We start from the raw sequence: 115343 nt of genomic DNA on the forward strand, positions 1-115343 counted from the left end.
TCGATTCTTCCAGCCCGTACCTGTACAAAGCAGTGACCACCGGTCAGACCCTGAAATCAGCTGAGTTCAAATGGTATCGCATCAATGACGCGGGCCAGGAAGTTGAGTATTTCAACACCAAACTGGAAAACGTCAAGCTGGTGAAAGTCGCGCCTAAAATGCACGACATCAAAAACCCGGCGATGGAAAAACATAACCACCTCGAAATGATCGAGCTGCGTTACGAAAAAATCACCTGGACCTACAAAGACGGCAACATCATTCATTCCGATTCCTGGAACGAACGTACTACCGCGTAAGACCTTATCAGCAGACGGTTCGCCGTCTGCTGTTTTTGTTTCCTGAGCCGCTTCTGGCGGTTGAGCAAACAAAAACACCACCGGACATCGACCTTATGGGCCTGGGTTTCCTGCAAAGGAAAAGGCTAAGGGCGGTAGCGTACCTAAAAAAGGGAATTCAGCATGGAACAACAGTCAGCCGTCTTACTTCGCCGCTTAAATCCGTATTGCGCGAAAGCGCTGGAAGCCGCCGCGACGCTCTGCCAGACCCGCGCCCACAATGAAATTACCGTCGAGCACTGGCTGCTCAAACTGCTGGAACTGGGCGAAGGCGACATCACCGTGCTGGCCCGACGCTACGAATGGGATATGGATGCCTTGTGGCAAAGCCTGCTGGCACATCTCGATGCCCTGCCGCGTTCCGTGCATTCGCGTCCGCAGCTTTCCCAAGATTTACAATCGCTGATGAAAGCGGGCTGGCTGGCCGCATCGCTGCAGGATGACAACCAGAGCATCCGCAGTGTCAATCTGCTGGAAGCGCTGATGGCGCAACCGCGCCTGTTGCGCTGCGAAGGTTTATGGCCGCTGTTCAGCCTGAGCGAAGAACATATCCGCCGCCTGAAACCGGTGCTGGATGCGCTGTCGGAAGAGCGCCCGGAGCTGCAACAACAAGAAAGCCTGAACCGCACCCCTTCGTCGCTTTCCGATGAGGCTGCCAGTCCAAAATCTGATGCAGGCATGAACGGCCAGTCATTAAGTGAAGCCCTGCAGGCCGCGCTGGATAAATTTACGCTGGATGTCACCGCTAAAGCCAAAGCCGGGCAGATTGATCCGGTATTTGGCCGCGACAATGAAATCCGTCAGATGGTCGATATTCTCTCCCGCCGTCGTAAAAACAACCCGATCCTGGTCGGCGAACCGGGTGTGGGCAAAACCGCACTGGTGGAAGGTCTGGCGTTACGCATTGCCGAAGGCAACGTGCCGGACAGCCTGAAAACCGTCAGCCTGCGCACCTTAGACCTCGGTCTGTTGCAGGCCGGTGCCGGTGTGAAAGGTGAGTTTGAGCAGCGTCTGAAAAATGTTATCGATGCCGTACAACAATCGCCGACGCCGGTGCTGCTGTTCATCGACGAGGCGCACACTATTATTGGCGCGGGTAATCAGGCCGGTGGCGCGGACGCCGCTAACCTGCTGAAACCGGCCCTGGCCCGTGGCGAACTGCGCACCATTGCTGCGACAACCTGGAGCGAGTACAAACAGTATTTTGAGCGCGACGCCGCCCTTGAACGCCGCTTCCAGATCGTTAAGGTCGATGAGCCGGACGACGAGATGGCGTGCCTGATGTTACGCGGTCTGAAATCCCGTTACGCACAACACCACGGCGTACACATCACCGACGAAGCGGTAAAAGCCGCCGTCAGCCTTTCGCGACGTTATATCACCGGTCGTCAGTTGCCGGACAAAGCCGTCGACCTGTTAGATACCGCTTCTGCCCGTGTACGCATGAGTCTGGATACGCTGCCGGAAGATCTGACCAGTCTGAAGGCGCAGATCACCGCGCTGGAAATGGAAGAGCAAGCTCTGCTGGAAGACATCGCGCTGGGCAACAAAACTCATGGCGACCGGCTGGAACAGATTGAACGTCAGACCGACAGCTTAGGCGAACAACTCACCACGCTGGATACGCAGTACCATGCAGAGAAAGCCCTGACGCAGCAACTGCTGGAAACCCGTCAGGACATCAGCCGTCAGGCAGAAATCGCCAGCCTGCAAGACCATCTGAGTGATTTGCAGGGCAACGCCCCGCTGCTGTCGCTGGACGTGGACGTCCGTACCGTCGCTACGGTGATTGCTGACTGGACCGGCGTGCCGCTCACCAGCCTTCTGAAAGATGAGCAGACCGATTTACTGCAACTGGAAAACCACCTGAACAAACGGGTCGTCGGACAGGATCATGCCCTTACCGACATGGCACAACGTCTGCGCGCCGCCAAAACCGGCCTGACGTCTGAGAATGGCCCGCTGGGCGTCTTCCTGCTGGTCGGCCCGAGCGGCGTCGGTAAAACCGAGACCGCCCTTTCCCTTGCCGACTGCCTGTTCGGCGGCGAGAAATCCCTCATTACCATCAACCTCAGCGAGTATCAGGAAGCGCATACCGTCTCCCAACTGAAGGGTTCACCTCCGGGCTACGTCGGTTACGGTCAGGGCGGTATTCTCACCGAAGCCGTGCGTAAACGTCCGTACAGCGTCGTCCTGCTCGATGAAGTGGAGAAAGCCCACCGCGACGTCATTAACCTGTTCTATCAGGTATTCGACCGCGGCTTTATGCGCGACGGCGAAGGACGTGAAATCGACTTCCGCAATACCGTGATCCTGATGACCGCCAATCTCGGCAGCGACCACCTAATGCAACTGCTGGATGAACAGCCGGAAGCCACTGTCAGCGATTTACAGGAACTGCTGCGCCCGTTCCTGCGCGATCATTTCCAGCCCGCCCTGCTCGCCCGCTTCCAGACACTGATTTATCGTCCGCTGAACGCCGTCGCACTGCGCACTATCGTTGAGATGAAACTGGCACAAGTCGCGAAACGTCTGAACAAGCACTATGGCCTGACCTGCTCCATCGAAGAAAGTCTGTACGATACGCTGGTCGCCGCCTGCCTGCTGCCGGATACCGGTGCGCGCAACATCGACAGCCTGCTCAATCAGCAAATCCTGCCGGTACTGAGCCAGCAACTGTTGCAACGCATGGCAGCGCAACAACGCACCACGGCGCTGGCACTGGGCTGGGATGAAGAAGAAGGGATCACACTGGAATTTGACGGAGAAGACAAATGAGCAAGTCTGCATCACCATTTTTCGATCACAGTCACCACAAGCTAGCGATCCGTGGCAGCAGCGCGCAGCCTGATGTCCTGAGTTTTACCAGCCTGGAAACGCTCAGCAAGCCTTTCCATTATGACATCGAGTTCACCAGCGCCGACCGCGCCATTGACCCGAAAACCCTGCTGATGCAGGACGCCTCCCTCACGTTACAGGCGCCGGTCATGGAGGCGTTCGGTGTCTCAGTACAGCAGCCACAACGGGTTATTCAGGGCGTCATTACCGCCTTTAAACGCCTTTCCACCTCGAAAGACGAAAGTCATTACGAAGTGCGCCTGCAACCGCGTCTGGCCCTGCTCGACCGCAGCCATCAGAACAGCATTTATCAGGATATGTCGGTTCCTCAGATTGTCGAAAAAATACTGCGTGAACGTCATGACATGCGCGGTCAGGATTTCGTTTTCACACTCAGTAAAGAGTACCTGCGTCGCGAACAGGTGATGCAGTACGGCGAAGATGACCTGACATTTATTTCCCGCCTGCTGGCCGAAGTCGGGATCTGGTTCCGCTTTACCGCCGACCCTAAACTCAACATCGACGTGGTGGAGTTTTACGACGACCAGCAACACTACCAGCCGGGGCTGACGCTGGCCGCTGTGCCACCTTCCGGCATGCACGACGTCGGCGTGGAATCAGCATGGGATCTGGCCAGCCATTATCAGGTGGTGGAAAAAAACGTTTCTACCCGCGATTACAACTACCGCACCGCCACCACCGATTTAACCGGCAATGCCGACGTCACACGTGGCGATACCACCACCTACGGCGAAGCCTATCATTATGCTGATAACTACCTGACCGCCGGTGGCGCAGGCCGTGATCCGGAACCGGAAAGCGGCGCGTTTTACGCCCGCCTGCGTCACGAACGTTACCTGAACAATCAGGCGCGTTTCTCCGGCAAGTTCAATGCCGCCACGCTGGTACCCGGCCAGGAACTCAAAACCACCGGTGATGCACCGGCGCAGTTTGCGCAGGGCGTAGTGATCGTCAGCATTGAAAGCTCGGCGAAGCGCGACAAAAGTTTTGAAGTGACCTTTGAGGCTATCGCGTACTCCGAAGATTACTGTTTCCGCGCCGAACCGGCGGATAAGCCAGTGATGGCCGGTACCCTGCCCGCCCGCGTCACCAGCACCACCGCCAGCGATACCTACGGCCATATTGATAAAGACGGGCGTTACCGCGTCAATATGCTGTTCGACCGCGACGCCTGGGAACAAGGCTACGAAAGCCTGTGGGTACGTCAGGCTCGCCCTTATGCCGGGGATACCTACGGCATGCACATGCCGCTGCTGGCGGGCACCGAAGTCGCGATCGCCTTCGAGGACGGCAACCCGGATCGCCCTTATATCGCCCACGTACTGCATGACTCTGCGCACGGCGATCACGTCACCATCCAGAACTACAAACGCAACGTCCTGCGCACGCCGTCGAACAACAAACTGCGCCTCGACGACGAGCGCGGCAAAGAGCACATCAAGCTCAGCACAGAATACGGCGGCAAAAGCCAGCTCAACCTCGGGCATCTGGTGGACAGCGGTAAACAGCAGCGCGGTGAAGGGTTCGAACTGCGCACTGACAGCTTCGGTGCAATACGAGCGCAAAAAGGCATTTTTATCAGTGCCGACGGCCAGTTAAAGGCGCAAGGGAAAGTGCTGGAGATGGTGCAACCCATCAGTCTAATGAAAGGCGCACTTAACCGGGTGACCGAATGGGGGAACATTGCCCAAACGCATCACAACTTCCCTCCGGAAAATAACAGCCTTAATCAGTTACTGGTCAATGCAACTGAGCTGAAGGGGCCTGTGTTGCTGATGAGTGCACCGCAGGGGATCAGCGCTGTTACGCCAGAAAGTATGTTGTTACAGACCGGCAAAGCAATGTACCTGCAAGGTCAGGGGGAAATAAACCTGACCAGTTCCGGGCGGTTTTCAGCAAATGCAGCACAAGCGGTATCCCTGCTTTCACAGCAGGAGGGGATGCGTTTAGTGTCAGGCAAAGGTCCGCTGGAAGTAGAGTCTCATGGCGATATTCTTTCCATGACAGCATTAAAAGATGTCACCGTGCAGTCAACTCAGGGACATTTGCAGTTAACGGCAAAAAATGGCATCACAATAGGTTGCGGGGGGGCTTATATACGCTTAACCCCGCAAGGTGAAATAGAAATTCATGGACCGGGATTATTGAGCCTTAAAGGCATGCATAAAATGGAATCCCCGGCCAGCCAGGACTTTCCTCTGCCGGAATTACCAAATTCAGTATGTAAAGAGTGCCTGAAAATGGCGCAGTCACTGGCTCAGGGATTTGTGCCAAGGGGCGCATGAAAATGAAGACAGAATCTATAACTAAATGGATCGCATTAGCTGAACTGTCATGTGCTGATTTAAAAATTAATCATATCGATATTATCATTGATCAGGCAGGGAATGATTTTTCGCTAATCCCGACATTGGCCAGTTTTGAGTTTTCAGTGCAGTGGTGTTCATTGTTTACCACTCTTCCGGAGGAAATATTGCTGGAAGATGCACCTTTGCTGATCCGTATCGACCTCAGCAATACGCTGCAACGACAATGGCTGAACGAATTAACCGCACAATTTGCCGGCAGCGGACAACTCTTAATGTTGTGTTCAGCATGGTCATTCAACAATCTTTCTGATTATTTAATTCGCTGCACTGATGTTATTTGCGGTTCTCAGGAAGGGATTTTACGTTTTTATGACACCCGAATTTTCCCTGTATTGTTTTCTCATATACTTGATACTGAACAGAAAAAAACGCTGCTGCGCCCTGCCATTTTCTGGAGCTGGCTGGACAGAGAAGGTCAGCCATGCCAGATCCCGGGTAATGGCTCATCCCTCAAAGCGGATGATAAAAAACCGCGTATTGAACTCAGTGATCAGCAACTGGAAAAGCTGATGTGTATATGTGATGTAAATCTGTTACTTCGACACCTTATTGTCCCTGCTCAATATGTGATGTCACAGGAGGAACTGTTCTCGTTATGTTATGAAGGTATGCTCGCGGCAACCCTCGCCGGATTATTACTGGATGACGAAAGAGAGGATTTTGTCAAAAAATTTATTTTAACGTCTGAAATTAAACAAACAGAGATATCATGAAAATAGTAAAAAAATTATTAATAACTTGCTTAGTTACAGGACTCATTACGGTATTATCTGGTTGCGGAACAATAAGCCGTGGAGACAGCATCAGCAGGTCATACAGGGGTTTTGACAGAGATAAAGAAGTCGCCAGCAACCCCTACTTCTGGATGTTTTCTTTCGGATTAGCGCCCATTTTTCATATTATTTCAATGCCGGTAGATATTGTTGTTGATACCCTTCTCTATCCTTATGACGTCCATCAATATAATTTATTAAAGGAGAGGGTCAGAAAGCAACAGGAACCTGTCAGAGAAACCGATAATACACTGCCAGAATCTGCTCATCATTAATTCCGTTTGTCTCTTAATTCCATTTGTCTCAGGGAAGGGAAAAATGACACCTTATAAAATCAGCCTGCTGGCCGGGCTTTTGCTTGTTTCAGCCTGCTCTCAGCCCGGCGCAGTGGCTCAGGGCGGCGGGGCGGGCACCATCGAAGCCATCAACCATACCCACTGGGCTATCAATAACTTCAGTGTCAATGGTCAGTCCGGCATTGATATCATCGGTCCCTATCAGGGCGGAGGCGGCGGTTGCTGTTATGGTGTATCCGGCCAGTGGCGGCCGGGGATGACGGTCAGAATTGATTGGGAGACTGGTGTTGGTGGCACGAAAGGAGCTCCAGATTTTGATCAATGGGAAAAGTATCAGGCATGGAAAAAAAAGATAAATGCTCAAAATAGACAACATAGCAAAATCGTTTCCATCCCTGATTATACCGGCCAAAAAACCTGCGGCATCACCGTTCACTTTATGCCCTGTGATGACGTCAAAGTCACCACCTCATGTTGGGCGCCCGGAAATTCAAATTACCCGATCAAAGAACCCCTGAAAATGCCGGAGCCAAAAGACTGTCCGAAATAACCCCCTGCTGACCTTGTCCGGAAAACACTGTTGAGGATTTTATGGCTTATCCCTGAGCCGGAAATCCTCAGCAACGTGTTTCTCAGATGTACCACCTCAACGGAAGGAACTGTGACATGACACCTTATAAAATCAGCCTGCTGGCCGGGCTGTTGCTTGTTTCAGCCTGCTCTCAGCCCGGTGCAGTGGCTCAGGGCGGCGGGGCGGGCACCATCGAAGCCATCAACCATACCCACTGGGCGATCAATAACTTCAGTGTCAATGGTCAGTCCGGCATTGACGCCATCGGTCCCTATCAGGGCGGCGGCGGTGGCTGCTGTTATGGTGTATCCGGCCAGTGGCGGCCGGGGATGGCAGTCAGAATTGACTGGGAAACTGGACTTAATGATATGGATGGATTCCCTGGATTCGGGAACGATGAGAAGTATTTGGCGTGGGAAAAAAAAATGAAGTCCCAAAATCGCCAACATAGCAAATTAGTGCCGATCCCAGATTATACCGGCCAAAAAACCTGCGGTATTACCGTTCATTTTATGCCCTGTGATGACATCAAAGTCACCACCTCATGTTGGGCGCCCGGAAATTCAAATTACCCGATCAAAGAACCCCTGAAAATGCCGGAGCCAAAAGACTGTCCGAAATAAAGCCCCTGCTGACCTTGTCCGGAAAACACTGTTGAGGATTTTATGGCTTATCCCTGAGCCGGAAATCCTCAGCAACGTGTTTCTCAGATGTACCACCTCAACGGAAGGAACTGTGACATGACACCTTATAAAATCAGACTGCTGGCTGGGCTTTTGCTTGTTTCAGCCTGCTCTCAGCCCGGCGCCGTGGCTCAGGGCGGCGGGGCGGGCACCATCAAAGCCATCAACCATACCCACTGGGCTATCAATAACTTCAGTGTCAATGGTCAGTCCGGCATTGATATCATCGGTCCCTATCAGGGCGGAGGCGGCGGTTGCTGTTATGGTGTATCAGGCCAGTGGCGGCCGGGGATGACGATCAGAATTGACTGGGAGACAGGAGTTGGATATTCAATGGACTTCCCCGGCTATGGGAATGAAGAAAAATATCTGGCTTGGGAAAAAAAGATAAATGCCCAAAAACAACAGCACAGCAAAATTGTTTCCGTCCCTGATTATACCGGCCAAGAAACCTGCGGTATTACCGTTCATTTTATGCCCTGTGATGACGTCAAAGTCACCACCTCATGTTGGGCGCCCGGAAATTCAAATTACCCGATCAAAGAACCGCTGAAGATGCCGGAGCCAAAAGACTGTCCGAAATAACCCCCTGCTGACCTTGTCCGGAAAACACTGTTGAGGATTTTATGGCTTATCCCTGAGCCGGAAATCCTCAGCAACGTGTTTCTCAGATGTACCACCTCAACGGAAGGAACTGTGACATGACACCTTATAAAATCAGCCTGCTGGCCGGGCTGTTGCTTGTTTCAGCCTGCTCTCAGCCCGGCGCAGTGGCTCAGGGCGGCGGGGCGGGCACCATCGAAGCCATCAACCATACCCACTGGGCGATCAATAACTTCAGTGTCAATGGTCAGTCCGGCATTGATATCATCGGTCCCTATCAGGGGGGCGGAGGCGGCTGCTGCTATGGCGTGTCGGGGCAATGGCACCCAGGAATCACGGTCAGGGTGGACTGGGAGACGGGTGAAGGCGGGTCTAAAGGTTTTCCAGGCTTTGCTGACACAGCTAAATACTTAGCGTGGGAGAAGAAAATGAAATCCCAGAACCGTCAGCATAGCAAGGTTGTTCCACTGCCTGACTACACCGGTCAGAAAACCTGCGGCATCACCGTACATTTTATGCCCTGTGATCAGGTCAAAGTCACCACCACCTGTATGACCTACGACAACCCCAACTACCCGATCAAAGAACCGCTGAAAATGCCGGAGCCAAAAGACTGTCCGAAATAAAGCCCCTGCTGACCTTGTCCGGAGAACACTGTTGAGGATTTTATGGCTTATCCCTGAGCCGGAAATCCTCAGCAACGTGTTTCTCAGATGTACCACCTCAACGGAAGGAACTGTGACATGACACTTTATAAAATCAGCCTGCTGGCCGGGCTTTTGCTTGTTTCAGCCTGCTCTCAGCCCGGCGCAGTGGCTCAGGGCGGCGGGGCGGGCACCATCAAAGCCATCAACCATACCCACTGGGCGATCAATAACTTCAGCGTCAATGGCCAGTCCGGCATTGACGCCATCGGTCCCTATCAGGGCGGCGGCGGTGGCTGCTGTTATGGTGTACCCGGCCAGTGGCGGCCGGGGATGACAGTTAGAGTTGATTGGGAAAGTGGTGAAGCATCAACAAAGGGATTCCCAGGGTTTGCTGATAGAGAAAAATTTTTGGCTTGGAAAGCTAAAATGACGGCCAATAATCGTCAACATAGCAAATTAGTGCCGGTACCTGATTATACCGGGCAAGAAACCTGCGGTATTACCGTTCATTTTATGCCCTGTGATGACGTCAAAGTCACCACCTCATGTTGGGCGCCCGGAAATTCAAATTACCCGATCAAAGAACCCCTGAAAATGCCGGAGCCAAAAGTATGTCCGAAATAAAATCTGACACTGCCGATCTGGCCTGGTATCCGGCACAATTTCCAGACGATGGGCGTCTGCCAACACTGGCCGCGCTGACCGGCAAAAACTGCCATTTACAGAGCAGTCAAGAAAGGGCTTACCGTCAGGAACTCTGTCTGGCCGCTGACCGGCGGGTAGAGCCACCCTGCTGCAAAACCCTGCATATCAGCCTGTTTTTCGACGGCACCGGCAATAACCTGAATAACGATCAGTATTTATCAGACCCTAAGCACCCGACCAATATTGCCCGTCTGTTCCGAGCTACCATCGGTACCGGATATGCTGGTGGAGCACAACAAAGAAAGTCAGATCTGCTGGATGCCGATACCTCTGCTGATGAGAAATTTTTTAAATTCTATATCCCTGGCGTCGGTACCCCTTTCACCGAAATTAACGATCTTGAATACAGCATGGCCGGGCTGGCCGGAGCACGTTATGGCGAAGACCGTATCAACTGGGCGCTGTTACGCCTAATTGATACCCTGCAATATGTCCTCACCTCAAAATGGATGAGCAATAGTGATTCCCTCGCATCCATCAAAGAGATGAACACCACATGGGCAAGGTTTGGCTTCGGCGGCTCACATAACCGGTATGAAGAGTTCAACAAACGGATTAAAAAACTCGAACCGAAGCTACGTACGGCGCTGGCACCTGCCGAGCCGGGCAAACCGAAACTGCTGGGTATCAAACTGTATGTTTATGGTTTTTCACGCGGTGCGGCGGAAGCCCGCGCGTTTGTCCGCTGGCTGAGCGAACTGCTGCCTAAACCGGCAGCCGAAGGTCTGAAACCTGAGCAATGTCTGGCTGTTAACGATTTAAAAATACCCCTCAGCGTGGAGTTTCTCGGTTTGCTGGATACCGTGGCCTCGGTTGGTGTGGCTCATATCGCACCCGTGGCCGAAGGGCATATGGCCTGGGCTGACGGCACGCAGGAACTGCCTGATGAAGAAACCTACGGCGGGCTGATCAAACGCTGTGTCCATCTGATTGCGGCCAATGAGCAACGTTTGTGCTTTCCGATGGATTCTATCCGTCGCAGCAACGGAAAGTATCCGGCCAACAGTGTCGAAGTGATTTATCCGGGGATGCATTCTGATTTAGGCGGAGGTTATCCACCGGGTGACCAGGGAAAAGCTAATGGCAAAGATGATAGTTTGTTACTTTCGCAGATTGCATTGCATGAACTATACGCTAGTGCGTTTTCGGTAGGAGCGCCCTTAAAAGTTGCAGAGGAGCCCTTACCACTAGATTTGCGAAATGATAACTGGCGAATTATGCCATTAGATTTATTTTTGCAATTCGATATTTCTTCAGACCTCATTAGCCGCTTCAACGCCTGGCGTGAAGTCACGCTCCATTTATCCTCTGCTCCGCAGCCTTTACCGGCAGAACAGGCTGCGCAGTTTGACCCGGTTCGCGCCAGCGTAACCCTTGAAAAAGCCGTGGAAAACCAGATGGCGTGGATCACCGCGTGGCGAATTAATCGCTACGCCGGTGCAACCTTACTCAAAACCCCGTTTTATAACCGGGCTACCAATACAGACAGCACGCAGTTACAGCTTGAGGCCTCTAAAGATATCCGCGAGGCCAAACAGAAAAAAATAGAGGAAAAACGCAAGGAACAGCTCGCCGCTTACAAGCCCGGCGATCCACCGGTGGTGCTGGAACCTGGCGTTAAAGATTTTGACCCGGACATTGCTAAAACGCAGCTTTATCAGGCTGCGCTGGAATTCGGTCAGGATTACCGCGAGCAGTCACGCAGCATGACCAGCACCTGGCAACTGGTACTGGATAAAATCCCCGAGACCGCCATGTTCCTGATTAATACCGATGATGAACGAGAGGAATTTAACCGGATGAAGACCGGTGCAAATCCCCTCGTTGCCATCATGTTTCCTGCCGCGGGCGAAGAAAGTAATGCAACACAGCCATCGGGGCTGCTTCGCGCTTTTTATGATGATCAGGTGCATGATTCCCGTGCGTGGTTTTTACATTCCACATTCGGCAGCCGCGAGCCCTGGGGCAGTTATTTCCGCTACCGAATGGTCTATTTCGGCGACAAGTGCAATAAGTCGCTTTCTCCTCTGACCGTCGCGGGCAATGTCATCGGCGCAGCCACGCTGGCAGGTGGCGTGATCTTCACATTCAAACAAAAATCACTGACCGGAAAACTAGCCGGACTGGCGGGTACTGCTGGCGTAATGAGAATGGAAGCCAAAGCGATGGATCTGCTGACTGGCCTGCCGTTACCGATGTTGCCTGAGGCTGCGCAGATGACCGCATTCACACAGGCACCGGGTAGCGTGATCAGTCAGCAGAAAGAACTGATCGGCGAACAGCAGCTTGAACTGGCAAAAACACAGATTGCTTCGCGCTGGGCACAGGCCGCGTCCGCGCTGATGTCGTAATCAGGAGTCAGGAATGAAAAACATCATAAGACAGGGTGACAGTCTGCGTGAATACGGCGGCAAAGTACTGGGCGGTCATTACCTGTGTTTCGGAAAAGGGATCGCCTGCAAAGGGGATCCGGTCATCTGTAATCATCATGGAATGACCAAAATTGCCGAAGGCAGTGCTATTTCAGAGGTTGACGGCCAGCCTGTCGCATTGCACGGACATCGGTGTGCATGCGGTTGCACGCTGGTCAGCTCTTTTCCCGATTTTGGTATTGAGAAATGAAACCTCAGCCCTCTTTCCCGGCATACCGTCAGGCTCGTCCTCCTGCAGGTAAACGCTGGCTGGCAACCGGCGCGACCTTGTTACTGCTGACGGGCGGCTTATCCGCATTGTTACGCCCACGCGAAGCAGGATACAGCGAGATGCTCATCATTTCAGGTGTGATCCTGATGATATGTGCCCTCGCGTGGGGGATACGTATCTTGCTGTATCGTGTGACATTGCATAATGCACAACTTTATCGCCGCGAAGTGCAGCGGGTTCAGGAGAGTTGGTGGGCGCGTCATCGTCAGCATGTCGCGCTGGCAGAGGCGGTATTAATTGGCCCTCCCGGAACCACATTGGCCCAGTGGCTACGTCTGGTTAATCGTGATCACCGGAAGCCGGAGATCAATGCTGAAACCGGGGGTAAAACATTGCGTTTATTGCACTCTTTTACCACTGATACCACTGAGCGTGAAAACCAGCTGGCGCAAACACTGGCCTTACAATGGCGTGAGCAGCATCAGGGTGAACTGACGACCACGCCGCTGCACTGTTACTGGTCTGGGACTCAGGCGTCATGGCTGGCATTTTATACCCAAATGGGCGTGTCATTTCCCCATCTCGTTTTACCGCCATCGCCGTTGCCCTGGCTGGGTGAGACAAGCATGGAAAACATCATTGATGAAATGACGTCTTCTGCACCTGAATCTTTCATCCTTTGTGCGGGGTGTCGTTCAGTTCCCGCGTCGCATGAAAGCCGGTTACCTGCAGGTGAAGCTGCCGTTCTGTGGCTGCTGGGTAAGAAAGGAAAAGTCCAGTTCTCGCGGGGAGAAGTGTGTGACACGCTTGCCGGAGAAAACGTACTGACGGTTGCGCGACGCGCCCTTCAGCAAAGTGAACTGACTCATCCGCCGGATGACAGTTTCTTATTTTCTCAACCCGACATGCCGGAGCTGAGCGAAACCGGATGGAATGTGACGCAGAATATTCAGGATCTCAACTGGGGCCAACTCGCTGAGATTGAATCAATGGTGACCCGAACTCTCGCCGCTTTTTTCGCAGAACATCAGGCGATACCTTGTGGCTGGATAGCCCGTAACCCTAATAACACCCTCGCGCTTGGAATTGTTAAACCCTATGGATCAGGAAAATAAGCCCGCTGATATCTCAGTGGCTCCCACCGTTATAACTTTTATCGCAACGCTGACGCTGCTCATCTTTTTGGGAGGACTGGCGTGGTGGTTCTGGGCCGAGAAGAAATCGACCGACTGGAACATTGTTCGTAATCTGGTGATGGTCTGTATTTTTATCTGGATTATTGCACTGAGCATTCTGACATTAGTTTTTATTGCCAGCCGTCAGTTCATCAAAGATAAAGTTAATACGCCAGAGTCCCCCCTCAAATCTCGCCGTAAGAAGCTGCAAGCCTCTTCAGAAAGCGCGATCATCAAAGCCCGCCTGCGCCGCCGCTACGGCCTTTTCTGGCGCTATAAAGTGCGCCTGCTGATGGTGGTCGGCGAACCGGAGCAAATCTCCGCATTGGCACCAAAACTGACCGAACAGGGTTGGCTGGAAGGCCAGCGGACAGTGCTGATTCATGGTGGCAGTCTGCATACGGCCGTTGATGAATCACGTCCGGGTGAATGGCGAAAACTGCGTCGCAGTCGTCCATTAGATGGCATTGTCTGGGCGATGACGGAGTCTCAGAGCAAAACGCCACAGTGGATGGACGACGGTCTGCGTTCGCTCGAGAAAACCGGTGAAGCCCTGCGTTATCAACCGCCGGTCTATCTGTGGCAGGTGTGTGAAAGCCGCTGGCCGCAGGATGCACGTATTGAGCAGCCAGTCGGCGCCGTTTTCGCGGCAAACGCCACGCCAGAAACGCTGGAAGCTCAGCTGACATCGCTGCTGCCTCGCTTACGCGAGCAGGGTATGCAGCAGGTGTTTGCTCACCCGCAACACGATTTCCTGCTGCGTCTGGCGCAAACGTTGGGTGATACCGGCGCTACCCGTTGGCGTCAGATCGTTACGCCGTGGTTTAACGAAGAGGCCAGACGTATTCCCCTGCGCGGGCTGATGTTCAGTCTGCCGCAAAACACCCGTTCTTCCGCCGGTGTGCATGAAAAAACCTGGGCAGCGCCCGCCAGCTGGCAGGCAGTGCTGGACGACTGCCGCCACGCCAACGGCCGCCGCGTGGGATTACCCTGGGAACAGACCCTGTGTTACAGCCTGCTCGCAGTGATCGTACTGTGGGGTGTGGGCAGTGTGGTGTCATTTACCGTTAACCGTCATCAGTTGGTATCGGCTGCCGGACAGGCTCAGCAACTGGCGAAACCCCAGCCCGTCTCCGATGAGCAACTTATCGCCCTGCAGGCGCTGCGCAATGATATCGGCCGTCTGCAGATCCGTATCCAGAAAGGCGCACCCTGGTATCAACGTTTCGGGTTAGACCATAATGACCGGTTACTGACGACACTGATGCCATGGTATGGCAATGCCAGCAATCGCCTGATCCGTGATGCTGCGGCAGAAACTCTGCGGCAAAAACTCAGCGTACTGGCTAACCTTCCCGCCAACAGTCCGAAACGGTCGGCACTGGCCAAACCGGGTTACGACCAGTTGAAAGCCTACCTGATGATGGCGCGTCCCGATAAAGCCGATGCGGCATTTTATACCGGCGTGATGAAAACGACCGCGCCTCAACGTAAGGGTGTCTCGCCCGGCTTGTGGCAGAGTCTGGCACCAGACTTATGGCAGTTTTATGCCGCCAACCTCCCTGCTCAGCCCGGCTGGAAAATTACACCGGATAAAGGGCTGGTGTCGCAGGCAAGACAGGTTCTGTTGAGTGAAATTGGTCAGCGTAACGCCGAAAGTACACTTTACGAAAACATGTTGCTCTCGGTACGTCGTAATTATGCGGACATGACCCTGACGGACATGGCCGGTGATACCGATGCCAGCCGCCTGTTCCACAGCGATGAGGTGGTGCCGGGCATGTTCACCCGCAAGGCATGGGATGAACAAATTCAGCAGGCGATCGATAAGGCAGTCTCATCCCGTCGTGAAGAGATCGACTGGGTTCTGAGCGATAACCGTCGTGCCGTCGCAGAAGAGATCTCACCGGAAGCACTGAAAAAACGCCTGACCGAACGCTACTTCACAGATTTTGCCGGTAGCTGGCTGAGTTTTCTTAACAGCCTGCGCTGGAACGATGCCCGTAACTTATCGGATGTTATCGATCAGCTCACGCTGATGAGCGATGTCCGCCAGTCCCCGCTGATTGCGTTGATGAATACGCTGGCATGGCAGGGGCAAACCGGGCAGCAGAATGAGGCTTTATCAGACTCTCTGGTGAAATCCGCCAAGGCGTTGATCAATAAAGATACCCAGCCTGCCATTGACCAGTCAGCAAACGGTCCCGTCGGACCGCTGGATGAAACCTTCGGGCCGTTGCTGGCTCTGATGGGCAAAGGCGGCGCGCAAAATATGATGTCTGCTGACAGTTCGCTGAGCCTGCAAACGTTGCTGACCCGTGTGACCCGTGTGCGACTGAAACTTCAGCAGGTGGCGAATGCTTCTGATCCGCAGGAAATGACTCAGGTACTGGCGCAGACCGTCTTTCAGGGAAAAAGCGTTGACCTGACTGACACGCAGGAATACGGCAGTCTGATCGCCGCGAGCCTCGGTGAAGAATGGAGCGGCTTCGGACAGACTATGTTTGTTCAGCCATTGACGCAGGCGTGGGAAACCGTGCTTCAGCCCTCCTCTGCCAGTCTGAATGATCAGTGGAAAAATGCTATCGTCGCCAACTGGAAATCAGCGTTTGACGGCCGTTACCCGTTTGCCGTCAGCAAAAGCGATGCCTCGCTGCCGATGCTGGCAGAGTTTATCCGTAAAGACAGCGGCCGCATCGACAGCTTCCTGACCCGCGAACTGGGCGGTGTTCTGCATAAAGAAGGCACGCGCTGGGTGCCGGACAAAGTAAACAGCCAGGGGCTGGTATTTAATCCGGCATTCCTCGCGGCCATTAACCAGCTCAGTCAGATCTCCGACATTCTGTTCACTGACGGCAGTCAGGGGATGCGTTTTGAACTGCTGGCCCGCCCGGTGCCGGATGTTGTTGAAACCAATCTGTCGATCGACGGACAAAAGCTGCATTACTTTAACCAGATGGAAAGCTGGCAGAGTTTCCGCTGGCCGGGCGACACCTATAAACCGGGCACGATGCTGACCTGGACCAGCACAAATGCCGGTGCCCGTCTGTACGGTGACTATCAGGGAACCTGGGGGCTGATCCGCTGGCTTGAACAGGCGAAACAGCAAAAACTCGATGAAGGACGCTACCAGCTCACCTTCACCACCGCAGATAAACAACCGTTGCAGTGGATACTGAGAACCGAGCTGGGCAAAGGCCCGCTGGGCTTATTACAGCTGAGAAACTTCACCCTGCCACCACAAATTTTCCTGATTCAAAACACCCCGACACCGGATGAACAACCTTTCGATCCGGATGCAATCGCCGGGGAGTGACGTACTAACCGTCAGGCGCAGGCACGGAATACACTCCGCAGACCAAGGGTCTGGATAAAAAGTCGAAATCACACCGAAATAATATGCATGGATTTCAATGAAAAATAATCAGGGTTTAGCCAGTAAGGAATGGGCTGTGAATAAAATCAATAAAATTGTTTGGATAGGTTTAATCATTAATGCTCTGACGCTGGGTATTTTAGCCTATGCAATGGGAGATGCCTTTTATTACCTGTGGATTATGATTGTTATTTATTTAATTGCACTGGCCTTACAGTTGGCCAGTGTCTTCATTTTATTTAAAATACCCAGAATTGGGTTTATTTTGGCGATTGCAACCTCGGTTATTATGTTACCACTTAGCATGGTCTTTTTTATTGGCTATTTGTTTAGCTATGAAAATTGTCGTCATGGCGGCCTGACACTCTTCAAAGATGACGAACGCTGCCGGTCGGAAAGTGAGTTGCATTTCAAGACATCTACACTTGCTATGCGGGGTTTATTATTCATGATTTCTGGCCTGGTTTTAGGCTCATTGGGTCTATTTATTGCCTGGTTACTCGTTTGCGCTGGCCTGCTAACATTTGTGAATTCGTTCCGCTTGAAAAAACACATTATGCTGGGTTTAGTGGATAACAATCTTGTTGTTACACCTGGCCTGTATGCACAAACTTATCTTGTTCCACTGAGTGATGTCATTCTCATTGAAGAAAATAAAAAGCTTTTTCAATTAAAAATAACGACAGCGAATCTAAACCGGATATGTACGTTTAGAAAAAATCTCATTAAAGATAAAAATCATCAAATTGCACTGGAAGATATTTTTTCAAAACTGGCGCTACAAAATAAGGAATCGATGACTGCCCTGTAACAGTTCAGCCATCAGAAAAGGAACATAAGATCCAATATGGCCACATTAACCACCCTCCAAACTGCCTGCGGTGCAGAAAGTGAATCGCTGTTACAACAGGCGCAGCTTCAGGCTGAACTATGGGATAACTGGCTGCAACCTGTCACACAGGATCAGCCTGCGGGCGTTGACCCCGGCTATGACGATGACTTCCAGCAAATGCGCGAAGAAGTGAACAAACTCTCCGGCGCGGATACCACGCTGACCTGCGAACTGGCTGAAAAACTGCTCGCCACACAATGCAAGGATGTCCGCGTCGCCACCTACTACATCTGGGCGCGTCTGCATCGTGATGGCGAGGTCGGGCTGGCTGACGGACTTTCCCTGCTGGCCGGGCTGATCAATCGCTTTGGTGAAGCACTGCATCCGCAACGGGCAAACAGCCGTAAGACTGCTCTTGAATGGCTCGCAGGTTCGCGGGTGCTGGACAGCCTGTCGCTGTATCCGGAAGTCGATAAAGCCGATTTTGCCCGTTCTGTCGGCGCCCTGACGCTGATCGAACAAGGGCTTGGCGCATGGGATGAAGCTTCCCGGCCACAACTGGGTGCGCTGTATGCTGCACTGGAAAACCGGCTGGCGCAGTCCGGCGGAATGAATGCGGTGGTGCCGCAAAACAGCAGTCCGTCATCAGCGTCTCAGAATGAGAGCACTGCGTCATCCCTGCGCGCTGTGCAGTCAGGGCGTGACCTGATGGAACAGGCGAAAACGCTGGCAAAATATCTGCGTGACCAGCCGCAGGGCTGGCTCTCCGGACATCATCTGATCAAGAGTGTGCGCTGGGACACCGTGCATGAACTGCCGCCGCTGGATGCCAGTGGCCGCACCCGTCTTCTGCCTCCGCGGCCTGAATATCGCGCGCAGCTTAAACGATTATATCTGCAGCAAAGCTGGCTGGAACTGCTGGAGCAAGCCGAATCCATGTTCGGCGAAGGGGTGAATCATTTCTGGCTCGACGTGCAATGGTATCTGCATCAGGCGCTGAACAAGGCGGGTGCGCCATACGATGGCTGGGCAAGTTGTATCACACAGGATCTCAATCTGTTGTTAAGCCGGTTGCCGGGTCTGGAAAGTTTATCCTGGAGTGATGGTACGCCGTTTGCCGACGAAGTGACGCAGGGTTGGATCAATCAACATGTGCTCGAGACATCTGGCGGTTGGATCAGCGAAACCTCTTCTGCCGTCGCTTCCGGTGAAGACGATATCCTTCAGTTTGAATCTGAAGCGTTGGCACAGGCAGACCGTGACGGCGTCGACACCGCCCTGCACTGGTTGCAGTCCCGTCCCGGCATCAGCACACCGCGACAGCAGTGGCTGATAAGGCTGGTGATGGCACGCGTTGCCGAACAGTACGGCAAAAATGACATGGCACTTCACCTGTTGGGCGATCTCGATAATGGTGGTGCGGCGCTCACCTTGCCACTGTGGGAGCCAGAACTGATATTTGAAGTCAAAGCACGTCGGTTAAAATTATTGCGGATGAAATCGCAACGAGGCGACGGAGATAAAAACCGGGTGTTACTGGAAATGGACAGCCTGCTCAGCGCGCTTATTTCGTTGGATCCTGCACGAGCTGCTGTGCTGTGTAGTCAGTAAATTTTTTCACTTTTGCACAAGGAACGGTGACATGTCCGCATTCAAAATCAGCCTGCTGGCCGGGCTTTGTCTGCTCTCTGCCTGCAAGCCCCCTGCCGCTGAAGCACAAGGCGGCGCAGGTACCATCGAAGCTATTAACCACACCCGCTGGGCAATTAATCAATTCAGCGTTGATGGACAATCCGGTATTGATGCGATCGGCCCCTACGATGGCGGCGGTGGCGGATGCTGCTATGGCGTGCCGGGGCAATGGAAACCGGGCATGACAGTAAGAGTTGACTGGGAAACGGGAGTTGCCTTTGCGAGCGATGTACCGGAAATACCCGAACCTAAACGCCCTGTAGCTGATGGGGCAGATTACGAAAGTTGGCAAAAATACTTCGATTTGAAACAGCAGTGGTATAAAAAAATTAAAGCATTAAATCGTCAGCACAGCCTAGACGTTATTGTCCCTGATTACACCGGACAAAAAACCTGCGGTATCACCGTGCACTTTATGCCTTGTGACGAAGTTAAAGTCACTACTTCCTGTATGACTTACAACAATCCGAACTACCCGATTAAAGAACCGCTGAGAATGCCGGAGCCAAAAGTATGTCCCAAATAGACTCTGCTAAAAAAGATCTGGTCTGGTATCCCGCACAGTTTCCGGCTCAGGGTCGCTTGCCTGAACTGGCCGCACTGACGGGTAAAAACTGCCAGCAGCAGGAAAGTTATGAACGAGCCTACCGTCAGGAACTCTGTCTGGCCGCTGACCGTCGGGTGGAACCCCCATGCTGCAAAACCCTGCATATCAGCCTGTTCTTTGACGGTACCGGCAATAACCTGAATAACGATCTGTATTTGTCAGATCCTAAGCACCCGACCAATATTGCCCGCCTGTTCCGCGCCACCATCGGTACCGGCTATGCGGGTGGCGTTGAAGAAAAAAAGTCTGAACTGCTGGATGCTGATATTTCTGCGGAGGAACGGTATTTTAAATATTATATTCCCGGCGTAGGCACCCCTTTCACTGAAATTAATGACCTCGAGTACAGCATGACCGGTCTGGCCGGAGCACACTATGGCGAAGAGCGGATTAACTGGGGATTGTTGCGGATTATCGATACCCTGATGCGTACCCTTAAAATGGATAAGCTCAGCGACAGCGACTACCTGACATCCATAGATAAAATGGGCACCACCTGGATGAAACTCGGTATGGGTGGCTCTCACAACCGTTATGAAGAATTTAATAAACGGCTCACAAAACTCGAACCAAAGCTTCGCGTTGCACTGGCTCCGGCAGAACCAGGTAAATCTAAGTTGCTGGGCATAAAACTCTATGTCTATGGTTTCTCCCGTGGTGCTGCTGAAGCCCGCGCATTTGTCCGCTGGCTGAGCGAACTGCTTCCCAAACCAGCAGCCGAAGGCCTTAAACCGGAACAGTGTCTGGCAGTCAACGATTTAAAAATCCCCCTCAGTGTGGAATTTCTCGGATTGTTCGATACCGTGGCTTCGGTGGGAATCGCCCACGTTGCGCCGGTAGCCGAAGGGCACATGGCCTGGGCAGACGACACTCAGGAATTGCCCGATGAAGCCACCTACGGCGGTCTGATCAAACGCTGCGTGCATCTGGTGTCATCCCATGAACAGCGGTTGTGCTTCCCGATGGATTCCCTGCGCCGCACCGATGGCACATACCCGGCTAACAGTGTGGAAGTGATTTATCCCGGCATGCATTCCGATTTAGGCGGCGGCTACCCCCCAAAGGATCAGGGCAAAGCCATCAATGAGGAAGATGACCTCTATGATGACAGCCTGTTGTTATCGCAGATTGCGTTACATGAAATGTATGCTGCTGCTTTTATGGCTGGTGCACCGCTTAAAGTACAAAAAGATGCAGTACCTAATGACTTGAAGAAAGATATTTGGCGATCAATGGCAAACGATTTGGAAAATAATTTTGCTATCTCACCTCTTCTCATTGGGCGCTTTAACGCGTGGAGAGAAACGACACTGAATCTGCCACCGACTCAGGGAAAACTCACTTCCGAACAGGCTGCACAGTTTGAACCGGTTCGTGCCAGCGTCGCCCTCGAAGAAGCGATTGAAAACCAGATAGCCTGGATCACCGCGTGGCGTATTGATCGTTACGCCAATAAAAGTTTCCTCGTTACACGCTTTTATGACCGTGCCACGAATGAAGACGCTGAGCCTGAGCATATGGAAACATCGAAAAAAGACTATGCAGAAAGAGTCGACAACGTGGAAAAAGAGAGAGATAAACAACGGGCTGATTATCGCCCCGGCAATCCTCCCGTCGTGTTATATCCGGGCACCAAGGACTTCGACCCCGACCTTGCCAAAACGCAGCTTTATCAGGCAGCGATTGAGTTTGGTGAGGATTATCGCGAGGATCACCGCAGTTACACCAGCGTGCCCCATTTTATTCTGGAAACCATCCCACTGACGCCCATTTATCTTCTCCGGTCTGATGATGTCGGGCGGGATTTTCTGCTGATCAAAGGGTCGGGGAAATTGCATGTGGATACCCTGTTCCCTGCACGGGGCGAAGCCAGCAATGCGACCGAGCCTGGTGGTTTAGTGCGTGCGCTGTTTGACGATCAGGTTCACGACTCCCGAGCCTGGTTCCTGCATTACGCACTGGGCAGCCGTGAACCCTGGGGAAGTTATTTCCTATACCGGATGATCTATTTTGGTAAAAAGTGCAACAAAGAGCTCTCACTCATGACCGTAGCCGGGAATGTAGCCGGGGCGCTGAATCCCACCAAAAGTGTCATTTTCCGATTCTTACCCAAATCGGCCAAAGAAACAGTATCGGAAGGGATCGATGCAGCCAAAACAAAATTACTGCAAGCGGAGCCGCTGGATATCACTACCCAGCAACCACTGGCCATGCTGCCCGATGCCGGGGAAGTCACAGCATTCACTTATGTGCCCGGCTCTGTAGTCAGTCAGCAAACGCAGCTGATTGAGCAGCAAGACTATGACCAACACCAGACGATGATTGCATTGCACCAGTCAAAAATCGAATCATTGCAGGTGTCATAACTCAGGCAATTATTGCCGTTCCCTTCAGTATTAGCGCAGATGAGGTTGTATCAGCGCCCTTTTATTTCCTGACCTGATAAGACAAACATGGACGACTTAACCCTGCGTTACTTCGACGCTGAAATGCGTTATCTGCGCGAGGCGGGCGAAGAATTTGCCCGCGCGCATCCCGATCGTGCTGCCGGATTGAATCTGGATAAGGCCGGCGCCCGTGACCCTTATGTGGAACGCCTGTTCGAAGGCTTCGCCTTCCTGATGGGCCGTCTGCGTGAAAAACTTGATGATGATTTGCCGGAGCTGACCGAAGGGTTGGTCAGCCTGCTGTGGCCACACTACCTGCGTACTATCCCTTCCCTCTCCATTGTGGAATTCACGCCGGAATGGCGGGGAATGAAAGAATGCATGGCAGTGAGAAAGGGGTTTGAAGTGCTCTCCCGCCCGATGGGAGAACGGGCGACGCGTTGCCGTTATACCACCACGCAGGACATCGCGTTGCTGCCGCTCTCGCTGAACCGCGCCGGGCTGGATACCGAACCGGATGGCCGCTCGGTGATCCGTCTGCGCTTTGACTGCGGCGGACTGGCCGACTGGAGCAAAATCAATCTGAGCCATTTGCCGATCTATTTTGATGCCGACGCACCGCTGGCCTGCGCCCTGCATGAAGCCCTGACGCTGAATACCGCCAGACTTTGGGTGCGTTTACCCGGTCAGGCCGATCGTCAGCCGCTGGACGCGTATATCGCCCCGCAAGGTTTTAGTGAACAGGATCAACTGTGGCCAAAAGGTGAAAGTGCCTTCAGCGGCTATCAGCTGTTGCTGGAATACTTCACCTTCCGCGAAAAGTTTATGTTCGTTGCCCTGAAGGGGCTGGAAACGCTGGAACTTCCGGCGGAGCTGGCCTGGTTCGAGATTGATGTGGTGCTGGAAAAACGCTGGGAACATGATTTTTCATTCTCAGAAAAACATCTGCGCCTGCACTGTGTGCCGGTCATCAACCTGTTTTCGCTGGAATCCGACCCGCTGACTCTGTCGTCGCTACAGACCGAATACCTGCTACGGCCTATGCGAGTTCAGGATGGTTATACCGAGATCTACTCCGTAGACTCCGTGATCTCCTCCAAACACTCCGGGCATCAGGTGTACGTACCCTTCACCAGTTTCCGTCACAAAGGCGGGATGCTGCGCCACGATGCGCCGGAATATTACTACCACACGCGCGTCAAACGCGGCCCTTCCGGTCTGCACGATACGTGGCTGGTGCTTGGTGGCGAAGCGTTTGATAACCACACGGTGCCGGAGAACGAAAACCTGTCTCTCAGCCTGACCGGTACCAACGGACAACTGCCGCGTAAAGCCCTGCAAAGCACGGTGCTGGACACTGTCGTGAAATCCACTGGGGCCAATGTGCGGGTGCGCAATCTGTCCGTGCCGTCAATGCCGTGTTATCCGCCGAACCGCGACCGCTTTCACTGGCGGGTACTCAGCCATCTGGGCAGCAGTTTTCTGTGGATGATGGATAACGCCGAAGTGCTGCGCGGAACGCTGGCGCTGTACGACTGGACCGAAAGCGAGATGAACCGCCGCCGTCTTGAAGCCATCGCCGATGTCAGACACAGTGAGATTGAACGTTTTGAACGCGGCTACCTGCTGCGTGGGGTGCATATTGAAATCACCCTCGACAGCAACGGCTTTGCCGGTACCGGTGACATCTGTCTGTTCGGCGAAATGCTCAGCCGCTTCTTTGCACTGTATACCGACATTCATTTGTTTAACCGTCTGACCCTGATATTGCAACCGACCGGAGAACGCCTGGAATGGGAAGAGAACCACAAGCCCCGCATATCCGGCTGAAGGCCAGGCTTGCAAAGGACATCGGAAAGATAAACTTCTTCCGGTTTTGCCAGTTACTCGATAAATCGGGCACCGTCGCGCTGGGCAGCACAGCCAGCCCGGCAGACGACGCGGTACGTTTCCGGCCACATCCGGGAATGGGATTCCCGGTCAGTGAGCTGAAAGCGCTGGAAACCGATGCACAACAGCCAGATGCGCCGCCTACGGTGCGTACCACCTTTATGGGGTTGTATGGCGTGGATTCCCCGCTGCCGACGTCGTATATCGACGACATCACCCAGCAGCGCGAAGGACATGAGGCGCTGGAAGGTTTCCTCGACATCTTCAACCATCGCGTCATGACCCAGTTTTACCGCATCTGGCGTAAATACTCCTATCCCGCCACCTTTGAGGCAGGCGGCAAGGACAACACCTCGCAAAGCTTACTGGGTCTGATCGGGATGGGTATCCCGGGCGCGCAGCAACATTTTGCGACACCGACCTCGCGCTTTCTGGCATTGCTTGGCGTCATGCGCCAGCCGGGGAGAACGGCGGAAGGCGTACAGGCACTGGTACGTTTACTGGCGCCGCAGACTCAGGCAGAGGTGACCCCACACTGCCTGCGTACCGTGCGTATTGCTTCACCCATGGCGTTTGCCGATGAAGGCGCTGACTGGCTGGACGGCGACACCGTAATGGGCGACGAGGGAACGGATGCTAACAGTCAGTTGCTGATTTCCCTTTACACATCGGACAGCCCGGAGGCGGCGGAATGGCTGCCGGACGGGATGATACTCGCTGACTTTTTCGTGCTGTTGCGTGTCTATCTTGGCTGGCGATACAAAGCCTGCATTCAGCTGACCGTACCCACCCGGTTGCTCCCTGCGCCGGTGTTAGGGGAATCACCGATAAGGCTGGGGCTGACTGGCGTACTCGGGCTGGGTGATGAAGTCCCGTCTGACGATATCCCCGAATATTTTACCGTAGAACTGGGCCACTACCATGGAATGGCTCCTTACAGGCATCAGGAAGGAAAGCATCGTGTTATTAAATACTGCATGGAAAAATAAACTCTGGCTGTCGGCATTTGTCCTGTTATTAAACGGCTGCGGGCTGACACAGACGGTGACTGACGGCACCGTTTCAGCGACAAAATCCTTGTTCTTTAAGCAGATAAAGGTTCTGCATCTGGATTTCACCGCCCGTGAAGCCCTTAATACCGATGCTCACGAAGAGAACTCGGCTTCAGAGCCGGTATTAGTACGGGTTTATCAGCTGCGCGATGATAAGAACTTCCAGAAAACGGTGTATCAGCAACTCGCCGCTGAGGGTGACGATGCACTGAAAGATGATCTGCTGGCCAGCCGTAACGTGGTGGTCAAACCGGGCACGGCGGCATCGCTTGATATGCCGATGGAGAAAGACGCCAAATTTGTCGCCGTTGTGGGTCTGTTCCGCCACCCGGATATGGAAAAAGACCACTGGCGCTTGCTCCTCACCCGCGACGATTTGGATCCGGACAAAGCGCGGATCATTGAGCTGGGAAACAATAACCTGACCTTGCAGGCGGTGGAAAAGTAATGCCCTCGCATCGCTCGCCCTCACTCTACGAAATGCTGCTCGGCAATTTTGCCGGTGGCCTCGATCTGCACAACGTCAGCGAAGAGAATCAGGTGATCCTCTCCGTGCTCGACAACATGCAGCGCATTCTCAACTGTCGTGCTGGCACGCTCAGCCATCTGCCGGATTACGGCCTGCCGGACATGAGCAAAATCCTGCAAGGGATGCCCGGCACGGCGCATTCCCTGCTGGATGTCTTGTCTGAGGCCTTGCTGAAATACGAGCCACGCATCCAAAAACTGCACGTTATTTTATTGCCCCAGTCCAGCCCCGGACATCTTGAATACGCCATTGACGCCGAACTGAAAGAGCTTGGCTTAGTGCGATTCGGTACCGAATTTATGCCGGAAGGCCGCGTACTGATGCGCCATATGAAACAGCAGAATTACGTCAGTTAAGGAAAACAACCATGTCAATTGAACGCCAGTTGCGCACCGGGGGTGACCCGCGTGCGCTGGCTGATTACGCCGTTTTACGCGAAGAACTGAGCAAATTAACCCATCCGGCGCGCCCGGATGTTAACTGGCAAAAAGTGGAACAGCTGTGTCTGAATCTGTTCCAGCAAAACGGTATCGAGCTGCAAACGGCATCGTGGTATACGCAGGCCCGGGCGCGCGTAGCGGGGATATCGGGTTTAAATGAAGGGCTGGCGATCCTCGAGGCATTGATTTCACGGCAGTGGCCGGGACTGTGGCCGCAGCCGGTGCATGCGCGGATGGAAATACTCTCCGGCCTGAGCCAGCGTCTGCAACAGACATTGCGCAGCATGACCCTGGATTATCACGATCTGTCGCAGATCTATCAGGCCGAAAAACTGATCAATGCGCTGTGCGAGGTCCTGCAGCGTCTGGAGCTGAAGCATGTCAGCCAACTGGAAGCACTGAGCAGTTTTATGCACGGTGCCGCCGTGAGGCTGGAAAATATGCACGCCACCAGCGATGCGCCGATCGTCCTGCCTGCGGCAGCGACTGAAAACGCGGAAAAAGAGTGGGCCGCGCAACCCCGCGAGCAATGGGTTTATGTCGCGCAGGCTGAACCTGCCGAACCACAGGTGACGATTGCGGCACCCGCGCCGGTGAAGCATCCGGTGCAATGGAAAGGGTTCATCGCCGGGATGGTGGTGACGGTGCTGTTGGGTAGCGGGATTTCGGCGGGCATCAGGGCGTTTTATCATCCGCCTTCCGGTGAGCAGCTGATGGCGACGCTGCCGGTGTTGCCCAAACCGCTCAACACACAGGCGCTGGAAACGCTGAAGAACCGGCAGGCTGAGATGCTGCACCGTGAGGCACCGGCGTATCTGGCCGCCATGCAGCAGCAAACGCGCCAGCTCGCCACCTTGTCGCCGCGCTGGGCGCAGGATACCGGGTCACATCTGGTCAGTCAGGCGCTGATGTTATGGCCTGATAATCCGGCAACCGCCGCGCTGGCGAAAAGCTGGACGCAGCAACTGAACGCCAATGCCGTGCCTTTGGAAAACCTCAGCGGCTGGCAACAGGCCAATACCCAGCTGCAGCAACTGGCGGATAAACTCAACGGGCTGGATGAGCAGCGCGGTAAATACATGACTGTCTCACAGCTGAAGTCTTCTGTGTTTGCCATCCAGCAGGCGCTGAACAGCGCGCCGCCGGTGGAAGAATCCTTGCGAAAACTTGCCGAACTACAGCAACAGAAAACCGCGATTCCGCCACAACTGACGCTGCAACTTGATAATCAGTTTACGCAGTTGCTGAACCGCTACGCGTTGCTTACTCAAACCTTACCGGCGACCGCCGGTAAAAACGGTCAGGCAGATAACTGACCAATGAATATGGCGACGTGATCAGAAAAGGTGATGACGTAAGCCATCTTAAATACAGAGGAAGTATGTCAGCAAAAGAACGGTTCCTGAAAAAACTACAGGACAGCCAGCCCCGCACTGGCTCATATGAAAATAAAGGTCAGGCGGATATCGCCGGGTTCCGGCAGCGGATCGCGCTGTTGCAGGAAAACATGGAAGAATGGCTGGAAGGCACCGGTATCGGGGTCGAAAGCACTACCGTCTCGCTGATTGAATGCCTGATCGGCGGGAAATCGTTCAGTGTTCCCGGTATCCGGCTGACCTATGAAGACAGCCAGGTGACCTTCACTCCGGTGTTTTTATACGGGCAAGGCGTCACGGGCTGTGTGGAAACCAGCCTTTGCACGCAGGGCCGGGTCACTGTTCTGTGCCGGTTATTTATGCGCGCGGGGGAGAACAGAGACTGGACATGGCGTCCCGCGAATCCTTTCACGGCGCAAGAGCGGGCGTTTGGCGAAGAGCTCTTTTTTGAACTGATTGAAGGATTATTACCCTGACGCCTTCGGGCGTCTTTTTTTTGTCATTCATCCGGATAACGTGCAGCACAAATGTAAAATAATGTTACGGGAATTACCTTCTGGCTGCATTTTCGGCCAAAATCGATGACATAAATTTACATTGCATTAAAAATCAGAATGCGCTGATGCCCGGCACGATTTAACTTTCTTGTTACCAATTTTGCACACAACAAGTCATTACCGGATGCAGGGAAATTACATTTGAAAAACATCAAAACTTTTTGATCCAGATCAATGCAACAACATGACCTCTCATTTTTTGTGGTTAACGCCCTGCGTCTCCTTTTTCCCCGAATTTAGTTTTCCCGCCCCTGCGTGTTACCCGCACAGAAAGTGTTTCAACGACTAATTTCCCCACGGAACCGTCCCTGTTAATGCCTTCATACGATGTGGTTAAATCGGATCCTCGCGAAACCCCAGCTGTACCACCCTTTCATTCAAGACTTCACCTGCGAATGTCAGACATCGCCGGTTCCCGTACCGGTATTGCTGTTTGGAAGGGTCACCTGACACACAAAAAGAGGTTGTTATGTTTGGTCTTGATGCGCTAGAACTGGCCCGGATCCAGTTTGCCTTCACCGTCTCTTTTCATATCATTTTTCCCGCTATCACTATCGGGCTTGCCAGTTTTCTGGCTGTTCTGGAAGGCATGTGGCTGAAAACGAAGAAAGAGGCTTACCGCGACCTGTATCATTTCTGGTCGAAAATCTTTGCCGTGAACTTCGGTATGGGCGTGGTCTCCGGTCTGGTGATGGCATACCAGTTCGGCACCAACTGGAGCATGTTCTCCTCCTTTGCCGGCAGCATTACCGGCCCGCTGCTGACGTATGAAGTGTTAACCGCGTTCTTCCTGGAAGCCGGTTTCCTCGGCGTGATGCTGTTCGGCTGGAACCGCGTCGGACCGGGCCTGCACTTCTTCTCTACCTGCATGGTGGCCCTCGGCACGCTGATGTCGACGTTCTGGATCCTCGCCTCAAACAGCTGGATGCAGACCCCGCAGGGCTACGAGATTGTTAACAATCTGGTGGTGCCGGTCAGCTGGATGAAGATTATCTTCAACCCGTCCTTCCCGTTCCGCTTAATGCACATGACCACCGCCGCGTTCCTGGCCTCTGCTTTCTTCGTCGGTTCTGCTGCGGCATGGCATTTACTGCGCGGTCGCGATACGCCTGCCATCCGTACGATGTTGTCGATGGCCATGTGGATGGCACTGATCGTGTCTCCGATTCAGGCATTCCTTGGCGATGCCCATGGTCTGAATACCCTTAAATATCAGCCGGCTAAAATCGCGGCCATCGAAGGCCACTGGGAAAATAAAGACAACAAACCGTCCCCGCTGGTACTGATCGGCTATCCCGATATGAACCGTGAAGAAACCCGTTACGCGATTGAAATCCCGTATCTGGGCAGCCTGATCCTGACGCACAGCCTGACGCATCAGATCCCGGCGCTGAAATCCTTCCCGAAAGAAGACCGTCCGAACTCCTCCGTGATCTTCTACACCTTCCGCATCATGGCCGGTCTGGGCATGCTGATGATTTTGCTGGGTGTGCTGAGCCTGATCCTGCGTCGTGGCGGCAAAATGTATACCTCGAAAGCGTTCCTGCGCTTTGCTTTCCTGATGGGCCCTTCCGGTCTGCTGGCCCTGCTGGCGGGTTGGATCACCACTGAAATGGGGCGTCAGCCGTGGGTGGTGTATGGCCTGCTGCGCACCAAAGACGCGGTATCCAACCATAACGTGTTGCAGATGAGCGTCAGCCTGATCCTGTTCATCGTCATTTACTGTTCGGTGTTTGGTGTCGGTTACGGCTACATGATGCGCCTGATCCGCAAGGGTCCGCAGGCGCATGAAGGTGAAAGCGTTGACCACGGTGGTCCCGGCCAGCACCGCACGCCTGCGCGTCCGCTGTCTGCGATTTCAGAATCACTGACCGACGAAAATAAGGGAGCTTGATAATGGGTATCGACTTACCGCTGATCTGGTTTTTGATCATCATCTTCGGCGTGATGATGTATGTGGTGATGGACGGCTTCGACCTGGGTATCGGTCTGCTGTTCCCGCTGGTCAAAAAAGAGCACGACCGTGACGTGATGATGAACACCGTTGCACCGGTCTGGGACGGCAACGAAACCTGGCTGGTACTCGGCGGTGCGGCGCTGTATGGCGCATTCCCGCTGGCGTACTCGGTGATCCTGGATGCACTGACTATTCCGCTGACCCTGATGTTATTCGGTCTGATCTTCCGCGGTGTGGCGTTTGAGTTCCGCTTCAAAGCCAGCCCGGCCAAACGCCACGTGTGGGATAAATCCTTCATCTGGGGTTCGGTTATCGCCACCTTCTGTCAGGGCGTGGTGCTGGGCGCAGTGATCAACGGCATTCCTGTTGTGAACCGCACGTACGCCGGTGGCGCACTGGACTGGCTGACGCCGTTCACCCTGTTCTGTGGCTTTGCGCTGGTAGTGGCTTACGCCCTGCTCGGCTGCACCTGGCTTATCATGAAAACCGAAGGCGAATTGCAGGAAGCGATGCACAAAATCGCCAAACCGCTGCTGGTGGTATTCCTGCTGGTGACGCTGGCCGTCAGCCTGTGGACGCCGCTGACCCACAGCGACATCGCCACCCGCTGGTTCTCGCGCCCTAACCTTTACTGGTTCCTGCCGGTGCCGGTGCTGGTGGTGCTGGTCTCGGCGTGGATGTACCGCGCCATCAGTAAAAACGCGCATCACGCGCCGTTCCTGCTGACACTGGCGCTGGTGTTCCTGGGCTATACCGGTCTGGGGATCAGCATCTGGCCGAACATCATTCCGCCGTCCATCTCCATCTGGGAAGCGGCTTCACCGCCGCAAAGCCAGGGCTTCATTCTGGTCGGCGCCCTGTTCATTATCCCGATCATTCTGGTGTATACCTTCTGGAGCTACTACGTGTTCCGCGGGAAAGTCACACCGGATCAGGGTTATCACTGAGGAATCTCGCTATGAATCTCATCAGAAAAATGGATGACAGCAACATCACTAAAGCCCCGTTCTTAAAGCGTGTCGGCTGGATGGCCGTCATCTGGGGCGGCAGCGTGCTGGCGTTATTTGTTGTGGCATCGGTGTTTCATCTGCTGATGTTTGCGGCGGGAATGAGAAGTCATTAAGTGAAAACGATTGGGGAGGAGTTTTGCTGGTGCAAGCAATGTATAAGCAAGCTTCAACCCCCTGAAATTGCTGTAATACCCCACCCCAACCCTCCCCTTCGCAGGGGAGGGAGCCGGGCGCTGTCTTCCTCAGCATCGGGAGATTAAGGGTCGGTTTGCCTTGCTCCTCCCCCTGCGAAGGGGGAGGCAGGGAGGGGGGTTTAGCAGACAACTCTGCTATATCCTCTCTCTTTTTTATTTCTCCAGCACCCGCCCGATAAAATCGAGAATATCGTCCATGGCTTCCTGACGGGTTTCGGCAGAGGGCATGACGATCAGCTGATCGGAATAGCCATTCATGATGGCAGATAACTGCCGCGTCACCCGTGCCGCATCCGCCGGTCTGAACACGCCCGCTTCAATCCCCGCACTGATAATCTCCGCCAGCAGTGCCAGCCACTTGTGCACCATCAGTTGCGCCAGTCCGGCGTAAGCCTCGTTATGCGCCGCCAGTTGCCACAGTGAGCCGTAAAGCTGCCAGATATCGCCCTGCGTGTCCGGCAAATAATTGCGTACCAGCGTGTGCAGTTTTTCCTGCGGCTGAAGCGGCGCAATTTCAGCGGTGAATTCGGTCAGCTCAGCCAGCATCACCTCCTTCAGCGCCTCGATACATAAGGTCTGCCAGTCGCGAAAGTAATGATAAATATGGCTGCGGGAAATGCCGACGCGCTCCGTCAGCTCGCGTGTCGTCACTTTTTCAATCCCTTTTTCGATAAAGAGACTGATGGCACCGTCAAGAATTTTAGCCCTTAACGCCTCCTGATTTTCTTTCATAATCAATCCTGTGCTGGCATCGAGCAACCGCTCCTGGCCGCATTTTATCAGGAAGGCAGACGTGCGCCCAACGACTTACGCAAGACGATTTTCACCACAATCACCGTCGCTATGACCAGCGCGGCCGCCGACACCAGCACCGCCATAAACGCCTGATCGAACGCCGCGCGGGCGAGATCCGTGACAATTGTCGCGTGTTCCGGCCTGAGATGGCTGGCGATCGTCAGCGCTTCGTCGAGACTGTCATAGGCCGCGTCGCCGGTCACCAGCGCGGCGGGCAGTTCCAGGGTGCGGCTGTACACCGCCGTCATCAGACCGCCCAGCAAGGTGACGCCAAGCACGCCACCCATTTCCCACGACACATCTTCTATCGCCGCCACCATGCCGGCTTTGTCTTCCGGCGCGTTAAGCATGATCGAGGTTGAAGCCGCGGTCACGGCCCCTCCCAGCCCGAAACCTAAGATAAACAGGCTGATCAGTTGCAGCGTCACGCCAGCGTCAAACACCAGCGCATGCATCACAATCCCCAGTGCCGATAGCGCAAAGCCGCCCAGCATCATTTTGCGCACGCCGACACGCGGGATCAGCATACCCGCCAGCGGCGAGGCCAGTGCAGACGCCACCGGGATCGGCAGGATAAACATCGCCGCCATAAACGGCGACAGGCCAAGCACCAGTTGTAACCGCTGGCTGAGCACCAGTTCGATGCCAATCAGCGCAATCATTGAGGTGATAGCGACACCGACACCGCAGGCAAACGCCCGGTTACGGAACAGCGAGAAATCGATCATCGGCTGCAATGCGCGCTGTTGTCTTCTGGCGAATAAGCTGAGGAAAATCACGCCCGCCGTCGCCGCAGACACGATGACCAGCCATGAGGAATTGATATGGCTCAGTTCTTTCAGCGCGTAAATCACGCCGACCAGCCCCGCCATCACCAGCGCAGAACCGATAAAGTCACACGGGCGCTGTTTGTTGCCTTTACCACGCGGGATCAGCGCCAGCGCGAACGGGAAAACCGCCAGCACGATCGGCACATTGATCAGGAATACCGATCCCCACCAGAAATATTCCAGCAATACGCCGCCGATCACCGGCCCGAGTGCCGCCGCACCGGAAGCCACCGCCGACCAGATGCCGATCGCCAGCGCGCGTTCACGCTCATCGGTAAATACATGGCGCACAATCGCCAGCGTCGCAGGCATCATCATCGCTGCGCCAATCGCCAGAAACACGCGGGAGGCGATCAGCATCCCGGCGCTGGCAGAAAATGCCGCGCACAGAGACGCAAGGGCAAAAACCGGCAGCCCGCTCATAAACAGATTCTTATGCCCGAGCCGGTCGCTCAGCATTCCCGCGCCCGGTAACAGCCCGGCAACCACCAGCGGATAAGCGTTCACAATCCATAGTTTTTCCGATGCCGTGGCACCCAGCGCCTGTGTCAGGCGCGGTAACGCGGTGTATAGCACGGTCATATCGATGATGATCAGAAACAGCGTACTGGTGACGATGGCAAGTATCAGCCAGCGATTATTGACGAACATAAAAAAGTGCCTCAGATAGATTTTGAGCAGTTGCTCAAGCCCAGCAAGATACTTGAGCAACCGCTCAAACTCAAGCAGCATGTGCCTGACAGTTGATGAAGCGTTGAAGATACGGCGCGGGAAAAGGTCAGATTTACAGGCAAGAAAAAGCCCACTAGGAAGTGGGCAAAAAGGGGTAAAACAGACTTTTGTCTCAGCTTTCTTATTATCTCCCTGGTGCAGGATTTTTTATTCTTTCACAGTCTCTTCGAGCGTGAAGCGCCCCAGCGGATTCTGATGGAAATTTTTGATATTGGTGCGGGTGACGTTGCGGTACGGGCTGTAATAGAGATCAATCCAGTTCACATCCGCTTTTGCCATTTTCTGCAACTCGATGTACATCTGTTCACGTTTTTTCGGATCCATCTCCACCCGCGCCGCAGCGACCAGCGCCTTCACTTTCTCGTTGTGATAGCGCGTCATGTAGTTGTTGTTGGAATCATGCCCGAGCACAAAGGTGGTTTTCTGATCCGGATCGAGAATGTCATTTGTCCAGTACATCACCGAGATGTCGTAATCGCCCGCGACCAGCATGTCCCAGCTCTGGCTCGGATCCACTTTCTGTAAGTTGGAAGTGATCCCTGCTTTTGCCAGCTCTTGCTGTAAAAGTACGGCAATCTGTTCATCCACTTCATCGCCGGCGTTCACCAGATATTTCAGGGTCAGGTTTTTCACACCCGCCGCCGCCAGCAACTGTTTCGCTTTTTCCGGATCATACGGACGTTGCAGGTTATCTGCGTAATGATAGAGCGCGCCGTCAGGAATATACGAGTTGGCGATTTTGCCGTAACCGAAGGTCACGGTATCAATAATGGCTTTTTTATCGATGGCAAAATCCAGCGCCTGACGTACTTCTACTTTGGCCAGATCGCCGTGTGAATGGTTGATCAGCAGGTGATCTTCACGGGTTGATGTATCCAGCTCTACCGCCAGTTTCGGGTCTTTTTGCAGCGACGAAATGCGCGAGAACGGAATAGACAGCGCTGCGTCAATTTCGCCCGCCTGCACTTTGAGCATACGGGTATTGTCATCCGGCAGCGTCAGCCACTCGACGCCATCCAGTTTCACCTTTGCGGCATCCCAGTAATACGGGTTTTTCACCAGTTCAACTTTCTCACCGCGCGTCCACTCTTTTACACTGAACGCGCCGGAACCGACCGGGTGCTCGGCAAAATCGTCTGCGCCCTGTTTGGTCAATGCATGTTGTGAAATCACCGACGCATTGGGCAGCGCCAGCTGTGATAAAAAGGCCGCCGACGGCGTTTTCAGGGTGATGACCAGCGTATGCGCGTCGGTGGCTTTCAGCGTATCGATAATATTGTAGGAATCTTTCCACAGTGATCCGGCGTCATCACGGATTCGCGTCAGGCTGAACACCGCATCAGAGGCGGTCACCGGCGTGCCGTCGGAGAATTTCGCGTCACGCATGTTCAGCGTATACGTTTTACCGTCCGGCGAAATCGTCCAGCTTTCTGCCAGCCCCGGCAGCAGTTTGGTGCCGGTGTTATCGACACGCACCAGCGGATCGAACACGTTGGAAAATACCCAGTTATCCGCGTTTTGCGCGGACTTGATCGGGTCGAATGTCGTGCTGTCTTCCCGGCGACCAATGGTCAAAACACCGGCCGCCTGCGCCATTTCGCTGACCAGACTCAACGCCAGCAGCACCCCGGCGGCCACAACGTTAAAATGCTTTTGCTTCATGTAACATTCCTTCAGTCTTCGGATAGACACCTTCACTGCTGTGGCCGTCAAGCACACAGGCAAAGGCATGGTCGGCAATATGCCGGGTTTCAGGCGCCGCGCCGTGCCGGCACGCATCAATCGCAAAAGCACAGCGTGGATGGAAAGCGCAGCCCGCAGGCAGCGACACCGGACTCGGTGGCTCGCCCTGTAACGGATGTTCAGGCAAAGGGCGGTCAGGATCGATTTCAGGAATCGCCGCCACCAGTGCGGCGGTATACGGGTGGCGCGGCGCGTTAAATACCGTCTGCGTCGGCCCGCTTTCGACAATTTTACCGAGATACATCACCGCCACCCGGTCGCACAGGCGGCGGACAATCGCCAGATCGTGCGCGATAAACAGAATTGCCAGCCCCATGCTTTCGCGCAGATCCATCAGCAGATTGATGATTTGCGCCTGAATCGACACATCCAGCGCAGCGACGCATTCATCGGCGACAATCAGACGCGGTTCGATAGCCAGCGCGCGGGCAATTCCGGCGCGCTGACATTGTCCGCCGCTCAGCGCCTGCGGACGACGCGTGGCATGTTCGGGGCTGAGTCCGACCAGCGTCAGCAGCGTATTAATGCGCGCCGGAATATTCCCTTTCGCCACTTTGTGATGCACGCGCAGCACTTCGCCGATACTTTCGCCAATCGTCTGACGCGGATTCAGTGACGAAAATGGATCCTGAAAAATCATCGCCGTCTGTTGCCGTAAACGGGCGATATCCGGCTTCATTCCGCCGGTGATCAGCTGGCCGTTAAACCGCACGCGTCCGGCACTGGTGTTTTCCAGATGCAGCATCGCCCTGCCGAGCGTGCTTTTCCCGCTGCCCGATTCCCCTACCAGTCCCAGCGTTTCACCAGCATTGATATGGAGCGACACATTGTTGACCGCCTGTACGCTGCGTTTTTTCAGACCCAAACCGCCCGATACCGGAAAGGTGACACTCAGTTCTTCCACTTCCAGCAGCGGATACGGGCGTTTGCTCACATCAGAAAGTGGGTTCATTTTCCCTCCCGGACGTTACCGCGTTCAGACCCGGCAACGGATGATGGCAGGCGACCACATGGCTGCCGGATGGCATCGCGGGCTGTACCTCGCTGCACATTGATGTCGCCCTTTCGCAGCGCGGATGAAACCGGCAACCGGTCGGGAATCGCGCCGCGACCGGCGGCTGGCCAGGTAAGGTGATCAGCCGACCTGCGCCACCTTCACTGACCGGCTGGCAGTCGATCAGTCCGCGGGTATACGGGTGCAGCGACTGTGCCAGTACCGGCCGTTTTTCGCCGGTTTCACACATTCGCCCGCCGTACATCACCGCAATGCGGTCACAGGTTTGCGCTACCACACCGAGATCATGAGTAATGAGAATAATGGCGATACCGAGCCGGTCACGCAGGTCACGGAGCAGGCGCAAAATCTGCATTTGCACGGTGACGTCCAGCGCGGTGGTCGGTTCGTCCGCTATCAGCATTTTGGGTTCACAGGCCAGCGCCACGGCGATCATCGCCCGCTGGCGCATACCACCGGAAAACTCGTGCGGATAGTTATCCGCGCGGCGCAGCGGATCAGGAATGCCGACCTGACGCAGCAACTCCACCGCCTGGGCGCGGGCTTCGCGGCGGCTGGCACCGAAATGCAGCCGGCGGCTTTCGGCAATCTGCTGGCCGATGGTCATTACCGGATTAAGATGACTGGCGGGATTCTGGAAAATCATGCCAATTTCCCGCCCGCGAATGGCCGTCATGCGTTTATCACTCAGGGTCAGCAAATCGGTGCCGTTTAGCCGGATTTCTCCCGCGCTGATCTTGAGCCTTTCATCCGGCAGCAGGCGCATCATGGCGCGGCAGCTGAGTGTTTTGCCGGAACCGCTTTCTCCGACCAGCCCGAGAATATCGCCCGCATTCAGCGTCAGCGACAGGTTATCGACCAGCGCCATGCCCTGCCGGTCTTCGATGGTTAAACCGGAAACTTGCATCAGTGTCATGGTCGCTCTCCCAGTTTGTCGCCCAGTCCGTCCGCCAGCAGGCTGAAACTCATCGCCAGTACAACGATCGCTAAACCGGGGAAGGTGGTGATCCACCACGCCGTGGTAATAAAGCCTTGCCCTTCGGCGACCATCACTCCCCATTCCGCCACCGGCGGCTGGACCCCCAGACCGAGATAACTCACCGACGCGCCGCTGAGCAACACCAGCACGCAGTCAGACATGGAAAACACCAGCGAACTGGTCAGCGCGTTGGGCAACAGGTGCAAAAGTAAAATGCGCGGATGGCTGTAACCGAGGCTGCGCGCAGCCAGAATGAAATCCCGGTGCTTAAGCGTCAGCACCTGCGAGCGCACCAGACGGGCATAGGACACCCAGCCGACCATCGCCATGGCGATATAAAAGCTGCCGAGTCCCGGCCCGAGAATCGCAATAATCGACAGCATCAGCACCAGAAAAGGAAACGCCAGAACCACGTCGATCACCCGCATGAGAAAGGTGTCCACCGCGCCGCCAAGATAGCCGGAAAACGCGCCAATCAGCGTGCCGAAGGTAAACGGGAAAATGACGCCAATCAGACAGATTTGCAGATCAATCCGTGCGCCCCACATCACGCGGGAAAGAATGTCACGACCAAAATTATCGGTACCAAACGGATGGGCAAAAGTCGGAGGTGACAATGTCACCGAAGCATCCTGCGCGACCGGGTCAAACGGCGCGATCCACGGGCTGAGCAACGCAATCAACACCCACACGCTCAGCATTATTATTCCCAGTCGCAGCGCCTGCTGACGCGGCAACCAGCGCAGGTGAAATTGACCCATCCGCTTCGTGGCGATCTTTTCAGTCATGCTCATAGTTTCACCCTCGGGTCCAGTGCCACGGTCAGTAAATCGGCAAGCAGATTCACCACAACGGTAGCCAGCGCAAACACCAGCACCACGCCCTGCACCACCATGTAATCGCGGCTGATGATGGCTTTCACCAGCAATTGCCCCATACCGGGGATAGCAAACACGCTTTCAATCACCACCGTGCTACCAATCAGCCAGCCAATATTCACCGCCAGCAGATTGACAGTCGGCACCAGCGAATTGGGCATCACGTGACGCCAAAAAATACGGTTTTCGTTCTGCCCCCTCGCACGGGCAGCGGTGACGTAATCATTCTGCAATTCCATAAGCAGGCTGGCGCGCAGGTTGCGGGTCAGCACCGCCGACAGCGCCAGTGCAACGGTCAGGCAGGGCAAAAACAGATGATGTATCCGCTCGCCAACATCGCTGCCATATCCAGATACCGGGAACCAGCCGAGGGACAGGCTGAACAGCAAAATCATCATGATCGCCAGCCAGAACGCGGGTAATCCGAGGCCGATAGTGGAAAGCAAACGGATCACCTGATCCGCCAGCCGTCCGCGATGACGCGCCGCACTGGCCGCCAGCGGCACGGTAAACAGCATCGCCAGCAGCACGCTGCCCAGCACCAGAAACAACGTCGGTTCGATGCGCGTCATAATCAGCTTCAGCGTATCGACGCGATAAATCAGCGACTTACCCATTTCACCGTGAAAGAGATTGCTTAAAAAATAGAGATATTGCTGCCAGACGGGCAGATCCAGACCGTACTGCACACGGATACGGGCGATGGCCTCCGGTGAACTGTGGACGCCGAGCAGGATCCGCGCCGGATCGCCGGGAATGGCGCGCACCATCACGAAAGTCAGAATGCTGATCCCCAGCAAAACCGGCAGCAGTTGCAGCGGTCGCCAGAGCAAAAATCGGTAACGGTGCATGACAATCCTCTTAATGGCCGTTTCTGGTGCAGAGTGAGAGTCTTTTCCCCTGTGGCTTTACGTTAGCCGCAGGCAGACCCCGCCGGTAGTTAGCAAAATTACTAGGTTTGTCCGCGGGCGATGTGGCACCACGATTGCATAACTTTTCTTTAACAAATGAGGTTGAGCACAATCGATGCCCGATCAGCCCTTCAGGACAGAAAAGACGTCATGCGGAGATAAATTCATGAAGCTCACGGTGCAGGAAAGTGCAGTGTCTTTGCGGGAAACCACCGTCAATGGTGCGTTTGATCAGCTTTTCGCCCAGACCTCGCGTCTGGGATTTGATGCCCTGATTTACGACTACACGCCGGTTCCGCGAACGCTGGAGGGAGAACTGATCACGCCGTCCCTGCTGCGCATGGGCAACGTGCCCGGCGACATGCAACGGTTATGGCTGGAGAATGGCTATTATCAGGTGGATCCGGTGCAGCATTACGCGGTGGAAAGCTGCGCGCCGTTTGTCTGGTCTTATCAGCGCCCTGACAACACCCCGCTGCAAAACCGGCTCAGTGAGCTGAATAAACCGGTCACCCATTACATGTGCGATAACAATATGCCGTGCGGCGCGACGGTTCCTTTGCATTTGCCGAACGGGGGATTTGTGACGGTCACCGGCATCCACACCGGTGCCGGGCATGAGCTGGATATTCATGACGTGCTGGCCGAACTGAGCCTGTTGGCGCTGACCTTTCAGGAGTGCGTTTACCCGCTGTTCGACAGCAGCGTTCTGACCTGCCAGCACGTGCGACTGAGCAAGCGCGAGCGCGAATGTCTGAGCTGGGCGGCGGAGGGATTAACCGCCAAAGAAATCGCCCGCAAGCTGAACCGCTCAATAGCCACGGTCACGCTGCATCTCAATACAGCGGTGCGTAAACTGGGCGCCAGCAACCGCGTGCAGGCAGTGGTTCGGGCAATGCATTACCGTTTACTCGACAGTTGATCCGCGCGATTTTCTATCTTTTTTACTAGCTGTTCAGCGCCGCCCTGATGTTTACCCTGTGATGATTATTCACCGGCAGGGGAAACAAAATGTACAACATTACTGAAGGCTATGCTCCGTTTCAGGAATACCAGACCTGGTACCGCATCTGCGGCGATTTACACAACGGCGAAACGCCGCTGGTGATTGCGCACGGTGGTCCGGGCTGCACACATGATTACGTCGATGCCTTCCGCGATATCGCCGAAACAGGACGCGCGGTGATTCATTACGATCAGATTGGTAATGGCCGTTCGACGCATCTGCCGGACAAACCGGCGGACTTCTGGCAGCCGTCTTTCTTTCTGGCGGAGCTTGATAATCTGCTGCGTCGCCTGGGTATCCAGAATAATTACGCCCTGCTCGGCCAGTCCTGGGGCGGTATGCTCGGTGCCGAACACGCGGTCACGCAGCCTGCCGGTTTGAAAGCACTGATCATCGCCAACTCGCCTGCGTCTATGGAACTCTGGCTGCAAGCCGCCGCCAGACTGCGCAGCGAACTGCCACCGGACATTCAGGAAACCTTACTCACGCATGAAGCCGCAGGAACCCTCGACAGTGCGGAATACAAAGCTGCATCGCAGGTATTTTATGCCCGCCACGTCTGCCGTCTCAACCCGTGGCCAGACGATGTGAAACGCACGTTTGCCGCAATGGACGACGATCCGACCGTATATCTCGCCATGAACGGGCCGACTGAATTCCACGTTATCGGCAGCATGAAAAACTGGACGGTGATCGACCGTTTGCCCGCAATTAACGTGCCGGTGTTGCTGATATCTGGTCGCTACGACGAAGCCGCCCCGGAAGTGGTGCAGCCGTTCGCAGATCTCATCAACGGTGCCGTATGGTCGATTTTTGAAAATTCCAGCCATATGCCGCATGTGGAAGAACGCGAGGCGTGTATGAAATGCGTGGTGGATTTTTTGGATAAGATTTAACGTTATTTGCTCCCCTGTAAAGGGGACATCATCATATATTAAAATAGCCTGGCCATATTAATACACTAGTTGAATAAAAAAACGCAGTGGATATTAAGTTAAAAAGAAATAAAGCCTTATACATTAACTATGCTTTCCCATTATTAAGCATCAGAATTTCTTAATCTTTCAATGTGTATGGTAAGAAACATTTTCTCATCGAAATTCATTTTATAAGAATGATTCTTTTCCAACCAAACTTCAATTTTCTCTGTGCACCGATATGACTCAGAGAACTTCTCTCGTATACTAAAATAAACAGAGTCGTCATCCAGCTTAAAGGGGGCGTTATTTATCATCCGCATTGAAAAAAACTTAAGATGAGTCACCAGACGTTGGAAGTTAATTGAACCTTCATTTAATTCAAGAAGAAAATTCAACTTTATAATATTGATTATATCTTTTATTAAGGTGGCTGATTGCATGGTGTCGTACATATTCCCATTATGCCTGCAATTTACGATATGTAATGCAATGAATCCAATTTCCTCTTCTGGAAGTTCCACATACATTTTCCTATTTATTAGTGCAATAGCGTCACTTGCCATTTGATATTCTTCCGGATAAAACATTTTTATATCCCATGCCAGTGGGTTTTTTATCATCTGATTATTTCCGGCCCGAGTTATCGCATAATATATGTGATCGCTTAAAGCCAGGATCAATGACAACTGCGAGGCAACAGGAAAACGTTTTTCAATATTGCCCACAATTTCCCTGGAAATCTGGATAATATCATCCGGAATATTGCTGAACAGCTGGCGCCAGGACAACGTGATATCCTCTTTTTTTTCAAGGTATTGGGCTTCAAACGTTCTGGCATCAGCACGATCACCGTTTTTTTTCCCAAAACCGATGCCACGGCCAAGTGCGACGAGAGTGTCACCCTGCTCGTTCTCTACCATAATCGCATTATTACTTAATATCTTGATTATTTTCATAGCACGTTTTCTTAGTTCAAAAATATAAAGTGTGATGCACACTGCATCACACTACGTTGTCCCTCAGACCGCATCGGTTAGTCCGTTTCTCTTTATCATCTCACCATACCAATAAGCGCTTTTTTTCTTAATCCTGCGCAGATCTTTAAGGTCAAACTCATCGCGATTGACATATATCAGCCCATAGCGCTTTGAGCATCCCTGGTGCGTGGATATTAAATCAATCGCCGACCAGGGTGTATAACCTAAGATTTCAACACCGTCAGTAATGGCTAACTGCATCTGATGAATATGCGCTCTCAAATAATCAATTCTATATTGATCATTAATTGTTCCATCCGCCTCCAGTTTATCAAATGCCCCGATTCCATTCTCTGTGATCAGCAAAGGTAAACGATACCGGCCATAGATTGCGCGTAACGTATTTCTAAACCCGACAGGGTCAATTTCCGTGCCGAACTGAGTGCGAGGCAAATGTTCATTCGCTGCACCACGGTGCACGCCATTCTCACCTGACTTAAGGTATTTGTTTCCTCCCCGGATGACTTCATCATGTCCGTCGCCCTGACTGGCTGCTACGGTTTGCGTGGTGTAATAGTTAAAGGCAATAAAATCGGGTTTGCCGGCAGCCAGTATCACGTCATCTCCTGCCTGAACGTCCGGGAGAAATCCTTTCTCTTCCATATATGCCCAGGCCAGATGGTTGTATTTGCCATGCACAGCCATATCCAGATAGAGCCAGTTACGGATAGCATTGTAATTTTCTGACGCCAGCACATCTTCAGGTTTTGGGGTCGCTGCATAAATCAGAGCGATATTCGGCGCGGGACCAATCAGTGAAGCCGGATATTTTTCGTGAAGTAATTGCATTACTCTTGCCTGGGCAACCAACATATGGTGGTTTTGCTGATACAGATTTTTTTTGTCATTCTGTATTTTAGGATCAACGGTACCGAGGGCATTCCCCTGCAAAATCATCAAATTCTGCTCGTTGATCGTCAACCAGTACTTAACCTTTTCACCAAACGCATCAAACAGAATTTCAGCATAGCGGGCAAACGCATCAACAGTCTGCCGGTTATACCAGCCTCCGACATCCATCAGCGCCTGGGGCAAATCGAAGTGATAGAGGGTCACAATAGGCTCCATACCCTGAACCCTTATTTCATCAATTAAATGGTGATAGAAATCCAAACCTGCGGTATTGATCTCTCCGTCCCCATCAGGAACGATGCGTGTCCAGGCTATGGAAAAACGGTAGGCCTTGAGGCCTATTTCTGCCAGCAGAGCAATATCTTGCTTATATTTATGATAATGGTCGCTGGCCACGGTGAAATCCGTCGTTCCTTCAGGATATTCACTCCGGGCATCAATAACAGAAGGCCCTTTGCCGTCTTCATTCCATGCACCTTCAACCTGATAGGCTGAAGTCGATGCTCCCCAGAAGAAATTTTCCGGAAACGGTTTCAGGTGTGTGTATCGCATAGGTGCTCCCTTACTGTTTATGAAAGTGACAATAACAACGCACCCGACTCTGTGCGTTCTTTCTGCTGAGGTTCAATGGACTGGTACTTTTCAGGATTAGTGATGACGACAGGAATAACGGTATCGAACCCGGCGTTACGAATTTCGTTAAAATCGCACTCAACCAAAAGATCACCCTTGTTAACATGTTGTCCTGAGCTCACATGCATAATGAAAAACTTCCCATCAAGCTTAATGGTATCGATTCCAATATGAATTAAGACTTCGGCCCCTTGGTCCGATAGCAAGTGCAAGGCATGACCACTGGCAAAAGTGGACACGACAGTACCGTTGACCGGTGCGACAATTTGCCCCGAGAAGGGCTCGATAGCGATCCCATAGCCCACAACGCCAGAAGAAAACACGTTGTCATTTACACTTTCCAATGGCACTAATTGGCCGCTGACCGGGGACCAGATATTTTCCTGAGTGGCAATGTTCGCTACGTTGCGGATCAATGCAGGTTTAGGGAAGGAATTCTGTGTGCTGACAGATTGTTGCTTTTCTGGAATATCATCTGTCTCTATCGGATCGTCAAATCCGACGATATAGGTTAAAACAGCAGAGAGTACAAAAGAGGTCGCAATGCCGATCAGCAGCCCAACAAATCCCTCACCGTAAAATATTGGAAGCGTAACCAGGCTCGGGATCCCCATCGATATTGCGCCACTGCCAGAATACCCGACGATCCCGCCACCCACTGCCGACGCGAGTACTGCGCAGATGAAGGGTTTTTTGAGTTTAAGTGTAATGCCATATACCGCAGGCTCGGTGATCCCAAATATCGACGAGACAAAGGCACCACTTGCCAGTGTCTTCATTTTTTTGTTCTTGGTTTTCAGCAATACCGCCAGCACAGCACCTGACTGAGCAAACACAGCGGGAACCGTCGCGGCTTTCAGTGTACTTTTACCCAGCACCGTAATTTCGTTGATGATGACGGGAGTAAAAGCCCAGTGCATGCCGAATATCACAAACACCTGCCAGCCTGCTGCGAATAAGGCGCTGGCTATAATGGGATTAAAACTGAATATTTTGACAAATACGCCAGCAATTGCCTCGCTTGTAAACACCCCCACAGGGCCAATAGTAAGCAACGTAAGGGGTACCATCACAAGCAGTAAAATAAACGGCAAAATGACACTTCGGACAGCCTCATGAATCGCGTTTTTTATCAGATTTTCCAGCAATGACATCACGTAGACAGCCAAAATGATTGGCAATACCGTGCCGGTATATTTCATCATCATGACCGGGAGGCCAAAAAAATGAACCTCTGTGTGCTGAGTGAAAAAGGCCACAATGTCAGGATAAATTAAAGCCCCGGCCACAGTCACAGCCACGAAAATGTCCGTTTTGAATTTACGCGCTGCCGTTATCGCCAGCAGTACCGGTAAAAAATAGAAGAGGCTGTCTGAGGCGGCTTGTAAAATCACCGCTGAACTCTCTTTCTTATCAAGCCACTCGTTCGCGAACGCGATAGCCAGCAGGCCTTTAATGATCCCTGATGCCGCCATCGCTCCCAGCAAAGGGGTAAAGATTGAAGAAATAATATCGATAAGACGACTTAGCAACGGGCCTTTATTGTCATCTGTCGGGTCTGCACGCTCTTTACGACCATCTTGCGGCAACATATTTTCTAATTCACGATAAATTTCAGCGACTTTGTTACCCACAACGACCTGAAATTGCCCACCTGATTGCACCGTCGTAATGACGCCGTCTAAGTTTTCAAGCGCATGAACATCAATTTTTTTCTTGTCATTGAGCGTAAATCTCAGACGTGTTGCGCAATGCACCAGTTCGACAACGTTATTATTGCCCCCAACGAAATCAAGTATTTTTCCAGCCAATTCTTTATTATGCATAGCTGCCTCGAAATAAGAATATCGATGATTTTCAGAGCAAAAAAAAACCTGACACTTTTGCATAATATTAATGCAGAAGTGTCAGGTTTCGCTCGGATAAACCGATAACGTCCAGATACTCATGCTAGTAAAAAAGCATTGGCATGCACAACCGCATTTGACTTTTTTTGTGAGTTGAGTCACAAATAACCAATGGCAATTATTCTTCACATATAAATTAACACGTCAAAAATTGAACTTAATTTCTGGCAACCAGAGCAGAAAAAAAAGTCTCTACTTCAACTCGCGGATAAAAATAGCCTGGCACATTTATGGTACAGAAAAATTCAACAGAAATGATAACTCACTAAAACTGCGTCAGGAAAAATAGTCATATGCTTGTTATATTAATTTATTTTTCGGACTGACTCTCTGATCACTAACGTGCCGGAGAGCTCAGAAAATCCCTCATCCTGGTGAACATCCAAAATTGATTCGACAGCACGCCTGAACATCTCCTCCAGGGGAACATCCAGAGTCGTCAGGGTAGGTGAAAAGAAGTTGCCTATTTTTGAGTTATCAAACCCCGCGACAGAAATGTCTTCAGGAACCCGTTTCCCGGCTTCCTTCAAGGCTTTTATCACCCCAAATGCCATGTCATCATTGCCAGCAAGTATTGCCGTAAAAACCGAATTATTATTTATTAACTCTTTAGCCGCTTCGTAGCCGCTCTGCATATTCCACGATCCCTGCGCGATCATATTATTATCGGCAGCCCGCCCATACTCTGCCATTTTTTCAAGATACGCGGTTTGTCGGGCCGAATTACTTCGCGAGTTTTTTTTACCAGAAATATAAGCAATTTCGCTATGGCCCATACCGTACAAAAAGTCCATCATTTTTAAGCAACCGAGATAATGGTTAATAAAAACAGAGCTCTCAGCATTATTTTCCAGCTTCTGATTCAATGCAATAATCGGAATGGAGCTTGAACTGACGATTTTATCAAGCTTACACGCGCTCAAATATTTTGTATAAACCATCACGCCTGCACATTTCATCCCCACCAGAAAATCTATGGCGTTAATCTCTTCTTCAAAAGTCCGCTTCCCGTCAGCGAAGATAAGACGGTGATTATGTTGCTCGCAATATTTTGCTGCATTATAAAAAAGAGTCGAAAAGTAGGGTCCGTTATACACCTCATTGGTGATCACCAGCCCTATCATGCTCGTTTTTTGCGTTGTCATCTGCTGAGCAAGCAGGTTAGGCCGATAACCGGTTTCTTTGATGGCTTTATAGACCCGTTCTTTAATTTCTTTTCTGACCACATCTTTACCATTTAAAACCCGGGAAACGGTTGCTTTGGACACCCCCGCGCATATTGCCACATCAAGCATTGTAATCATTACGTTCTCCAGCGCATCTACTGCAGTAACCATCTTACCGCTTAAAGAGTGCTATGTTTCATCGTTTACCGCATATCATGTCATCACGAGCCTTGTTTAAAATCGGACAAGTTCGGAGGTGAAATTGTAATCTCCAGAGCCAACCTTCACTTTAAGGTATCCGTCTTGCACACCCACAATTTCTGGATTGTCCTGCGTTGTTCTCAATGCAGAACCGCTCTCTTTGACAGCCGTCATCTTATCCGCAGGAATATAGATGAAGGCGTGAGTATTCACCGGAACAGACACTTTCAGATGCAATACGGTACCGACTGTTTCATAAGACACTTTTACGGCTCCCCGGATAGTGGGCACTTTCACCGACGCATTGCTCAGCCCTGCACGCGCGGGTTTCACCTGAAACACGGCCCAGCCAGGCTCCAGCGGCTTAATGCCGAAGAGACTTTCAGGGATGACAATAGAAGGTGACGTTCCCCACGGATGAGAGTGACTCACAGTAAAATCATCCGTCTCATTCCATGCTTCCATTGTTGAACCGGAACCCAGTTCCATCATATGTCGCCAGTTATGGCTGTTTTCACGCGGAACCCCATCTGAGTTCATACCGGTAATCTGATTAACCGCTTCTTCCGCCTGACCATGTTCAGCCATTGCTGTCAATGCAAACAGAGAACTGTAGACACTGCCCTTAAGCATTTTTTGTTCAGCAAGGTAGTTGGCGGCGTTTACTGATTGTGTCGGGGATGCTGCGCCCAGTGCAGTGACAAATGAATTGGCCTGACTTGAGAAGTGCAGCTCACCATTTACATTATCTCTGAATGCCTCATGCTGGCGGTCAAAGAATGTTTTTTGAATACCGGTGCGGGATTTGCTGTAGAGCGCCACATATTTTTTACTGTCTTGCGTCTTATTTAACGCGGCAGCAATATCAGACATCGCCTTTGTCGCTGCAAAAAAGAATACGTTAGTCACAATATGCGTGTCTGAGAATTGATATCCGTCTCTCAGTTTTTTGGGCCAGTCGACGATGTCATGATCGGGCCCCGGGCCGCCATCACCATAGCTGGCGGTGACCAGCCCGGTTTTCGGACTAAATCCTTGCAAGAGTTTGGGCGGGATTTTCGTTTGCAACAGGCTGAAATTTCTCTCAATCAGTTTTCGATCACCCGTATAGAGGTAATCATTCCAGGAATTGAGAATGTTATATACCTTCCATTCCATCGGCCACGTAGAATTATGGGTCAGCCAGTCCACAGAAAACCGGGCAAGGGCGTAATCGTTGCTGAGGGAATAATTACTTAATTGCTGAATGTAGGTGTCAGCCTCATAGGGAGCGCGTTCTCGATTTGGCGAATCCACGTATAAATCGTGATTAAGGTTTTTGATTGAGTCACGTGAAAAAGCCCATATTTTGTTGAGTTGCTCATTTGAGGAACGGAACGATGCAGCCTGATCATCAAACGGATACTGCAAAGTGAATGTCGTCAGATAGTTGTGGAGATTTTTTTCGGTGACAAAGTCCGGGAGTCCTGAAACCTCTGCATACCTGAAGACACGAAACCCAAAGTGTTCAACAGATTGAGGGCCGTTTTTCAGTGTCCACACATCGTTATTATTGACCAGAGCGGCTGTTTTCCATTGCACTTTTTGGGAATCTTTCATGACCTCTCCGGCCTTGATGGTGACAACTCCCCCCCCTTTATCCCCCGTATCGATGGTGAGATTCATACCACCCACAACAGTGACGCCGTAATCGAGCACAAACTTATTGTCAGTCGTTTTTTTGATGCTTACCGGAGAAATATTTCTTTTCGTCAGGTTTTCTGCCGGATAACCGACCAAATTCTTCAGGTCGGGCTTAATGACCACAGGTTGCCATTTAGCATCATCGAAATGAATGTTCTGAAAACCAGAAGGGTATTCTTTTACATTGATATTTTCGTGGGGATAGCGGAATCCCACCCATGAAATGGCTTCAGGGTCATGCACATCCCCAGCGTACGGAAATGCTTTATTCCCGGCCAGCGACTTCCATGAGCTATCTGTTGCAATAATTTGCACATCGCCATCGGCGTAATCAATGCGCAATTCTGCCATAAACGACTTTTTGTCACCATAGCTAAACGCTGATGCGGAAAGGATATTCTCCTGACCTGCCTTGATATGGGGTGTAACGTCAAAAGCGTTATAAAACGTTTTACCATCGAAGCCCCGGACAGGACCCAACCCCACAAAATCACCATTCAAGTTAACTTTATAAACATACTGCCGGGATTCAACAGGGTTCGTGCCGGTTGAATAAATAATCGCGCGTTTAATGGCTTTATTACTGGCCCGGAATTCCTTACGGAAAAATGCCCAATCATCTTCCTGATTATTATTGTCTGGACGTTGGGCGACCCAGACAGGTTTAGCACGCCAGTTATTTTTAAGCGCGGTATCAAAATGACTGATGGATGAAAAAGGACTCGCTTCGTTTTGCCGATTCCATGTCTGGACTGCCCAGTAATAACGGGTCGCTGCGGAAAGTTGAGGCCCATGATAAATCACACCTGACGAATCTGATGTGTTCACTTTTCCGGAGTCCCAGAACGGTTTTTGATAAATAATACGGCCCTTCGCATCTATAAAATCGGCATCCGCGGATATCACGATTCTGTAAGCTGTTTGAATATCATTACGCTGGTTGCTGTTAAGCACCCAGTTCATTGAAAAATGATTGAGATCTTCTACCAGAAGAGGTTGTTTTTGCAGTTCAAGCCGCAAATCAGAAGGCTGAATCTGGGGGACTGCATGGGCGTTTAAAGGGATGAGCATCATCAGCATTACAGGGCTAAAACGCGATATTTTATACAAATACATGTCAGCATGGCCTTTTGTAATAAGTTTAGCTCAGCGCATGAGTAAGACTGCCCCGATTAAATGCTATGAATTTCATAACATGAGTACATTCGCAGGCCAATCATGATGTATGTCACGGTGAGATTTTTGCGCTAAAGCTCTTTGTAACCGGTTGCAGAGTAACATTTGCACCCATTATCTTTGCAACCGGTTTCAGAGGGATTTGTGCAGTACCTCTCAAAGAGAGGTACTGCAAGCTGAGGCTTGAAAAATGGGCGTAGTCGTCAGGAAAGGGCTATGACTCAGGAGAAAGTGCAACGACTACTTTCCCCTTCGCATGCCCGGTTTTGAGATAGGAAAGCGCACTGAGGGTTTCCTCAAAGGAAAATACCCGGTCAATGACGGGAGCCAACTTTCCGGCATCCACCAGTTCAGCAATGTCAGACAGGCGGCTGCCATCTGGATGAACAAAATGGAATCCATACCGGACCTGTCGTTGTGACGCCATTTCGTTTATCTTACGACTCATCAGCCAGAATAAGGCTTTCATGATTGGATTCATGTTTCTGTGGCGTGCGAAAGGCAGGTCAACGGGCCCGGTCAGTGAGACGAGATTGCCGCCGGGCCGGAGGATCTGAATGGCTTTTTGTATACTGTCACCGCGCAAGGTTCCGAGCACTACATCGTAACCGGAGAGTACTTTTTCAAAATCTTGTGTTTTATAATCAATGACATGCTCAGCACCAAGACGACTGACTAATTCTGAATTCCCTGCGCTTGTGGTGGTTGCCACGCTTGCACCAAGATGCCGTGCCAGTTGAATAGCAAAAGTCCCTATGCCGCCAGACCCCGCGGGTATAAAGACCTTCTGGCCAGCCAGCAAGTTTACATGCTCAAAGGCCTGCCATGAGGTCAAAGCCACCATGGGTAACGACGCTGCCTCGATAAAGTCTAGACTCCGAGGCTTCAGCGATGCTGCGCTTTCAGGCACCGCCACATATTCAGAAAGCGCACCATTATCAGTGTCAAAGATGCTGGCGTAAACGGCATCGCCCGAGTGGAACCGGGTTACATTTTTTCCTCTTTCCACCACAATACCTGCAAGATCGCTGCCCATCACTGCCGGCAGCGTAAATTGCAAAATGGGTTTGAATGTTCCTGCCGGAATCATGTTATCAATGGGGTTTAACCCCACCGCATGAATCTTTACCAGTATTTCATTATCTTTAACGCGCGGCATCGGGCGGGTTTCAAAATCCAGCCGGGCATTCTTTCCGTAACTTTTCAGTACCAGTGCTTTCATACTCATCATCCGTAAGCTCACCAAGATTAAATGCCTGTGGGCACATTCAACATGCCTGAAACTCAGTAAACAGTTTTATGGGGGCGTGCAACGTCAGGTGATGGATAACTGATCTCTCAGAGCCCGAGGCTTTTACGAATTCCTTTATCCAGCAGAGAAGCTGTCAGGAAGCGGCGCATAAAAGCCAGTTTGGCTGCTGTTTTTCCGGCGGTGTAGCGAGTCCGTGGACGTCGATCCTGCGCCGCACCCACAACCACGCGGGCCACGACATCGGGTTCATCGGCTGACTTCAATGCATCGCTGACAATTATTTTCAGTGCGCTCCGGCGGGCTTTATAAACGTCCAGCGGGGCATCGGGGGGGACATTGTTGGCTTCGAACTGTGTGCGCGTGTAGGCAGGCTCAATAACGGATACCCGGATACCCTCGGTGCGCATTTCGTGATCCAGCGATTCCGTGTAACCTTCAACCGCGTGCTTGCTTGCTGCATATAGAGCAACATAGGGCATCGGCACCAATCCCAGAACCGAGCCGATATTGATGATGCGCCCCTGCTTCCGCGCACGCATGTGCGGCAGCACCGCCCGTACCATCCGGACAATACCCATAAAGTTAGTATCAAAAAGGCTCTGCGCCTGCGCTATTGAGCTTTCTTCGGCGGCTGCCGGCTCCAAACCAAATCCGGCGTTGTTGACCAGCAGGTCAATACAACCTTCACGGGCGATGAGCTCGTTGACTACCCCACTCACTGACTCATCGCGGGTCACGTCAAGTGTAAGCATGTTGAAGTAGAACTGGCCTTCTCTCACCGGTTTTCGACTGGTGCCATACACAGTGTAACCGGCATGATATAGCCTTTCCGCGACGGCCAGGCCGATGCCGGAGGATGCGCCGGTGATCAAGGCGACAGGTTTTTTTTCTTTCATATCACTTTCCCTTGATGCAAAAAATGCCGGCCAGAGCCGGCTTGGTATGTATTGATTTGTCGGTGGATTAAATCCATCAGAACAATGTCCCCAGGTCTTCTGCCTGAAACCCGTGCAGATCTTCCAAACGACCGGTGCGGATTTTCTGAACCCACTGCGGGTCAGACAGGAGTGCGCGGCCAACAGCAATCAGGTCAAACTCTTCGCGTTCCATGCGTGTGTACAGATTATCCAGCGCAGCTGTGCCAGAGCCCTGGCCGCCAAAGGCACCAAAGAAATCATCTGCAAGCCCCACCGACCCGACGCTGATGGTGGCGGCACCGGTAAGTTTTTTTGCCCAGCCGGCAAAGTTAAGGCCATCATTACCGTCAACATCCGGGAACTCTGGCTCCCAGAACCGACGCTGTGAGCAGTGGAGAATGTCCACGCCTGCTTCAACCAGCGGAACCAGCCACTCTGTCATCTCCTGAGGGGTTTCCGCCAGGCGGGCTGCATAGTCCTGCTGCTTCCACTGGCTGACACGAAGAATAAGCGGGAATTCAGGCCCGACCGACGCGCGCACTGCGCGCACAATATCTGCCGCAAAGCGAGAGCGTTCTGAAATGGTTTTGCCACCGAAGGCGTCAGTACGAAGGTTTGTGCCCTGCCAGAAGAACTGATCGATAAGGTATCCATGCGCACCGTGCAGTTCTACGACATCAAAACCAAGGCGTTTTGCCTCTGCGGCTGCCCGGGCAAAAGCGTCGACCGTATCGGCTATGTCTTCTTCTGACATAGTCATTCCTCTTGCGTCACCGGGGCCGACTAACCCTGAAGGGCTTTCAACCGGCGCGTCAGGCTCCCATTCACCGCTTCGGGTCGAACCGGTATGCCAGATTTGCGGACCGATACGACCGCGGGCTGCATGAACAGCATCTACGACCTGCTTCCAGCCAGCCAGTGCCTGCTCGCCATGGAAGAAGGGAATGCCTGGCATATTGCGGGAGGCCGGGCGATTAACCACGGTTCCTTCTGTCAGAATAAGACCTGCTTCACCCTCGGCGCGGCGACGGTAATAACCGGCATTAGGCTGGCCTGGAATGCCTTCCGGGGCCATGCTACGGGTCATAGGAGCCATGACGATGCGGTTAGGCAGCGTCAGGCCTTTCAGGGTGAACGGAGAAAAGAGTATGTTATCGGACATCGATAAATTCCTTCTAAAGGGGGGTAAAAGATCACTGTAACGGGCAAGTTTTATTCATCATTCCCCAGGGTTCCTGGAGCCGCATATTCCTGTCTGAACTCCGCAAGCATGGCCTTGCAAGGCTGTTGATAAAGGTTCCAAAGATACTCATCGCCGGTGAGTCGCCGGTAATCAGTACTGAAGTGTTCTCAGGCATTTTTTCCCCTGGATCAGAGTGGAATTTACGCGCAAAGACTTTTTAAATGATGCGTGACATGTATAATAAATGTCAACCGTCATTTAACTATGGACGAGGCAGGTAATAATGCACTTCGCAACGATAGCTGGCATTCTTGCCAGAGCGCAGGGGGCTGGCGCAGAACATGTCTGCATCCGGCTTCCCCGTGCATAAGGGGCGAGACGAATATACGGGCGCTCACACCCCGGATTGTTTAACGGGTAATGGAGGATAAATGGGTCGGGTATCCAAAGAACAAATGGAACGCAACCGCGATAATATTATTAAAGCCTCCGCGGAACTGTTCCGGGAACGAGGTCTGGACGGCGTGAGCGTCAACGATGTGATGACGACCGTCGGCCTGACACACGGTGGATTTTACGGTCAGTTTAGTTCCAAAGACGAGCTTGAGGCTCTCGCCTGCCAACGTGCGTTTGATGATGTAAGTGATGCTTTCTCATTAAGCGGTATAACCACTTTCAACGGACTCCTGGATTCCTATCTTTCTGTTGAGCACAGAGATAATGCAGGCCACGGGTGTACCGTGACCGCATTGGCATCGGATGTGCAGCGTAAACCGCTGGAAAAGCCGGTACGCCAAACGTATATAGACGGTTTAAAGAAAATGGCTACGCAGTTGGCTGCAATTCAAAAAAATGACCCAGACTGCGAGCCCTCTGATATTCATCTTGTACAACTGGCAACGATGACGGGTGCATTGATACTTTCACGGGCCACCATGGGGGATGAGCTTTCTGAAAGATTTCTGAATGCCGTACGGGAGCATCTGAAAAAGATGTCATAAATTTCATCGCGCGACATTGGGTACCGCATGGGAGTCGGTTTCTGTGGCTACGTGTTCCCCGGCATGTATGTCATTTTTTTGTCATTTCCTCGTCAGTCTTTTGTTGGCCTCTGATTGATATATTGCCTTCACACACTGCACTGAGGATTTATTATGAAATTACCCAATCTGCCACTCATCACTTCTCTCGTCCTTGCCGGGATGACTATCTCAACGGTTCAGGCTGATACCAGCAAGCCAGTCGCAAATGCACCGGAAGTCACTAACATCGTGCTGGTTCATGGCTTGTTTGCGGATGCGTCGAGCTGGTCTAAGGTTATCCCGCTGCTGCAAGCCAAAGGCCTGCATGTGACTGCGGTGCAGAACCCGACGACGTCACTGGATAACGATGTTGCGGCGGTGAAACGGGCGCTGGCTCTGCAAAACGGCCCGGTCATTCTGGTCGCACACTCTTACGGGGGAATGGTGATTAGCCAGGCAGGGAATGAGCCGGAAGTGAAAGGCCTGGTATATATCGCTGCGCGTGCACCGGCAGCGGGTGAAGACTATCCGGCGCTGACAAAGAAATTCCCGGCATCGCCCGCTTCTGCGGGCATAAAATGGAATGACAATTTTGGTGCGTTAACGGAATCAGCCTTTGTTCATGATTTTGCAGGTGATTTGCCTGAGAAAGAAGCCAAAGCTTACTACGCCGTTCAGCAACCCATGGGCAAAGCCATCACGATGGCCAAAACCAGCGTCGCTGCCTGGGAATTTAAGCCGACGTATTACGCCGTCTCGACGGAAGACCGCACCATCAATCCTGATCTCGAGCGCTTCATGGCTAAACGTATGCATGCGCAGACGATCGAGCTAAAATCTAGTCATGTATCGTTAATTTCCCAGCCGGAAGCCGTGGCAAATCTGATTATGAAAGCCGCGCACGTGCCGGGTTATTAAACATTTCGCATCATCATGATGAGAAGAAATGGGCGCCGCGTGCGCCCTTTTCTCCTGCACGCCGAGGTTCTATCCTGTTTGAAAATCCTCATTATTGAAGACGAAGAGAAAACCGCCGAATACCTGAGAAATGGCCTTAATGAAGCGGGTTACACCGCCGACTGGGCCGCTAACGGTATCGATGGCCTTCATATGGCCCGGGAGAATGCTTACGACCTGATCCTGCTGGATGTGATGCTGCCAGAGATGGACGGCTGGACGGTGATGGAGCGACTGCGTATTCATCTCCAGACACCCGTGCTGTTTCTCAGTGCACTCGGGGCGCTGGAAGATCGCTTGCGTGGCCTGGGGTTGGGGGCTGATGAGTATCTGGTGAAACCCTTTTCCTATGCTGAACTGCTGGCCCGCATTCGCATCATCCTTCGCCGGGGCCAGCCGCAATCAGGTAATGTTCTATCGCTGGCAGATCTGGTCGTGGATATCGAAAAATTTCGGTGTGAACGCGCCGGGAAACGTATCACCCTGACCAACAAAGAATTTAAATTGCTGGTATGTTTTCTCCAGCATCCCGGTCAGGTATTGTCGCGCACCTTTTTGGCTTCCCGCGTATGGGATATGAATTTTGACAGCGACACCAATGTGGTGGATGTGGCCGTCAGAAGATTAAGGCAAAAAATCGATGAGCCGTTTCAGAATCAATTAATACATACAATACATGGCGTGGGTTATCGCTGTGAGGAAGAGCCATGAGACGTATTTCCCTCACGTTTCGCCTCGCCGTTTTGCTCGCCGCTTTTTCGTTTGTGGCGTTTACTGTCATGGGCGGAGCACTTTATTATGCGTTACGGCACCAGTTGACACTGCGTGATGACGCGGCGCTTGTCTCACGGGTGGACCAGATCAGCACCTTATTACGGGATATGGATGCCCGTCAGCTTATTCATGAAAAGCCGCACCTGTTCGCGAATATGCTGGGAAACACGGAATCCCTGCTGGTTATCCGTTATGCACAAGGCCCGACCTTACTGGAGGTCAATCCTCTCAAACGCCCGATCCCTGATGTCGCGCCGATCTCCGCCAACCAGAAACTGTCGCTGAATGTCGTGCATCATTCGCAGACGTCTGACGGGACGCCAATGATTTCTATGGCGGCGACCAGTCCGTCTTCCAATGATTTACCCCCGCTGGAGATTATCTCAAGCCGTGTGTTAACCGACCGGACGCATATTTTGGATGTGTATCGCGATAACATCATTCTGTTTGCATCGATGATGGCGGCCATCTCGGTCGTTTTGGCCTTTATTTTTGCCCGCCGGGGGGTTTCTCCTTTGCGAAGGCTGGCGGAAAGAACCGCGAAGATTGGCACCAGAACCTTGTCCTCGCGTCTGGCCAAAGACGATGCACCCACTGAGCTTGATCCCCTGATTGATCAGATAAATGCCATGCTGGAAAGACTCGAACGCGGGTTTAAACAAATTAAGCAAGTGAGTGGCGACATGGCCCACGATCTGCGTACGCCGATCACCATACTTCTCGGGCAAACCGAGGTAGGTCTGGGTGCGCCACGTGAAAATGAGTACTACCGGCGGTTGCTGGGGTCTAATTTTGAAGAACTTCAACGCATGTCGCGCATGATTGATAACATGCTTTTTTTGGCGCAGGCCGAGCAGCCAGACCAGGAAATTCAGCGCATCGTTCTGGACGCCACGCAGGATATGAAGCGGATTTGTGATTATTTCGAAGACTTAGCTGCCGAACGCGATATCCGGATCCAGGTCAGCGGCCAGGGCACCCTGTTTGCCGACGCTATGCTCTTACGCAGAGCGCTGGCTAATCTGCTTTCCAACGCCGTACGCCATGCCGCAGCAGATAGCGTGATTGAAATCATCGCCTCCCCCTCCGCCGCAGGCATGAATATTCTGGTGGTCAACCAGGGCGAAACGATTCCTAAACACGATCAGGAAAGGATTTTCGACCGTTTTTATCGTGCGGATCCTTCCCGCCAAAACTCTTCCCACTCGAGCGGGTTGGGGTTGTCGATTGTCACCTCCATCATGCAATTGCATCAGGGCCGCTGCTGGGTTGAAAGCGGGCAAGGCACCACGACTTTCGGACTGTTCTTCCCGAATGCTGAGGAGTCAATGGGTTGACAGGATTCGTGAAAGTTTCGGTTTTGTTCGCTTAGCCCGCCGCGCAACTTCATTGATTGGGGTTTTGTCTTTAAAAAAGTCAGGGGCGATTCAGAAATTTTGCCAACGAGCTCACACTTACCGCCTTCTTCCCGATGATTACATTGACTTCAGGACCTAATTAATCAGAAATAGACCACAGGCGTGTTACTACCCAGCGTAGGCAAGACCTGAAGCCCCATCCTCTTCTTTGTAAGGTGATGGGGCTTCAGGTCTTTTTTTTTGTTTCGGCTCCGGGAATGGTGGCTATGAATCATCTGCAAGTTGCTCAGGAAATTGTGGCGCGGGTCGGCGGCGTGGAGAATATTGAACACGTTGAGCATTGTTCAACGCGGCTGCGGCTCAGCCTCTATAACAACGAAAAGGCCGACCAGACCGCGCTGGAAAAAATTTCCGGCGTGCTGGGCGTCAGGCTCAATGTTCAGTGCCAGGTGGTGATTGGCAGCGAAGTAATCCGGGTATATGACGCAGTCAAAGAACTGGTCAGCGGCCAGACGTCACCGGTTCAGACTCAGCCGCAGCCAAAGAACAGCCGCGTGCTCTCCGTCGTGGTGGATTTCATTATCAGCGTCTTCCAGCCGCTGGTTCCGGCCATTGCCGGAGGCGGCGTCCTGAAATCCTTGTTATTGCTGCTGGATGCGCTCGGCTGGCTGAGCCGCAGCAGTTCGACCTGGAAAGTACTGGATAATATTGGTTCAGCGCCGATCTATTTTCTGCCGATACTGGTGGCGATCACCACGGCGACCAAACTTAAGGTGAACATTCTTGTGGCGGTTTCCGCTGTATCGGTCATGGTGTTGCCGGGCATGGCAAAACATCTGGCTGACGGCGCGCAGTTTCTTTCGCTGGATCTGAAGAATGTCCCCTATGCCTCGCAGGTTTTTCCGGCCATTTTGTGCGTCCTTTTTTATGCGCAGACAGAGAAACTTTTCAACCGGTATACGCCGTCATCCGTGCGCGTTTTCCTTTCGCCAATGCTTTCCCTGATGATCACCGTACCCCTGACCTTACTGGTGCTCGGTCCGTTAGGATATGAACTCGGTGCCGGTCTGGCCAAAGTCATCCTGTGGTTATACGGCCACTTAGGCTTCATCGCGACGGCGTTGCTGGCAGCAGGATTGCCCTTCATGGTGGCCGCAGGAATGCATAAACCGATGCTGCCGTATGCCATCTCTTCCATGAGCCAGCTCGGGCGCGAGTTCATCTACTTACCGGCGTCACTGGCGCACAACATTGCCGAATCAGGCACTTGCTTCGCCATCGCCCTGAAAAGTAAAGATAAAGCCATGAAGTCCACTGCGTTTTCTGCCGGTATTTCCGCCTTGTTCGGCATTACCGAGCCCGCGATTTATGGCGTCACGCTGTTGCACAAGCAGGCGCTGTACAGCGTTCTGGCGGGCAGTTTTGTCGGCGGTGCTTTTGTCGGCTGGATGGGCATTCAGGCTTTCGCGCTGGTCGGGCCGGGTTTAGCCACCATCTCAATATTTGTCTCCCCTGAAAACAGCATGAATATCGTCTATGCCCTCGCCGGCGTGGTGATTGCTTTTGGCGTCTCTTTTGTCAGTGCGCTGATGCTGTGGAAAGAGAAAAGTATGCCGCTTCCTGCTGAGGCCATGGTCAGTTCACTGGATCTGATGCAGCCGGTAGAGGGGAAAGTCATCCCGCTTGAGCAGGTGAATGACGATGTATTTTCCAAACGCATCATGGGTGAGGGTATTGCCATCATTCCCCAGGCAGGTGTGCTCAGCGCGCCTGCCAGTGGCGTGATCGTGAATGTTTTCGAAACCGGCCACGCGGTCAGTATGCTCAGCGACAGTGGCATTGAGCTGATTTTCCACATCGGTATCGACACCATCAAACTGAACGGCGAGGGATTTACCCCCCGCGTTGAAACCGGACAAAGGGTGTCCGTCGGCGACATCCTGGTGGAATTTGATGTGGATGCCCTGACCCGCGCCGGTTTTGATCCGGTGGTCATTATGGTGATCACCAACAGCGAGCGGTTCACGTTAGAACCGGAACCCGCCGCCTTACAGATTAATCATCGCCCCGTTGTTATGACTTTAAAGGAGTCCGTGTAATGACCAGTAAACCAACGTTTCCGAAAGACTTTTTATGGGGAGGCGCTATCGCCGCCAATCAGGCGGAGGGCGCATGGAATATCGACGGCAAAGGCCCTTCCGTGGCGGATGCCATCACCTGGAAACCCAATGTCTCGCTCAAAGATTACAGCGCGCACATGGCGCTGACCGATGAAAATATCGCGGATGCACTTCAGGGGAAAAACGACGAGCTGTACCCAAAACGCCGCGGGATAGATTTCTACCATCGTTATAAAGAGGATCTGGCTTTATTCGCCGAAATGGGCTGTAAGGTTTTGCGCGTGTCCATCGCCTGGTCGCGAATTTTCCCGACCGGAGAAGACAGGGAACCGAATGAGGCCGGACTGGCGTTTTATCACGAATTATTCAGCGAGATGAGAAGGCTCAACATCGAACCACTGGTCACACTGTCGCATTACGAAATGCCACTGGCGCTGAGCGAAAAATACAATGGCTGGGTACATCGTAACGTGGTGGATGCCTTTGTGCGTTTCTGTCGCGTGTGTTTCGAACGTTACAAAGACCTGGTGGTTTACTGGCTGACGTTTAACGAAATCGACAGCATCCGCCGTCATCCCTTTACCACCGCCGGGATCAGGGAAGAAAAAAGTGCGGAAGGTCGCGCGGAACAGGATATCTATCAGGGTTTGCATCATCAGTTTGTGGCATCGGCTTTGGTCACCCGCGACTGCCATGCGATCATTCCCTGCAGCCAGGTCGGATGCATGCTGACCAAACTGACCACCTACCCGCGCACCTGTAAACCCGAAGACGTAGAAGCCACGCTGAAGAAGAATCTGGAAAACATGTTCTACGCGGACGTGCAGGTGTTTGGTGCCTACCCGCCACTGATCACGCGTGACCTCGAACGCCGCGGGATCCACATTGAAATGCAACCCGGTGATACTGAAATACTGCGCGCTTACACCGTCGATTTTGTTTCTTTCAGCTATTACATGTCGCTGACCGAATCCACTCAGCCGGATGCAGAACGTATTCCCGGCAATACCATTCTTGGCGTCAAAAACCCTTACCTTCCGGCATCAGAATGGGGCTGGCAGATTGACCCGGTCGGATTGAAAATCTCGTTGCTTGAACTTTATGACCGCTACCAGAAACCGCTGTTTATCGTGGAATGTGGCCTCGGGGCGAAAGACGAGGTCGTCGCTGGAAAAATTCATGACGATTACCGTATCGACTATTTCCGCGCCCACTTCGAACAGGTAAAAAACGCCATCGATGAAGGTGTTGAGGTCATGGGCTTTACAACCTGGGGGTCAATCGACATCATCAGCGCCGGAACCTCGCAAATGTCCAAGCGTTATGGTTTTATCTATGTCGATCAGGATGATGAAGGTGCGGGTTCTCTGGCACGTCTGCGCAAAGACTCGTTTTTCTGGTACCAGAAAGTCATCGCGACAAATGGCGCGGACATGGCGTAATCGTGACAATCAGCCGCAGGAACAGACCGTGATTACAGTGAAGAAATCGCTCAATAACAGCATGCTTCTGGTTGAAAATGAGCAGGAGGAAATGGTGCTGTTTGGCAAAGGGCTGGGTTTCAACGCAAAGCCCGGCATGCAGATTGATATTGCGCACGTCGAGAAGGTTTTTATCCCGATACAGGATTTGAAATCGCGACATTTTCTGTCACTGACGGCCACCATTCCTGCGGCCTTTTTTGATGTCACCCACGACATTATTCAGCTGGCGCAGCAAAGTTATGTCAAAAAACTCCATTCCTCGCTGTTTTTCACCCTCACGGAACACCTGTTTTTTGCCGCAGAACGTTGCAAAAAAGAACAGAGTTTTGTCAACAAACTGGGCTGGGAGATAAAACGCTATTATCAGAAAGAATACGAAATTGCTCGTCAGGCCAGCGCGATGGTCAGTGCGCGTTTCGATATTTCCCTGCCTGCCGATGAAGCGGTGAATATTGCCTTTCATCTGATTAATGCGTCAGGTGACAACGACACCACCACCGCCCATCAGCAGGTAGAACTGGTAAACCGCATCGCTGAAATTGTCCGCTATAAGCTGAACAAAATCCTCGATATTGACTCAGTGAACTACAACCGTTTCATTACCCACGTGCGTTATTTCGCTGAAAGGATCCTCAGCGGAAAAATCGCGGCCAGTGACACGGAGGATTTTTATCAGGAACTGCTGCGCCATCGTCCGGGCGCGATGGCGGTTTCCCTGTCCATACGCGATTATGTGCAGGAAAAATACGCCATCGCCTTACCCAAAGACGAACTGACCTGGCTCAGCCTGCACATCAGCAGGCTGGAGGATGGCGGGGCCTAAATTTTCCCTTCACCCGCATCAGTTGCCTGAGTCATCAGGAGGAACAAACGCCGGCGGCAGGAAGGCGGTAACCTCGGGTAAAGGCGCGTTCCAGCGTTCGATATCAATCCAGCAGCTTTGTGCGCTGCACCCCTGCCCGAGTCGCGAACTGCCACGATCTTCCGTCAGTACGTTCGGGTTGCCGTGTTTATCCAGCGAGTCGGGTTGCGACGGGTCCTGCGGGTCGTACCAGGCACCGGTAGACATCTGCACCACGCCGGGGCGCAGATCTTCGGTCAGATGAACACCCGCCAGGATTGCGCCACGATCGTTAAACACCCGCACGATACTGCCCTCAGTGATACCGCGAGCGGCGGCATCCTGTGGGTGTAACCACAGCGGTTCACGGTCACTGATTTTAGTCTTGCGGCTGACGCTGCCGTGATCGTACTGGCTGTGCAGCCGCGTGCGTGGCTGGCTGGAAAGCAAATGCAGCGGCCAGCGCGCGCGGGTTTCCTGCTGTTCGCGATAATCCTGTTCATACCAGAACGGGAAACCCGGACATTCCTCGTAATCGAAATTTGCCACCGTCTGTGAAAACAGTTCGATCTTGCCTGACGGCGTCGTCAGCGGCGCCCCCTCAGGGTCACGGCGAAAGTCTTCGAACAGGATCTGCGGCGTATCCGGACGCGCATATTCCAGTTTGCCCTGTTGCCAGAAATCATCGAATTCCGGCAGCTCAATGCCATCGGCCTGCGCACGGGGAACTGAAAGCTGGTAGATATGCCGCAGCCAGTCCGTCGCATCGCGCCCTTCGCTGAAGACCTCGCCAAAGCCCATCTGCTGCGCGAGCGCGGCAAATATCGCGTAATCGCTGCGCGCCTCACCGACCGGTGCAATATGCTGACGCATGGCAATCATGTAACCATCGTTGCTGGCGCTGCCGATATCCTCACGCTCAAGTGACGTTGTCACCGGCAGCACGATATCGGCGAACTTAGCCTGCGCCGTCCAATACTGTTCATGCACCACCACGGTATCGGGCTGACGCCAGGCTTTCACCAGCCGGTTGATATCCTGATGATGGTGAAACGCGTTACCGCCCGCCCAGTAAACCAGCCGGATATCGGGATACTGACAGTTTTTGCCATCGAACTGATACGCGCCGCCGGGATTGAGCAACATGTCGCAAAGCCGCGCCACGGGGATGTGATCGTTAACCGCATTTTTACCCATCGGCAAACGCGGGCCGGAGAAGGTGCGGCGATCGGAGCCTGCAAGATTGGTAGACGCGTAGGCAAAGCCCAGCCCGCCGCCCGGCGTGCCGATCTGTCCGAGTAAAGACGCCAGCGCCACCGTCGCCCAGAAAGTTTGTTCGCCCTGTCGTGCGCGTTGCAAAGACCAGGCGATATTAATCATGGTGTGCTTTTCGGACATCTCACGCGCCAGCGTGCGGATTGCCTGCGCGCTGATGCCGGTCAACGGTTCTGCCCATTCCGGTGTTTTGGCCTGCCCGTCACGAGCACCCGTCAGATAATCGCTGAACGTACTGAAGCCCACGGTATGGCTGGCGACAAAACCCGCGTCATAGCGGGATTCCTCGACGAGCACATGACTGAGCGCCAGCAACAGTGCGGTATCGCTGCCCGGTTTGAGGGACAGCCATTCGGCCGTTTTCACCGACGAGAGATCGTTCTTCACCGGGCTGACATTGATGAAACGGGTGCCGGTTCGCTCCATTTCCTGTAACCAGTATTTCAGCGAGTGATCGTTGGCACCGCCACCGTTGACCTGCGCATTGCGCCACGGCAGTCCGCCGAAGGCAACGAACAGTTCGCACTTTCCGGCCAGCACGGACCAGTGAGTATGCTGTTTTTGCAGCACATCCAGATCACCGATAATGTGCGGCAATAAACGCTCCGCCGCCGCCAGACTGTAGGTGTTTGTGCTGCCGGTATAGCCGCCAAACTGATTGAAAAACCGGTGCATCTGGCTTTGCGCATGGTGAAAACGACCGGCGCTCGACCAGCCGTAAGACCCGGCATAGAACGCAGAATTACCGTGGGTGTCCTTTACGCGTGCGAGTTCAGCCGCAACCAGCGACAGCGCCGTCTCCCAGCTGACTTCGACAAAAGGCTCTTTGCCGCGTCCTTCACGCGAGGCCGCGCCGTTTTGCAAATAGCCCAGCCGGACCGCAGGGCGACGCACGCGGCTGGGTCCGTCGACTGAACCCATCAGGGATTGTCCGATTTCAGACGGATTACGATCCCATTCCACGGGTTCAACAGATTTTAAAACACCGTCAGCCGTGGCAACGCGGTACGTTCCCCAGTGCATAACAGCCAGATCATGGTTTTTTTTCATTATAAGCAGGTAAATTCAGGCAAAAAAATACCCTAGCATGCCGTAGCACCCGCGGCTACGCTGTCTGTGTTATTTCTAATTTTATCATACGCTTATCTTATTTACGTATTAGACACCCCCTTCCCTATTTCTTAGGATTACGCCCCTTTGGGGCAATTTCTGACCATCAGGTTCGCCTGTGCAGCAGGGTATTCACACCGTATCAGCCTATAAAATAAGGATAATAAAAATGCCAAATTCCTGGAATCGTCGCGATTTCCTCAAGTATTCTCTGGCCGCCGGCGCCGCTTCCGGGCTCAGTTTTACCCTGCCCGCCGCCGCTGCCGACAACACACCGAAGAAAGGCGGACATCTCAAACTGGGCATTGATGGTGCGGCGACCACCGACGTGTTGGATCCGGCAAGCTGGATCAGTTCATACATGATGGTGGTAGGTTGTGCCTGGGGCGATACGCTGGTGCGCACCGATCCGGTCAGCGGCAAAGCGATACCGGGGCTGGCAGAAAGTTGGGAAAGCGCCGACAAATCATCGCGCTGGATATTTACCCTGCGTAAGGGCGTTCAGTTCCATAACGGCCAGGCGCTGACGGCAGAAGATGTCGTCAAAACCCTTTCCCGTCACCGTGATCCGAAATTCCGTTCCGGCGTAATTGCCTATCTGTCATCCATCAGTACCGTCACCAGTGATAGCGATAAAATCACCATTACTCTCAATGAAAGCAATGTCGATTTTCCGCTGGTACTTTCGCTGTGGAACCTGCAAATCCAGCCCGGTGGCGGCTATGAAAATCCTAACGCCGGGATCGGCACCGGGCCTTACCGCATGGTCAAATTCGAGGCTGGCGTCTATACCCAGCTGGAGAAAAACCCGCATGACTGGGACAGCAGCCGGGGCAATGTGGCGAGTGCAGAAGTGATCGCGATTAACGACGCATCGAGCCGGGTTGCAGCACTGTCTACCGGAAAAGTACATTTCATCAGCGGGCTGAGCCCGAAAATCGTGGCACTGCTGAAAAGCGGTCCGGTCACGATTTACAACACACCGGGACGCGGACATTACACATTGCCGATGATGGTCAACACCCCGCCGTTCGACAATAACGACCTGCGTCTGGCGCTGAAACTGGCCATTGATCGCCAGCAAATTCTGGATCGCGTGCTGGGCGGTTATGGCTCGCTGGGCAATGATTTCCCGGTCAACAGTGCGTATCCGCTGTTCCCGGCCGAAATCCCGCAACGCCAGTACGACGCCGATCAGGCCGCATTCCACTTTAAAAAATCCGGCTACAGCGGGCCCATTGTGCTGGATGTCGCCGAAGGGGTTTTCCCCGGTGCCGTCGATGCCGCCACGCTGTTCCAGCTCAGCGCGCAGAAAGCCGGGATCAAAATTGATATCCGCCGCCAGCCCGATGACGGCTACTGGAATAATGTCTGGCGTAACAAACCGTTCTGCGTGTCGTCATGGGGAACGCGTTTAACCCAGGATCTGATCTATTCGCTCGAACTGGGCCCGTCTTCAGCCAGCAATGAAACCCACTTCGCTAATCCGCAATTTGCCAGCCTGCTCAAACTCGCACGGGCAGAAGAGGATGAGGCCAAACGCCGCACGCTGTATCACGACATTGCGCTGATTGTGCGTGATGAAGGCGGCACCCTGCTTCCGGTGTTTAATAATTACCTCAACGCCAGCAGCAACAAACTTCAGGGCTATATCGAAGATGTCGGCAACGATTTATCTAACGGTCACGTCATCTCACGCGTCTGGCTGAACAACTGATGAAAAGTTTTATTGCCCGTGGGGTGCGCGGCACGGCGCCCCGTCATCCGCTCGCCCGCGCCATAAGTCACCGCCTGCTGCTGGCGGTGATTTTACTCTGGGGTGTATCGCTGCTGATCTTCGCCGCCGTCAACGCCCTGCCCGGTGATTTTGCTGCCGCGTCACTGGGACGCGCAGCGACACCTGAGGCGATTGCCAGTATCAGACAAAGTCTCGGGCTGGATAAGCCGCTGGTCACCCGTTATCTGCTGTGGATGCTACAGATTTTCAAAGGCGATTTCGGGCTTTCATGGGCCAGTCAGCAACCGGTCAGCGCACAGCTCGGGCACCGGTTACTCAATTCACTGTGGCTTGCGGGTGCCGCCGCGTTACTGGCGGTCCCGGTCGCGTTGCTGGGCGGATTGTTCGCCGTGCGCTATCTGCACCGTCTGCCCGACCGGGTGATTACGCTGGTATCCCTGATTATTCTCTCACTGCCGGAATTTTTAATCGGCTATCTGCTGATTCAGGTGCTGGTGTTACACGTGGGCGTCTCGACGTTTCCCTCGACGATTTATGACGGCATGAGCCTGCCGGATCGTCTTTCCGCCCTGTTGCTGCCGGTGCTGACACTGGCGATTGCCGTACTGGCAAACATGTTGCGATCGGCACGCAGTGCGCTGATGTCAGTCACCCGTACGCCGTGGATGGAAACAGCGCGGCTGAAGGGATTACCGCCGCTGCGTATTTTATGGCGACACGCCGCACCGAATGCCATTTCCCCTGTCCTGACTGTGATCGCCATGAATCTGGCCGGGCTGATTGTCGGTGCGATGATCATCGAAGTGATTTTTGTCTATCCGGGTGTCGGGCAATACATGGTGGATGCCGTCACCGTGCGCGATATTCCGGTCGTGCAGGCCTGCGGGCTGGTGTTTGCCGCCGTGTATATTCTGCTTAATTTACTGGTCGATATGCTGGCAATGGCGGCAAACCCACGACTGAGGTTCCCGCGATGAAATCACTTTTCTCCTCAGCGAGCGCCGTGATCGGTGCGTTTCTGCTGATCCTGTTTGTCTTCGCCTCGCTGGCCGCACCGTGGATCGCGCCTTACGATGCCCGTCAGATATGCGGTGAAATCTGGCAACCCATGAGTGCCGCCCACTGGCTGGGCACCGATAATCTCGGCAGGGATTTGTTCTCCCGTCTGCTGTCTGGCGCGCGTCTTACCTTGTCGTTTGCTTTTGTGATTTCGGTAATGGCTACGCTTGCGGGCACGCTGCTGAGCTTTCTGGCGGTCAGCGTGGGAGGCGCGGTGGAGGGGGTATTGTCACGCCTCAACGATTTGTTTATGTCACTGCCATCGCTGATTATCGCGCTGGTGGCGCTGGCGGTGTTACCACAAACTAACAGCACGCTGGTCGTTGTGCTGGCCGCCATCGGTGCGACGCGCGTTTATCGTCTCGGTTACAGTCTTGCCTCGCATATTCTGGCCACGGATTACATGGAAGCCGCAAAGCTCGCCGGCGAATCTCACGCGTACCGGGTCATCCGCGAAATGCTGCCCAACGCCCGCTTTCCGCTGCTGGCGGAATGGGGAATGCAGTTCAGCGCCAGCATTCTGTTTATCTCGACACTCTCTTTCATCGGGCTGGGGATCCAGCCCCCCGCAGCCGACTGGGGCGCCATCGTGCGGGAAAATAAAGACGGCATTCTGTTTGGTGTCAGTGCCGCCTTTTACCCAGCCATCGCCATTTCGTTGCTGGTCATTGCCGTCAATTTGCTGGTCGATGCCCTGAGCAGAACGCTGCAACAACAGGAGGATCAGTGATGTCAGAGGCACTCTTACAAGTCGCACAGCTGTGCGTGGGACATCAGCAAACTGTATTGATTGACAAGGTATCTTTTCAATTACGCAAAGGCGACGTGCTGGGCGTAATCGGCGAATCTGGCGCCGGGAAATCCACTCTGGGACTCGCGGTGATGGGGCATTATCGCGGCGCGCTGCGACCGCTTAGCGGCAGCATTACTTTTCAGGGGCACACTTATCATCCCCGGGATGCTTGTCGTTTGGCGACACATCAGGGCAAACGCGTTTGTTATGTCGCGCAATCGGCCAGTGCCGGTTTTAATCCGGCATTTCCGCTGGGTTCGCAGGTAATTGAAGCCGCGTGTTATCACGGCGTCCTGACGCCTGAAGCGGCACAGGAAAAGATGTTACAGCTGTTCGCCCTGCTCGGTTTGCCAGATCCGGCACAGTTCGCCAGACGCTATCCTCATCAGGTTTCCGGTGGTCAGTTGCAGCGGGCAATGACCGCCATGGCGCTGTGCTCCTCGCCTGATTTGATTGTTTTTGATGAGCCAACCACCGCGCTGGATGTCACTACGCAGCTCGATGTTCTGGCGGCTATCCGCCACGCGGTGAAGCAAACCCGGACGGCGGCGCTGTATATTTCGCACGATATTGCCGTAGTCTCGCAAATTGCCGACAACCTGCTGGTGTTGCGCCACGGTAAACAGATCGAATATGGCCGCACTGCCGATATCCTTAGGTCAGCCGCACATCCTTACACCCGGGCATTACTCAATACCCGACATCCGGCACCGCTGCCGGTCGCTGAACAACATGCGCCGGTGCTTGAACTGCGTGACCTGACCGTCGGATACGGTCACGGGGAGCCGGTTATCTCGCAGCTTTCGCTGACACTGCCCCGCGGGCAAACCTTCGTGCTGGTCGGCGAGTCTGGCTCCGGTAAATCCACCCTGGCCCGTACGCTGGCCGGGCTGCAAAAACCGCAATCCGGTGAACTGACGCTGGAAGGCAAGGCACTGTCGTTTGATTGTCAGCGGCGAACTGCGCAGCAGCGCTGGCAAATCCAGTACATTTATCAGAACGCGGATACCGCGCTGAATCCGCGCCACCGGGTACGTGAGCTGGTCGGGCGGAATATCATGCGCCGCAGCGGTTTGCGCGGTGCTGCGCTTAAAGCACGCCTCAGCCAGTTGCTTGAGCAGGTAGAACTGGCGCCGGAGCTGGCCGACCGTTTTCCCTCGCAGCTTTCAGGCGGACAAAAACAGAGAGTGGCAATTGCGCGGGCGCTGGCAGCGGAACCGGACATTCTCATTTGCGATGAACCTACCTCTGCGCTGGATCCGCTGGTCGCGCAGGGCGTACTGGCCTTGTTCAGACAGCTTCAGCAGTCTGCCGGCCTGACTTTGCTTTTTATCACTCACGACATCGCGACGGTGCGCAGCATTGCCCATTCCGTGGCCGTCATGCATCGCGGCAAACTGGTGCGTAAGGGCTTGCGGGAGACGGTGCTGACGCCGCCTTTCGATGATTACACCGCGCGTCTGTTGCAGGCGGAACCGACGCTCGACCCCGGCTGGCTGGCATCAGCCCTGAAGATTCCGTCTTCCGAACACCCCTTGTCATTGCAGGAAATACTCACATGATCCAGACCGATATAGCCCGACGCGCCCGCGCAATTTTTTCCGACTCGCTGGTCTGGGATGGCCACTCCGGCTTCATGCCCGATCCGGCGGCAGACCTGAATAATCTACAACTCTGGCGGGATGCAGGCGTGCATTACCTGTCAGTGGATGTCGGCTTTGATGTCCTGCCGTGGGAGCAGACAGTACGCAATCTGGCGGCATTCAGGCACTGGATCCTCGATCATGCTGATGATTACCTGCTGGTGAATCAGCCGGAGGATATTCTCACCGCCCGTGCCTCTGGTAAGCTGGCGATCACTTTTGATATCGAAGGGATGAACGCGCTGGATGGCCGCGTTGAAATGGTGGAGTTTTATCATCACCTGGGCGTACGACAGATGCTGTTTGCTTATAACCGCAATAATCTCGCGGGTGGCGGCTGCCATGATGAAAACACAGGTTTAACCTCTTTCGGCAAAGAAGTGATTGATGAAATGAACCGCGTTGGCATGTTCGTTGATGTCTCTCATTGCAGTCTTCAGACCAGCATCGAAGCCATTGAATACTCCAGTAAGCCGGTCATATTTTCCCATTCCAATCCAAAAGCCATACATGCGCACGGCAGAAACATCAGTGATGAACAAATCAGGGCGTGTGTGAACCATGGCGGGCTGATTGGCGTGAACGGGATTGGTGAGTTCCTGGGTGACAGTGCCCCCGACGCCGCGCTGTTCGCCCGGCATGTTGATTATCTGATTCATCTCGCCGGTCCCCGCCACGTGGGAATAGCACTGGATTATGCCTTCCCGGTGGGCAATGTCAGTACCGGCGACATTCTGGCGGCACATCCTGAATACTGGCCCGCAGAGGAATATTCAGGCGAAGGTGGCTACGTGCATCCCTCCGCGCTGGAAGAGGTTGTCGGCCATTTGTTACAGTCAGGACACAGCGAAAAAGTGATCCGCAATGTGCTGGGGGAAAACTTCTTACGGCTGGCGAGAGAAGTCTGGTAAACGCTCATGGCAGGCACTGAAATAGAGTACGGGTTCAGATGCCGCGCCTTTTTCACCCCTGGCCGAAAATCTTAATCACCGCATCCAGATGTTCCTTCATGGCTTTCTTCGCCGCGCGGCTGTCCCGCGCTTCCAGCGCCGTCAGGATTTCCAGATGTTCAATCTCAGAACGGTGCGGCATGTCCTGCGGCGTGTAGTGTAATTGCAGGCTGCGGAACATGGTGCCGTAACGGTGGCCGAGCAGGTGCGCGATGATAAAAGCATAGGCCGGATTTCCGCTGGCCTGGGCGATGCGGATATGGAATAACCGGTCGCCGGGATGGGTGGCTGAGCCGTTGCGGTTATCGCGACAATTCTGCTCATATGCCAACCTGATCGCCGCAAGTTCGTCGTCGGTGGCGTTTCTTGCTGCCAGCGCGGCGGTTTCAGGTTCAATCAGACGCCGGGTTTGCAGCAGCGAAAACGGCGGCAACTCGGCAGTGAAATCCAGCTCGATATTCAGCTCGTCGTCCACATCCGCCCACTGATTACGCCCTGCCTGCGACATCACCGGTTCCTGCGAAGGCGTGACCGGTACCGCCGGAGGATGGCGCACGATCACACCATTTCCCACACGCACATCCACCAGCCCGATCACTTCCAGCGCAATCAGCGCCTCACGCACCGAAGCCCGGCTGACCTGCAACTGACTCGCCAGTTCACGTTCGGCAGGAAGACGGCTGCCGGGCGGAAATTCTTTGTTATCAATTAACGTTTTTAGCTGGTCAGCTATCTGCCTGTATATTCTGGGATTTTCTAATTTCTTTATCGGCATCGGACACCTGAGGTCAATTCTCAATAAGTGATTCAGCTAGCATTTTCCGGACAAAAATCTTGCTGATTTGTTTTATGCATGTAAAAAATTGGTTAACCGAAATAGCGTTTTAAGAAACAGCTTGCCGGACATCTTAGCAAACTGCACCGCTTTTAACGCGTTTTTTTCGCCTCCAATGGCCTGACCATTAGTCCTTTAAAGTGACGTTTTACGGGGAAAGACAATGAACCTGACAGGGAAAAAAGTGCTGATCACCGCCGCCGGACAAGGCATCGGTTTTACTACCGCGACGCTGTTTGCCCGTGAAGGCGCAGAGGTGATTGCCACCGACATCAATATCGACGCGTTGCGTGATATTCCGGGCATTACCCCTCGCCTGCTGGACGTAACGGATCCGCAGGCCATCGCCGCACTGGCGGAAGAAACCGGCGCGATCGATGTGCTGTTCAACTGCGCGGGCGTGGTGCACAGCGGCGACATTCTGACCTGCACCGAACGCGAATGGCAGTTTGCCCTCGACCTTAACGTCACCGCGATGTTCCGCATGATCCGCGCGTTTCTGCCCGCCATGCTCGGACGCAACAGCGGCTCGGTGATCAACATGTCGTCGGTCGCTTCCAGCATCAAGGGTGTGCCGAACCGCTTTGCTTACAGCGCCTCAAAAGCGGCGGTGATCGGCCTGACCCGCTCGGTCGCGGCGGATTACGTCACCCGCGGGATCCGCTGCAACGCCATTTGCCCCGGCACGGTGGAATCGCCGTCCCTGCGCCAGCGCATTGCCGCACAGGCGCAGGCAGAAGGCCGCAGTGAAGCCGAAGTTTATGCGGCATTTGTCGCCCGCCAGCCGATCGGACGCATCGGTAAAACCGAAGAGATCGCCCAGCTGGCGCTGTATCTGGCCTCGGATGCCAGTTCATACACCACCGGCACGGTTCAGATTATTGACGGCGGCTGGAGCAACTGACGCGCCAGCAGCGCCAGACATTTGATATTCACAGACCTGACTTTCACAGAAGGACACTGACCGATGAAATTATTACGTTACGGCAACCCCGGTTCTGAACGCCCCGGCCTGCTCGACAGCAACGGCAAATTGCGCGACCTCAGCGCGCATGTCACTGACATCAGCGGCGAGTTTTTACAGCCTGAAACGCTGGATAAATTGCGCCAGCTCGATCCGCAAAGTTTGCCGCTGGTCAGCGGTGCACCGCGTCTCGGTGCCTGCGTCGGCAAGGTCGGCAAATTTATCTGTATCGGTCTGAACTATGCCGATCACGCCGCCGAAACCGGCGCGGAGATCCCAAAAGAACCGGTGATTTTCAGCAAATGGACCAGTGCGATTGTCGGCCCCAACGACGATGTGGAAATCCCGCGTGATTCGGTCAAAACCGACTGGGAAGTGGAACTCGGCGTGGTGATCGGCACCGGCGGGCGCTATATCAGCGAGGCCGATGCCCTATCGCACGTCGCCGGTTACTGCGTGATCAACGATGTGTCCGAGCGTGAATTTCAGATTGAACGCGGCGGCACCTGGGACAAAGGCAAAGGCTGCGACACCTTTGGCCCGACCGGCCCGTGGCTGGTAACGGCTGATGAAATCCCCGATCCGCATCAGCTGAATCTGTGGCTGGAAGTGGACGGCAAGCGTTATCAGAACGGCAATACGCGCACCATGATTTTCCAGATCCCCGAAATTATCAGTTATCTGAGCCGCTTTATGAGCCTGCAACCGGGCGACATTATTTCAACCGGGACCCCGCCGGGTGTCGGACTGGGGCAAAAACCGCCGGTGTATCTGAAAGCCGGGCAGGTCATGCACCTCGGAATTGAAGGTTTGGGCGAACAGCGTCAGAAGACGGTGCAGGCATAACCCTGTGACAGCGTAAGGAATTTTGCGATGACAACGATTACAGCTTTACGTGTGGAAGATGTGCGCTTCCCGACCTCGCTGGCGCTGGATGGCTCGGATGCCATGAACCCGGATCCGGATTATTCCGCCGCCTATGTGATCCTCGAAACTGACAATCCGGCGCTTAAAGGTCACGGCCTGACGTTCACTATCGGGCGCGGCAATGAAATCTGCTGTGCAGCCATTAAAGCGCTGGAACATTTGATTGTCGGACGCGATCTGGCGGACATCACCGCCGATATGGGGCAGTTCTGGCGCGATTTCACCAGTGACAGTCAGCTGCGCTGGATCGGCCCGGACAAAGGCGCGATCCATCTGGCGACCGGTGCGGTAGTCAATGCCGTGTGGGATTTATGGAGTAAAGCCGCCGGTAAACCGCTGTGGAAACTGGTCGCCGACATGTCGCCGGAAGAACTGGTGCGCTGCATTGATTTTCGCTACATCACCGACTGCATTACGCCGCAGGAAGCGCTGACCTTATTGCAGCAGCGGGCGGATAACAAGGCGCAGCGCACGGAGAAACTGCTGGCGGAAGGTTATCCCTGCTACACCACTTCGGCGGGCTGGCTGGGTTATCCCGACGATAAATTGCGTCGTTTGTGTCAGGAAGCCGTCGACGCCGGTTTTGACTACCTGAAACTGAAAGTCGGGCGTGATCTGCAAGACGATATCCGCCGCGTACGTATCGCCCGCGAAGTTATCGGTCCGGATCGCAAACTGATGATCGACGCCAATCAGGTATGGGAAACCAACGACGCTATCCCCTGGGTGAATGCCCTCGCCTTCGCCAGTCCCTGGTTTATCGAAGAACCGACCAGCCCGGACGATATCGAAGGCCACCGCAAAATCCGTCAGGCTGTTGCGCCGGTCAAAGTCGCCACCGGTGAAATGTGCCAGAACCGCATCATGTTCAAGCAGTTCATTATGCGCGAAGCCATCGACGTGGTGCAGATCGATGCCTGCCGCATGGGCGGCGTCAACGAAGTGCTGGCCGTGATGCTGATGGCCGCCAAATACCATCTGCCGGTGTGTCCGCACGCGGGCGGCGTCGGGTTGTGCGAATACGTACAGCACCTGTCGATGATTGATTATCTGTGCATCGCCGGAACCCACGAAGGCCGCGTCATCGAATACGTTGACCATCTTCACGAGCATTTTGTGCATCCGTGTGACATTCGCGGCGCGGCCTATATGCCGCCGCAGGCACCGGGATTCTCCATCGAAATGCATCCGTCCTCGATTGAGCAATACCGTTATCACGCCGGTGCTTAATGAGAACGCCGCAGGGAGAATGCCGATGATGCGAATCGACAGCCACCAGCATTTCTGGCGTTACACGCCGCAGGATTACCGCTGGATCAGCGATGAGATGGCGGTGCTGAAACAGAATTTATTGCCGGAAACGCTGCGGCCAACGTTACAACGTCACGACACACAAGGAACGGTGTTGGTGCAAGCCTGTTCGTCAGCCAGTGAAACGCGCTGGCTGCTGGAGCTTGCGGAGAAAACGGACTTTGTCCGCGCGGTCACCGGTTGGGTGGATTTGTCTTCCCCCGCCCTGGCCGCTGAGCTGGAGGCGCTTGCGCATCCCCTGCTGCGCGGTTTTCGTCATCAGATACAAGACGAACCTGCGCCCGCGCAATGGCTGGCCGATCCGGCCATCAACGCGGGCATCCGTCAGGTTCAGCGGCAGGAAACTGTCTACGAGATTCTGGTGACGCACCGGCACCTGAGCGAGGCCGTGCAGTTTGCCGCACGCCATGATGCGCATTTTCTGGTGCTGGACCATTTCGGCAAACCGGATCTGAGCCGGGGCGCGGCGCACTGGGCGAAACAAATTGCGCCGCTGGCGGGAATGCAGCACGTCGTTTGCAAACTCTCCGGACTGCTGACCGAACCGCGTCTGGCGGGCATGACGCTGAATGATCTGCTGCCGTATTTCGACGCCGCGCTGGAGATTTTCGGTGCCGGACGGCTGATGTTTGGTTCCGACTGGCCGGTGTGTTTGCTGGCCGGAGAACATGAAGATCCGTGGGATTTATGCCAGCAGGCCACGGCGGCACTGAGTACTGACGAGCAGGCGGCCATTTATGGCGGTAACGCCTGCACGGTTTACCGACTACAGCCTTAACCGGCGACAGGAACGAGCAATGAATCTGCATCTGCAAAATAAAGTGGTGATGGTGACCGGCGGCGGGTCCGGCATTGGCGCGGCCATTTCGCTGACGCTGGCGGAAGAAGGCGCGATCCCGGTGATCATCAGCAATACCGAACCGGCCAATGAACTGATGCATAAACTGCAACAGCTTTCGCCAAAGGCCAGTTTTGTGCTGACCGAACTGCGCGACGAAGCCAGTTGCAAAGCCGCCGTGGACGACGTTCTCAGTCGCTACGGCAGCATCGACGGGCTGGTGAACAATGCCGGTGCCAACGACAGCGTCGGGCTGGACGCCGGACGGGAAGCCTTTGTGCAATCCCTCGAGCAAAACCTGATCCACTATTACCTGATGGCGCACCTGAGCCTCAATGCCCTGCGCGCCAGCCGGGGAGCGATCGTCAATATCAGTTCGAAAACCGCGTTAACCGGACAAGGCAACACCAGCGGTTACGCCTCGGCAAAAGGCGGCATTCTGGCGCTGACCCGCGAATGGGCGGCGGCGCTGCTTGGCGACGGCATCCGCGTGAATGCGGTGATCCCGGCAGAAGTGATGACGCCGCTGTACGAACGCTGGATCAAAAGCTTCGACCATCCCGAGGAGAAACTGCAACAGATCACCTCGCATATTCCGCTGGGACAGCGCATGACCACGCCGCAGGAAATCGCCAATACCGTGGTGTTCCTGCTCTCTTCCCGCGCGTCGCACACCACCGGCCAGTGGCTGACCGTGGACGGCGGCTATATGCATCTCGACCGGGCGCTGACATGACGCGCCGCTATTGTCAGGCGCTGGATCTGGCGGACGATCCGGCGCTTATCGAAGAATATCAGCGTTATCACCGCAACATCTGGCCGGAAATTACCGCACATCTGCGCCGTTACGGCATCACAGAGATGGAAATTTACCGGCTGGGCAACCGGCTGATGATGGTGATGGAAACCACGGAAGATTTTGACAGCGGGCTGTTCGAACGCCGCAGTCTGGAGGATCCGAAAGTCTGCGAATGGGAAGCCCTGATGTGGAAATATCAGCGCCCCACACCCTGGACGCCCGCCGGTGAAAAGTGGGTGGAAATGGAGAAGATTTTTTCGCTGACCGGTCAGGCTCCCCCGCATACGGAAGGCGTTGAGTAAAACTCGATCGGCTCCCTCCCTTGGGGAAGGATCTGAGTAAAGCTCGATCGGCTCCCTCCCCTGCGAAGGGGAGGGTTGGGGTGGGGTATTAAGGGCAGCTCCAGATCTGGCGTTGCCTGCTAAACCCCCTCCCAACCTCCCCCTTCGCAGGGGGAGGAGCAGAACGAAACCCGCTTCAACCCTGACAGTGGGGAGGAGCAAAAAAACTCCCTGCTGTGAGGGAGAAACCGTTTTTCACGTTATCTGACATAAAAAATCAGCCACCTGAGCTGAACCCCTACATGCGTTACCAGATACTGAGGAATACATTATGCTCGCCGACAAAACTGCCGCGCCCACGTATGCGCAGCGCAAAACGACGTCCGGTTTCCGACTGGCGTTCATCCTGGTCACCACGCTGTTTTTCCTGTGGGGTTTATCCTACGGGCTGCTGGATGTCCTGAATAAGCATTTCCAGGAAGTGTTACACGTCAACAAAGCCCAGTCGGGGCTGCTACAGGCCGCCTATTTCGGGGCTTATTTCATCATAGCCCTGCCCGCCGGGTTCTTTATGGACAGGTTCGGCTATAAAGCCGGGATCCTCGTCGGGTTATGCCTGTATGCACTGGGCGCGTTGTTATTCGTTCCCGCTGCGTCCGCGGGCAGTTTCGCCATGTTCCTGTTTGCGCTGTTCGTGATCGCCCTCGGTCTGGGTTGTCTGGAAACCGCCGCCAACCCGTTCGCCACCGTACTGGGCGATCCGGCTGGCGCAGAACGCCGTCTGAATCTTTCTCAGTCTTTCAACGGATTAGGCCAGTTTGTCGGCCCGATCATCGGCGGTTCGCTGTTTTTCAGCGCCACGCAAGGCACCACGGCGGACGGCCTGTCATCGGTCAAAACCACCTATATCGCCATCGCGGTACTGGTGTTGCTGATCGCGTTCCTGTTCGGACGCACCAAACTGCCGGACATTCGTGAGCAAAGCACCGCAGAAGATCGCGGCGTGGAGAAAGGATTGTGGCAGCACGGTCATTTCACCGGCGGCGTGATCGCGCAGTTCTTCTATGTGGCGGCGCAGGTGGGTGTCGGCGCATTCTTCATTAACTACACCACGGAACACTGGCATACGCTGTCGAACCAGAATGCATCGTACCTGCTGTCTGTCGGCATGATCAGCTTTATGGTCGGGCGTTTCTTCAGCACCTGGCTGATGGGCTTTGTCCGCCCCGCCACGCTGCTGGTGGCTTATGCCATCATCAATATCGTGCTATGCGGCGTGGTGGTGGCCGGGATCGACAATGTGTCGGTGATTGCGCTGGTGGCGATTTTCTTCTTTATGTCGATCATGTTCCCGACCATTTTCGCGATGGGCGTCAAGAACATGGGCAAACAAACCAAACGCGCCAGCTCGGTGATGATCATGGCGATCGTCGGCGGCGCGGTGATGCCGTACCTGATGGGTGCCATCGCCGATCACTACAACACCGCCGTGTCCTACGCCCTGCCGATGGTGTGTTTCGCGGTGGTACTGGTTTATGCCGTGAAACAGCGGGCCAAAACCGCGATTTAAGGAAGGTAGAGTTCGTCACAATCCCCCATCCCTGACAGGGTGTTAAGGAGGGGGATCAGGCCAGATCGAGGCCGAACAACCGCCGCATGGCTACTCTGCCGCTGTCGGTGACGCTGACTTCGCGAAAGCCCGGCGTGCGGGATATCCACTCTTTTTGCAGCAACAGCGTCATTAATGCCTGCCCCGCATCCCCTCCCAAATGGAAACGCCTTTCGCTCCAGTCGAGGCAAGGACAACACGCCTTGCGACGCGGACGCGGATCAAGCACGGCACCTAGACGCTGAAAATGTTCTTTCCCGGCCGGTGTCAGCGCATTCCCGTCAGCTTCAAGCCAGTTTTCATGCAGCAGGAAATCGTAGATTTTTACCGCCAGTTCTCCGGCCAGATGGTCATAACAGGTCCGCGCATATCGCAGAATCACCGGCGTCCGGGATGCAAAGGGCGTGTGATGATGCATGGAAACCCCCATCAGGTTTTCCAGCAGTCCGGCGATATGATGGCCAGCCAGGCTGTAATACCGGTGGCGTCCCTGCATCAGGCAAATCACCAGCCCGTTGCTGAGCAGCCGGGTAAGATGACCGCTGGTGGTGGAGGCAGCAATGCCTGCCACCGCGCTGAGTTCAGTCGCCGTCCACGCACGTCCGTCCATCAAAGCACACAAAATACTGACCCTTGACGGGTCAGATATTGCGGAAGCCACCAGTGACATGGATTTTTCAAGGGAATCGTCCGGCTCGCTGTCATATTCGGTATGAAGAAAATTCATTCAGAGTGTATGGCCCATTGTTGAGTGACTTCCGCCGCCCGGAGATCATCATCCGTCAGCAGGATGAGACGGTTACTGTGATCGCTGTACTGTACCAGAATATTAATGCCATGCCGGGCGAGTGTCTGGGCGATTTCACCCAGTTCTCCCGGACGTTTCTGCGGCAATTTTCTTATCAGCGGGCGGGCCACCTTTCTGACCTCAAAGCCAGCCTCCGTCAGAACCTGACGGGCTGTCTCGCCCTCTTCCACCAGAAAATGTGCGTGCGCCGCTTCCGGTGTGGAAAATACGCCACCGCCTTCCAGACCCACGCCGTTGAGGCCGAGAACGCGTCCCAGTGAGCCAAGCGCACCCGGACAATTGCCGAGGATAACGTGAATGTCATACATGCTGATGCGCTCCTTTCGCTGAAGACGTGTCGGAGGAATATTCCCGAAATACCCGGGCAACGCGGATTCTGTAGAAGGAAAAAATCGACTGTTTTCCCTCTTTCTGGGCTGACAGATGCGTCAGATTCTGTTTCCAGCCAGCCACCGACTCCTCATCCTGCCACCAGGATAAAGACAGGATTTTTCCGGGCGTGCTCAGGCTCTGGAAACGCTCTATATCAATAAACCCCGGCGTGTCCGCCAGCAACGGCTTCAGTTCGGCCGCCAGTTCAAGATACCGCTCACGCGCTTCGGGTACCGCATCTGCCTCAAAAAGGACTGCAATCATTTTTCTGCTCCGTCATGAATTTCACTCAGCTTATTACCGGTAAAAAACGGATGCTTCGGTCAGCGCCGAAGTGTGCCGGTAACGCGCAGACAGGATCATGAACTTTGTTCATGTTCTGTGAATTTATATCACTTTTTTTCACTCAATGACTCAGGCATAAAAGAGTCATCGCGATTCACTCTTAAATATGAAGACGACTGAAATAATGTAGGTTTTTCAGCAGCCGGGACACCTGATAAAAATGAAAAAAGAAATTACATTCACTATTAAGAGCATTCGTTTTGACGAAAAATATAACCCTTCGGAAAATACGCGTATTACGACTAACTTTGCCAATCTGGCAAGGGGTGAAAAACGTCAGGACAACCTGCGCAACACCTTAGTGATGATTGACAATCGTTTCAATTCTCTGGCCCATTGGGATAACCCTAAAAAAGACCGGTATTCTGTCGAACTCGACATTATTACTGCTCAGCTCAATATTGATGTTGAAGGTCAGGCCGACAGCTTCCCGGTGATTGAAATACTGAAAACCACCGTCGTGGATAAAAAAACCAACGAACGCTTTGAAGGGATTTTGGGAAATAACTTTTCCTCTTATGTGCGTGATTATGACTTCAGCGTTTTACTGCCAGCGCACAATAAACAACAACCCGAATTCAGCCTGCCGGATAACTTTGGCGAACTGCATGGCAACATCTTCAAATGCTTCGTTAAATCAGACATTTACAAAGAACAGTTTACGAAGGCTCCCGTTATCTGCCTGAGTGTTTCCAGCAAAAGCACCTATTACCGCACAGGCAATAAGCATCCCGTACTGGGCGTTGAATATCAGCAGGATGAACTCTCCCTGACGGATGAATATTTCGCGAAAATGGGATTACGCGCGCGCTATTTCATGCCTGAAAATAGCGTTGCGCCTCTGGCGTTTTATTTTTCCGGCGATTTACTCGGCGATTACACTAATCTCGAGTTAATCAGCACCATCAGCACGATGGAGACGTTTCAGAAGATTTACCGTCCTGAAATTTATAATGCGAATTCCGCCGCCGGAATACAGTATCAGCCGAGCCTGAATTATCAGGATTATTCGTTAACCCGCATAGTTTATGACCGGGAAGAACGCAGTCATCTGGCGATTGAGCAGGGGAAATTTACGGAAGAAAACTTCATCAAACCCTACCAGACTGTGCTTGAACAATGGTCTGCTCATTCCGCTCTCTGATTAACCATAAAAAAGATAAGGTCACCTGTGTATGAAAAAGTTATTACCGACATCAACGGCGGGCAGTCTGCCTAAACCGTCGTGGCTGGCACAACCAGAGGTGCTGTGGTCGCCGTGGAAATTGCAGGATCAGGAATTAATCGACGGTAAAAAGGACGCCCTGCGTTTGTGTCTGGAAGATCAGCAGCAGGCGGGGATCGATATTGTCAGTGACGGCGAGCAAACGCGTCAGCATTTTGTCACCACCTTTATTGAACATCTCGAAGGCGTTGATTTCGAGAAACGTGAGACGGTAAAGATCCGTAATCGCTATGACGCCAGTGTGCCGACCGTTGTCGGCCCGGTCAGTCGTAAAAAGTCCGTGTTTGTGGAAGATGCCAAATTTTTACGCCAGCAAACCACACAACCGATCAAATGGGCTCTGCCGGGGCCGATGACCATGATCGATACGCTTTATGATAACCACTATAAAAGTCGCGAAAAGCTGGCCTGGGAATTCGCTAAAATTCTCAATGAAGAAGCCAGAGAATTAGAGGCGGTGGGCGTCGATATTATCCAGTTTGATGAGCCGGCCTTTAATGTGTTCTTCGATGAAGTGAACGACTGGGGCATTGCCACCTTAGAACGCGCCATCGAAGGGCTGAAATGTGAAACGGCTGTCCATATCTGTTACGGCTATGGCATCAAAGCCAACACAGACTGGAAAAAAACGCTGGGGACGGAGTGGCGGCAATACGAAGAGATTTTCCCGAAACTGCAAAAATCCAATATCGATATCATCTCACTGGAATGCCACCACTCACATGTTCCGATGGAACTGATGGAACTGATCCGCGGTAAAAAAGTGATGGTGGGCGCGATTGACGTGGCCACCAACACCATTGAAACCCCGGAAGAAGTGGCCGCGACCTTGCGTAAAGCGCTGCAATTTGTCGATGCCGACAAACTTTATCCCTGCACCAACTGCGGCATGATCCCGTTACCGCGTGGCGTCGCAAGGGGCAAACTGGACGCGTTAAGTGCTGGCGCAGAAATCGTCCGCAAAGAACTTCTGGCGAAATAACATCGCCGCCTCTGCGTTGACCTGAAAATGCACGCTGACCTGGCGATCGGATCGGTCGCCAGCCTTTCACCCTCCGGCATCATTATTTACCTCCGGACTGCAAAATACCCCTCTCCGTTTTACATCCTCTGCCGGTTTCCTTCATCCCTTTAACACCGCTAAATATCACTTTCTGCCATTTATGTTTTGTTTAATACCCAAAATTATAATCGTCATAACTGAAATGGATCTGCACTGAGTGCCTGCATTTCGGATGACATCAGATGGGTATGCAACGCTCCCACGATGGCTGGATCCAGCCCTCCCTTGTCGGCGGTCTCCTGCATCATGCTCAGGCATTTTTCCGGCGGGAAGGCCGGTTTGTAAGAACGGGATTCCCGCAGCGCCGCGTAACAATCGGCGACCGAGATAATGCGCGGCCCCAGATCCAGCTGCGTTCCGCGCAGACGGAAAGGATAGCCCTTACCGTCCGGCCGTTCATGATGAAAACTGGCCATCCGCGCGATGTCATGCAGACCGGCGATGCGGGACAGAATTTTCCAGGTGAACTGCGGGTGAATATGGATCTGCCGCCGTTCAAAATCGCTCAGCGGTTCGGCTTTGGTGAGCAGCGCGGCGGGCACCACCAGCTTGCCTAAGTCATGCAGCAGCCCTGCGACACGGACATGCGCGATGCCTTTTTTGGAAAATCCGTACAGCTGCGCCAGCCGGGCGCTGATCGCCGACACCATGACGGAATGTTGCTCAGCGGAGCGGCAATGCCGGTCAATCACGCAGGCCAGCAGCGCGGAGAGTTGTGTCAGTTCATCATCGCTGAGTACGCGCGGAGGAAACGGCGCAAAGGCGCAGGGATTGTCGATCAGCGTGGCGGAGGCCAGTTCAGTCCAGAACTCGCGATCCAGCCCGATTTCGCGTAACGCCAGCACATCGTCGAGCAGATAGCGTGTGCCGATGGAATCACACAGGGTTTCGATCGCCTGCGACGGATAATGTCCGCGCGGAAATTCATGCAGGGCGAGCAAATCCAGATTATCCGCCAGATCCAGCAAGCGGCTTTCCGGATGCTGCTGCCCTCTTCCGGCGATCAGCCCGGCGCTGTCAGCCAGCAGCGGGATCCCGGCCAGCCGTTGCGCGCAATCTGCGGGCGCATGCGCCCCCCGGCCCAGGTCGCGCAATAACGCCGCAATAAACAGGCGCTGTTGCGCAGGCTGGCTGAAGCCACGCTGACGGGCAATGCTCATCACGATGTAGGCACGCCGCACGCCACGGTGTCCGTTTTCAGGGCTTAACAAGTCCAGGGCAGAGGAAAATCCGATGAGAAAGTCAGTAAAGGTGATGTCCACGAAGCCGCTCCCGCTCAGTCAGTAAGGCATGCAGGAAACCGCGTTTTGGCGTGGCAGACAATTTAATTACCCGATGGGGGTATATATAGGTTTTTATTTATCAATAGTGCGTTTCGACAACATAATAATTTGCTTTTTGCCCGGTGCGGCTAAGAGTTTTACTTATCCCCGGCGCGGACTCGGTTGGCAGAATTTAGCCTGTATACTATTAATCCGAGGCGTTTTTTTAAATCCGACGGGATTTTGGTTGGCTTTACTCATTTCAATCAGGGCACGATGAAATATCTTATTGATAAAGCGATAGAATTTAATACCGATGATGGCACGCTGCATTATCCCGCCAGTCAGGACGTCATAAAACTGACCCTTCCGGCGGCACGTCTGCTGGAAGAGTTTCTGGCCTCCGGCGGCCGTGACCTGACGCGGGAATACCTGCTGGAAACGGTCTGGGATAAGCATGGGTTGCAGGCGTCCGGCAACAACCTTAACCAGTACGTCAGCATTTTGCGGCGTAATCTGGCACTCCTCGAATGTCACGAACTGATCGTTACCTTGCCCAAAGTCGGCTTTAAGCTGAACACCGCCGTCAGTGTGGAACCGCTGGAGGACACGCCGCCGGAGGAAATAGCGCCGCCGGTCACGCCTGCGGTCACGGATCCCCCCGTGCAGGCTGCCTCTTCCTTGCGGCACATTGCCTTCCTGTTACTGAGCGTGGCAATCCTGGCCGGAATGGTCTGGGGTATCTGGAGATTTTATGACGCAAATAACGGCATCACCGAAATTCAGCAACCGGATACCGGGTGCGAGGTGATATACCTGAAAGATATTCCGGATGAGGACAAACCCGCCGTGCTGGAGCGGGTCGGTCTTATCCTTAAAGTGAATAACCTGCAGTGCAAAAAAAACAACATGATTATTTATAACAATGAAGTGTCTTATTCCTCAAAAAACAATGCCAGAACCTTGTTGTCTCTGTGTGCTGTTGGAAAAAAGAAAGAGATTATTTCCTGTGATAATTTTTACCACTATAAGTGGGTTAAGCCATGAAGATGAATAAACACCTCGCTCTCGCCGTCGTGGTTGCAGGCATCATTATTACTGCCTTTATTTTCCTGCCGTCAGGTAAAGCCATCCCTACGCTAAAATGTAAAGCCTTCGCCAGGGTCAACATGGATGTGGAAAACGGCCAACTGGTGTTTTCCATTGTGGAAAGTCTGCAATTCTACGATAAAGACAAAGGCATTATTCAGTACGAAGGTTATGTGAAGTCCGATAAAGGAAACACCTATCTGGAACGTACGGTTTATCTCAGTCATGGCGTCAAAGTCGATAATAAAACGTTCCATTTCGACATTGACAAGGTGACACCGTCACCTCTGGATACCACGCCGGACGCTGACTTCGATCAGATGTGGCTGGAAACCACCGGGGATAATGCGTCTTTAAACATCGGCGTGAAGCCCATTCGCGATCAGACTTACGTCATCAGCAGTACCTATTCCCCGCAATTCGTCTGCGTGGCGTACTGAAGTGCCATGCCGGAGTCAGAACATTCATGCCATACATCATTAAAATGAAAGAACAAAAACCTATTTATCGCCTCATCTGACATATAAATTGATGCGTAAGGCCGTCCGGGTGTTTTATAACGCCGGACAAAAGGGGTCGCCGGTCTGGTGAAAATTTTGGCAATGGTTGCCCCCGGCTAAACACATAAACAGGTAATCCAATGCGGACAAACACAATCAAACTTGCTGTCGCTGGCAGCGCAATCGCGGTATTCATGGCGTTTTCTGCCCCGTCTCAGGCCATGGAACTCGGTGCAAAAGCGGGTACGGACTTCACCGAACTGAATGTCGGAATGGGCCGTCAGACATCCGGTTTATATATTGAGGGCAACTGGGCGAAGAATACCCAAAATGGTCGTCAGATCGGCGGCATCAGCAGCGGTTTTAATATTCCGCTGGGACCGGCGATGATTAATCTCGGCGCAAAAGCGCTTTATATGCAAGGCTCCACTTCTGATAACGAAGGCGTGGCGTTCCCGATAGGTGGCGGTATTACCGTGCCATTTACGGACAGCCTGGCATTTTACGCAGAAGGTTATACGGCACCGGATGCATTAAGTAATCGCGTGAAATCTTATACCGAAGCCGATGCCGGATTTAGCTGGGTGCCAGTGGAACCTTTAAAACTGAAAGCGGGTTACCGTTATGTCGGTCTTGACGGCACGGCGGGCAATCCTGACGAACGTATTATCGATGGGGCCTATTTAGGCGCTGAGATGGACTTCTGATTTATTCTTTTCCGTTCTGCCAAGAGTGCACATTTCACTTCCCGAAATGCGCACTCCCTTATTCTTTTTTCAGGATTGCACCCATGAAATCTTTATTACGTCTGATGCTTTCTGCGACTTTATTATTTTCCCTGACCGGTTGTGTGATCGCAGGCCCGCACGATCATCATCACGCTTCCCGTCATGAACAGCCGCACCCTCATCACCCGATGCCGCACAACGACAGCCATCATGAACATCATCACGGCATGAAATCCTGAGTGCGTTATTCCTTCACCAGCACAGGCTGTTCGCGGTAATTCGCCGGAAAGTGCTGTTTCAGATCGTGAATTTTCGTCAGATCGTTCACCACAATGTACGGATAGTCCGGGTTATCGTTTAAAAAGTTCTGGTGATAGGCTTCCGCCGGATAAAAGTGTGCATTGTTTTCCACCTTCGTCACCATCGGCTCACTGAAGCTGTGGCTGGCATTGAGCTGGGCAATGTACGCTTTCGCCACTTCCGCCTGCGCGCTGCTGAGCGGGAAAACGGCGGAACGGTATTGCGTGCCGCTGTCCGGCCCCTGCCGGTTCAGCTCCGTCGGGTTGTGTCCCACCGAGAAGAAAATATGCAGCAGCTCGCCGTAAGTCACCTGCGTCGGGTCAAACGTCACTTTCACTGATTCCGCATGACCGGTTTCGCCGGTGCTGACCTGCTCGTAACGGGCTGTTTGCGCGTCCCCGCCAGCATAACCGGACACCGCGCTGGTCACGCCTTTCACATGCTGGAACACGCCCTGAATTCCCCAGAAACAGCCCCCGGCGAACAGCGCCGTTTCGCTGTGTGACGTGCCCGCCGGTTCATCTTTTGCCGGTGCGGCGATCACCACGGCGGGTTCTGCGCCACCGCCCCACGACCAGGCGTTATTTTGAAAGGCAAAGGCCGAAGCCAGTACCAGTCCGGCGATCAGGCTGTAATTACGCAAGCTGCGCACTTTTTTGGATGCATTTTTCATTATGAATGTCCTGACTGATTAAGCTTTCGGAGTGAACGTCATCGCCAGCCCGTTCATGCAATAGCGCAGACCGGTCGGTTTCGGCCCGTCATCAAACACATGCCCGAGATGGCCCCCGCAGCGACGGCAATGCACTTCGTCCCGCACCATCCCAAGCGTGGTGTCCCGGCTGGTCTGCGCCGCATCCGCCAAGGGCTGCCAGAAACTCGGCCAGCCGGTATGGCTGTCGAATTTGGTCGCCGAGGAAAAAAGGGCAAGGTTGCAGCCCGCGCAGGCGAACTCCCCTTGGCGATGTTCCGCATTCAGCGGGCTGGAATAAGGCCGCTCCGTTCCCGCTTCACGCAAAATACGGTACTGATCCTCGCTCAGGCGCTGATGCCACTGGGCATCGGTCAGCGTGATTTCAAATTTTTCGGAAGTCGTCTGCGCACCCGCCCGGCGGGAAAACAGTGACGGAACCAGCCCCATCACGGCTACGGCGGATACCGCTCCGCTGCCCAGCAGGAAATTACGTCTGTTAATCATGATTGCCACCGTTCCGGTTGCTGTCGATGGCATCAGATTACAAGGGGAAGGATTACGGAATCCTCGCGGAGAGTTAACGGTTTTGTGATAACTGGATTTGCGGTTGCACGGAGGGGCTGGAGTAAAGGCTGGAATGAGGAAGTTTCGGTTTCTCACGTGCGGTGACTGCTCAGCAATTGCCGCCGAAACCGACCAAAGAGGGCTATGACGAGCCCTCTTTGGAATCTCCACGTCTTAAACTGCGCGCTTCGCTCGCAGGCTATGTTCCAGCAACCACAGTGACAGGCTGGAAACTGGGAGATTGGGTTAACTCCCTCCCCTGCGAAGGGGAGGGTTGGGGTGGGGTATTAAGGTCAAAAGTGAGTGCTGAAGTGTGCGCGGGCTTGGGTATGGGTGTTGTCTGCTAAACCCCCTCCCCGCCTCCCCCTTCGCAGGGGGAGGAGCAGAACCAACCTACCCGATTAGCCCCCTTCGCAGGGGAGGAGCTAAAAGCGAAACCTCAGAAGGGCGTCAAATACCAAGTTCTCCTTTCACGTCTGCCCCTTCCCGCACAAACGCCGGGATTTCACTCATCGGCGCGGCGACTGTAATCGCCCTTCCGCCTTCATACCGTTCGCCATTCAGTGCCACCCAGGTTTCTCCTGCCGGTAGCCACACTTTCCGCTCGCGCTGACCCGCATGCAGCACCGGCGCGACCAGAATATCTGCGCCGAGCAGGTACTGATCTTCCACCTGCCAGCTTTCCGGCTGTTGCGGGTATTGATAGAACAGGGTGCGCATGGCCGGATCGCCCTTTTCGTGGGCTTCCTGCATGACGCGGCTGATGTACGGACGCAGTTTTTCGCGCAGGAATAATCCGCTTTTCATCAGTTGGTAATTTTCTTCGCCATAACTCCAGACTTCATTCGGTGCGCCGCTGTTGCACTGGGCGATGCCATCGCGCCACGGTTCCGGCGGCTGGATCTGTGGCTCACGGTAGCCGTGTAACCGCATGACCGGACAGAATACGCCCCACTGGAACCAGCGGATCAGCAACTCCTGAAACGCCGGATCGTTAACATTGCCGCCCTGGAACCCGCCGATGTCCGTCGTCCACCACGGAATGCCCGCCAGTCCCATGTTCAGACCCGCAGCAATCTGATTGCGCAGGGCGTGGAAGGAAGAGTGAATGTCGCCCGACCAGGCCAGCACACCATATCGCTGGCTTCCCGCCCAGGCGCAGCGAACCAGATTCACGATCTCGTTTTCGCCTTCCTGCTGTAAACCGTCGTAAAAACCTTGCGCAAATTTCTGCGGATAAATGTTGCCGACTTCCAGCACCGGCCCGAGGTGATAGCGATAATTATCAAAATCATAGGCGCGGTATTCCGGTTCCGCTTCGTCAAGCCAGAAGGTACGGATACCCAGATCGTAATAATTTTGCTTCACTTTCTCCCAGACAAACTGACGCGCGCCGGGATGTGTGGCATCAAAGAAGGTGCAGTTGCCAAGGAAATCCAGATTCACCGACACACCACGGTCGGTATTCACCAGATAACCTTTGGATTTCATCTCTTTATAATTGTCAGTGCGGCTGTCTACCGTCGGCCAGACCGACACCATGGTTTCGATGCCGAGAGATTTCAGCTCCGCCACCATGGCTTTCGGATCCGGCCAGTCCACCGGATCAAAACACCATGTCCCCTGATTCGGCCAGTGGAAGAAGTCGATGACAATGACCGATATCGGCAGATTGCGGCGTTTGTATTCGCGCGCGACCTCGAGCACTTCCTGCTGCGTGCGGTAACGGAGTTTGCATTGCCAGAAACCGGTGGCGTATTCCGGCATTTGCGGCGCGGTGCCGGTCGCACGGCCATACTGATGCATGATGTCTGCTGGGGTGTCTCCGGCGGTGATCCAGTAATCCATCTGCTCCGTGACCTGCGCTTCCCAGCGGGTGATGTTCTTGCCGAAGGTCGCCTCGCCAATGGCCGGATTGTTCCACAACATGCCGTAACCGAGGCTTGAAAGCATAAAGGGCACGCTGGCCTGTGAGTTACGCTGCGCCAGTTCCAGCGTGCAGCCTTTCAGATCCAGACAGCTTTGCTGGTACTGCCCCATGCCATAGATTTTCTCATCCGGCCGCGATTCAAACCGCACCGTCAGCTGATGTTTACCGCCGGGAATGGCTTTAAATTCGCGGGCATCCATTTTCAGCGCACTGATGTATTTATCCTGACTCTTCTCGGTCGCGCCGATACCGACCGTCGAACGCTGACGCCAGAACTCCTCGAGGATCAGCTCACCGCGCCGGTTATAAAACGCCAGCTGCCCTTTGATATTCACCGTCGCCGTGATGTTGCCGTTACGGATGCTCAGTGTTTCGGAACCCTGGCTGATGTCGCTCTGCGGCTGTTCACCCGCAGGCAGCAACGCCCACAGATGATCATTCAGCGCCGGCCGGCAGGTAGCACGCACGCGCAGGCTGTGCTCACCCCAGGGTTCGATCACCAGCGTTTGCTGATCGAAATGCCAGAGGATACGGTTTTTTTCGGCGATTAATTCGCTCATGCGGACTCCTGTGTATGCAAAGTGGCCTGAGGGACAGGCTCATGATCCTGAGAAATTTTGGACTGGTTGATCTGTTTCATGGTCGCATCGTTCAGTTTGTACCAGCGCATCGACAGCGCGCTGCACATCGACAACACACCCGGCACCAGCGAGAACAGCGCGATAATTGACAGCATCGCGGCAGTATTTTGCTGGGCGGCATGCGGTACATAACCGCTCATGCCCAGCGTCCAGCCGACCACCGCCCCGCTCACCGCCATCCCCATTTTGAGGATCGCCAGCAAGGTCGAGAACACCGTGCCGTCCATACGTTTGCCCTGTTTGTATTCGCCGTAATCCACCACGTCGGACATCATCACCCACATCAGCGTGGTGGTGACCTGATAGAAAGTGGAGACCAGCAATGTCATGCCGACCAGCAGGGAAATCCACGCCGGGACAAAGAAGATCGCCGCGCTCAACGCACCGGTTAAGATGGCGCAAAGCGTGAACGCCGCCAGCTTGCTGCGGTTGCGGGTCAGCGGTTTGACCAGCAAACTGCCGAGGCTTTTACCGATAATGTGCGCCGCCAGCAGCCACATAAAGTAGCTGGCGTTACCGAGATAATAGGTGACGTAATACATCATCGCGCCGAGGCGCACGACACCAAACGAGATGTTGAAGAAGATCAGAGCCGCGACGACGCGCCACTGATCGTTGCGCACTAAATCGCGCAGATCGGAGAGGAAATTCTCGTGCGTCGGCGGCGCGCTGATACGTTCTTTGGTGTTGAAGAAACACAGCAGGAACATCACCACCGCAATCGACGCCATGATCGCCATCGCGCCAAAATAGCCGTCGAGCTTATTTCCGCCGCCCATCATTTCCGCCAGCGGCATCATCAGGAAGGTGGACATCGCGCCGCCCAATGTCGCGAGGAAAAAGCGATAGGATTGCAGGGAAATACGCTGTGAATTATCTGGCGTGATGATCGCGCCCATCGAGCAATAAGGAATGTTGATGGCGGTATACATCAGCATCATCACGCAATACGTGACGCTGGCGTACACCATTTTCCCGCCGAGCGTCAGGGATTCCGGCACCGCGTAAACCAGCAGACAGCTAGCGCCGAATGGCAATGCAAGCCAGAGAATATACGGCCGGAATTTACCAAACCGCGTTTGCGTGCGGTCAGCGATCAGCCCCATCGCCGGGTCAACAATCGCGTCCGCGACACGTGCAACAAGAAACATTGTCCCGACAAAAACTGCCGGTAATCCCACAACATCGGTGTAATAAAACGTCAAAAATATAATCACATTGTCCAGGCCAATATGGCTCGCCATATCACCCAGACCGTAACTGATTTTTTCTTTTACGGATAATTTCGCAGTCATTTTTCGTCCTGCCTTTTGTAGGGTTAAACACAAAAAAGTCAGTCCGTCCGTGGCCCGAGGACTTGTTATAGAATGGTTAAAAGGCAGTCACAATTGCGAGATGTTATAAATTTCTTATGATTTTTGATTAATGTGATACCGGTAACATGGGAAGGGGAATTAAACGCGCCCTCCCCTGCGAAGGGGGGGGTTGGGGTGGGGTATTAAGGTGAAAAACAAAAGTCAGCGTGTACGCAGGGTGGGTGTGGTCTGTTAAACCTCCTCCCCGCCTCCTTCGCAGGGGAGGTCCAGGACAAAACCGCCAGATCATCTCCCTTCACGTCACGCGGGGAGGAGAAAATCTTATAAATCATTAAGTAATAGCGGAATCGACGGTACCATCGGCGCATTATCAATATCGGCCTGGGTCATGCGGAATGCTTCCGGGTAATGTTCCCGGCTGGTGCGTCGCAAAGGTTCAGTGGAACGCCAGGTGTATAAACAACGCTGGCACTGATGCACAGTCCAGACGCCTTTTACCGGGGACACGGCCATCAGTTCGATATGCTCATCGGCACAACGTGGACAAATCATAATCACTCCTTAATGCAATCGGTGAATGCTCAGATCTTGCGATCTGCCAGCAGGGTATTCAGTTTCACGATCCAGTCTTTGGTTTCCGGTAGATCGCGTACCGGCTGGCTGTAGTGACCGCGGTTATCCGGCGCGACCGGCGTGGTGGCGTCAATGATCAGTTTATCGGTGATGCCCGCCGGGGATGAACCGGGATCCAGTTCCAGCACGGACATATTCGGCAGCTGGACCAGGTCGCCCGCCGGATTGACCTTGGCGGAAAGCGCCCACATCACCTGCGGCAGATTGAACGGATCCACGTCCTCATCCACCATAATCACCATCTTCACGTAGCCCAGACCGTGCGGCGTGGTCATGGCCCGTAAGCCGACAGCGCGGGCAAAGCCACCGTAACGTTTTTTAGTGGAAATGATCGCCAGCAGGCCGTGGGTATACATCGCGTTCACCGCTTGCACTTCCGGGAATTCCGCCTTCAGTTGCTGATACAGCGGCACGCAGGTGGCCGGTCCCATCAGATAATCGATTTCTGTCCACGGCATCCCGAGATACAGGGATTCAAAGATGGGTTTCGTGCGGTACGAGACTTTATCGATGCGCACCACCGTCATGTTACGGCCACCGGAATAGTGTCCGGTGAATTCGCCGAACGGCCCTTCGATTTCACGTTTACGCCCTTCAATCACCCCTTCGAGGATCACTTCTGAGCCCCACGGCACGTCGAATCCGGTCAGCGGCGCAGTGGCAATCGGGTATGGTGCCTGACGCAGCGCGCCCGCCATTTCATATTCCGACTGGTCATATTTCAGCGGCGTTGCGCCCATCAGCGTAATGATCGGATCGTTGCCGAGCGTAATGACAATCGGCAAATCTTCGCCGCGTTCTTCCGCTTTATGTAAGTGCAGCGCAATGTCGTGCATTGGCACCGGTTGCAGCCCGAGCTTACGTTTGCCCTTCACTTCCATGCGGTAAATGCCGACGTTCTGCTTATCGAAACTGTCAGGATCGGTCGGATCGCGCGACACCACGCAGGCTTTATCGAGATAAAAACCGCCGTCACCGTCGTTCAGCCGGAACAATGGCAGGATGTCGAACAGGTTGATGTCTTCGCCATCGACCGTATTTTCCGCCCAACCCGGATTTTCGCGACGCTCCGGTTTCACCGGAAAGGTATCCCAGCGGCGGATATATTCGGCAATCTGTTCGTTGGTCGATGTGGAAGGCGGCAGCCCCATTGCAATGGCGTGGTTGGGCCACGAACCCAGTGTATTAAGCGCAATGCGGGCATCAGTAAATCCTTCCACATTATCGAAATACAGCGCGGGGGCGCCCTCGCCGATACGGCCGGTGGCGTTCGCCGCCGCGGCCAGATCCGGCTCTGCCTTCACCTGTTCGGTAATTTTCAGCAGTTGTCCGTTTTCATCCAGTGCGCGCATAAAGCTGCGCAGATCATCAAAAGCCATCTCGATTCTCCTTCCCAGTTCATTTAGTTTGTTCGTATACGAATGACTTTTACCTTATACTCCTTTTGAAAACCCCGCAATGGCTTGTCGCCTTCGCGCTTCAGAGATTGCTAAGATAGAGGCAGACCAATAAGAAAATCGGGAAATGATGATGAGCACACAATTGAGACAGGAAGCCTTTCACTTAATGCGTAAGGTATTCCAGCAACACACCGCGCGATGGCAGCAATGCATCCCGGATCTGACGAAGCCGCAATATGCGGTGTTGCGCTCAATTGCTGAAAACCCGGGCATTGAACAGGTACAACTCACGGATGTCGCCGTCAGCAGCAAAGCGACGCTGGCAGAAATGCTGTCGCGTCTGGAAGCGCGCGGGCTGTTGAACCGTGAGGCGGACCCGGCGGATAAACGCCGCCGTTTTATTACGCTGACGCCGGAGGGTAAAGCCGTGGTGGCGAAAACCCAGCCGGTCGGGCAGCAGGTGGATACTGAGTTTTTGGCAAGACTTTCTCCTCACGATCAACAGCATCTGGTGCGTCTGTTGAAATCAATGACGGAGGACTAACGGGAGTTTTTATGATTGAAGAAGTCGTGTTGCTTGACGTTAAAAATCAACCGGCGGGTACCATGGACAAAGCGCTGGTGCACACTGCACAAACGCCGTTGCATCTGGCATTTTCCTGCTATATCCACAACGATCGCGGCGAGATCCTGCTCACACGCCGCGCCCTGAGCAAAGTCGCCTGGCCGGGCGTGTGGACCAACTCCGTGTGCGGCCATCCGCTGCCCGGCGAATCCCTGCAATCTGCCGTCTACCGCCGCTGTCAGTATGAAATCGGCCTGTCGGTAGAAAAGATCACGTCGCTTATTGGCGAATTCCAGTACCGCGCGACCGATGCGTCGGGGATTGTCGAGAATGAGTTTTGCCCGATTTTTGCCGCTTTCAGCCGCCAGACGCCTGCGCCACGCGACACAGAAGTGATGGATTATCAGTGGGTAAAACCGGATGACCTGCTGAGCAGTGTGCGCGCTACGCCGTGGGCCTTCAGCCCGTGGATGGTGTTACAGCTGGGTCAGGTCACGGAGAAAAAGTTGAGTCTGCTGGGGTGATCGCAGACGGATAAAACGCACATGCTGCCAGGCGGGATCGTTAAGCAATGCCTGATACTGGCAGCGGTTTTTCGTATATGTCTTCAGCGTCCAAAGGATGATCGACTCCCGGCTGAAAAAACTTTTCCGAAATGTCTCCCGGTTTCCGGTGCCCGCCCAGATCTCTTGTTTCCCCCACGCCCGCGTCGCGGCACGTTTCACCGCCTGATACAGCGTGCGTCCGAAGGAATAATCCACCCACACGATCATGTCGATGTCGCGCCATTTCACGGCCTGCGTGCGTTTGTAATTGCCGTCAATCACCCAGCCGTCACTGCCCGCCAGCCGCGCTTCCAGACGGGCAAAAAATTGATCATCCGGCGTCCCCTGCCAGTCCGGTTGCCAGAACAACGCATCCAGTTCGATATAAGGAATGTTCAGCTGCTGAGAAATCGCCCGCGCCAGCGTCGATTTCCCGCTCCCGCTGGTTCCTATGACATTGATTTTCACTGCCAGACTCCTTATCCGCACCGGTTTACGCAAAAAAAGGGCGGTTATTCTGCCGTACAGGATCGGTCTTGTACAGAACGTTAACGCCCTTTCCGCAACCATTACCGGCGGAACTAAATCATGACGTGAATGTATCAGAAGCTCGCAGAATGAACATTTTGTGCTATACACCTTATTGCTAGCAACAGAAATGCAGATTTTTCGTTGCCATACCTGTACATACTCGCAATCTTTGTATAACTTTCTGTGACCCCTGCTTCATCATTAGTCCGTCTTTTACGGGCATATTCAGCCTGACCTTTGGAAGGAAAGCAGATTTCCCTTCTTCCAAAGGTTTTTTTCATGGCTGGCGTTTTCAGGTTTTATCGCGAAACGATCTGATGAGTCCGGGGCGGACATTGTGAAGAAAAACTTCACAATACTCTCTTTTCTGACTGGCAATAGGCACTTTTCAGCCGGTAAAAAAACCGCTGAACAGTTTAAGGAGGTCTACATGCAACTCGAAGCAGAACAAACAGTTACAGAAATCAGTGATTATCTCAAAGTCCGTGAGACGCCCACGCTAAGTGAAGTTGAAATCCTCGGGACCCTTGTCTCAGGGCTTTTACACAGCCGTTATCCGGTGAGCAATAAGGCCATTATTGAAGGTCTGGTAAGACAGCTTGAACAGGACACCAATGTCAGTAATCAGCAAGGTTGCCGTAACTTGCTGGAACTGGTGCTGCTTTCCACGCAGGATGATGTGATTTAAAGAGGTTACCGGCCTGTTAATCACATTGTTAACAGGCCGGAGCACAATCACCTTGCGGTTAAAGCGATTTCAGGGTCGCGGCAATCACGTCTTTGAACGGTGTGGTCGGGCGACCAATCAGTTTGCTCAATGTATGAGAATCATCAAACAGACCGCCTTTCTCTGCACCCGCATCAGAATCCGCCAGCATAGTCGCCAGCCCTTCCGGTAAACCGGCACCGAGCAACGCTTTAGCGAACTCCGCTTCCGGCAGATTGATGTAATCCACTTTCTTACCTGACTGACGTGCAATTTCCGCCGTGAACTCCGTCAGCGTATAAGCCTCGTCACCCGCCAGCTCGTAAATTTTCCCGGCCTGATCATGTTGTGTCAGCACCGCCGCGGCTGCCTCAGCGTAATCCTGACGCGCGGCGGAAGAGATTTTTCCATCGCCGACCGCACCGATAAAGGCGTTATGCGCCAGGGCAGGCGCGATGCTCGCCGCATAGTTTTCGGTGTACCAGCCGTTACGCAGCAGCACAAAAGGAATGCCGGATTCACTTAACGCTTTTTCCGTCGCACGGTGTTCAACACCCAGACCCAGCGGACTTTTATCTGCATGCAGCAGGCTGGTGTACGCCAGAAGTGTTACGCCTGCACGTTTCGCCGCCGCAATGACCGCGTTGTGCTGCGCTTCACGCTGCCCCACTTCACTGGAAGAAATCAGCAGCAGTTTCTCCACGCCTTTGAAGGCGGCTTCCAGCGTCGCAGGCTGGCTGTAATCGGCCTGACGCACATCCACCCCCAGATCGGCCAGATCCTGCGCTTTTTGCGGATTACGCACCGCCGCAATAATCTGATGAGCAGGCACTTTTTTCAGAAGTGCGGCAATAACAAGGCGGCCTAACTGGCCGGTAGCACCGGTAATGGCGATCATATGATTTCTCCAAAAGTGTTCAACACAACGTTTATTGTCATACAAAGTTTATGTTCAGAATGGCGCAAAATGCGTCGCCGTGAACACATCCTATGCGATATACTTACTTTTCGTAAGTACGCACCAAAAGGTTAGTATGAAAATAATTCCCGCTGAATCCTCCACCGGACGTTTACCCCTTTCCGAGCAAATCCGTCGCGGCGAAGTGCTGGATCCCAACTGCCCGTCGCGCGAGATCCTGCGCCACATCACCAGCCGCTGGGGTTTGCTGATCCTGATCGCCCTCAGTGACGATACCCTGCGTTTCAGTGAGTTACGCCGTAAGGTCGGCGGCGTCAGTGAAAAGATGCTGGCGCAGACCTTACAGTCACTGGAAGAAGACGGGTTTATTGACCGCCGTTCTTATCCGGTGGTGCCGCCGCATGTGGAATATTGTCTGACGCCGCTGGGCATCGAAGTGAAAGATCAGGTCGCCGGGCTGGCAGACTGGCTGGAGTCGAATCTGCACCGCGTATTGAAGCAGCGCAGCCTGCGCGTCGTGGGCGGCGAGTGATTAACAAAAAATCTTAACAAGAACGCCAAAATTCTCACCTATCATTGATTCAACCCGCCGACTAACATCATTTCATTGATTCGATAAATCTTTCTTTTAAATCAGCTGAGGTGATGTATGTCCGCGTCCCAGACCCACAATCAACATGTCACGCTTGTGATTACGCATAAAATTGCGCCTGCGAGCGAGGCGGAGTACGAAGCCTGGCTGAATAAAATTATGCCGCAGGCCGGTACGTTTCCGGGACATCTTGGCGTCAACGTCATCCGCCCGAGCCGCAGCGGCGATCCCTATACCATTCTGGTGCGTTTCGACACGCTGGAAAATCTTAACGCCTGGCATAACTCGGACCTGCGCAAACAGCTGGTAGCGGAAGTCAGCCCGTTGCTGTTGCAAAACGACAACACCGAGGTGCGCCCCGGTGCCGAATTCTGGTTCACCCCGCCCAATGCCAGTGTCCGTCCGCCAGCCCGCTGGAAACAGTATCTGCTGACATTGGGCGTCATTTATCCCTCTACCCATATTGTGCCCTGGTTTTGGGGGCAGATTTTGCCACAGCTCAGAGGCACCGAAGGCGGTCATTTACTCAATGACGCCTCCGTGGTCGGGCTGGTGGTTTTCCTCTGGATGCCGGTCGTTACACGAGTTTTCCATTCATGGCTTACGCGCGTTTCAGCGCAATAACAGGAGCTTTTCCGATGACAAGTTTTGCTTCCCTGATCCTGCTTAACGGTAAATTTCATACCGTTGACAGAGAAAAACCACTGGCCAATGCCGTCGCCATCAAAGACGGCAAATTTCTGGCAGTCGGTACTGAAAATGAAGTGATGCAGTTTGCCGATGCGCAGACGCAGGTGGTGGATTTACAGGGTCATACGGCCATTCCCGGCCTGAACGACTCGCACCTGCACCTGATCCGTGGCGGTCTGAATTACAATCTGGAACTGCGCTGGGAAGGCGTGCCTTCGCTGGCCGATGCCTTGCGGATGCTGAAAGAACAGGCGCTGCGCACGCCAAGCCCGCAGTGGGTGCGCGTGGTGGGGGGCTGGACAGAGTTTCAGTTTGCCGAACGCCGTATGCCGACGCTGGATGAAATTAATCAGGCCGCGCCGGACACGCCGGTATTTATCCTGCACTTATACGATCGTGCCCTGCTCAACCGCGCGGCGCTGAAAGTGGTCGGTTACACCAAAGACACGCCGAATCCGCCGGGCGGTGAAATTCAGCGCGACAGCAACGGCAATCCTACCGGCATGCTGATCGCCAAACCTAACGCGATGATTCTGTACTCCACGCTGGCGAAAGGCCCGAAATTGCCGCTGGAACAGCAGGTAAACTCCACCCGCCAGTTTATGCGCGAACTGAACCGTCTCGGCCTGACCAGCGCCATCGACGCGGGCGGCGGCTTCCAGAACTATCCTGAGGATTATCAGATCATCGATGAACTTCATCAGAAAAATCAGCTGACCGTGCGCATCGCCTACAACCTGTTTACCCAGCGTCCGCAGCATGAACTGGAAGATTTCGAACTGTGGACCGACATGCTGAAACCCGGTCAGGGCACCGATTTTTATCGTCACAACGGCGCAGGCGAAATGCTGGTGTTTTCTGCCGCTGACTTTGAAGACTTCCTGCAACCGCGTCCGGATTTACCGCCGGGAACGGAAGTCGAACTCGAGCGCGTGGTGCGACATCTGGTGGAACACCGCTGGCCGTTCCGCCTGCATGCCACCTATGACGAGTCGATCAGCCGCATGCTGGATGTCTTTGAGAAAGTGAATCAGGATATTCCGTTCAACGGGTTGCACTGGTTCTTTGACCATGCGGAAACCATCACCGAACGCAATATCGAGCGCGTGAAAGCGCTGGGCGGCGGTATCGCGGTGCAGCATCGCATGGCGTTTCAGGGGGAATATTTCGCTGACCGCTACGGCATCGAAGCCACCAAACATACGCCGCCGGTAGCAAAAATGTTGTCCGCCGGTGTGCCGGTCGGTCTGGGTACGGATGCCACCCGCGTCGCCAGTTACAACCCGTGGACCGCGCTGTACTGGCTGGTTTCCGGCCGTACTGTCGGCGGTATGGCAATGTACGATGATGACGCCCGTATCGACCGCGAAACGGCGCTGATGTTGTGGACGCAGGGCAGTTCCTGGTTCTCCAGCGAGCAGGGCAAAAAGGGGCAAATCAAAGCCGGTCAGCTGGCGGATCTGGCGGTGCTGTCCGAAGATTTCTTCAGCGTGCAGGAAGAACGGATTAAGGGTATCGAATCGGTAATGACCGTGGTGGATGGCAAAGTGGTCTACGCCGCAGGCAGTTTCTCGCCGCTGGCACCGCCTGCTATTCCGGTGCTGCCGGACTGGTCGCCGGTCACCACCGTGCCGGGGCATTACCGCTCCGCGCCGCCACAGGGTGCCGCCCGCGTCGGGTTAGTGCGTCAGGGACATCAGTGCGTCGGCCCGTGTGGCGTGCACAAACACAGCCATGATATTGCCCGCGGCTCCGATGTCCCGGTGTCCGATGACAATGCCTTCTGGGGCGCATTAGGTTGTTCGTGTTTCTCGTTCTGATCCTGTCTTAACGCGGTAAAAAAGGCCTGCAAACGCAGGCCTTTGTTTTGTCGGGCGAGTCGCGCCACAGGCTATAAATCCTGAAACGATCCCAGCCGGAAACCCCGTTCAGCTATCGCCGTTTTAAGCGAAGCCGCGGTCAGGACATCCAGTTCCGCCAGTCGCGGATAGCAGTATTTGCTCGCCAGCAGGGTGTTATCGATAAACGCCGGATGGGTCATGATTTCAAGCGTCCGGTCACCGCGCTGCGTGGCGTGGTCGAGGGTGTGCAGAAACAGTTGCTCTGAAATCGCCTCGCCATAAAACGTGCTGTCAAAACCATCGGTGCTTTTCGCGCCGCACAGCGTGATTTCGCCCCTGCGAATTTCATCGCGATCGATACGCACCGGGATGCCCTTCTGTTTCGCGAACGCTTCGACGATGGGGAAAATCTGCGGGAACATATGTACGTGATGATGGCTGTCGAGATGCGTCGGCGGGCGACCAAACACCGCCACGAAACGGTCAAACTGGCATTGCAGCTCCCGGGCGATTTCATCCAGCGGCAGCGTGCCCTGCTCCGCCATTTCCCAGATCCATTTGCCCAGTTCACCGTCCCGGACCAGTCCCGGCATCGGCGACAGCGGACGACCGAGCGTCAGCACAAAATGCATGCCCACCGCCAGTTCAGGCGCCGCCGCGCTGAGCAGCGCCGCGTGCTCCACGGCGGCCATGTTGACCATCGCGGTGGTGGAAGTCACGACACCGTGGTTAAACGCCTCGATAATCCCGTAGTTCTGCGCCTTGCACAGCCCGAAATCATCGGCGTTCACGATCAGTAATTTATCCATAAGCCTCCCTGTGAAAACCTTCCCGTCACCGGGAAGGCCATCAGGTTATTTCAGTGTGGCGATGGTTTCTGCAAAATTCGGCAGCAACTTTTCATGCGCCAGCAGCATTTCACGCGCCAGAATTTCAGCATCTTTATCGGAATGGATCAGCGGGCTGAGATTCATGGCCAGCAGCACGTCATTCAGCTTGCCGCTCAGTGCCGCCTCGCTGGCGGCGACTTCGAAGCCTTTGATGGTGTAAATCAGGCCCAGCACTTTTTCGTCAAAATGCGTGATGCGCGGATGCGGTTTCGCGCCGTCGCGTCCGATGGTACAGGTCATTTCAACCGCCCAGTCCGCCGGAATGTTATCAATATGGCCGTTGTGCGGGAAGTTGACGTACTGCTCGGTTTGTTTGTCGTTATAAATCGCGCTGATCACTTCGCAGGCCGCGTCGGAATAATACGCCCCGCCGCGCAGTTCCAGCTCTTTCGGTTTGACGTTCAGATCAGGGTTTTTATACAGATCGAACAGCTGTTTTTCGACTTTCTGTACCACGGTGGCACGCGCGCCGCCTTTATAGAACTCGCCCATTTCAATCGCCAGCATCTCTTTCTGCTTAAAGTAGTACAGCAGATAGGAGCACGGCAGCAGATTCAGGGAGCGGATCAGGCCTTCGCTGAACGGCAGATCAAAGATATTTTTCACCGAACCGGCGGTCAGGGTGCCGGACGCAACGCCGTCGAGCAGCTCAGCAAAGCGCGATTCACCGTTGACCAGCACATCTTTGATGAAGACCATGTGGTTCAGACCAAACAGGTCGATGGACAAGTCGTCCTGCGGCGTCAGTTTCAGCACATCCTGAATAAACATTTTCATGCCGACAGGAATATTGCACACGCCGATGAATTTCTTGAATTTGGTGTGGCGGAACACCGCTTCCGTCACCATTCCTGCCGGGTTGGTGAAGTTAATCACCCAGGCGTCCGGGCAGATTTCTTCGACGTCTTTGATGATGTCAAAGATCACCGGGATCGTCCGCAGCCCCTTGAACAGACCGCCTGCGCCGTTGGTTTCCTGCCCGAGATAACCGTGGCTGAGCGGAATACGTTCGTCCAGTTCACGCGCTTTCAGCTGACCGACCCGCAACTGGGTGGTGACAAAATCGGCACCGGCCAGAGCTTCACGGCGATCCAGCGTTTTATGCATCACAATCGGCACGCCTGCACGTTCCACCATGCGCTGGCAAAGATTGAAAATGATGTCCTGTTTCTCTTTCCCGGCTTCAACATCCACCAGCCATAATTCCGTGATGGGTAATTCGTTATAACGCTTAATAAAGCCTTCAAGTAATTCCGGGGTGTAGCTGCTTCCGCCACCAATAGTAACGACTTTCAGTTTCTGAGACATAGGAACTCCCGTGCAATAATAATGCACTGTAAATTAAAAACAGATAATTGAATAAATCGGGTTAATTAATGCTGCACAACTTCTTCCGGTAATGATTCGGGGTAAAAGAAGTCAGCTTCTTAAAGTTTTTAATAAACATACTCGGGCTGCTGTATCCGGAATCAAACGCAATATCCGTGACCGAGTAATTGGTGATCTCCAGCTGTTTGCGGGCAAAATCAATGCGAATTTCATTGATGATTTGCATCGGTGTTTTGCCGTAATGACGTTGTGTGGCGCGGGTCAGATATTCCTGCGATTTACCGGAAAGCGCCACCATATTCGACAAGGCTTTATCACCAAACTGCGCCTTATCGTGCATCTTCTCCACGGTGGTTTTAAGCCAGCCCGGAATATCAGTGGTCACTTCTGTTTCGCGGTGATGACGCAGACGGTTCACAATATAAAACGTCACCACTTCCAGAAATTCGTTAAATTCCCCGTTGCGGAAATTAAGCGAGGCAATCACTGACTCGATATAAGTCAGGAATTCCGTTTTGACCTGATAAACCTGCGACGCCACAAACCGTGAAGGCAATAACGATAAATAATGCTGTTCGAAAAACGCTTTGCTGATCCCGACATTTAATATGCGCGTCGGACCAAACTCATAAAAACTTTGATGGTTTGACCCTAACGGAATAAACACAAAATCGCCGCGTTCAAGCAATACCCGTTTACCGTTCACGCTCTGGTAATACCGGCCCGTCAGTACGACAGTAAATTCGTAGTAATCATGTTCATGCAGTCCCGAAATGCTCTCTACCTTGTTGTAGATAAACATATGGAAATTCTGACCGTCGAAGAGTTGATTTTCGCGCGCTGTCTTAATTTCCATACTCAGTACCGGTGGCTGCATCATGGCTTCCTACGTTATTTTATTTTTTCATGAAGCTCAATGAGTTCCGCTATCAGTTCACGGGCCAGCATCGACGTCATCAGATGATCCTGCGCGTGCACCAGCACCAGACTGACTTTGGTTTTCCCTTCGCCTGCGTCGCCTTCGATCAGCTGAGTCTGGATCAGATGCGCCTCATTCAGCGCCATTTTGGACTGCGCCATCACCGCGCGCGCCTGCTCAAAATCGCCCTCTTTGGCTTTTTTCAGCGCGACATACGCCAGGCTGCGGGCTTCGCCGGAGTTAATGATTAACCCCATCACCACTTCTTCCAGCCCCTGCAGTTCTTCTTCCGTCGCAACAATGTTCTCTAAATCAAACATCTTTATCTCTCCATGATGAGCCGCTCAGCGTGGGAAGGTTCGCCCTTCCCACAGCGGATTTCAGATTAGAATTTCAGTGCAGCCGCAATATCTTCTTCGCTTTCTTCTTCCTCAATAATCGCCTGCGCCTTGTTAGACAAGATGACGAATGGCATATAGACCAGCGTGGCGATGCCGAGGTTGAACAACGCGACCAGCAGTGCCGCAATACTGCCGTTACTGTTAAAGAACGCGCCGAGGCCGGTCGGCATGGTCCAGGGTGCCAGGTTGGTGACCGGCGGGATGATGCCCATGCTGTAAGCCGCCAGGGTGATCGCCGCCAGAATCGGCTGAACCAGCACAAACGGGATAAACATCACCGGGTTCATGATAATCGGCAGACCAAACAGGATCGGTTCGTTAATCTGGAAGATGCCAGACGGCAGTGCCAGCTTCGCCACCTGACGGTGATCGGCACGGCGTGAGGCGATAAAGATGGCGATGATAAGCCCGAGGGTCGCACCGGAACCGCCCAGCAGGATATAGGAATCCAGCATCGGTTTGGCCCAGAAGTGGAAGGTTTTCCCCGCATCAATCGCTGCACTGACTGAACCGTATTCGGTATACAGCGCGATATTTTCCAGCGCCCACGGCGTCATGATGCCGTTATCGAGCGCCGTCAGCGCCAGAGAACCGTGCACACCGAAGAACCACAGCAGGGAGTTGAAAATCACATACGCCCAGCCGACGACGCTGCCCATGGCCGCCAGAGGTTTGGAAATAGAATCCATAATAATCTGGTGGAAGTTGTGGCCATATAATCCGAGTAACCAGGAAATAACCCCGAAGATAAACAGAATAATAAAGCCGGGAATTAATGCCGAGAAGGAACGGGAAACAGAAGAAGGCACGCTGGCGGGCAAGGTAATTACCCAGTTCCGGCGGATAACAAAGGTGAACATCTCCGCGACCACCAGACCGATGACCATACCGGAAATAATATTCGCTCCGCCCAGCCAGTTTGCGCCAACCGCATAAGCTTCACCGACGCTGTAGGGTGTCACGGTCATAAAGGCCGCCACGGCTAATAAACCGGCGGAAAGCGAATCGACTTTACGTTCTTCCGCTAATGCCATGCCGATAAAGAACGGTGCCATCAGCGACATAATCCCCAGCGTACCGTTATAAACATTGATGCCGATGGTTTTTAAACCCGCGAGGGTTTCGATGGTAGACGGATCTAAACGCACGCCTAAGGAATAAAAGAAAGAACCGGCACCAAAGTTCAGGAATACGTTATTAATTAAAACGAACATGGCGCCCGCGAGGGTCAGCGGCATTAATTTAATAAAGCCATTTTTGATGGCATTAATATGAGGCTGTTTGCCTATTCTGACAGCAAAAGGAAGAAGTATCTTTTCAAGTGAATCAATAGCTTTGCTCATGGGCATTTTCCTTTAATGCCGCCTTCCGGCGGCCAGGGATGAAATTCGCTCTTTGACTGGATTTCTCTTTGACATAAAAATACAAAAAATGGGTAATGCAAAAGTTGACGCTAAACGTTAATTCACTGCGCTGCTGCTTTTTTGATCGCCGCGACTGCCGCTTTCAATACACCAAGTCCATCAATTTTGCCGTACAGGCCAGAATCAATCACTTCTACCGGTTTGCCCGGTAACACTTTTTTAATTTCATCCAGCATGTAGGCAATTTGCGGCCCCAGCAGGATCACATCGGCAGCCGCGCCTTTTTCAGCGGCCAGTGTTTCAGGAAATGCTTCAATAATGACCGGCACTTCATATTTCTCAGCCTGCACTTTCATTTTAGAAACCAGCAGGGAGGTGGACATTCCGGCGGAACAAAACAAATAGATGACTTTCTTTTCCATGTTGAAACCCTCATATCCCGATAAATTGCAGCTCAGGCAACGGTTGTTCCTTCACCTGTGAGAATGTGCTCAGAGCAAATACATGAAGATGACCCATTGTCTCTGCCTGAGAGGAGTATACGGCAACACTTTTGGACAGGATAATTTCGAACTTATAGAAATCGTCTCTCCTTGACCATTGGCTATGACTCCCTTCACGTTTTGGGCAAATAATTCGCGCGAATAAATAAGTGGCGAAGGTGAGCCCCGCAACAAGAAGTTAACATTTACACTTACCCAGACAGGGGACAATATGAGAAACTAACAATGTTTGCGCAAACATTCCCCTTATGACGCCAGAATGCCGTGGTTAACGTTTTGAATACTAAAATAAAAAATCATAAAGGCCGTTCCCGTACGGCCACGCTCGAGGATGTCGCACAGGCCGCCGGTCTCTCCCCGATGACCGTCAGCCGTGCGCTGAACAATCCCAAAGTCGTGCGTCCGGCCACCATTGCCCGCGTGATAGAAGCGGTCAGCAGCACCGGTTATATCCCGAATATGCTGGCAGGCGGACTGGCAACCAGCCGCACCAAACTCATCGCCGTGGTGGTCCCGCAGATCAACAACAACATGTTTGTCGATACCGTGCAGGCCATCAGCGACCAGCTCGCCGCCCGCGGCTATCACATGCTGTTGTGCATTGTCGGCTATGAGCCGGAAGATGAAACCGACATCGTCTCCACCCTGCTTTCCCGCCGCCCCGATGGCATTGTGCTGACCGGGATTCATCACACCTCGGAACTGAAACGCATCATCCTCAACGCCAATATTCCGGTGGTGGAGATCTGGGATTTAACGCCCACGCCGATTGATATGCTGATTGGTTTCTCACACGAAAAAGTCGGCAATGCCATCGGTGACTATTTTCGCGATAAAGGCTTTACGCGTTTTGGTTTCATCTGTGCATCGGACCGCCGCGCCATGGTGCGGAAAAACGGCGCCATCAGCGTATTGCGGACGATCTCCGGACACGACATTAAAGAAGTGATCGTCTCCCGTCCGGCGAACATGGAAGTCGGACGCCACGCCCTCAGGCAACTGCTTGCCACCGGCGCACCTTTCGACGCCATCATTTGCAGTTCCGACACGCTGGCACAGGGCGCGATCATGGAGGCAGAGGCACAGGGTTTGCGCGTACCGGAGGATTTCTCGGTGATCGGTTTCGCGGACCTGAACTTTGCCGCCCATAACCGCCCGGCGATAACCACCGTCAGTGTCGAAAAATGGGATTTAGGCATCCGTGCAGCGGATATGCTGGCGGATAAAATTGAAGGCATCGCGGTTGAAGAACCGATTGTCGATATGGGTTACCGGCTGGTGATTCGGGAGTCAGCTTAGGGTTTTCAGCTCCTCCCTCTGCGAAGGGGGAGGCAGGGAGGGGGTTTAGCAGACCACTCCAATACCCCAACCCGCGCACACTTCAGCACTCACTTTTACCTTAATACCCCACCCCAGCCCTCCCCTTCGCAGGGGAGGGAGCAGCCCGGTTTTCAGCTCCTCCCCCTGCGAAGGGGGAGGCGGGGAGGGGGTTTAGCAAACCACACCCATACCCAAACCCGCGCACACTTCAGCACTCACTTTTGACCTTAATACCCCACCCCAGCCCTCCCCTTCGCAGGGGAGTGAGCAGCCCGGTTTTCAGCTCCTCCCCCTGCGAAGCGGGTGGCAGGGAGGGGGTTTAGCAAACCACACCCATACTTAAACCCGCACATACTTCAGCACTCACTTTTGACCTGAACACCCTTCCCTTTCTCAGCAGCAGCCGGGCTGAATTATTATCCGAAATTGAAATTCATTCTTATTTGTTGTGAATGTTAGCTAACATTTCAAACAACAAATAACAGGAACTTTCCTCATGGAATTATATTGTTCTAATTTTAACCCTGAGAATTTAAAAGTCATTTTGATAATCAATGCTAATTCCACGGCTGATAACAGAGGAGAGTGAAAATCACATCACATTGTTTTTAAATGATTTTAAATCAAATCTTATGTCTTCCCTGCCCGCAAATATTGCCCACCCCACACTCCCTATGGAATTTATTCATTTATTTTGGATGTAGCGGTGATATTATAAATTTGTACCCAAAAATAATAATAATTAACCCAAACTTAACATCAGGCATGTGAGAGTCGTAATTCTATGCTCCTTCAAAAAAAAACAACCCGTCGCAAGTTTTTACTTGGGTCGCTGATGGCTTTGCCTGTCGGCACCATCATGATGAAAGGGCTGTCAGCGGCAGAAGCTGCGGAAATGGCTGCCCCGGACTTACTCGATTATAAACCGATATTTTTCAGCGCCGAAGAGTGGCAGTTCATTATGGCCGCCGCTGACCGGCTGATCCCCGCAGGCGGCAAAGGCAAAGCACCGGGCGCACTCGAAACTAACGTGCCGATTTTTATCGATCAGCAGATGCACGGCGATTTCGGCGAAGAAATCTACATGCAGGGTCCGTTCAACGTACATGCTCCGGCCACGATGGGATATCAGATCCCGTTCCGCCCGCAGCAAATCTATAAAACCGGCATTCGTATTGCGAACGGCTGGTGTCAGCAAAATCATCAGAAAGCCTTCCATGAGCTGAACGATCAGGACAAAGACAACGTCCTGACTCAGCTTCAGAAAAACGGCATTAAGTTTGCGGACGCAGGCGAAGAAAATCTCGTCGCTTCGCAATTCTTCAGCGAACTGCTTTCAGATACCAAACACGGCTATCTGGCAGACCCGATTTATGGCGGAAACAAAGGGATGAAGGCGTGGATTGCCATCGGATTCCCCGGCGCTCGCGCCAGTTTCACCGAGTGGGTTAAGCAGCACAACGTCCCGTATCCGCTGGGACCCGTGAGCCTGCAGGGCGCGCGTGCCTGAGTGCCTCGCCCTATTCCCCTTTTCTGATGACTGACAGGATTTAAGATGGCAAAAGTAACGAAACCAGAAGTCGACGTCGTTGTTGTCGGCCTCGGCTGGGCTGGCTCACTGATGAGTATCGAGCTGGCGATGGCGGGCCTGACGGTTCGCGCGCTTGAACGCGGCGGCGATCGCGGCTACGAAGAATTCGCTTACCCGAAACCGGCGGACGAATACGCCTACGCGGTACGCAACAAAGTGATGGCGACACCGGCAGAAGCCGCTGTCACCGTGCGTTACAACATGAGTGAAACGGCCCTGCCGACCCGTAAATGGGGCGCGTTTGCGCCGGGTACCGGCGTTGGCGGCTCCGGTCTGCACTGGACGGCGGTATTGATTCGCCCGACACCGACCGATTTAAAACTCAAAACCTACGCGGATGAGGCTTACAAGCCGGGCATCTTGCAGGAAGACATGCGGATCATGGATTTCCCGTTCACCTGGGATGAAATCGAACCTTATTACACCAAATTTGAGCATATCTGCGGACAGTCCGGTAAAACCGGCAACCTGCGCGGTCAGATTATGGAAGGCGGTGACCCGTTCGAAGGGCCGCGTTCCGAGCCGTATCCGCTGCCTGCGCTGGAAGACACGCTTAACAGCAGCATGTTTGCGGAAGTCACCAAAAAGATGGGTTACCACCCGTTCCCGAACCCGTCGGCCTGCGTATCCCGCGCCTGGACCAACCCGTACGGCAACCAGATCGCGCCGTGTAACTACTGCGGTTATTGCAGTAAATATCCGTGCCTGAACTACTCGAAAGCGTCGCCGCAGACGGCCGTCATGGACGCACTGAAACGCATGGATAACTTCTCCTATGAAGTCCATGCCAACGTGCTGAAAGTTGAACTGCATGATGACAAGAAAACCGCCAAAGGCGTGATCTACATGGACGCAGACGGCAACGAGTGCTTCCAGCCAGCGAAAATCGTGGTGCTGAGCAGCTTCCAGTTCTGCAACGTGCGCCTGATGCTGCTGTCCGGGATCGGCAAACCGTACAACCCGATCACCGAAGAAGGCGTGATTGGCCGTAACTATGCGTTCCTGAGCAACGGCGGCTCGACGCTGTTCTTCAAAGATAAAAACTTCAATCCGTTCGCCACGGCAGGCGCGACCGGACAGATGTTCAACGACATCTCTCCGGGCAACTTTGACGGCCCTTCTTTAGGCTTTATCGGCGGTGCGAAAATCCACAGTTCGCAGGCCACCGGCACGCCAATCAGCACCTCGCTGCCAAAAGGCACGCCAGCGTGGGGCACCGGCTGGAAAGAAGGCATGGAAGAGTGGTACGGCCATTCGATGAAAATCAGCATCACCACCACCTGCCAGTCTTATCGCGACATTTATCTGGATCTCGATCCGAACTACAAAGATGAATATGGCTATCCGCTGCTGCGTATGACCTTCGACTGGAAACAGAACGAGCTCAAATTGCAGCAATACCTGAAAGGCATCGTCGGCAATATCACCAAAGAACTGAACCCGGACAGCTACAGCGAAAGCTTCCTGCCGATGGACGCGCATTTTGACCTGACCAAATACGTGTCGACGCACAACGTGGGCGGCGCGGTGATGGGCGATAACCCGAAAACGTCTGCGCTGAACAAGTTCCTGCAAAGCTGGGATGTGCATAACGTGTTTGTGCCGGGCGGCAACGCCTTCCCGCAAAACTTCCAGGCCAACCCGACCGATACCATCGGTGCGATCACCCTGATGGCGGCGCAGGCAATTAAAGATCAGTATCTGAAAAACCCCGGCCCGTTGGTTCAGGCTTAAGCGGAGATGAACACAATGAAACTCAAAGGTTTATTTATCGCTAACGCCCTGCTTCTGGGCGCAGGTTTTATGGCGAATGCGCAGGCGGATACCAATGCACAACCTGACAACGCGGCACTGATCAAACAGGGCGAGTATGTGGCGCGTCTGGGCGACTGCGGTGCCTGTCATACGGTGGCGGGCAAACCGGCGTTTTCCGGCGGGCTGGCGATCAATTCCAATCTCGGCACCATTTATTCCACCAACATTACCCCCGATAAAGACCACGGGATTGGCGGTTATAGCGAAGCGCAGTTCTCGGATGCGGTGCGTAAAGGCGTTCTGCCGGACGGCACCCGTTTGTATCCGGCCATGCCTTATCCGGATTACGCCAAAATCAACGATCAGGATATGCACGCGCTCTACGTTTACTTTATGCAGGGCGTAAAACCGAGTGCAGAGCAGCCACCGGAAACGGATCTGAGTTTCCCGTTCAGCCAGCGCTGGGGCATGCGGTTCTGGAACTGGGCGTTCGCGTCTGACAAGCCGTTCCAGCCGATCGGCGGCGCATCGGCGCAGGTGAACCGCGGCGCGTATCTGGTGGAAAGTCTCGGGCACTGCGGCAGTTGTCATACCCCGCGCGGATTCGGCATGAACGAAAAGGCGCTGGACAGCAGCGACTCTGATTTCCTGGCGGGCGGCAGCCTGAATAACTGGGATGTGCCTTCCCTGCGCGGCGTGGCGCACTGGAACGAGCAGGAGATCGTTGATTATCTCGGCAAAGGGCGTAATGACAAGGCGGCCGTTGGCGGTGAAATGACGTCTGTGGTGGAAAACAGTACCGCCCACATGACCGACGACGACCTGAAAGCCATCGCCGCTTACATCAAGTTCCTGGGCGGCAATCCGCCGGTTCCGGCAGAGGATACGCAGAAAGCCAGCGCGACTGAAGCCAGACTGACGGCGGCGAAAAACCTCAGTGAAGGCGAGCGTTTGTATCTGGATAACTGCGGTGCCTGCCACTTTGTCACCGGCAAAGGCGCACCGGGCGTGTTCCCGCAACTCGATCAGGCCACGATTGTGAATGCGAAAGACCCGACCGGGCTGATCCACACGATCCTTGCGGGCGCTCAGCAACCCTCCACCGCGCGGGCACCGTCAACGCTGGTGATGCCGGGCTTTGCCAACCGTCTGACCGACGAAGAAGCGGCGCAGTTGTCGACCTTCATCCGTCAGGGCTGGAGCAACAATGCACCGGCGGTCACGGCCAAAGACGTCAGCGAAGTCAGAAAAACCCTGACGAAGTAATCACTTTTGCAGGCTCAAACGGCTTTCCTCACGGAAGGCCGTTTTTTTATACGCGATCAGGCTGCTTGTGTTTCATGCAGATGACGCCACAGAATTTTCCCTTGTGCGTCCACCTCAAACACTGCCGTCGAATAACGTAACGTTTCCGGCTGGCCGGGCAACTGCTGGCGTTCCTGATAGGTAACGACCGCGCCAGACTCACTTTCTGCAATAACGACCAGTGCTTCCACATCAATTTTCAGCCCGCTTTTCGCGCCCCGCTGCGCGCCGAAAAAGGCACAGAGTGCCGGATGATCCAGACGGTGGCCGGTGAGGGTCACCATCGAATAGGCCGGACTAAAACGCGCCAGCAGCTCGTCACAAACCTGCTGAGGTGCCGCGGCGTCTGAGAACCAGCGCTGAATTAACACATGCGCATCAAACACTTCTTTCACAAAACGATTCATTTTCTTTCCTTTTGAAGTTCCTGTTGATGCCGTACCTGCACAATGTCACGGCCCGGCAACCGCAGGCACAACACGACCGGCACCATAACGCTGACGGCGGCAAAAATAAACGCCAGCCGGAAGGCAGATTGCGGCAGGTAAATCTGCAAAATATTCAGCATCACGCTGACCAGCGTCACGCCAAGACAAAAACTCAGCTGGCGGTTGATGTTCCACAACGCGCTGGCATCGGCCAGTTGCTGCGTCGGAATATGCAAAAACGCGCCACTTTGCGCCGTGCTGCTGCACAAACTGCTGCCCGCCCCCATCAGCGTGAACGCCGCGATCGCCAGCCAGGATTGTGCGGGAAACCCGCTGAGCAGTGCCAGCAAGCCAATGCCCGCGCCCTGAATCAGGCAGCCGGGAATGAACAGCGCCCGCGGCCCGATCCGGTTAAACATTTTGCCGGTAAAACTGATGGCAGCAAACGACGCCAGCGACCACGGCAACATCAGCGCGCCCGACTGCGCCGCCGTGAAATGCTGCTCATTTTGCAGATACAGCATGGCGATCAGGCTGACGCCGGTAAACACGCCGGGAATGCACTGATAAATCAGCATACCGGTGCGCAGCAGCGGATCTTTCATCAGCGTCAGATCCAGCAACGGCGCAGGGTGTTTTCGCGATATCCGCACAAACATCGTCATCAGACAGGCACCCGCCAGCAATAAAACGCTGCCGCTCAGCCATTCACTGTTTTCACCCAGCGACGTCAGCCCCCATAACACCAGCGCCAGTCCGCCATTCAGCAGCGCAAATCCTTTGAGATCGAACCGCCCTGCCGGTTCACGCGGCGTTTCTGGCAGCCAGCAAAGCGCCAGGATCCACGCCAGAAATGCCAGCGGCAAACTGGCGATAAATACCCAACGCCAGTTGAAGCTGTCCACGATAATGCCGCCGACGGCCGGGGAAAGCGCCGGAGCCAGCAGCCCGACCAGCATGATCACCGCCGAAAGTCGGGCGCGTTCATGGCTGCGGTACAGCGCATAGGTCAGCGTCTGGCCGACCGGGATCAGCAGCCCACCACCGATCCCCTGCACAATACGCCAGCTGATCAGCGAAACCAGACTCTGCGCACTTCCCGCGCCCGCTGACGCAAGCATAAAAATCATCAGCGAACAGGTGAATATCCGCCTTGCGCCAAAATGCACAGCCAGCCAGCGGCTGAGCGGAATAACCAGCGTCAGGCCCAGAATATAGCCGGTACTGACCCAGGCCAGCGCACTGACCGGCGCAGCAAACTGCCGCGCGATACCGGGATACGCCACGTTAGCGATAAACATGTTGATCAGATCAACGAAAAAACCCAGCAAATACACCGCGGCAACCCGCGCCCTGTGACTCATCTGCACTCATCCACGGTTGGTTAAGGCGGGCAATCTACCGGAGATATTGTCCGGGATAAACGGGCGCGGCACAGTTACACTGTCAAAATAATTTTGACAGTAAGGAAGCGTGACATGCTGAATTTGCAACGGCTGGAGATTTTTGTCGCGGTGGTTAACGCAGGCAGTTTTACCGGCGCGGCGGCCTCACTCGGGCTGACCAAAGCGGTAGTGAGTTTTAATGTGAAGCAGCTGGAAAGTGAAACTGGCGTCGCCCTGCTGACCCGTAGCACACGGCGGCTGGCGCTGACGGGATCGGGCGAACGTTTTTATCAGCGTTGTCAGGATTTATTGCAGGAAGCCGAAGCGGTGCTGGACGACGTGCGGCGCGATCACGGCGGACTGAGCGGCCAGTTGCGGATCACCAGTACGCCGGAATACGGCGCGCGGGTGGTGGTTCCGGCGCTGGCGGCCTTTGCTGCCCTGCATCCGCAACTGCGCATTCAGCATGTCGCGTCTTCACAACACGATGACCTGATCGCCGGACGCTTTGATCTGGCGATCCGTCTCGGCCAGCTCGCCGATTCAAGTCACCATGCCGCCACACTCGGCAGTTTTGAAATACGCCCCGTGGCCTCTGCACCGTATTTACAGCAGGCAGGAAAAATTGAAACGCTTGCGCAACTGGCGCAGGCCAGATGGATCGCCCACAGTCGCCTGCCGCTGCCGATGAACTGGCCGGTAACCGACAGGGCGGGAAAACCAAACCCGTTTCGCGTGACCACTCCGCCCGCCATTGTAGCGGACAGCGCCTCGGCGTTACTGGCGTTTGCGCTGGCAGGCGCAGGCGTCGCCCTGCTGCCAGACTGGCTGGTGCAGCCGGAAATCGACGCGCAACGTTTATGCCCTTTGCTGCCCGATCATCGTTTTCCGCCACAGGGCATTTTTGCGCTCTATCCCAACACCCGCCACGTGCCGGAAAAGGTGCGGCGGTTTATTGATTTTCTGCAAAAGCAGGCTGGCACTCTTCCCCGCTCAGGCTAAGATTTAATTCAGCTAACGGAAGGGAAATGTTCATTATGATCATCGAAACATCGCGGTTGCGGCTCAGGCCGGTGGAGGCTGAAGATGTCGGTTCACTTTTTGCCATTTACGGTGATCCGCAAACCCATCTGTTTAATCCGCGTGGCCCGCTTGCGGATAGGGCAGCGGCACAAGAAAAACTGAACGGCTGGTTACAGGAATGGCGGGATCACGGTTTCGGACACTGGGCGATTGCGCGGAGTCATAATCCGGAGGAAATTATCGGTTTTGGCGGTCTTGGCGTGCGTGAAGGCTACGAAAATCACCGGGTGTTCCTCGGCTATCGGTTTGCGACATCCGCGTGGGGAAAAGGGCTGGCGACAGAATTTGCCAGTGCGTCACTTAACACCGGTTTTGAGAAACTGGGCATCACGCGGATCTCCGCCACGGTGCGTGAAAATCATCTGGCATCACAGCGCGTTTTGCAAAAAATCGGTATGGAGAAAGTCGGTTTCGAAGGCGACCCGCTGCATGGCATCGGCAGTTATCTTTACCGGCAGACCGACCGACACCTGCTGCGCTGAATCTCAGGACGCCCTCCGGCCTGAGTTCAGATAAATCCGAGTCTCAGGCATCACCGGCTTTTTTTTCCTGAAAATACCTGTACAACTTCGCCCATCTTGTATAACTTTATAATCACACTGGTAATCATTACTCACACATCTATTAACATAAGGGTTAAATATGCGTCAGAACAGACACAACGGGATGTCTCCGGACATGTCATCTTCCTTATATAATCAGGTATTTTCTGAAGAGGAATCCATGGGTCGCGTTGTCGTTGAAATTCTGCAGGCAGGAAAGAACCTTAATCGCAAAGCGTTATGTTCAAAACTTTTAAATCGTGTTGAAGCCGCTGGCAGTGAAGAAGAGGAAAAGCATTATATGAAGCTTATCCGTCTGGTTCTTGAGCGGGATTCATGATCCTCTTTAATTAATTTCGTAGTGCAACGATTGGCTTCATAGCATTTCAGTTCGACATATTATGCGGGCATGATTCATTCACGGCCTACCCCTATTTTATGCCTTAAGGCGTAGAATACTTACTCTGAACCTGAAGCTAATCTGCCCAAGACCTTTGGCCGGCGTATATTCAGAGGCTGCTAATATGTATAGAAGTAATGAAGAAAGACTGACTGATAAGCTGATAGGTGAGGCTGTTATTTCCTTGCTTAAATCAAAAAGTCCAATATCCACCGACCGACTCATTGCGCAGTTACAGTTTATGGCTGTAAGCGCAGACAACATAAATCGAAAAAGTGCCTGCGAACGGATTATTAATGAGATCCGCCATGATCTGGCTGATAAGCGTGCGCGAATCAGTTATGAGGTGCGGGACGTCGACAATGTACGACACTTTTTCAATGCTGAAGGGCCGTCCGATGACCAGAAAAAACATTGATACATCAAACGCGTATGCCGCAAGCCATAGCGATTCGATGTCATTAAATCCCTCACAGTCAGTGACAGACTCTGTGCGTAATTCAGACGTGTATCAATATTTTAGCAAAGCCGGCGAACTCTTTTTAAGCGAAACAGAAGTATTAGGTGCCGCTATTCGTCAGATTCTGGCCGAGAAAGGCACAGTGACTAATAAGGCCATTATTTTACATCTGATAACCCGGCTTGAATGCACGACGGATGTCGTGCAATTAGATATTCTGCGCAGTGCACTGGAAATGGTGGTGGGCATGACGCCCGATGATTTCACTGTCTGATAACCGCGGGTTCATTTAATCATCTTCACGCTCAGTGTTAAATCTGGCGTGCATTCTCATCAACAGCAAG

General features: G+C 53.6%; 105 protein-coding genes (1 of these 105 only partly in view). 68 read left to right on the forward strand and 37 right to left on the reverse strand.

Translation table 11 applies throughout. The features are described 5' to 3' along the window. The 27 genes from hcp to J9880_RS22540 form a co-directional block, all read left to right on the forward strand. A protein-coding gene (hcp, locus tag J9880_RS22410) for a type VI secretion system effector Hcp (RefSeq protein WP_159282733.1) crosses the window boundary here: on the forward strand, positions 1-299 show its 3' portion. The gene continues 193 nt to the left of window position 1, outside the view; the window shows 299 of its 492 coding nt (coding positions 194-492); its start codon lies beyond the left edge, outside the window; its stop codon occupies positions 297-299. 162 nt (positions 300-461) lie between these two features. Further along, the gene (gene tssH / locus J9880_RS22415) at positions 462-3116 is read left to right on the forward strand and encodes a type VI secretion system ATPase TssH (protein WP_232770827.1); all 2655 of its coding nucleotides are present in this window, start codon (positions 462-464) and stop codon (positions 3114-3116) included. After that, on the forward strand, positions 3113-5482 hold the full coding sequence (vgrG, locus tag J9880_RS22420) for a type VI secretion system Vgr family protein (protein ID WP_232770829.1): 2370 nt from the start codon (positions 3113-3115) through the stop codon (positions 5480-5482). Before tssH ends, vgrG begins: the two co-directional genes overlap by 4 nt. Positions 5483-5484: 2 nt before the next feature. Further along, a complete protein-coding gene (locus J9880_RS22425; protein ID WP_232770830.1) occupies positions 5485-6279 on the forward strand; it encodes a DUF4123 domain-containing protein in 795 nt (264 codons plus the stop codon). Next, positions 6276-6614 carry a YceK/YidQ family lipoprotein gene (locus tag J9880_RS22430; protein WP_232770832.1) on the forward strand — a complete coding sequence of 113 codons (339 nt, stop codon included), beginning with the start codon at positions 6276-6278 and terminating at the stop codon, positions 6612-6614. Before J9880_RS22425 ends, J9880_RS22430 begins: the two co-directional genes overlap by 4 nt. 43 nt (positions 6615-6657) lie before the next feature. Beyond that, a complete protein-coding gene (locus tag J9880_RS22435) occupies positions 6658-7185 on the forward strand; it encodes a DUF3304 domain-containing protein (protein ID WP_232770834.1) in 528 nt (175 codons plus the stop codon). Positions 7186-7301: 116 nt separating this feature from the next. Continuing rightward, a complete protein-coding gene (locus J9880_RS22440) occupies positions 7302-7829 on the forward strand; it encodes a DUF3304 domain-containing protein (RefSeq protein WP_232770836.1) in 528 nt (175 codons plus the stop codon). 117 nt (positions 7830-7946) lie between these two features. Beyond that, positions 7947-8474, forward strand: a complete 528-nt coding sequence (locus tag J9880_RS22445; protein ID WP_232770837.1) for a DUF3304 domain-containing protein — start codon at positions 7947-7949, stop codon at positions 8472-8474. 116 nt (positions 8475-8590) lie between these two features. Further along, the gene (locus J9880_RS22450) at positions 8591-9118 is read left to right on the forward strand and encodes a DUF3304 domain-containing protein (protein ID WP_232770838.1); all 528 of its coding nucleotides are present in this window, start codon (positions 8591-8593) and stop codon (positions 9116-9118) included. Positions 9119-9235: 117 nt separating this feature from the next. Then, positions 9236-9763 (forward strand): DUF3304 domain-containing protein, encoded by a 528-nt coding sequence (locus J9880_RS22455; RefSeq protein ID WP_232770839.1) that lies wholly within the window; start codon positions 9236-9238, stop codon positions 9761-9763. Further along, on the forward strand, positions 9751-12195 hold the full coding sequence (locus J9880_RS22460; protein WP_232770840.1) for a T6SS phospholipase effector Tle1-like catalytic domain-containing protein: 2445 nt from the start codon (positions 9751-9753) through the stop codon (positions 12193-12195). Before J9880_RS22455 ends, J9880_RS22460 begins: the two co-directional genes overlap by 13 nt. Positions 12196-12208: 13 nt before the next feature. Continuing rightward, on the forward strand, positions 12209-12466 hold the full coding sequence (locus J9880_RS22465; protein ID WP_119824256.1) for a PAAR domain-containing protein: 258 nt from the start codon (positions 12209-12211) through the stop codon (positions 12464-12466). Further along, on the forward strand, positions 12463-13602 hold the full coding sequence (locus tag J9880_RS22470; RefSeq protein WP_232770841.1) for a hypothetical protein: 1140 nt from the start codon (positions 12463-12465) through the stop codon (positions 13600-13602). The genes J9880_RS22465 and J9880_RS22470 overlap by 4 nt, the downstream gene beginning before the upstream one ends. Further along, complete coding sequence (locus tag J9880_RS22475) at positions 13586-16978, forward strand: ImcF-related family protein (protein ID WP_232770842.1); 3393 nt, start codon at positions 13586-13588, stop codon at positions 16976-16978. The genes J9880_RS22470 and J9880_RS22475 overlap by 17 nt, the downstream gene beginning before the upstream one ends. 97 nt (positions 16979-17075) lie before the next feature. Next, on the forward strand, positions 17076-17849 hold the full coding sequence (locus tag J9880_RS22480; protein ID WP_232770844.1) for a hypothetical protein: 774 nt from the start codon (positions 17076-17078) through the stop codon (positions 17847-17849). Between the two features lie 36 nt (positions 17850-17885). Continuing rightward, positions 17886-19481, forward strand: coding sequence for a type VI secretion system protein TssA (gene tssA, locus J9880_RS22485; RefSeq protein ID WP_232770845.1), 1596 nt, complete (start codon positions 17886-17888; stop codon positions 19479-19481). A 31-nt stretch (positions 19482-19512) separates the two neighbouring features. Then, complete coding sequence (locus J9880_RS22490; protein ID WP_232770846.1) at positions 19513-20088, forward strand: DUF3304 domain-containing protein; 576 nt, start codon at positions 19513-19515, stop codon at positions 20086-20088. Beyond that, the gene (locus J9880_RS22495) at positions 20076-22535 is read left to right on the forward strand and encodes a T6SS phospholipase effector Tle1-like catalytic domain-containing protein (protein WP_232770848.1); all 2460 of its coding nucleotides are present in this window, start codon (positions 20076-20078) and stop codon (positions 22533-22535) included. Before J9880_RS22490 ends, J9880_RS22495 begins: the two co-directional genes overlap by 13 nt. Before the next feature lie 87 nt (positions 22536-22622). Beyond that, entirely contained in the window at positions 22623-24386 is a 1764-nt protein-coding gene (tssF, locus tag J9880_RS22500; protein ID WP_232770849.1) for a type VI secretion system baseplate subunit TssF, read from the forward strand. After that, positions 24350-25435 (forward strand): type VI secretion system baseplate subunit TssG, encoded by a 1086-nt coding sequence (tssG, locus tag J9880_RS22505; RefSeq protein WP_232770850.1) that lies wholly within the window; start codon positions 24350-24352, stop codon positions 25433-25435. Before tssF ends, tssG begins: the two co-directional genes overlap by 37 nt. Next, complete coding sequence (tssJ, locus tag J9880_RS22510) at positions 25407-25946, forward strand: type VI secretion system lipoprotein TssJ (RefSeq protein ID WP_232770852.1); 540 nt, start codon at positions 25407-25409, stop codon at positions 25944-25946. The genes tssG and tssJ overlap by 29 nt, the downstream gene beginning before the upstream one ends. Further along, positions 25946-26383, forward strand: a complete 438-nt coding sequence (gene tssE, locus J9880_RS22515) for a type VI secretion system baseplate subunit TssE (protein ID WP_119824233.1) — start codon at positions 25946-25948, stop codon at positions 26381-26383. Before tssJ ends, tssE begins: the two co-directional genes overlap by 1 nt. Positions 26384-26394: 11 nt before the next feature. Continuing rightward, a complete protein-coding gene (locus J9880_RS22520; RefSeq protein WP_232770853.1) occupies positions 26395-27783 on the forward strand; it encodes a VasL domain-containing protein in 1389 nt (462 codons plus the stop codon). A gap of 65 nt (positions 27784-27848) precedes the next feature. Beyond that, on the forward strand, positions 27849-28319 hold the full coding sequence (locus J9880_RS22525; RefSeq protein WP_131693954.1) for a hypothetical protein: 471 nt from the start codon (positions 27849-27851) through the stop codon (positions 28317-28319). 550 nt (positions 28320-28869) lie between these two features. After that, on the forward strand, positions 28870-30294 hold the full coding sequence (locus J9880_RS22530; protein ID WP_095925805.1) for a cytochrome ubiquinol oxidase subunit I: 1425 nt from the start codon (positions 28870-28872) through the stop codon (positions 30292-30294). Positions 30295-30296: 2 nt separating this feature from the next. Further along, positions 30297-31304 (forward strand): cytochrome d ubiquinol oxidase subunit II, encoded by a 1008-nt coding sequence (cydB, locus tag J9880_RS22535; RefSeq protein ID WP_131693953.1) that lies wholly within the window; start codon positions 30297-30299, stop codon positions 31302-31304. 11 nt (positions 31305-31315) lie between these two features. Next, positions 31316-31480: a DUF2474 domain-containing protein gene (locus J9880_RS22540; protein ID WP_013577857.1), complete on the forward strand. Its 165-nt coding sequence runs from the start codon at positions 31316-31318 to the stop codon at positions 31478-31480. Positions 31481-31714: 234 nt separating this feature from the next. Here the strand turns inward: J9880_RS22540 and J9880_RS22545 are convergent, their stop codons facing one another. The 7 genes from J9880_RS22545 to J9880_RS22575 all read right to left on the reverse strand — a co-directional run bounded on the left by J9880_RS22545 (position 31715) and on the right by J9880_RS22575 (position 39384). Beyond that, positions 31715-32293 (reverse strand): TetR/AcrR family transcriptional regulator, encoded by a 579-nt coding sequence (locus tag J9880_RS22545; RefSeq protein ID WP_232770855.1) that lies wholly within the window; start codon positions 32291-32293, stop codon positions 31715-31717. Positions 32294-32340: 47 nt separating this feature from the next. Further along, positions 32341-33837 (reverse strand): MFS transporter, encoded by a 1497-nt coding sequence (locus J9880_RS22550; RefSeq protein WP_232770857.1) that lies wholly within the window; start codon positions 33835-33837, stop codon positions 32341-32343. Positions 33838-34065: 228 nt separating this feature from the next. Further along, positions 34066-35514 carry an ABC transporter substrate-binding protein gene (locus J9880_RS22555; protein ID WP_408637252.1) on the reverse strand — a complete coding sequence of 483 codons (1449 nt, stop codon included), beginning with the start codon at positions 35512-35514 and terminating at the stop codon, positions 34066-34068. 46 nt (positions 35515-35560) lie between these two features. After that, entirely contained in the window at positions 35561-36613 is a 1053-nt protein-coding gene (locus J9880_RS22560; RefSeq protein WP_095925810.1) for an ABC transporter ATP-binding protein, read from the reverse strand. Then, entirely contained in the window at positions 36597-37592 is a 996-nt protein-coding gene (locus tag J9880_RS22565; protein ID WP_095925811.1) for an ABC transporter ATP-binding protein, read from the reverse strand. The genes J9880_RS22560 and J9880_RS22565 overlap by 17 nt, the downstream gene beginning before the upstream one ends. After that, the gene (locus J9880_RS22570) at positions 37589-38449 is read right to left on the reverse strand and encodes an ABC transporter permease (RefSeq protein ID WP_408637246.1); all 861 of its coding nucleotides are present in this window, start codon (positions 38447-38449) and stop codon (positions 37589-37591) included. Before J9880_RS22570 ends, J9880_RS22565 begins: the two co-directional genes overlap by 4 nt. Beyond that, positions 38446-39384: an ABC transporter permease gene (locus J9880_RS22575; RefSeq protein ID WP_095925813.1), complete on the reverse strand. Its 939-nt coding sequence runs from the start codon at positions 39382-39384 to the stop codon at positions 38446-38448. The genes J9880_RS22570 and J9880_RS22575 overlap by 4 nt, the downstream gene beginning before the upstream one ends. Positions 39385-39610: 226 nt before the next feature. On the opposite strand from J9880_RS22575, the gene J9880_RS22580 reads away from it, so the two are divergent. Both J9880_RS22580 and J9880_RS22585 read left to right on the forward strand, forming a co-directional pair. Beyond that, positions 39611-40366 carry a LuxR family transcriptional regulator gene (locus tag J9880_RS22580; RefSeq protein ID WP_095925814.1) on the forward strand — a complete coding sequence of 252 codons (756 nt, stop codon included), beginning with the start codon at positions 39611-39613 and terminating at the stop codon, positions 40364-40366. An 89-nt stretch (positions 40367-40455) separates the two neighbouring features. Then, positions 40456-41346 carry a proline iminopeptidase-family hydrolase gene (locus tag J9880_RS22585; protein ID WP_133822339.1) on the forward strand — a complete coding sequence of 297 codons (891 nt, stop codon included), beginning with the start codon at positions 40456-40458 and terminating at the stop codon, positions 41344-41346. A gap of 143 nt (positions 41347-41489) precedes the next feature. Here J9880_RS22585 and J9880_RS22590 read toward each other — a convergent pair whose 3' ends face one another. From J9880_RS22590 to J9880_RS22625, 8 genes are all read right to left on the reverse strand, one after another. Beyond that, positions 41490-42326, reverse strand: a complete 837-nt coding sequence (locus J9880_RS22590) for a PRD domain-containing protein (RefSeq protein ID WP_232770858.1) — start codon at positions 42324-42326, stop codon at positions 41490-41492. 63 nt (positions 42327-42389) lie between these two features. Continuing rightward, positions 42390-43811, reverse strand: a complete 1422-nt coding sequence (locus tag J9880_RS22595) for a glycoside hydrolase family 1 protein (RefSeq protein ID WP_095925817.1) — start codon at positions 43809-43811, stop codon at positions 42390-42392. A 17-nt stretch (positions 43812-43828) separates the two neighbouring features. Then, positions 43829-45718, reverse strand: coding sequence for a beta-glucoside-specific PTS transporter subunit IIABC (locus J9880_RS22600; protein WP_095925818.1), 1890 nt, complete (start codon positions 45716-45718; stop codon positions 43829-43831). Positions 45719-46104: 386 nt separating this feature from the next. Then, on the reverse strand, positions 46105-47103 hold the full coding sequence (locus J9880_RS22605; protein WP_095925819.1) for a LacI family DNA-binding transcriptional regulator: 999 nt from the start codon (positions 47101-47103) through the stop codon (positions 46105-46107). 96 nt (positions 47104-47199) lie between these two features. Further along, a complete protein-coding gene (locus tag J9880_RS22610) occupies positions 47200-49965 on the reverse strand; it encodes a family 78 glycoside hydrolase catalytic domain (RefSeq protein ID WP_232770860.1) in 2766 nt (921 codons plus the stop codon). 274 nt (positions 49966-50239) lie between these two features. Further along, on the reverse strand, positions 50240-51247 hold the full coding sequence (locus J9880_RS22615) for an NADP-dependent oxidoreductase (RefSeq protein WP_232770866.1): 1008 nt from the start codon (positions 51245-51247) through the stop codon (positions 50240-50242). Positions 51248-51363: 116 nt separating this feature from the next. Continuing rightward, positions 51364-52173 carry an oxidoreductase gene (locus J9880_RS22620; RefSeq protein WP_095925822.1) on the reverse strand — a complete coding sequence of 270 codons (810 nt, stop codon included), beginning with the start codon at positions 52171-52173 and terminating at the stop codon, positions 51364-51366. A 76-nt stretch (positions 52174-52249) separates the two neighbouring features. Continuing rightward, positions 52250-53356: an NADH:flavin oxidoreductase gene (locus J9880_RS22625; RefSeq protein WP_095925823.1), complete on the reverse strand. Its 1107-nt coding sequence runs from the start codon at positions 53354-53356 to the stop codon at positions 52250-52252. Positions 53357-53808: 452 nt separating this feature from the next. Between J9880_RS22625 and J9880_RS22630 the strand changes: the two genes are divergently transcribed. The 7 genes from J9880_RS22630 to J9880_RS22660 all read left to right on the forward strand — a co-directional run bounded on the left by J9880_RS22630 (position 53809) and on the right by J9880_RS22660 (position 61915). Beyond that, positions 53809-54378 carry a TetR/AcrR family transcriptional regulator gene (locus J9880_RS22630; protein WP_095925824.1) on the forward strand — a complete coding sequence of 190 codons (570 nt, stop codon included), beginning with the start codon at positions 53809-53811 and terminating at the stop codon, positions 54376-54378. 153 nt (positions 54379-54531) lie between these two features. After that, positions 54532-55317: an alpha/beta fold hydrolase gene (locus J9880_RS22635; RefSeq protein ID WP_232770867.1), complete on the forward strand. Its 786-nt coding sequence runs from the start codon at positions 54532-54534 to the stop codon at positions 55315-55317. A gap of 78 nt (positions 55318-55395) precedes the next feature. Next, positions 55396-56067 (forward strand): heavy metal response regulator transcription factor, encoded by a 672-nt coding sequence (locus J9880_RS22640; protein WP_095925300.1) that lies wholly within the window; start codon positions 55396-55398, stop codon positions 56065-56067. Further along, entirely contained in the window at positions 56064-57467 is a 1404-nt protein-coding gene (locus J9880_RS22645) for a heavy metal sensor histidine kinase (protein WP_232770868.1), read from the forward strand. The genes J9880_RS22640 and J9880_RS22645 overlap by 4 nt, the downstream gene beginning before the upstream one ends. 287 nt (positions 57468-57754) lie before the next feature. Further along, a complete protein-coding gene (locus tag J9880_RS22650) occupies positions 57755-59587 on the forward strand; it encodes a beta-glucoside-specific PTS transporter subunit IIABC (protein WP_232770870.1) in 1833 nt (610 codons plus the stop codon). Then, entirely contained in the window at positions 59587-61050 is a 1464-nt protein-coding gene (locus tag J9880_RS22655) for a glycoside hydrolase family 1 protein (RefSeq protein ID WP_133822349.1), read from the forward strand. Before J9880_RS22650 ends, J9880_RS22655 begins: the two co-directional genes overlap by 1 nt. A 28-nt stretch (positions 61051-61078) precedes the next feature. Further along, positions 61079-61915 (forward strand): PRD domain-containing protein, encoded by an 837-nt coding sequence (locus J9880_RS22660; protein ID WP_095925827.1) that lies wholly within the window; start codon positions 61079-61081, stop codon positions 61913-61915. 18 nt (positions 61916-61933) lie between these two features. Here the strand turns inward: J9880_RS22660 and J9880_RS22665 are convergent, their stop codons facing one another. Next, positions 61934-64258, reverse strand: a complete 2325-nt coding sequence (locus tag J9880_RS22665; protein WP_232770871.1) for a molybdopterin-dependent oxidoreductase — start codon at positions 64256-64258, stop codon at positions 61934-61936. A 229-nt stretch (positions 64259-64487) separates the two neighbouring features. On the opposite strand from J9880_RS22665, the gene J9880_RS22670 reads away from it, so the two are divergent. The 5 genes from J9880_RS22670 to J9880_RS22690 are packed head-to-tail and all read left to right on the forward strand — an operon-like array spanning position 64488 to position 70462. Beyond that, complete coding sequence (locus J9880_RS22670) at positions 64488-66035, forward strand: ABC transporter substrate-binding protein (protein ID WP_133822351.1); 1548 nt, start codon at positions 64488-64490, stop codon at positions 66033-66035. After that, positions 66035-67033, forward strand: coding sequence for an ABC transporter permease (locus tag J9880_RS22675; protein WP_095925305.1), 999 nt, complete (start codon positions 66035-66037; stop codon positions 67031-67033). The genes J9880_RS22670 and J9880_RS22675 overlap by 1 nt, the downstream gene beginning before the upstream one ends. Beyond that, positions 67030-67845 carry an ABC transporter permease gene (locus J9880_RS22680; RefSeq protein WP_232770872.1) on the forward strand — a complete coding sequence of 272 codons (816 nt, stop codon included), beginning with the start codon at positions 67030-67032 and terminating at the stop codon, positions 67843-67845. The genes J9880_RS22675 and J9880_RS22680 overlap by 4 nt, the downstream gene beginning before the upstream one ends. Then, positions 67845-69470, forward strand: a complete 1626-nt coding sequence (locus J9880_RS22685; protein WP_232770873.1) for an ABC transporter ATP-binding protein — start codon at positions 67845-67847, stop codon at positions 69468-69470. The genes J9880_RS22680 and J9880_RS22685 overlap by 1 nt, the downstream gene beginning before the upstream one ends. Beyond that, positions 69467-70462: a dipeptidase gene (locus J9880_RS22690; protein WP_133822355.1), complete on the forward strand. Its 996-nt coding sequence runs from the start codon at positions 69467-69469 to the stop codon at positions 70460-70462. The genes J9880_RS22685 and J9880_RS22690 overlap by 4 nt, the downstream gene beginning before the upstream one ends. A 52-nt stretch (positions 70463-70514) precedes the next feature. Here J9880_RS22690 and J9880_RS22695 read toward each other — a convergent pair whose 3' ends face one another. After that, the gene (locus J9880_RS22695; RefSeq protein ID WP_095925309.1) at positions 70515-71276 is read right to left on the reverse strand and encodes a FadR/GntR family transcriptional regulator; all 762 of its coding nucleotides are present in this window, start codon (positions 71274-71276) and stop codon (positions 70515-70517) included. Between the two features lie 223 nt (positions 71277-71499). Between J9880_RS22695 and J9880_RS22700 the strand changes: the two genes are divergently transcribed. The 7 genes from J9880_RS22700 to fucP all read left to right on the forward strand — a co-directional run bounded on the left by J9880_RS22700 (position 71500) and on the right by fucP (position 78026). Then, positions 71500-72240 (forward strand): SDR family oxidoreductase, encoded by a 741-nt coding sequence (locus J9880_RS22700; RefSeq protein WP_119824167.1) that lies wholly within the window; start codon positions 71500-71502, stop codon positions 72238-72240. A gap of 63 nt (positions 72241-72303) precedes the next feature. After that, the gene (locus tag J9880_RS22705) at positions 72304-73146 is read left to right on the forward strand and encodes a fumarylacetoacetate hydrolase family protein (RefSeq protein WP_232770874.1); all 843 of its coding nucleotides are present in this window, start codon (positions 72304-72306) and stop codon (positions 73144-73146) included. 27 nt (positions 73147-73173) lie between these two features. Next, positions 73174-74457 carry an L-fuconate dehydratase gene (locus J9880_RS22710; protein ID WP_095925312.1) on the forward strand — a complete coding sequence of 428 codons (1284 nt, stop codon included), beginning with the start codon at positions 73174-73176 and terminating at the stop codon, positions 74455-74457. 25 nt (positions 74458-74482) lie between these two features. Further along, entirely contained in the window at positions 74483-75316 is an 834-nt protein-coding gene (locus J9880_RS22715; RefSeq protein WP_232770875.1) for an amidohydrolase family protein, read from the forward strand. Between the two features lie 19 nt (positions 75317-75335). Continuing rightward, positions 75336-76112 carry an L-fucose dehydrogenase gene (locus J9880_RS22720; protein WP_195817828.1) on the forward strand — a complete coding sequence of 259 codons (777 nt, stop codon included), beginning with the start codon at positions 75336-75338 and terminating at the stop codon, positions 76110-76112. Continuing rightward, complete coding sequence (locus J9880_RS22725; protein WP_095925315.1) at positions 76109-76477, forward strand: L-rhamnose mutarotase; 369 nt, start codon at positions 76109-76111, stop codon at positions 76475-76477. Before J9880_RS22720 ends, J9880_RS22725 begins: the two co-directional genes overlap by 4 nt. Before the next feature lie 310 nt (positions 76478-76787). After that, positions 76788-78026: an L-fucose:H+ symporter permease gene (gene fucP / locus J9880_RS22730; protein WP_232770876.1), complete on the forward strand. Its 1239-nt coding sequence runs from the start codon at positions 76788-76790 to the stop codon at positions 78024-78026. A gap of 55 nt (positions 78027-78081) precedes the next feature. Here the strand turns inward: fucP and J9880_RS22735 are convergent, their stop codons facing one another. Genes J9880_RS22735 through J9880_RS22745 form a run of 3 tightly spaced genes read right to left on the reverse strand, consistent with a single transcriptional unit; the run spans position 78082 to position 79509 of the window. Beyond that, the gene (locus J9880_RS22735; RefSeq protein ID WP_232770877.1) at positions 78082-78792 is read right to left on the reverse strand and encodes an ArsR/SmtB family transcription factor; all 711 of its coding nucleotides are present in this window, start codon (positions 78790-78792) and stop codon (positions 78082-78084) included. Further along, the gene (locus tag J9880_RS22740) at positions 78789-79181 is read right to left on the reverse strand and encodes an amino acid-binding protein (RefSeq protein WP_131693938.1); all 393 of its coding nucleotides are present in this window, start codon (positions 79179-79181) and stop codon (positions 78789-78791) included. The genes J9880_RS22735 and J9880_RS22740 overlap by 4 nt, the downstream gene beginning before the upstream one ends. After that, positions 79174-79509 carry an antibiotic biosynthesis monooxygenase family protein gene (locus J9880_RS22745; RefSeq protein ID WP_232770878.1) on the reverse strand — a complete coding sequence of 112 codons (336 nt, stop codon included), beginning with the start codon at positions 79507-79509 and terminating at the stop codon, positions 79174-79176. The genes J9880_RS22740 and J9880_RS22745 overlap by 8 nt, the downstream gene beginning before the upstream one ends. A gap of 241 nt (positions 79510-79750) precedes the next feature. On the opposite strand from J9880_RS22745, the gene J9880_RS22750 reads away from it, so the two are divergent. Continuing rightward, positions 79751-80734 (forward strand): DUF1852 domain-containing protein, encoded by a 984-nt coding sequence (locus tag J9880_RS22750; protein WP_232770879.1) that lies wholly within the window; start codon positions 79751-79753, stop codon positions 80732-80734. A gap of 31 nt (positions 80735-80765) precedes the next feature. Beyond that, positions 80766-81797 (forward strand): methionine synthase, encoded by a 1032-nt coding sequence (locus tag J9880_RS22755; RefSeq protein ID WP_095925321.1) that lies wholly within the window; start codon positions 80766-80768, stop codon positions 81795-81797. A gap of 212 nt (positions 81798-82009) precedes the next feature. Here the strand turns inward: J9880_RS22755 and J9880_RS22760 are convergent, their stop codons facing one another. After that, on the reverse strand, positions 82010-83140 hold the full coding sequence (locus J9880_RS22760) for an HD-GYP domain-containing protein (RefSeq protein WP_232770880.1): 1131 nt from the start codon (positions 83138-83140) through the stop codon (positions 82010-82012). A gap of 276 nt (positions 83141-83416) precedes the next feature. Between J9880_RS22760 and J9880_RS22765 the strand changes: the two genes are divergently transcribed. The 4 genes from J9880_RS22765 (at position 83417) to J9880_RS22780 (ending at position 85696) form a co-directional block, all read left to right on the forward strand. Continuing rightward, positions 83417-84187: a winged helix-turn-helix domain-containing protein gene (locus J9880_RS22765; protein WP_232770881.1), complete on the forward strand. Its 771-nt coding sequence runs from the start codon at positions 83417-83419 to the stop codon at positions 84185-84187. Next, entirely contained in the window at positions 84184-84669 is a 486-nt protein-coding gene (locus J9880_RS22770; RefSeq protein WP_232770882.1) for a FidL-like protein, read from the forward strand. The genes J9880_RS22765 and J9880_RS22770 overlap by 4 nt, the downstream gene beginning before the upstream one ends. 200 nt (positions 84670-84869) lie before the next feature. Continuing rightward, complete coding sequence (locus J9880_RS22775) at positions 84870-85436, forward strand: YfaZ family outer membrane protein (protein ID WP_232770883.1); 567 nt, start codon at positions 84870-84872, stop codon at positions 85434-85436. Between the two features lie 83 nt (positions 85437-85519). After that, positions 85520-85696 (forward strand): lipoprotein, encoded by a 177-nt coding sequence (locus J9880_RS22780; protein ID WP_165497969.1) that lies wholly within the window; start codon positions 85520-85522, stop codon positions 85694-85696. 5 nt (positions 85697-85701) lie between these two features. Here J9880_RS22780 and msrA read toward each other — a convergent pair whose 3' ends face one another. From msrA to J9880_RS22810, 6 genes are all read right to left on the reverse strand, one after another. After that, positions 85702-86430, reverse strand: coding sequence for a peptide-methionine (S)-S-oxide reductase MsrA (gene msrA / locus J9880_RS22785; protein WP_232770884.1), 729 nt, complete (start codon positions 86428-86430; stop codon positions 85702-85704). An 18-nt stretch (positions 86431-86448) separates the two neighbouring features. Further along, on the reverse strand, positions 86449-86955 hold the full coding sequence (gene msrB, locus J9880_RS22790) for a peptide-methionine (R)-S-oxide reductase MsrB (protein ID WP_232770885.1): 507 nt from the start codon (positions 86953-86955) through the stop codon (positions 86449-86451). A gap of 510 nt (positions 86956-87465) precedes the next feature. After that, on the reverse strand, positions 87466-89505 hold the full coding sequence (locus tag J9880_RS22795; RefSeq protein WP_232770886.1) for a glycoside hydrolase family 31 protein: 2040 nt from the start codon (positions 89503-89505) through the stop codon (positions 87466-87468). Then, positions 89502-90881: a glycoside-pentoside-hexuronide (GPH):cation symporter gene (locus J9880_RS22800; protein WP_195817708.1), complete on the reverse strand. Its 1380-nt coding sequence runs from the start codon at positions 90879-90881 to the stop codon at positions 89502-89504. Before J9880_RS22800 ends, J9880_RS22795 begins: the two co-directional genes overlap by 4 nt. Before the next feature lie 342 nt (positions 90882-91223). Continuing rightward, positions 91224-91454, reverse strand: coding sequence for a non-oxidative hydroxyarylic acid decarboxylases subunit D (locus tag J9880_RS22805; RefSeq protein ID WP_095925330.1), 231 nt, complete (start codon positions 91452-91454; stop codon positions 91224-91226). 29 nt (positions 91455-91483) lie between these two features. Next, complete coding sequence (locus J9880_RS22810; RefSeq protein ID WP_095925331.1) at positions 91484-92914, reverse strand: non-oxidative hydroxyarylic acid decarboxylases subunit C; 1431 nt, start codon at positions 92912-92914, stop codon at positions 91484-91486. Positions 92915-93065: 151 nt separating this feature from the next. Here J9880_RS22810 and J9880_RS22815 point away from each other — a divergent pair, with 151 nt between their 5' ends. Beyond that, positions 93066-93479 carry a MarR family winged helix-turn-helix transcriptional regulator gene (locus tag J9880_RS22815; protein WP_232770887.1) on the forward strand — a complete coding sequence of 138 codons (414 nt, stop codon included), beginning with the start codon at positions 93066-93068 and terminating at the stop codon, positions 93477-93479. Between the two features lie 11 nt (positions 93480-93490). Further along, a complete protein-coding gene (gene idi / locus J9880_RS22820; RefSeq protein WP_131693924.1) occupies positions 93491-94024 on the forward strand; it encodes an isopentenyl-diphosphate Delta-isomerase in 534 nt (177 codons plus the stop codon). Here the strand turns inward: idi and J9880_RS22825 are convergent. Beyond that, positions 93977-94513 (reverse strand): AAA family ATPase, encoded by a 537-nt coding sequence (locus tag J9880_RS22825; RefSeq protein ID WP_095925333.1) that lies wholly within the window; start codon positions 94511-94513, stop codon positions 93977-93979. The genes idi and J9880_RS22825 overlap by 48 nt on opposite strands. 493 nt (positions 94514-95006) lie before the next feature. On the opposite strand from J9880_RS22825, the gene J9880_RS22830 reads away from it, so the two are divergent. After that, positions 95007-95264 (forward strand): biofilm/acid-resistance regulator YmgB/AriR, encoded by a 258-nt coding sequence (locus J9880_RS22830; protein WP_095925334.1) that lies wholly within the window; start codon positions 95007-95009, stop codon positions 95262-95264. Positions 95265-95322: 58 nt separating this feature from the next. Here J9880_RS22830 and J9880_RS22835 read toward each other — a convergent pair whose 3' ends face one another. Beyond that, on the reverse strand, positions 95323-96180 hold the full coding sequence (locus J9880_RS22835) for an SDR family oxidoreductase (protein ID WP_232770888.1): 858 nt from the start codon (positions 96178-96180) through the stop codon (positions 95323-95325). A 136-nt stretch (positions 96181-96316) separates the two neighbouring features. Between J9880_RS22835 and J9880_RS22840 the strand changes: the two genes are divergently transcribed. The 3 genes from J9880_RS22840 (at position 96317) to J9880_RS22850 (ending at position 99303) form a co-directional block, all read left to right on the forward strand. Beyond that, complete coding sequence (locus tag J9880_RS22840; RefSeq protein WP_095925336.1) at positions 96317-96733, forward strand: winged helix-turn-helix transcriptional regulator; 417 nt, start codon at positions 96317-96319, stop codon at positions 96731-96733. Between the two features lie 117 nt (positions 96734-96850). Further along, on the forward strand, positions 96851-97417 hold the full coding sequence (locus J9880_RS22845; protein WP_095925337.1) for an antibiotic biosynthesis monooxygenase: 567 nt from the start codon (positions 96851-96853) through the stop codon (positions 97415-97417). Positions 97418-97431: 14 nt separating this feature from the next. Then, the gene (locus J9880_RS22850; protein WP_131693921.1) at positions 97432-99303 is read left to right on the forward strand and encodes an amidohydrolase; all 1872 of its coding nucleotides are present in this window, start codon (positions 97432-97434) and stop codon (positions 99301-99303) included. Between the two features lie 71 nt (positions 99304-99374). Here the strand turns inward: J9880_RS22850 and chbG are convergent, their stop codons facing one another. From chbG to J9880_RS22880, 6 genes are all read right to left on the reverse strand, one after another. Further along, entirely contained in the window at positions 99375-100133 is a 759-nt protein-coding gene (gene chbG, locus J9880_RS22855) for a chitin disaccharide deacetylase (RefSeq protein WP_232770889.1), read from the reverse strand. A gap of 45 nt (positions 100134-100178) precedes the next feature. Further along, positions 100179-101522: a 6-phospho-beta-glucosidase gene (locus J9880_RS22860; protein ID WP_095925343.1), complete on the reverse strand. Its 1344-nt coding sequence runs from the start codon at positions 101520-101522 to the stop codon at positions 100179-100181. Positions 101523-101583: 61 nt separating this feature from the next. Continuing rightward, on the reverse strand, positions 101584-102423 hold the full coding sequence (gene chbR / locus J9880_RS22865; RefSeq protein WP_095925344.1) for a transcriptional regulator ChbR: 840 nt from the start codon (positions 102421-102423) through the stop codon (positions 101584-101586). 11 nt (positions 102424-102434) lie between these two features. Further along, the gene (chbA, locus tag J9880_RS22870) at positions 102435-102782 is read right to left on the reverse strand and encodes a PTS N,N'-diacetylchitobiose transporter subunit IIA (protein WP_095925345.1); all 348 of its coding nucleotides are present in this window, start codon (positions 102780-102782) and stop codon (positions 102435-102437) included. Positions 102783-102847: 65 nt separating this feature from the next. Next, positions 102848-104206: a PTS N,N'-diacetylchitobiose transporter subunit IIC gene (gene chbC / locus J9880_RS22875; protein ID WP_095925346.1), complete on the reverse strand. Its 1359-nt coding sequence runs from the start codon at positions 104204-104206 to the stop codon at positions 102848-102850. A gap of 122 nt (positions 104207-104328) precedes the next feature. Further along, the gene (locus J9880_RS22880) at positions 104329-104649 is read right to left on the reverse strand and encodes a PTS sugar transporter subunit IIB (protein WP_095925347.1); all 321 of its coding nucleotides are present in this window, start codon (positions 104647-104649) and stop codon (positions 104329-104331) included. Between the two features lie 345 nt (positions 104650-104994). Here J9880_RS22880 and J9880_RS22885 point away from each other — a divergent pair, with 345 nt between their 5' ends. From J9880_RS22885 to J9880_RS22900, 4 genes are all read left to right on the forward strand, one after another. After that, on the forward strand, positions 104995-106029 hold the full coding sequence (locus J9880_RS22885) for a LacI family DNA-binding transcriptional regulator (RefSeq protein ID WP_232770890.1): 1035 nt from the start codon (positions 104995-104997) through the stop codon (positions 106027-106029). 805 nt (positions 106030-106834) lie between these two features. Further along, positions 106835-107560 (forward strand): gluconate 2-dehydrogenase subunit 3 family protein, encoded by a 726-nt coding sequence (locus tag J9880_RS22890; RefSeq protein ID WP_095925349.1) that lies wholly within the window; start codon positions 106835-106837, stop codon positions 107558-107560. Between the two features lie 45 nt (positions 107561-107605). Next, positions 107606-109375 carry a GMC family oxidoreductase gene (locus tag J9880_RS22895; RefSeq protein ID WP_095925350.1) on the forward strand — a complete coding sequence of 590 codons (1770 nt, stop codon included), beginning with the start codon at positions 107606-107608 and terminating at the stop codon, positions 109373-109375. Between the two features lie 15 nt (positions 109376-109390). Continuing rightward, positions 109391-110662, forward strand: coding sequence for a c-type cytochrome (locus J9880_RS22900; protein WP_408637247.1), 1272 nt, complete (start codon positions 109391-109393; stop codon positions 110660-110662). Between the two features lie 56 nt (positions 110663-110718). Here J9880_RS22900 and J9880_RS22905 read toward each other — a convergent pair whose 3' ends face one another. Both J9880_RS22905 and J9880_RS22910 read right to left on the reverse strand, forming a co-directional pair. Beyond that, positions 110719-111108 carry a DUF4440 domain-containing protein gene (locus J9880_RS22905; protein ID WP_195817836.1) on the reverse strand — a complete coding sequence of 130 codons (390 nt, stop codon included), beginning with the start codon at positions 111106-111108 and terminating at the stop codon, positions 110719-110721. Next, positions 111105-112493 (reverse strand): MFS transporter, encoded by a 1389-nt coding sequence (locus J9880_RS22910; protein ID WP_232770891.1) that lies wholly within the window; start codon positions 112491-112493, stop codon positions 111105-111107. The genes J9880_RS22905 and J9880_RS22910 overlap by 4 nt, the downstream gene beginning before the upstream one ends. Positions 112494-112607: 114 nt before the next feature. Between J9880_RS22910 and J9880_RS22915 the strand changes: the two genes are divergently transcribed. The 4 genes from J9880_RS22915 (at position 112608) to J9880_RS22930 (ending at position 115273) form a co-directional block, all read left to right on the forward strand. Continuing rightward, positions 112608-113516, forward strand: a complete 909-nt coding sequence (locus J9880_RS22915) for a LysR family transcriptional regulator (RefSeq protein ID WP_232770892.1) — start codon at positions 112608-112610, stop codon at positions 113514-113516. Positions 113517-113551: 35 nt separating this feature from the next. Then, positions 113552-114079: a GNAT family N-acetyltransferase gene (locus tag J9880_RS22920; protein ID WP_232770893.1), complete on the forward strand. Its 528-nt coding sequence runs from the start codon at positions 113552-113554 to the stop codon at positions 114077-114079. Positions 114080-114275: 196 nt separating this feature from the next. Further along, positions 114276-114479 carry a regulatory protein YcgZ gene (gene ycgZ, locus J9880_RS22925; protein WP_232770894.1) on the forward strand — a complete coding sequence of 68 codons (204 nt, stop codon included), beginning with the start codon at positions 114276-114278 and terminating at the stop codon, positions 114477-114479. A 422-nt stretch (positions 114480-114901) separates the two neighbouring features. After that, positions 114902-115273, forward strand: a complete 372-nt coding sequence (locus tag J9880_RS22930; protein WP_408637248.1) for a biofilm/acid-resistance regulator YmgB/AriR — start codon at positions 114902-114904, stop codon at positions 115271-115273. Positions 115274-115343 lie beyond the last annotated feature (70 nt).

The organism is Rahnella victoriana (assembly GCF_021276285.1).
GTDB lineage: Bacteria > Pseudomonadota > Gammaproteobacteria > Enterobacterales > Enterobacteriaceae > Rahnella > Rahnella victoriana.

What these genes read in the sequence shown, in the direction of transcription:
- tssH (WP_232770827.1), top strand. Translation starts at nt 462, where the DNA reads ATGGAACAACAGTCAGCCGTCTTACTTCGCCGCTTAAATCCGTATTGC.
- vgrG (WP_232770829.1), top strand. Translation starts at nt 3,113, where the DNA reads ATGAGCAAGTCTGCATCACCATTTTTCGATCACAGTCACCACAAGCTA.
- J9880_RS22425 (WP_232770830.1), top strand. Translation starts at nt 5,485, where the DNA reads ATGAAGACAGAATCTATAACTAAATGGATCGCATTAGCTGAACTGTCA.
- J9880_RS22430 (WP_232770832.1), top strand. Translation starts at nt 6,276, where the DNA reads ATGAAAATAGTAAAAAAATTATTAATAACTTGCTTAGTTACAGGACTC.
- J9880_RS22435 (WP_232770834.1), top strand. Translation starts at nt 6,658, where the DNA reads ATGACACCTTATAAAATCAGCCTGCTGGCCGGGCTTTTGCTTGTTTCA.
- J9880_RS22440 (WP_232770836.1), top strand. Translation starts at nt 7,302, where the DNA reads ATGACACCTTATAAAATCAGCCTGCTGGCCGGGCTGTTGCTTGTTTCA.
- J9880_RS22445 (WP_232770837.1), top strand. Translation starts at nt 7,947, where the DNA reads ATGACACCTTATAAAATCAGACTGCTGGCTGGGCTTTTGCTTGTTTCA.
- J9880_RS22450 (WP_232770838.1), top strand. Translation starts at nt 8,591, where the DNA reads ATGACACCTTATAAAATCAGCCTGCTGGCCGGGCTGTTGCTTGTTTCA.
- J9880_RS22455 (WP_232770839.1), top strand. Translation starts at nt 9,236, where the DNA reads ATGACACTTTATAAAATCAGCCTGCTGGCCGGGCTTTTGCTTGTTTCA.
- J9880_RS22460 (WP_232770840.1), top strand. Translation starts at nt 9,751, where the DNA reads ATGTCCGAAATAAAATCTGACACTGCCGATCTGGCCTGGTATCCGGCA.
- J9880_RS22465 (WP_119824256.1), top strand. Translation starts at nt 12,209, where the DNA reads ATGAAAAACATCATAAGACAGGGTGACAGTCTGCGTGAATACGGCGGC.
- J9880_RS22470 (WP_232770841.1), top strand. Translation starts at nt 12,463, where the DNA reads ATGAAACCTCAGCCCTCTTTCCCGGCATACCGTCAGGCTCGTCCTCCT.
- J9880_RS22475 (WP_232770842.1), top strand. Translation starts at nt 13,586, where the DNA reads ATGGATCAGGAAAATAAGCCCGCTGATATCTCAGTGGCTCCCACCGTT.
- J9880_RS22480 (WP_232770844.1), top strand. Translation starts at nt 17,076, where the DNA reads ATGAAAAATAATCAGGGTTTAGCCAGTAAGGAATGGGCTGTGAATAAA.
- tssA (WP_232770845.1), top strand. Translation starts at nt 17,886, where the DNA reads ATGGCCACATTAACCACCCTCCAAACTGCCTGCGGTGCAGAAAGTGAA.
- J9880_RS22490 (WP_232770846.1), top strand. Translation starts at nt 19,513, where the DNA reads ATGTCCGCATTCAAAATCAGCCTGCTGGCCGGGCTTTGTCTGCTCTCT.
- J9880_RS22495 (WP_232770848.1), top strand. Translation starts at nt 20,076, where the DNA reads ATGTCCCAAATAGACTCTGCTAAAAAAGATCTGGTCTGGTATCCCGCA.
- tssF (WP_232770849.1), top strand. Translation starts at nt 22,623, where the DNA reads ATGGACGACTTAACCCTGCGTTACTTCGACGCTGAAATGCGTTATCTG.
- tssG (WP_232770850.1), top strand. Translation starts at nt 24,350, where the DNA reads ATGGGAAGAGAACCACAAGCCCCGCATATCCGGCTGAAGGCCAGGCTT.
- tssE (WP_119824233.1), top strand. Translation starts at nt 25,946, where the DNA reads ATGCCCTCGCATCGCTCGCCCTCACTCTACGAAATGCTGCTCGGCAAT.
- J9880_RS22520 (WP_232770853.1), top strand. Translation starts at nt 26,395, where the DNA reads ATGTCAATTGAACGCCAGTTGCGCACCGGGGGTGACCCGCGTGCGCTG.
- J9880_RS22525 (WP_131693954.1), top strand. Translation starts at nt 27,849, where the DNA reads ATGTCAGCAAAAGAACGGTTCCTGAAAAAACTACAGGACAGCCAGCCC.
- J9880_RS22530 (WP_095925805.1), top strand. Translation starts at nt 28,870, where the DNA reads ATGTTTGGTCTTGATGCGCTAGAACTGGCCCGGATCCAGTTTGCCTTC.
- cydB (WP_131693953.1), top strand. Translation starts at nt 30,297, where the DNA reads ATGGGTATCGACTTACCGCTGATCTGGTTTTTGATCATCATCTTCGGC.
- J9880_RS22540 (WP_013577857.1), top strand. Translation starts at nt 31,316, where the DNA reads ATGAATCTCATCAGAAAAATGGATGACAGCAACATCACTAAAGCCCCG.
- J9880_RS22545 (WP_232770855.1), bottom strand. Translation starts at nt 32,293, where the DNA reads ATGAAAGAAAATCAGGAGGCGTTAAGGGCTAAAATTCTTGACGGTGCC.
- J9880_RS22550 (WP_232770857.1), bottom strand. Translation starts at nt 33,837, where the DNA reads ATGTTCGTCAATAATCGCTGGCTGATACTTGCCATCGTCACCAGTACG.
- J9880_RS22555 (WP_408637252.1), bottom strand. Translation starts at nt 35,514, where the DNA reads ATGGCGCAGGCGGCCGGTGTTTTGACCATTGGTCGCCGGGAAGACAGC.
- J9880_RS22560 (WP_095925810.1), bottom strand. Translation starts at nt 36,613, where the DNA reads ATGAACCCACTTTCTGATGTGAGCAAACGCCCGTATCCGCTGCTGGAA.
- J9880_RS22565 (WP_095925811.1), bottom strand. Translation starts at nt 37,592, where the DNA reads ATGACACTGATGCAAGTTTCCGGTTTAACCATCGAAGACCGGCAGGGC.
- J9880_RS22570 (WP_408637246.1), bottom strand. Translation starts at nt 38,449, where the DNA reads ATGAGCATGACTGAAAAGATCGCCACGAAGCGGATGGGTCAATTTCAC.
- J9880_RS22575 (WP_095925813.1), bottom strand. Translation starts at nt 39,384, where the DNA reads ATGCACCGTTACCGATTTTTGCTCTGGCGACCGCTGCAACTGCTGCCG.
- J9880_RS22580 (WP_095925814.1), top strand. Translation starts at nt 39,611, where the DNA reads ATGAAGCTCACGGTGCAGGAAAGTGCAGTGTCTTTGCGGGAAACCACC.
- J9880_RS22585 (WP_133822339.1), top strand. Translation starts at nt 40,456, where the DNA reads ATGTACAACATTACTGAAGGCTATGCTCCGTTTCAGGAATACCAGACC.
- J9880_RS22590 (WP_232770858.1), bottom strand. Translation starts at nt 42,326, where the DNA reads ATGAAAATAATCAAGATATTAAGTAATAATGCGATTATGGTAGAGAAC.
- J9880_RS22595 (WP_095925817.1), bottom strand. Translation starts at nt 43,811, where the DNA reads ATGCGATACACACACCTGAAACCGTTTCCGGAAAATTTCTTCTGGGGA.
- J9880_RS22600 (WP_095925818.1), bottom strand. Translation starts at nt 45,718, where the DNA reads ATGCATAATAAAGAATTGGCTGGAAAAATACTTGATTTCGTTGGGGGC.
- J9880_RS22605 (WP_095925819.1), bottom strand. Translation starts at nt 47,103, where the DNA reads ATGATTACAATGCTTGATGTGGCAATATGCGCGGGGGTGTCCAAAGCA.
- J9880_RS22610 (WP_232770860.1), bottom strand. Translation starts at nt 49,965, where the DNA reads ATGTATTTGTATAAAATATCGCGTTTTAGCCCTGTAATGCTGATGATG.
- J9880_RS22615 (WP_232770866.1), bottom strand. Translation starts at nt 51,247, where the DNA reads ATGAAAGCACTGGTACTGAAAAGTTACGGAAAGAATGCCCGGCTGGAT.
- J9880_RS22620 (WP_095925822.1), bottom strand. Translation starts at nt 52,173, where the DNA reads ATGAAAGAAAAAAAACCTGTCGCCTTGATCACCGGCGCATCCTCCGGC.
- J9880_RS22625 (WP_095925823.1), bottom strand. Translation starts at nt 53,356, where the DNA reads ATGTCCGATAACATACTCTTTTCTCCGTTCACCCTGAAAGGCCTGACG.
- J9880_RS22630 (WP_095925824.1), top strand. Translation starts at nt 53,809, where the DNA reads ATGGGTCGGGTATCCAAAGAACAAATGGAACGCAACCGCGATAATATT.
- J9880_RS22635 (WP_232770867.1), top strand. Translation starts at nt 54,532, where the DNA reads ATGAAATTACCCAATCTGCCACTCATCACTTCTCTCGTCCTTGCCGGG.
- J9880_RS22645 (WP_232770868.1), top strand. Translation starts at nt 56,064, where the DNA reads ATGAGACGTATTTCCCTCACGTTTCGCCTCGCCGTTTTGCTCGCCGCT.
- J9880_RS22650 (WP_232770870.1), top strand. Translation starts at nt 57,755, where the DNA reads ATGAATCATCTGCAAGTTGCTCAGGAAATTGTGGCGCGGGTCGGCGGC.
- J9880_RS22655 (WP_133822349.1), top strand. Translation starts at nt 59,587, where the DNA reads ATGACCAGTAAACCAACGTTTCCGAAAGACTTTTTATGGGGAGGCGCT.
- J9880_RS22665 (WP_232770871.1), bottom strand. Translation starts at nt 64,258, where the DNA reads ATGAAAAAAAACCATGATCTGGCTGTTATGCACTGGGGAACGTACCGC.
- J9880_RS22670 (WP_133822351.1), top strand. Translation starts at nt 64,488, where the DNA reads ATGCCAAATTCCTGGAATCGTCGCGATTTCCTCAAGTATTCTCTGGCC.
- J9880_RS22675 (WP_095925305.1), top strand. Translation starts at nt 66,035, where the DNA reads ATGAAAAGTTTTATTGCCCGTGGGGTGCGCGGCACGGCGCCCCGTCAT.
- J9880_RS22680 (WP_232770872.1), top strand. Translation starts at nt 67,030, where the DNA reads ATGAAATCACTTTTCTCCTCAGCGAGCGCCGTGATCGGTGCGTTTCTG.
- J9880_RS22685 (WP_232770873.1), top strand. Translation starts at nt 67,845, where the DNA reads ATGTCAGAGGCACTCTTACAAGTCGCACAGCTGTGCGTGGGACATCAG.
- J9880_RS22690 (WP_133822355.1), top strand. Translation starts at nt 69,467, where the DNA reads ATGATCCAGACCGATATAGCCCGACGCGCCCGCGCAATTTTTTCCGAC.
- J9880_RS22695 (WP_095925309.1), bottom strand. Translation starts at nt 71,276, where the DNA reads ATGCCGATAAAGAAATTAGAAAATCCCAGAATATACAGGCAGATAGCT.
- J9880_RS22700 (WP_119824167.1), top strand. Translation starts at nt 71,500, where the DNA reads ATGAACCTGACAGGGAAAAAAGTGCTGATCACCGCCGCCGGACAAGGC.
- J9880_RS22705 (WP_232770874.1), top strand. Translation starts at nt 72,304, where the DNA reads ATGAAATTATTACGTTACGGCAACCCCGGTTCTGAACGCCCCGGCCTG.
- J9880_RS22710 (WP_095925312.1), top strand. Translation starts at nt 73,174, where the DNA reads ATGACAACGATTACAGCTTTACGTGTGGAAGATGTGCGCTTCCCGACC.
- J9880_RS22715 (WP_232770875.1), top strand. Translation starts at nt 74,483, where the DNA reads ATGATGCGAATCGACAGCCACCAGCATTTCTGGCGTTACACGCCGCAG.
- J9880_RS22720 (WP_195817828.1), top strand. Translation starts at nt 75,336, where the DNA reads ATGAATCTGCATCTGCAAAATAAAGTGGTGATGGTGACCGGCGGCGGG.
- J9880_RS22725 (WP_095925315.1), top strand. Translation starts at nt 76,109, where the DNA reads ATGACGCGCCGCTATTGTCAGGCGCTGGATCTGGCGGACGATCCGGCG.
- fucP (WP_232770876.1), top strand. Translation starts at nt 76,788, where the DNA reads ATGCTCGCCGACAAAACTGCCGCGCCCACGTATGCGCAGCGCAAAACG.
- J9880_RS22735 (WP_232770877.1), bottom strand. Translation starts at nt 78,792, where the DNA reads ATGAATTTTCTTCATACCGAATATGACAGCGAGCCGGACGATTCCCTT.
- J9880_RS22740 (WP_131693938.1), bottom strand. Translation starts at nt 79,181, where the DNA reads ATGTATGACATTCACGTTATCCTCGGCAATTGTCCGGGTGCGCTTGGC.
- J9880_RS22745 (WP_232770878.1), bottom strand. Translation starts at nt 79,509, where the DNA reads ATGATTGCAGTCCTTTTTGAGGCAGATGCGGTACCCGAAGCGCGTGAG.
- J9880_RS22750 (WP_232770879.1), top strand. Translation starts at nt 79,751, where the DNA reads ATGAAAAAAGAAATTACATTCACTATTAAGAGCATTCGTTTTGACGAA.
- J9880_RS22755 (WP_095925321.1), top strand. Translation starts at nt 80,766, where the DNA reads ATGAAAAAGTTATTACCGACATCAACGGCGGGCAGTCTGCCTAAACCG.
- J9880_RS22765 (WP_232770881.1), top strand. Translation starts at nt 83,417, where the DNA reads ATGAAATATCTTATTGATAAAGCGATAGAATTTAATACCGATGATGGC.
- J9880_RS22770 (WP_232770882.1), top strand. Translation starts at nt 84,184, where the DNA reads ATGAAGATGAATAAACACCTCGCTCTCGCCGTCGTGGTTGCAGGCATC.
- J9880_RS22775 (WP_232770883.1), top strand. Translation starts at nt 84,870, where the DNA reads ATGCGGACAAACACAATCAAACTTGCTGTCGCTGGCAGCGCAATCGCG.
- J9880_RS22780 (WP_165497969.1), top strand. Translation starts at nt 85,520, where the DNA reads ATGAAATCTTTATTACGTCTGATGCTTTCTGCGACTTTATTATTTTCC.
- msrA (WP_232770884.1), bottom strand. Translation starts at nt 86,430, where the DNA reads ATGAAAAATGCATCCAAAAAAGTGCGCAGCTTGCGTAATTACAGCCTG.
- msrB (WP_232770885.1), bottom strand. Translation starts at nt 86,955, where the DNA reads ATGATTAACAGACGTAATTTCCTGCTGGGCAGCGGAGCGGTATCCGCC.
- J9880_RS22795 (WP_232770886.1), bottom strand. Translation starts at nt 89,505, where the DNA reads ATGAGCGAATTAATCGCCGAAAAAAACCGTATCCTCTGGCATTTCGAT.
- J9880_RS22800 (WP_195817708.1), bottom strand. Translation starts at nt 90,881, where the DNA reads ATGACTGCGAAATTATCCGTAAAAGAAAAAATCAGTTACGGTCTGGGT.
- J9880_RS22805 (WP_095925330.1), bottom strand. Translation starts at nt 91,454, where the DNA reads ATGATTTGTCCACGTTGTGCCGATGAGCATATCGAACTGATGGCCGTG.
- J9880_RS22810 (WP_095925331.1), bottom strand. Translation starts at nt 92,914, where the DNA reads ATGGCTTTTGATGATCTGCGCAGCTTTATGCGCGCACTGGATGAAAAC.
- J9880_RS22815 (WP_232770887.1), top strand. Translation starts at nt 93,066, where the DNA reads ATGAGCACACAATTGAGACAGGAAGCCTTTCACTTAATGCGTAAGGTA.
- idi (WP_131693924.1), top strand. Translation starts at nt 93,491, where the DNA reads ATGATTGAAGAAGTCGTGTTGCTTGACGTTAAAAATCAACCGGCGGGT.
- J9880_RS22830 (WP_095925334.1), top strand. Translation starts at nt 95,007, where the DNA reads ATGCAACTCGAAGCAGAACAAACAGTTACAGAAATCAGTGATTATCTC.
- J9880_RS22835 (WP_232770888.1), bottom strand. Translation starts at nt 96,180, where the DNA reads ATGATCGCCATTACCGGTGCTACCGGCCAGTTAGGCCGCCTTGTTATT.
- J9880_RS22840 (WP_095925336.1), top strand. Translation starts at nt 96,317, where the DNA reads ATGAAAATAATTCCCGCTGAATCCTCCACCGGACGTTTACCCCTTTCC.
- J9880_RS22845 (WP_095925337.1), top strand. Translation starts at nt 96,851, where the DNA reads ATGTCCGCGTCCCAGACCCACAATCAACATGTCACGCTTGTGATTACG.
- J9880_RS22850 (WP_131693921.1), top strand. Translation starts at nt 97,432, where the DNA reads ATGACAAGTTTTGCTTCCCTGATCCTGCTTAACGGTAAATTTCATACC.
- chbG (WP_232770889.1), bottom strand. Translation starts at nt 100,133, where the DNA reads ATGGATAAATTACTGATCGTGAACGCCGATGATTTCGGGCTGTGCAAG.
- J9880_RS22860 (WP_095925343.1), bottom strand. Translation starts at nt 101,522, where the DNA reads ATGTCTCAGAAACTGAAAGTCGTTACTATTGGTGGCGGAAGCAGCTAC.
- chbR (WP_095925344.1), bottom strand. Translation starts at nt 102,423, where the DNA reads ATGATGCAGCCACCGGTACTGAGTATGGAAATTAAGACAGCGCGCGAA.
- chbA (WP_095925345.1), bottom strand. Translation starts at nt 102,782, where the DNA reads ATGTTTGATTTAGAGAACATTGTTGCGACGGAAGAAGAACTGCAGGGG.
- chbC (WP_095925346.1), bottom strand. Translation starts at nt 104,206, where the DNA reads ATGAGCAAAGCTATTGATTCACTTGAAAAGATACTTCTTCCTTTTGCT.
- J9880_RS22880 (WP_095925347.1), bottom strand. Translation starts at nt 104,649, where the DNA reads ATGGAAAAGAAAGTCATCTATTTGTTTTGTTCCGCCGGAATGTCCACC.
- J9880_RS22890 (WP_095925349.1), top strand. Translation starts at nt 106,835, where the DNA reads ATGCTCCTTCAAAAAAAAACAACCCGTCGCAAGTTTTTACTTGGGTCG.
- J9880_RS22895 (WP_095925350.1), top strand. Translation starts at nt 107,606, where the DNA reads ATGGCAAAAGTAACGAAACCAGAAGTCGACGTCGTTGTTGTCGGCCTC.
- J9880_RS22900 (WP_408637247.1), top strand. Translation starts at nt 109,391, where the DNA reads ATGAAACTCAAAGGTTTATTTATCGCTAACGCCCTGCTTCTGGGCGCA.
- J9880_RS22905 (WP_195817836.1), bottom strand. Translation starts at nt 111,108, where the DNA reads ATGAATCGTTTTGTGAAAGAAGTGTTTGATGCGCATGTGTTAATTCAG.
- J9880_RS22910 (WP_232770891.1), bottom strand. Translation starts at nt 112,493, where the DNA reads ATGAGTCACAGGGCGCGGGTTGCCGCGGTGTATTTGCTGGGTTTTTTC.
- J9880_RS22915 (WP_232770892.1), top strand. Translation starts at nt 112,608, where the DNA reads ATGCTGAATTTGCAACGGCTGGAGATTTTTGTCGCGGTGGTTAACGCA.
- J9880_RS22920 (WP_232770893.1), top strand. Translation starts at nt 113,552, where the DNA reads ATGATCATCGAAACATCGCGGTTGCGGCTCAGGCCGGTGGAGGCTGAA.
- ycgZ (WP_232770894.1), top strand. Translation starts at nt 114,276, where the DNA reads ATGTCATCTTCCTTATATAATCAGGTATTTTCTGAAGAGGAATCCATG.
- J9880_RS22930 (WP_408637248.1), top strand. Translation starts at nt 114,902, where the DNA reads ATGTACGACACTTTTTCAATGCTGAAGGGCCGTCCGATGACCAGAAAA.